Genomic DNA, 113,971 nt, shown 5'->3' with positions numbered 1-113,971 from the left:
TCAGAGCCACCCCGCGAGTCAGGTGGCCCACCGGGTCAAGGGGAACCTGACGGCCTTCTTCCGGGCCGAGGCGGAGCAGGGCGGTGCGAGCGATCCCGACCTGCTGGCCCGACAGCTAAGCCTGGTCTTCGACGGCGCCAGCGCCCGCGCGGGGATCGGAGCCGACAACCTCACCGGGCTCATCGCCCCCACGGTGGCCACCCTGCTCGATGCGGCAGGCGTGCGCTGACGCATCGCCTTTTCGAGTGGGCCCGGCGCCTGGTGCGCCCTCGGGGCTGACGCCCACCTCCGGCACCCGGAGCGGGCTCGGCGGCCTTACCGCCCTGCCTCCCGGCAATCGGAGGGAAGCCCGATGGCCGTAAGGGTGTTGATCGGCATGCCGTGCGCGAGGAAGGCCGTGGCCTCGTCGGCATCTGCCCCCAGCGGCAGGCGCACTATGCGATCGAGGGGGTACTCCGAGTCCCTGGACCACGAGATCCGCCAGCACGAGAACTTTCCACGGGAAGTTCCTTGAAATCGGTGAGTGCGTGCTAGCCGTTCAACTGCGGGTACATGGCTTCCAGATCGGCGGACAGCTGCGACTTGACCCAGCGGGTGGTGTCGTCGGCCAGCACCTCGTGGGCGCCCGCCTCGATGCCGTCGAGCGCGGCCACGGCGATGTCGCGGGGGTCGGCCTTGGGTGCGTCGATGCCCGAGGTCATGTCGGTGTCCACGTAGGCCATGTGAAGTCCGGTCACCGCGATGCCGCGGGGCTGCAGCTCCAGGCGCAGGGAGTTGGTCTGCGACCACAGGGCGGCCTTGGAGGCGCCGTAGGGCGTGCCGTCGGCCACCCAGGACAGGGCGGAGTGGACGTTGAGGATGTGGCCCCCGCCGTTGCGTTCGATGATCGGCACGAAGGCCCGGGTGACCAGCAGCGGCCCGTAGAAGTTGGTCTCCAGGTCCCGGCGCACGTCCACCATCGGGGAGTCGAGGTAGGAGGCACGGACCGAGGCGCCGGCGTTGTTGATCAGGATGGTGACGTCCTGGGCCTGCTCGGCGGCGGCTGTCACGGATGCGGGGTCGGTCACTTCAAGAGCCAGCGGGACGGCGTCGGGGTGCGTCACCGTGCGCGGGTCGCGGGCCGTGGCGTAAACCTTGCCGGCACCTCGCCCGTAAAGCTCCTCGACCAGCATCTTGCCGATGCCCCGGCCGCCTCCGGTGACAAGGACGGTGGCGCCTTCGATTGCTGTCACGACTACCTCCAGGAATTGGGAAACCGATCGGTTTCGTCTCCAACGTAAACCGATCGGTTTCCTCATGCAAGTCGGGTCATGGTTGTTTGAAACGGCTCAACGATCAGGGCGGCCCGCCTTCGGGCGGCGCAGGGCACGGCGATCCGGATCTCCGCCATGGCCGCTCCCTGTGCGTCTCTTCCCTGCGGGTGAGCCTGGGTGCGGGCAGGCGTCAGCCGGCCAGCCGGTTGAGCTTGCGGATCTGCTTGTCGAAGACCCCGGTCGAGCACCCCCGTGGGCGTACGACGTGAATTGCCCCGCTTGCCGGAGCGCCGTTGACCTGCGGTTTCGGCCCGCCGTGGTGCGCCAGGGGCCGGGCCGGGACCGCTGTCACCTGCTCGCCGTGCTCAGGCGCGGATCGACCCCGCCGGACAGTCCGCCGGAGACTTGCGCCAGCCATGTCCGACGGCGCGCTCCAGTGTGCGAGCAGCACCGCCCCGCGGGATTCAAGTAGCGCAGCACTTTCGACTTGCCCCACCCGGCGGCTGGGCTCGTCGAGGCTCATCTCGGCCACCGGCATCTCCTCCAGCATCGCCACTGCCGTGTCGACGATCGCCTGGCGCCGGATCTCTCGCTGTTCCTCGCTGGGCGTCATGTCAATGCGGGACGCGACGATCACCAAGAGTGGTGCGAAAACCACCGTCTCGGTGCACAATTGACGACCCGTCGCCTACGTCGGGACGACTGGGTTATTCACCTGGAGACTGCATGTCGGTGGGGAAGCAGGCGCTGTTCGAGCGGCTGGACAGAGGTCCGTCCTTCTTGTTCCTGGGGCAGAGCTATCTATCCATCGAAACGGGGCACGACCCGCTGGTAGGGCCTCTAGCCAGGTCACTGGGCATGGACGACTTGCCCGAGACCGTCTATCAGGCAATTCTCGGTGCCGCTCCCGACAGCCGTGAGGCGGCCGCCAAGGGGCTCAATGATGCTGGACGTGCACTGGTACTGCCGCCGGCGTTGAAGACCACTCTGGAGTTCCCTTGGAACGGCGTGCTCTCCTCGGCCGTCGATCCCTCGTGGCGGCTGGGTCTCAAACAGGACTGGCGGACGGTCCAGGAGACTGTGCCCCAGCGCGACCGGACGCGCCTGTCGCGCGACATGGCCGACGTCCAGGCGCTCATGCTCTTCGGAGGCGTTGACCAGCCGGTCGACGAGAGACCGCCCGCGACGAAGATGGAGTTGTCGCGACGCAAAGCACTGGCAGCCGAGGCTCTGTCGCGGATCGTGACGGACGGACTGACCCCGCGGGGTTTGCTGGTCGTGGAGGGGTGGTCGCTCGACGACTGGCTCGACCCCGAGACGCTCTACAGCCAGATCTGCGACGCGGTCCCGAACCAGGTGCACCTGTTCTCCTCGACCGACGAAATCCTCGCGGACGAGTTCATACGTGAGGCGATCAACCTCAAGGTGCTGGTCCCGCATCGGGAGACATTCGCCTCCCTGGTGGAGGAGGCGCGCAGCACCGGTCGGCTGAGCGACGGCGGCCCGACCACTACCTCGACCCACGCGGTGCGCGTCGGCGACCGGCGCCTGCCCATCGACCGGAGCCGCTGGCAGCGCATTCTGCCGCACGCCCGCCCGGTGGACGTGGACCTCCTCGACGATCCGCCCGCCGAGTCCAAGCATCGGCGCTTCCAGAAGTTCCGCGAGTTCCTCGGCGCGAGTGACGGCTCGCCGACCTGGTGGGCGCACGCCCGCGGCCTGCCCTTCCAGCGCAGCTTCGAGAAGGTCTTGACGGACCTGGTCGAAGACGCAGCCGCATCCCCTGAGCGACGGGGGCCGCTTCTGGTCGTCGGTCAGTCGGGCACGGGGAAGAGCGTCGCTCTGGCTCGACTGGCCTTCCAGACCGCCCGGACGGGGAGGCGAGTCGTCCTCCACATCCCTCGCAAGTCGACGCGCCCGGAGTTTCAGGCACTCGATGACTTCTGCCTGTGGGCGGAGGAACAGTCAGGGGCCAACACCCTGATCGTGTGGGACGGCATGTTGGAGCCCGAGGAGTACCAGCGACTCTTCGACTACCTGCGCAGCCGGGGCCGCAAGGTGGTCATGGTCGGCAGTTGTTACTGGGACGCGGACCAGTTCGGCGACGGCGGCGGCCGAAAGCGCGTGCGGGCCGACAAGCAGGTGAGGACGACCCCCCGGTACCGGCGAGGCAGAGACTTCGTCGAGGCACCGGCCACCATCGCAGGAAAGGAGCTAGACCGCTTCACCCGCTACCTGGCGGATTTCGGCATCGTCCTCAAGGCCGCGGACGAGGCGATCGTGGCTCGCGACCGATCGTTCCTGTCGGCACTGTACCGCCTGCTGCCCGACGCCCATGCTCCTCTGTCCCGCGGCTTGGTGCTCGAGCTGAGGCGCTCCGAGGAGCGCCTGGGTCACGCCGCCCGTACGCGGATCAACTACGAACCGCCCACGATCATGGCGGCGGCCCTGGAGAAGGCCGGCCTGCTGCACGGCTTGGAAGCACTCCCGGGCACCTCGGAAGAGGGGGCGGCCGCCTGGCAGGACGACCCGTACGAGCGCCTCCTCAGCTTGATCCTGCTGATTCACAGCCACGGCCTGCGCACGCCACTTGAACTCGCCCTGCGCACCATCGGCCGCGACGGCGTCCGGAATCTTCCCGACCTGCTGAGCGGGATAGACATCATCCGCTGGGACGAGGACGAACAGGGCAATTACACCCTCGGGGGGCGTAACCAGTTGGAGGCAACCCTGCTGACCGGCGCCCGCAGATGGGGGGAGGAGCGGGAGGCGGCTCAGATCGCCGAGGTGATCGAGCTGGTCCGTCCTGATTCCCGAGCTCGCAATGGCGGTCCGGAGATCGAGTTCGTCATGGCGCTCCTCACCGCGATCGGCCCGCAGAAGAACCGGGAGCAGCGCAAGTACGGGGCCCAGTACCTGCTGATCGCTGACTCCATCGCCAAGCTGAGAATGCTGGTCACCAGCCCTGTCATTCATGCACGGCTCACCCACAAAGAGGTGAACATGCGGCGTGAGTGGGCGGTGTGGGACCAGCGCCGACAGGGGCCGGACGTCGACCTGCGGCGCCGTGCCCTGGAGGCAGCGCAGGAGGCCGTGGACGAGGCGCTGCGGGAAGCCGAAGACCTGGGTCACCGGCGGGACATCCGCCTGAATCTCTACGTCGAGCAGGCCAGCGTCCGCGGCTCCCAACTCTACGAACTGCTCCACTCCGGACCCGACGGCGGCGTCCCTCAGCCGTTGCCGAGCGAGGAGTACATCTCAGGCGAGCTCGGGGAGCTCAAACGAAGCGTCCAGGCGGCTCTGGAGTGCGAGGCGACCAACTACTACCCGGTGGATGTGCTCTGCTGGGCGACCCGGGACACCTTCAAGGCGGGAGCGCTGTCCGACGAGGCCGCAGCCACGCTGATCGGTGACTGCCTGAGCGCCCTGACAGCGATCGACCCGGAGACTCTCGAGCCCGGACAGGCCGGCCTCTACCACAGCAAGTTCGTGGAGATCGCCTCGCTGGCGAGCGACCATTTCCTGGCGGAGCAGCAGTTGAAAAAGCTCGAGGCGTACGACGAGCCGCTGGCCGCCTTCTTCTATGCGCTGAAGGTCAGTGGCTTCATCAACAATGAACCCGACCAGGAGGGAGTGCAGCGGGCTCTGGAGCACCTCAGGCGAAATCCCCTGCGGCTCCAGGACGAACGCTGTGTGCGCCTTGCCGTCGACTTGCTGTGGTTCGCGCGAACCGGTGAGCGCTTCCTCTCGGGTGAGCGCCAGACCCTGCCGCTGGATCAGGCTGCCTGGCAGGAATGCCTCGAACTCACGGAACTTGCGTCGGCCTATGACGCGATGCCTTCGCTCAGGGTCCGCTTCATGCGCGCGCTGGCGCTCTTCCACCTGGGCAGCATCGACCGGGCGATGGACGCGTTCCGGGACTTGGACCGGCTCTCACTGGAGCAGCGGGATCGCCGCCGCGTGATCAACGTCTATGTGTCGAGCTGGGAGGACGGTGCCCCACGAGTCTTCCGGGCCCGAGTCCTCCGGGTCGACGCGGACTTCCAGGGCGGTCGCTGTTGGGTCGAGGGGTACCAGCGGGAGCTCCCCTTCGACCCGTCCGGATTCGGAGCGGACCAGGCCGTCGAAGGCAGGACGCTTGACGCCTACATCTCCTTCAACATGATCGGTCCGCGGCTGGAGCCCCCGCGGGAGCCTGGAGAGCGTCGTGGGCCCACGCTTCTGGGGCCTGCCGCCCATCGGCAGAGCGAAGTGCGAGGTGCGCGGTGACCACGACGCAGCCCACCCCGCAGGTCGCGCCCGGGGCCGCCTGGAACCGCATCACCGGCGTCCATCGGAATCTCGACCGGCTCGCCCGCCACCTGTTGAAGCGTTCAGCCGGCACGGACGTCAGTCTGCCTCCACCCGACTTCACCCACCCGCAGACCGGCTTCTTCTTCGCCACGATCTGGATGCGGGCGTGGTACTCGGAGGCGTGGGCGGCGTCCAGCAGGTGGCTCTACGAACAGTCCGAGGCCCTGGGACACACGCCGCCCGAGAAGGACTTCGCGGACACGATGCGCCGGTTGCGCGCGTTCCTGGTCCATCACATGGACGCTTCGGTTTCCGAGGACGAGGAGACCGAGCGGGTTTGCAACGAGTGGTTCGAGCGGGCCTGCGGGTCCGTCGTGCCCCAGTCCACGGTTGAATGGCAGCACTGTTTGGCCAGGCTGCTCGAACAGAACGAGGCGTATGCCCACTTCATGCTGGCCATAGCCAAGTCCGTGGAGCGCAGTCCGGAGAAGTCCACGCTGGTGTTGCAGTGGCGTGCCGCCTTGGAGCGTCAGGACTATCCGCGTTACCGGCAAAGCCTTCAGGAGGCCGCGGGAGACCTGGGGCTTCAGCGGCTCAACGATCAGAAGCTGGACAGCATCCATGCTCGGTACCGGGTGCGGTGGGCGAGGGCACTCGAGAAGCTGGCGCACGATGCCGACTTCGACCATGAGATCCGCCTGCGCGCCGAGTGGGCACTTCTCGCCGACACGAGCGGAGCCTTGATCGTCTCCGCCGCGAACGTCATGGAGGCGCTCGGCCTTTCTCCCGGTCCCCAGGTGGCCCGCGCGCTGCGTCTCGCACAGGTCCTCCGGGAGTTCCACCCCGACGACTCCGCCGAGCAGCTTCTGCAGCGCCTATCCGCGCAGTGGGTCGCTGTACGTCAGTAGCCGCACGCGGACGACGCCAGGGGATGGGCGGCGGAAGTGACGCTCGTGACGCTCATGTGCCGATCGTTCTGACGGGATGCCAGTGATCTGAGGCGCAGATCGGCGGGGTCCAGGCCGGGATCTTCGCCGTTGCGCTGCAGCAGCCGCGGCAGACGGTGACCGTGCAACCGGCCGCCCCCGCCGTCGCGGGGGCGGCTTTGCGGGTGTGGCGGCTCACCGTCCGTTCCCGTTGCGGGCGCGGTGCCAGGCGGCGTCGGCCAGCAGGCGCAGGCCGTTGAGGCCGACGATGACGGTGGAACCCTCGTGGCCGGCGACACCGAGCGGCAGCGGAAGCGTGCCGGCCAGGTCCCAGACGACCAGGCCGGTGATGAACACCCCGGCGATGACCAGGTTCTGCACGACCAGGCGCCGGGCGCGGCGGGAGAGCGCCACGACCGTGGGGATGGTGGCCAGTTCGTCGCGGACCACTACGGCGTCGGCGGTCTCCAGCGCGAGATCGGATCCGGCCCGTCCCATGGCGATGCCGGTGTGGGCGGCGGCCAGCGCGGGGGCGTCGTTGACGCCGTCGCCGACCACCAGCACCTTGCGCCCGGCCCGTTCCATCTCGTGCACGGCGGTGACCTTGTCCTGCGGGAGGAGGCCCGCGCGGACGTCGGTGATGCCGACCTCCGCGGCGAGCCGGGCGGCCGCGCGGGGGTTGTCGCCGGTGACGAGCACCGGGGCCGTGCCGGTCAGCTCGTGCAGGGCGGAGACGGTGCCGGCGGCCTCGTCACGCAACCGGTCGGCGATGCCCAGCACTCCCACCGGCGTGCCGTCGGCCGTGATCAGCACGGCGGTGCGGCCTTCTTCCTGCAGGGCGGCGGCGACCGCGGAGGCCGGATGCGTACCGTCGTCCAGCAGTCGGGCGGGACTGCCGACCGCGATCGTGCGGTCGGCGACGGTGGCCGTCACGCCCGTGCCGGGCGCGGAGGCGAAGTCCTCCACCAGCGGAATGTCCAGCTCACGGGTGCGGGCGGCGTCCACGATCGCGCGGGCCAGCGGGTGCTCGCTGGGGTGTTCGACCGCGGCCGCCAGCCGCAGCAGCTCGTCTTCGTTCAGGCCGGAGCCGCTCAGCGGGCGGATGTCGGTGACCCTGGGGGTGCCCTCGGTCAGGGTGCCGGTCTTGTCCAGCGCGACGGCGTCCACCTGCCCGAGGCGTTCCATGACCACCGCGGACTTGACCAGCACGCCATGGCGTCCGGCGTTGGCGATGGCGGACAGCAGCGGGGGCATGGTGGCCAGCACCACGGCGCAGGGCGAGGCGACGATCATGAACGTCATCGCGCGCAGCAGCGTGGACTGCAGAGCCGCACCGAACAGCAGCGGCAGGGCGAACAGCGCCACCGTGGCCGCGACCATGCCCAGCGAGTACCGCTGCTCGACCTTCTCGATGAACAGCTGGGTCGGGGCCTTGGTCCCGGACGCTTCCTCGACCATGGCCACGATCCGGGCGATCACCGAGTCCGACGGGTCGCGCTCGACCTTGACCCGCAGCGCCCCGGTGCCGTTCAGGGTGCCCGCGAACACCTCGTCCCCGGCCTCCTTCGCCACCGGCAGCGGTTCACCCGTGATGGTGGCCTGGTCGACCTCGCCGGCCCCGTCCAGCACCCGGCCATCGGCGCCGATCCGCTCACCGGGCCTCACCAGGATCGTGTCGCCCACGCGCAGTTGCCCGGTGGGCACTGTCTCCTCCCCGCCGTCGTCGCCCAGGCGGGTCGCGGTGGTGGGGGCGAGGTCGAGCAGACCCCGCACCGAGTCCGCGGTGCGGGCGGTGGCGATCGCCTCCAGCGCGCCGGAGGTGGCGAAGATGACGATCAGCAGCGCACCGTCCAGGACCTGCCCGATCGCCGCCGCCCCGAGCGCGGCCACCACCATCAGCAGGTCCACGTCGAGTGTCTTCTCGCGAAGGGCCTGCAAGCCCGCCCAGCCGGGCTCCCAGCCGCCGGTGGCGTAGGTGAGCGCGAACAGCGGCCCCCACGACCAGGCCGGCGCTGCGGTCAGATACAGCGGCAGCGCGATCAGGAACAGCACCGACGCGGCCGCCGCCCAGCGGGCCTCCGGCAGCGCGAGGATCCGGGTGCGCCGCCGGGGCGCCACCGCGTCACGGACGACGCCGGATGGCGCCGGGCGGGTGAGAGTGGAAGACAACGACACGGGTCCTTCAGGAATGGCAGGGCGAAACACACGGTCCGACCCCACCACCGTAGCAGGAAAGATTGAATATCCGTTCATGTATTCATGAGATGTGTCGGTACCATGAGCCCATGGGTCATGGAGCCGCACCGTCAGCAGAAGGCGTTCCGCGCAGGCGACTGGACGCTGCCAGCGCCGCCAAGGTCGCCACCACGCTCCAGGCGCTGGCGACCCCCTCACGGTTGCTCATCCTGGCCCGGCTGCGCGAAGGCCCCCTGCCCGCGACCGAGTTGGCGGCCGAGGTCGGCATGGAACAGTCCGCCTGTTCCCACCAACTGCGCCTGCTGCGCAACCTCGGCCTGGTGGTCGGCACCCGCAAGGGCCGCTCGGTGGTCTACTCGCTCTACGACAACCACGTCGCGGAACTCCTCGACCAGGCGATCTACCACATCGAGCACCTCAGCCTCGGCATGAGCGACGCCGGAGTCGCCCGCGACGAGCCGAAGCAGGAAGAAGCGGCTGTGCCGAGCGCCTGACCGGCCGGGCATCGAGTTCGGGCAGCGGGCCGGTGACCGCCGTCCTCCACAGGCCCGGTTCTCACCGGGACACCCCGGCGACAGGTGACCGGAGGCACGGCGCCTGACGGCCTGGCTCGCCGCCGCCGCGGGAGAGGTGGAGACGGCCGACCCGGCCCGGCCCCCCGGGTCAAGGGCTGGTCATGGATTAGGGAAGCCTGTGGGGGCAGGCGTAGTCTTTTCGTGGTTTGAACAGACACCTCGTTCGGTGAGGCGTCTTCACGGACACAGGCCACTGATCCCACCCGTCGAGAGACGCTCCGGATCAGGACAGGTCTCCCCGGCCCAAGGGGTGACCCCAAGTGGCTTCCCTCGCGGGGATCACGCCGTGGAGTGCCAAAGCTCTGACGAGTTGGGGTGTGCCGGGGCCGAATGCGCCCGGCTGCCCCTTGCCGCATGACCGCGCCCCGCTGTGCGCGGCCGGACCGGGAGGAGGCGAGATGGACAGTAGTCCGGGCCATAGTCGGCCCCTCTTCGTGTTGTCCGCGCCGTCCTTCCGCGGTTCGAGGCAGCGCGCTCTTCCCTGACTCGCCCGGCCCGCAGCCGGTGGCCCGCCCCGTTCACAGGTCTCGGCAGGCCGCGTGCCGGCGTGTGTCCCGGCGTGCCTGTGACCGCCGGTCCGGGGCGGGAGAGCACTGCTGAGGGCCGCCCGCTGCCCCGTCACGACGGGGCAAGGGGGTGTTCACCTTGACTGCCCAGACTCTGCTCATGTCCACCAGGGCTCGGTTCCGCGACCGTCGGGTCCACCTCGAACGCCGTGCCACCGCCACCAAGGCCGTGCGCACCTCCCTGGTCTCACTCGCCGGGCTGATCGGCGGCCCGGCCGCCAACCAGGCGGGCGAGGAGGTCGGCCGCGTCGTCGACGTGGTCGCCCGGCTGTACGGGGCCGAGCCGTACCCGCCGGTCACCGGGCTGATCCTGCGCATCGGACGCCGGCAGACCTTCCTCGCCGCCGACGCCATCGGCAAGGTGGAGGCAGGTCGCGTGGGGCTGCGCACCGCCCGTGTCGACCTGCGCGACTTCTCCCGCCGCCCCGGCGAGGTCCTGCTGGCCAAGGACATCCTCGACCACCAACTCGTCGACGTCGACGGCGTCCAGGTCACCCGGGCCGCCGACCTGTACCTGGCTCCGCTGGTCGGCCAGATCGTGCTGGTCGGGGTGGACGTCTCCCTCCCGACGCTGCTGCGCCGGCTCGGCCCACGCCGCTGGCAGGCCCGGCCGACGCCCGAGCGGGTCCTGGACTGGCAGGCCGTGGCCCCGTTCGCCGAGCAGGCCACCGAAGGACCCCCGGAGGTGCGGCTGCGCGCCTCCCGGGCCGCGCTGCACCGGCTGCGTCCCGCCGACCTGGCCGACATCCTCGAGGACCTCGGCCGAGCCGAGCGGCAGCAGCTCCTGGGCTGGCTGGAACCGGAGCAGGCCGCCGACGCGCTGGAGGAGATGGAACCGGCCGAGCTGGAGAACCTGCTGCGCGAGGCGAGGCCGGAGCACGCCGCCCGGCTGGTGGACGAGATGGAACCGGACGAGGCCACCGACGCGCTGCGCGATCTCACCCCCGAGGAGCGCGAGGCGCTGCTGACCCGGATGCCGGCCGGCGAAGCCGCGGAGCTGCGGCGGCTGCTGACGCACCGCGAGGGCACCGCGGGCGGCGCCATGACCACCCTGCTGATCACCTCCCGCCCGGACGAGACCGTCGCCGAGGTACGGGCGCAGCTTGCCGAACAGGCCGAGCACCGCACCGAGATCGACGCGATCGCCGTGGTGGACGACAACGGTCGGCTGCTGTGCGACATCTCGCTGTTCGACCTCGCTGTCGCCGAGGACACCTCCCCGGTCGCCGACCTGGTGGCCTGGCGCGCACAGTTCGGGCCGCCCGACACCGTCCGCCCCGACACTCCGCTCGCTCAGGCCGCCGACCAGCTCGTCGCCGCCCGCGCCTCCTCGCTCCTCGTGGTCGACGACTCCGACCGGCCCCTGGGCCGCATCCTGGCCGACGACCTGCTCGACGCCCTGTTGCCCGAACGCGGGCGCCTGCACTTCCGGAGGTTTCTGCAGTGACCCGCGACCTGGACACCACAACGGCCGCAGCCCCCGCCGCGCCCGCGACGCGGCGGCGCGGCCTGGGCCGTCTGGCCATGGTCGCGGCGATCGCCGGGCCGGGCCTGGTCGCCGCGAACGCCGGCAACGACGCCGCCGGCATCGCCACCTACGCCTCCGCGGGCTCCCAATTCGCCTACGGCACGCTGTTCTTCATGGTGCTGGTCACCATCGCCCTGGTCATGGTCCAGGAGATGGCCGTCCGCCTCGGCGCGCACACCGGCAAGGGCCTGGGCGCCCTGATCCGCGAACAGTTCAGCCTGCGCCTGACCGGTCTGGCGGTGTTCTGCCTGCTGCTGGCCAACACCGGTCTGGTCGTCAGTGAGTTCGCCGGCATCGGCGCCGCGTTCGGACTACTCGGCGTCCCCAAGTGGGCGGTCATCCCGCCGGCCGCGATCCTGCTGTGGGCGCTGGTGTTGTTCGGCTCCTACCGGTGGGCCGAACGCATCTTCCTGCTCATGTCCCTGGCGTTCTTCGCCTACCCCGTCGCGATGATCCTCGGCCACCCGCACTGGGCAGAGGTCGGCAAGCACCTGGTGGTCCCGCACCTCGAACCCGGCAAGGACTTCATCCTGCTCGCCGTCGCCCTGATCGGCACGACCGTCAGCCCGTACATGCAGTTCTACGCGGCGGCAGGTGTCGTGGACCGCGGCGCCAAGCCCGAGGACTACCGGCTGATCAAGCTGGACGCGGTGCTCGGCGCGGTGTTCGCCTGCATCATCAGCCTGACCATCATCATCGCCACCGCAGCGGCCATCGGCGGCACCGGCCCGCTGGACTCCGCCGCGCAGGCCGCCGAGGCCCTCCAGCCGGTGGCCGGGCGGAACGCGGAACTTCTCTTCGCCGTGGGCCTGATCGGAGCCTCCGCCCTGGCCGGCGCGGTGGTCCCGCTGTCCGCCAGCTACGCCGTCGGCGAGGCCGCGGGCGTGGAACGCTCGGTCTCCCGCAGCTTCCGCGACGCGCCCCTGTTCCTCGGCCTGTTCACCGCTCAGATCGTGCTCGGCGCCGCGGTGGCGATGACCCCGGTGAACGTCATCGAGCTGCTGATCGGCACGCAGGTCCTGCAGGGCCTGATCAGCCCGGTCGTCCTGGTCTACCTGCTGGTCCTCACCAACCGACGTTCCCTGCTCGGTCCGGCGGCCAACGGCCCCCGGTACCGCATCGCCGCCACCATCGTCGTGGTGGGCGTCGCGGGCATGTCCACCATCCTGCTCGTCCAGACCGTCCTGGGCTGGTTCGGCCTCGGCTGATGCCCCCGGCAGCCCGGTGGTCGTCCCGCAGTCGTGCGGGTGCTGCCGTGGCCTGAGCGGCGGCCGTCCGTGCCGTGGTGTTGCACCGGGCACGGCTCAGGAGAGCCCGGATGCCCTGAGTACCGACCGGGCCGTCTCGTCGTCGATCCGGTGGCCAAGGCGCTCCAGCACGTCGGCTCCCTGGCGCAGGGTGCCGCGCTCCAGGGAGCGGCGGATGCCCGTGTCGAGTTCGTGCCAGATCAGCGGGTTCGCCGAGAGGACCCGGGGGTCGAGTTCCAGGCGGTGGCCGTGGGCGTCGCGCAGGACCAGGTGGGAGGAGGCGCCGTCGTACTGGCGCACGGCTACGAGGGCGTCCGTGCGCACGGTGTGGCGGCGCCAGGGGCTCCGCACGGCGAGCCAGCCGTGGCCCGCGGTCACCCGGGGCGGCAGGAGGACGGCGAAGACCGCCGCGGACAAGGTGATCCACAGCGCGGCGCGCAGCGGTGTCAGGCTGCCCGCGTCCCAGTCGACCAGCAGGGCCATGGCGCAGAAGACGACGGCGCAGCTCACCGCGAGCCGGGCACTGCCGCGCCAGTGGCGGTCGCCGGCCGGGGCCAGTGGTCCGCTCCGGTTCACGACATCGACGCTAGGCGGCGACGCCGAGCCGGGCGACCGCTGCTGACGGGGCTCTGACGCTGTACCGGTGAATCTTGACGGCATCCTGACGCGGTGGTTCCGGTTCAGCCGACGTGGACCCTGGGGCGTACCGCACGGCTCGGCTCCGCCTCGCGCAGGACCTCCCGGGTGACGGGGTGACCTCGCCCTGCCGGCAGGCCGTAAGAGGCCCGTCAAAGGTGCCGGGGCCGCCGTATGGGAGCCGTCAACGGACGACCGAATCCGGCCAGAGACGCGCTTTCCTCTCATCGTCCGTTGCTCCCGAACCTCATTCCAGGAGTTCGCGATGGCCGATCTGGCCTTCGTCATCGCCACGCTCGCGGCCTTCGCGCTGGTGGTCCTCGTCGCCAAGGGGGTGACGAAGCTGTGACCGTCGAGAACGTCGTCGGCCTGGTCGTGGCCGTCGCCCTGCTGGGCTACCTCGTCCTCGCCCTGATCTTCCCGGAGAGGTTCTGAGACAGCAGATGGGTCCCGTACTCGCAGGCTTCCTCCAGCTGCTCGCCCTGATGGGCGCGCTGGCGCTCGCCTACGTTCCCCTTGGCGACTACATGGCCAGGGTCTTCTCCTCCGACAGGCACTGGCGCGTCGAGAGGTGGATCTACAAGGGCATAGGCGCCAACCCTGACACGGAGATGCGCTGGCCCGCGTACCTGCGCGGTGTCCTCGCCTTCTCCGCGGTCGGTGTCCTCTTCCTCTACCTGCTGCAGCGGCTCCAGGGTGTGCTGCCGCTGTCGATGGGTTTCAAGTCCATCGACCCGGCGCAGGCGTTCAACACGGCTGCGTCCTTCGTGACGAACACGAACTGGCAGTCGTACTACGGCGAGCAGGCCATGGGCCACGTCGTGCAGACCGCTGGTCTCGCCGTGCAGAACTTCGTGTCCGCGGCCGTCGGCATCGCCGTCGCGATCGCGCTGGTGCGAGGCTTCGCCCGGTCCCGTACCGGTGAGCTGGGCAACTTCTGGGCCGACCTGGTGCGCGGCACGATCCGCATCCTGGTGCCGGGCGCGGCGATCGCCGCGGTCGTGCTGGTGGCGTGCGGCGTGATCCAGAACTCCGCCGGCATCCACGAGGTCGGTCAGTTCATGGGCGGCTCGCAGCAGTGGAACGGCGGTGGGGTCGCCTCGCAGGAGGCGATCAAGGAGTTCGGAACGAACGGCGGCGGCTACTTCAACGCCAACTCCGCCCACCCGTTCGAGAACCCGACGCCGTTCACGAACCTGTTCGAGATCTTCCTGCTGCTGGTGATCCCCTTCTCGCTGACGCGCACGTTCGGCGTGATGGTCGGCTCGGTCAAGCAGGGCTACGCGATCCTCGCGACCATGGCGACCATCTGGGTCGGCTTCGTCGCCCTGATGATGTGGACGGAGTTCGCCCACCACGGGCCCGCCCTGCAGATCGCGGGCGGTGCCATGGAGGGCAAGGAGGTCCGCTTCGGCATCGGCTCGTCATCGGTCTTCGCGGTGTCGACGACGCTGACCTCGACGGGTGCGGTGGACTCCTTCCACTCCTCGTTCACCGGCCTGGGCGGCGGCATCACCCTGTTGAGCATGATGCTCGGCGAGATCGCGCCCGGCGGTACGGGATCCGGTCTCTACGGCATCCTCGTCATGGCCGTGATCGCGGTGTTCATCGCCGGTCTCATGGTCGGCCGCACGCCCGAGTACCTCGGCAAGAAGATCGGATCCCGCGAGATCAAGCTGGCCGCGATCTACATCCTGATCACCCCGGCCCTGGTGCTCGTGTTCACCGCGATCTCGATGGCCCTGCCGACGCCGCCGCACTCGATGCTCAACTCGGGTGCGCACGGTTTCTCCGAAGTCCTGTACGCCTTCACATCGGCGGCGAACAACAACGGCTCGGCGTTCGCCGGCCTGAACGCGAACACGGACTGGTACAACACCATGACCGGGCTCGCGATGATCCTCGGCCGCTTCCTGCCGATGGTGTTCGTCCTCGCCCTGGCCGGCTCGCTGGCCGAGCAGAAGCCGGTCCCGGTCACCGCGGGCACCCTGCGTACCGAGAAGCCGCTGTTCACCGGCCTGCTGGTGGGCGCGATCCTGATCATCACCGGTCTGACCTACTTCCCGGCGCTGGCGCTGGGTCCGCTGGCCGAGGGGCTGGCGTCATGACCACTCGTACAGAGAAGCAAGAGGACGGCATGTCCACAGGTACTCCGACGCTCGCGCCCCACCAGGACGCGCCGACGGGACACAGGCCCGCCGAAGGCCGGGTCGGTGCGGGTCTCTTCGATCCGAAGCAACTGCTCAAGTCGCTGCCGGACGCCTTCCGCAAGCTCGACCCGCGGGTGATGGTCAAGTCGCCCGTGATGTTCGTGGTCCTCGTCGGCTCCGTCCTGACGACCGTGTTCTCCTTCAAGGACCCGGGCGACTGGTTCGGCTGGGCGATCAGCGCCTGGCTGTGGCTGACCGTGGTCTTCGCCAACCTGGCGGAGGCGGTAGCCGAGGGCCGGGGCAAGGCGCAGGCGGACACGCTGCGCAAGGCCAAGACCGACACCGTGGCCAGGCGACTGGTGGGCGACGCCGAGGAGCGGGTGCCCGGCACCGACCTGAAGATCGGTGACCTGGTCGTCTGCGAGGCGGGCGACGTCATCCCCGGCGACGGTGACGTCATCGAGGGCGTCGCCTCGGTCGACGAGTCGGCGATCACCGGTGAGTCGGCGCCCGTCATCCGTGAGTCCGGCGGCGACCGTTCCGCGGTCACCGGCGGAACCAAGGTCCTCTCCGACCGCATCGTCATCAAGATCACGACGAAGCCGGGCGAGACCTTCATCGACCGGATGATCAGCCTGGTGGAAGGTGCGGCCCGGCAGAAGACGCCGAACGAGATCGCGCTGAACATCCTGCTGGCGTCGCTGACGATCGTCTTCCTGCTGGCCTGCGCCACGCTGCCGCCGTTCGCGGACTACGCGGGCACCCATGTGACGATGGTCGTGCTGGTGGCCCTGCTGGTCTGCCTCATCCCGACGACGATCGGGGCGCTGCTGTCGGCGATCGGCATCGCCGGCATGGACCGCCTGGTCCAGCGCAACGTGCTCGCGATGTCGGGCCGTGCGGTGGAGGCCGCCGGTGACGTGTCGACGCTGCTGCTCGACAAGACCGGCACCATCACCTTGGGCAACCGTCAGGCGGCCGAGTTCGTGCCGGTGCGCGGCACCACGGAGGCCGAAGTGGCGGATGCCGCGCAGTTGTCGTCGCTGGCGGACGAGACGCCGGAAGGCCGTTCCATCGTCGTCCTGGCGAAGGAGGGGTACGGGCTGCGCGAGCGGCACCAGGGCGAGCTGGCCGGGGCCGAGTGGATCGCCTTCACCGCCCAGACCCGCATGTCCGGCGTCGACGTGGACGGGCGCAAGATCCGCAAGGGTGCGGCCGGTTCGGTCATCGCCTGGGTGCGGGAGCGGGGCGGCACCGTCGCCGAGGACGCCGACACGACCGCCGGCCGCATCTCCGAGGCCGGTGGCACGCCGCTGCTCGTGGCGATCGAAGACGACCAGGGTGCTCGCGTGCTGGGCGTCATCCACCTCAAGGACGTCGTCAAGGAGGGCATGCGGGAGCGGTTCGAGGAACTGCGCCGCATGGGCATCAAGACCGTCATGATCACCGGCGACAACCCGCTGACCGCGAAGGCGATCGCCGAGGAGGCGGGCGTCGACGACTTCCTCGCCGAGGCCACCCCCGAGGACAAGATGGCCCTCATCAAACGGGAGCAGGCGGGCGGCAAGTTGGTCGCGATGACCGGCGACGGTACCAACGACGCCCCGGCCCTGGCCCAGGCGGACGTCGGCGTGGCCATGAACACGGGCACGTCGGCCGCCAAGGAGGCCGGCAACATGGTCGACCTCGACTCCAACCCGACCAAGCTCATCGAGATCGTCGAGATCGGCAAGCAACTCCTCATCACCCGGGGCGCGCTCACGACGTTCTCCATCGCCAACGACGTCGCGAAGTACTTCGCGATCATCCCGGCGCTGTTCGCGGCGGTCTACCCGGGCCTGGACAAGCTGAACATCATGCACCTGGCCTCGCCGGACTCCGCGATCCTGTCCGCGGTGATCTTCAACGCGTTGATCATCATCGCGCTGGTGCCGCTGTCTCTGAAGGGCGTGCAGTACCGGCCGGTCAGCGCGGACAAGATGCTGCGCCGCAACCTCGCGATCTACGGCATCGGCGGTCTGATCGCCCCCTTCATCGGCATCAAGCTCATCGACATGCTCATCTCCCTCATCCCCGGGATCGGCTGATCGCCATGAACAACTCGGTCACCAACACCGCCCGGTTGCTCTGGGCGGGCCTGCGGGCCCTCCTCGTGCTGACGCTGGTGACAGGCGTGATCTACCCGCTGGTGATCACCGGTGTCGCCCAGGGGCTGTTCCACGGCAAGGCGAACGGCTCGGAGATCAAGGCCGACGGCAAGGTCGTCGGCTCGTCCCTGATCGGGCAGTCGTACGACCTGCCGCTGAAGAAGGGGCAGCAGACGCCGGAACCCGACCTGAGGTGGTTCCAGGGCCGCCCGGCGGGCGGTCTCGGCGCGAACAGCGTGAACACCCGGTACAAGCTGCTGCTGTCCGGCGCCACCAACCTGTCCGCGGACAGCAAGGTGCTCATCAAGCAGGTCGAGGACGCCAAGGCCGCGGTCGTCAGGGACAACTCGGTGCCCGGCTACACGGTCAAGCCGTCCGAGGTCCCCGCCGACGCGGTGACGTCCTCGGGCTCGGGCCTGGACCCGGACATCTCCCCGCAGTACGCGGAGCTCCAGGTCCACCGGATCGCGGAGAAGAACGGCCTGTCCGTCGCCCAGGTCGAGAAGCTGGTCAAGGACCACACCGAGGGCCGCACCCTCGGCTTCATGGGCGAGCCCCGCGTGAACGTCCTCGAGCTCAACATCGCCCTCAAGGACCTCGTGGCGAAGCAGGGCTGACGGCGGTACCCGCCGATCCGTGCGGGAGTCGGCGGGCCGGGAGGGGCCCGGTTCCGTCGACTCCCGTGGTGATGACGACGGTCGCCGCGTGCCCGGCGCTCATGGCCTGACGTACGACAGGAAGGGCACACACCCATGACCCGGGTGCTCGTGGTGGAGGACGACCCGCAGCTCGTACGCGCCCTCGTGATCAACTTGCGGGCTCGCCACTACGGCGTCGACGCGGCGCCCGACGGTGCCACCGCGCTGCGCCTGGCGGCCGCACGCCGGCCGGACGTGGTGATGCTCGACCTGGGGCTGCCCGACATGGACGGCACCGATGTGGTCAAGGCCCTGCGCGGCTGGACCCCAGTGCCGATCCTGGTGCTGCCGACCCGTCAGGCGTCGGACGAGAAGGTCGCCGCGCTGGACGCGGGGGCCGACGACTACGTCACCAAGCCGTTCGGCATGGAGGAACTGCTGGCCCGGCTCCGGGCCGCCGTGCGCCGCACCGCGCAGGCGCCGCTCGCGCCCGGGACGACGCTGGTCGAGACCGACGACTTCACCGTCGATCTGCTCGCGAGGAAAGTCGTCCGGGACGGACGGGACGTGCGTCTGACCCCGACCGAGTGGCACCTGCTGGAGATCCTCGTCACCTGCCCCGGCCGGCTCATCACGCAGAAGCACCTGCTGCAGGAGGTGTGGGGCGTCTCCCGGACCACCAGGACCGACTACCTGCGGGTCCACATGGCCCAGTTGCGGCGCAAACTGGAAAGGGACCCCTCCCACCCCCGCCATCTGATCACCGAGCCCGGCATGGGGTACCGGTTCGAAGGGTGACCGTCGCCTGCGGTGTGGTCCGGGCCCGGACGGTCGTCGGGGGCGGAACCCCGCCACGCGAGCGTGGCGGGGTGGGAGCCGACGCCGCTGACCGTGATTCCACGCTGTCCGCAGGACGTCGGTCCGTGCGGTCGCGAGGTCATGCCGCGGAGCGCTTGGCCGAGACGAGATGCGCGAACACCACCACGTTGGACTCGTAGTCGTGGACGCTGCGGTTGTAGACACCGCCGCAGGTGATCAGCCGGAGTTGGGGGGTGGCGGCATCGGCGTAGACGCGGTCGTCGGGGAACCCGGCCTTGCTGAACGTTTCGACCGAGTCGACCTTGAACCGGGCGACGGTGCCGTCCGCACGGGTGATCTCCACCCTGTTGCCCGGCTTGAGGGTGCGCAGCAGCACGAACACCGCCGGGCCGGTCTTGGTGTCGACGTGGCCGACCACGATCGACGTGCCCCGCTCGCCCGGCGAGGCGCCACCCCGGTACCAGCCCACCAGGTTGGTGTTGCTCCCGGGCGGCGGGTTCAGGTGTCCGGAGGCTCCCAGGGAGAGCGCGATGAACGGCGCGTCCACCCCGATCTGCGGAATCCGGAGCCGCTTCGGCGCCGACCGCGGCAGTCCCCCCGTCTGAGGACTCGGTGTGGCCTCCACGCCCGGAGTCGCCGAGTCGACGGCCGCGGGCGGCTCGGCGTCCACCGGCGGGTCCAGATTCGCGGGCGGGACGGCGGCCACGGGCGGAGCCGGCGGCTTGGGGTCCGCCGGGGTGCCGGTCAGCGAGGTGTGGATGAGCAGAGCGCCCAGTCCCACCGCCACGGCCGGCCACATCAGAGCACGGCCGGCGGTACGACGGGGCGCGGGTCCGCTCCGCGGCCGATCCGGCGGGGCGGGCTGCGAGGGGGCCATCGGACAATGCCTCTTCATCAACGGGAGCGAGGATCGGACATCGGGGGCCGACAGCGGCCGGCCCCGGCGTCGCAGCCGCGGACGCCGTCACCCTTCACAGGGCGACGGCGGCCGCGACCGCGCAGCATCGGCGAGGGCCGGCCGATCAGGCACCGGCAGCACTCGACGCGCCCCGGCGCCGCAGCATGTACGCCCCCGCACCGAGGCCGCCGAGGAGCAGTACCGAGCCCGCGGCCAGGCCGCTGCCGGACTCCGCCAGCCCGCCGCCACCGGCCTTGACGCCACCGCGGGGCTTCTTCGACGCGCGCTCCTCGCTGCCGCTCGCGCCCGCGCCCTCCTCGCCCTTGGACTCCGAGCGAGCACCGGCGCGCTCGCCTTCCTCCTCGCCCTTGGACTCCGAGCGAGCACCGGCGCGCTCGCCTTCCTCCTCGCCCTTGGACTCCGAGCGAGCACCGGCGCGGTCGCCTTCCTCCTCGCCCTTGGACTCCGAGCCACCGCCGGCACGGTCGCTGCTCTCCTCGTCGTCCTTCGACGACTGGTCGTCCTCGCCCGACCAGCCGCCCTCCTGCTTGGCCATGGCCAGGGCGCCGCCACCGGCCTTCACCCCACCGCGCGGCTTGTCACTCGAACGACCGTTCCCCTTGCTCTTGGACTCCCCACCCTTGTCGCTGCGGCCCTCCTCGCCCTTGGACTCCCCGCCCTTGCTGCTGTACTCCTCGCCCTTGGACTCTTCGCCCTTGGACTCCTCGTCCTTGCTGCCGTACTCCTCGCTCTTGGACTCGTCGCTCTTGGACTCGTCGCTCTTGGACTCCTCGTCCCTGGACCCCTCGCTCTTGCTGCCGTACTCCTCGTCCTTCGACCCCTCGCTCTTGCTGCCGTACTCCTCGTCCTTGGATCCCTCGCTCTTGCTGCCGTACTCCTCGTCCTTGGATCCCTCGCTCTTGTGGCCGTGGTCCTTGCCCTTGTGGCTGCCGTGCTCCTCGCCGCCGTAAGAGCCGCCGTCCGCGGCCCGAAGCTCGGGCGCCGACAGCGTGTAGGCGGTGGGTGCGGAGAACACGACGGCGGCGGCAATCGCCGCGGAAGCGAACATGGTCCGGGTCGCTCGCATGAGAGGTAGTCCTTTCATCGCCACCACGAAGGCCGGCACCACGCCGGCACAGGGAAATCGCAGTAGTGACGTGATCACCTTCAACCCGAGGACCACCTCTCACCACCGCAGAACACGGCAACGGAGCTAGCTCGTACTCCCTCCGGGTGCCTGCAGGCCGAAAAGTAACCCGGTCGGCAGCACACCCATTAGTACTAGTCAGACCACGAATGGACGCGGGAGGTCGCGCGCCCCGACACAGATGTGCCGCACCCTTCGCGCCGGTGACGCGGCATCAGATGCCGACCCGGGCGGACGGGAGGCCGACCTTCGCCGATTCTCGCGCGCGAACGCTACTGATCCGGGCGTCACTTGGGTCGGCCCTGTGCCGCACGACGTGCCGTCAGGAGTCCGGCGGCCCGCGTCTGCGGCGTGGCGGCGGCGAACGGGTCGGGTCGGGCCCCGGGTGGCGCCGCCGGGGCCTATCCGCGAACGGGCCCGGCCATACTGGACAAGGCGCACTCCGGGCCGAGACGGGCGCCGGTGGCCGGGCACGGTCGGAGACGACGATCGCGGAGAGGTTCTCGGGGGCGTGGCCACAGGGGTGCGGTTCACGCGCTCCGCCTCGTCCTGGGCCCTCCGGCGGGCCGGCATGGCGCCGCTCGGGTGACGATCGCCCTCACTTACTTTGTCTGTTGCGCAAACCGGGAACTGATGGGCGTCCGGATGCGTCGATCATGGTGAACGCGGACGACGACATGGCCGTGGAGGACGTTCATGAGTGTGGCCCTGACGAAGGGCGGCAACGTATCGCTCAGCAGGCAGGCCCCGGGCCTGACCGCCGTGACGGTGGGACTGGGCTGGCAGGCGAACGCGGGCTACGAGCCGGACGCCGGCGCACTGCTGTGCGACCGGGACGGCAGGGTGCTCTCCGACGAGCACTTCGTCTTTTTCAACAACCTGAGCAGCCCCGACGGTTCGGTCCGCCACTCCGGCAGCGGCGGCCGCGCAGGTGAGGACGATCAGCGGATCCATGTCGACCTCACCGGAGTCCCCGGCGAGGTCGCCAGGATCGTCTTCCTGGTGTCGCTCTACGACGCCTCGTCCCGCGGTCACGCCTTCGCGCACCTCGGCGGCGCTCACATCAGGGTCGTCGACGAGGACGGCGGCGCGGAACTGGCCCGCTACGACCTCGCGACCGCCGGTCTGTCCGCGGAAACCGCCCTGGTGTTCGGCGAGTTGTACCGGCACGGCGCGGAGTGGAAGTTCCGCGCCGTCGGCCAGGGCTATGCCTCGGGGCTGGCGGGCATCGCCACCGACTACGGCGTGAACGTGCTGAAGGAGAGTGCGAGCCCGACGCCGCCCGTCACCGTCCCAGGGACTGGTGTGAACACCAGTACGTCCTTGCCGTCCGCCACCACCGCCGCGCAGCCGCAGTCACAGCCACAGTCGGTCACCGCGCCACTGCAACCCCCAGGGAGTTCCCCCATGACATGCTTCTTCGATCCGACCCACGGCCCTGGCACGACGACGGTGACCTGGTCGCCGCAGTGGGGCGTGCCCCGGCAGATCCAGACGTGCGGCGGCTGCGCGCAGCGTGTGCAGACGACCGTGCCGCCGTTCTACACCCCGCCTCAGCAGGGCTACCCGCAGCCGGTGCAGCAGGGCTACCCCCAGCCCGTGCAGCAGGGATATCCGCAGCAGGGCTACCCCGGCCAGTACGCGGACCCCCAGCAGCACGGGGGAGGCCGCCGCTTCGGTACGGGTGCGCTCATCGGCGCGGGCGCGGCCGGACTGATCGGCGGCGCGCTGCTCAACGAGGCGTTCGACGACGACGAACCGGAGGTCGTCGTCAACAACTACTACGAGGACTGACAGCGCGGTGGGAGGGGCGGGAGGCGGCCTTAGGCCCGCGCGGGCGCGCGCCACCGGCCGTCGCTCACGCCGGCCTTGAGGCGCCGGGTGTAGAAGGGGCGGGGGGTACGTTCGGCGCGGGCACGCGACGCGTCGGCTGCCCGACGGTTCTCCGGGTGCGAAGGAGCAGGAGGAGAGGGCGAGATGGCCGAGTCCCGGCTGCGGCGGAAGTGGCTTCCCGTGCTGGTGCTGGCCCTCGCCCTGTACGTCATCGTCCGTGCCGCCGGCACCCCCCAGTCCAGCTCCCCGCCCCCGGCTGCGGCGTCCACCCCCGCCCCCACCCCGTCCTCCGGATCCCCCTCCCCGAGTCCGTCCGCGTCGAAGAACGCGTCGGCGTACGACCCGGCCGACTACGCTCCCCAGGTCCGTGCCCGGGCCCGCCAGGCGGGGGTCGACGCCCGGCTGCTGATGGCGATCCTCTACAACGAGGCCTACAAACCCCACGATCCGGCGCTGGAACGGGCCTGGCAGAAGTACAAGCCGGACGCCTCCTTCGGCATCGCCGACATGCACCGTGCCACCTTCGACGCGGTCAAACAGGGCCGGGACTTCGCCGGCCGCCACTGGGAGGAACTGCCCGACGACCGGGACCTCGCCATCGAGTCCGCTGCCTGGTACCTGCACGACCTGGCCGCGCAACTGCCCGCCGGCTGGTCCGCCTCCTACACCAAGGACGACCTGCTCGCCCTCGGTTACAACGCCGGTGCCGGCAACATGCTCGCCTTCGCCCGTGGTGTGTCTCCGGGCCCCCAGGCCCGCTCCTACCTCGACCGCCTGCACGCCAACTGGGCGAAGGCGGGCAAGGCGGTCGGGGCGTAGGGGTGCTGTGTCGGCAGGGGGTGCTGTCAGCGGGGTTCTGCCGGTAGGCGTTCTCACCCGTACGAGAGGTTGGAACAGGGGTTGTCGTCGGCGGAGCGGGCGCCGGCCGTCACCGAGGAGGGCAGGGCGGTGGAGGTGGGCGTGGGCGAGGGGGCGGGGGTGGCGTAGGTCCGGCCCAGAACGACCTCGACGCCCGCGCCGGTGACGGGCTTCAGCCGCGCGCCGGGGAAGAGCCGGGCGACCGTCTCGGCCTCGGACTCCAGGCCCGCGCCGTACTCGACGACCGTGGTCGCGTGGTCCTGGCTGCTCGCGTTGGCGGTGGCGGTGACCGTGAAGCCGTGCCGGGTGAGGGTCGCGGCGGCGCGGGAGGCGAGGCCGCCGGTGGTGGTGCCGTTGTAGACCGCGACGTCGATGCCGGCACCGGAAACGCCGGTGCTCGCGCTCGGCGATGCGGAGGCCGAGGGGGAGGCGTCGCCCTTGGAGCCGCCGGCACCCCGGCCGTCGATCGTGCGGTCCGCCCTGAGCCCGGCCCACAGCTCGGACGCGTCCGGCTCGACGATCGCCACGCGGGAACCCGAGTACCGCCAGGGGACGGTGATGAACTTGGTGTTGTGCAGGTCGACGTCCTTCAGCGACATCGCGAAGGAGATCAGCCTGTTCGCCGAGCCGAGTCCGGGGTCGACGGTCAGGGACTTGGTGGCGGCGTCGGCGAGCGGCAGCAGGTTGGTCGGGGTGAGCCCGTCGCTCTTCACCTTCTTGATCAGGGCGGCCACGAACGCCTGCTGACGCTTGATGCGGCCTATGTCCGACCCGTCCCCGATGCCGTGCCGGATGCGCACATAGTCCAGGGCCTTCTGCCCCGACACGTTCTGCACGCCCTTGCTGAACAACAGTGCGCCCCGGGTGCTGCGGTGGGGGTTCAGATCGTTCTCGTACACGTCCTGCGGCACGCACACCTGGACCCCGCCGACGGCGTCCGTCAGGGCCGCGAAACCCTTGAAGTCGACGACGACGGTGTGGTCGACGCGCAGCCCGGTGAGGCTCTCGACCGTGTTCTGGGTGCAGGCGGGATTGCCCTTGGCGGTCTCCCCGACCGAGTAGGCCGCGTTGAACATCGTGTTCGGCTGCGGCTTGGTCCAGGTGCCGTCCGGGAGTCTGCACGGCGGGATGGTCACCAGCGTGTCGCGCGGGATCGAGACGGCGACGGCGTGCCGGTGGTCGGCGTAGACGTGCAGCAGGAAGGTGGTGTCGGAGCGGCCTATGTCGTCGCTCTCGCCCCCGCCGAGCGCGGAGTTGCCGTCGGTGCGCGCGTCCGTGCCGATGACGAGGACGTTCTCGCCCTTCGACGCCCCGGCCTCCGGCCGGTTCTGCGACAGCCCGCCGGCGTCGAAGGTGTCGATGTCGCCGTTCAGCTTGAGGTAGATCCACCCCAGGCCGGCCGTGCCGAGCACCAGGACGGCGAGCGCCGCGGCCAGGGATATGCGCAGCGGGCCGCGCTTGCGGCGCCCGGCGCGGCCACCGCTGCCCGGGGGCTCGGTCCCGCGACGGTGGCGGGAAGGGGTGGCCTGGTGGCTCGTCGGCATGGCTGCGCCCTCATCCGTGAGACTCATACGGAGGGGACGACCGGCCCCACCTGATAGTTGTACAGTTGCGCAATGTAGCAACAATCTCAGACGGTGCCACGCGCCCGGCGGGCACCAGGTCCGAGGAAGAGATGGGGTGGGCGGGGATGCTCCGCAACGGCCTGGAGCCCTGGCACCTGCTGATCGTGGCGATCGTCATCATCCTGCTGTTCGGCTCCAAGAGGCTCCCGGACGCCGCCCGCGCGCTGGGCCGGTCGATGCGCATCCTCAAGAGCGAGGCGAAGGCCATGAAGGCGGAGGGCGGGACCGCGCGGTCCGCCCCGGCCGAGCCGTCGGCGCAGCGCGTGATCAAGGCGGCCCCCGGAGAAGCGGCCTCGGCCCGCCCGGTGCGGGAGAGCGACACCGCCCACTGAGAAAAGGCCCGCGGGAAAGGCCGAAGGCTGCCCGGGAATTGACGACTGATCAGAAACTTCGTCTGACCGGGAACTTCGCCTGATCGGGAACTTCGTCTGACCGGGAACTTCGCTTGATCGGGGACTTCGCCTGATCGGGAACTTCGCTTGATCGGGGACTTCGCCTGATCGGGAACTTCGCCCGATCAGGGACTTCGCCTGATGGAACGTCGCCGGCCCGCGCCGTCACACCAGGGCGTGCCCCAGCAGTCGCAGCAGATCCCCCGTCGCGTCCATCGCCCCCAGCGCCGGCAGGGCGCCCAGCGCCAGCGTGGTCGCGGCCAGTGGCCACAGGTGCGGGGGAGGGCCCGCCTGCAGGGCGGCGATGCGGCGGGTGACCGCGCGGTCGGTGAAGTTCAGCGCGCACGCCGGAGTGCGGCGCCCGGTGCTGAGCGCGGCGCGGGCCAGGGCGCGGGCCGCGGTGCCGCGGTCCCCGACCGCGTCGGCCGCCCGCTCGTCCGCCCACCGCTCCACCAGGAACGTCACCGTGCTCCGGACCGGCGCCAGCAGCGGGTCGGCCGCCGCGGCGAGCGCCACGGCCGTCGCCAGGGAGGCGTGCCGGTGGGTCAGATGGGCCCGCTCGTGCGCCAGCAGCACCCGGCGCTCGGCCGGTTCCAGGGCGCTCAGCATCGCCGAGGTGACCAGGATCCGGCCCGGTGTGCCGCCGCTGCCGGGGATGGCGAAGGCCTGCGGCACCGGTGAGGCGGCGACGACCAGTTCCGTGTCCGGGGGCTGGCCGGCGCACAGGGACCGCAGTGCGCGGCGCGTCACGCGTTCGGCGCGGACAGTCCGGTGGACGCGGAGAGCCACCCATGCGAGAGCCAGGGTCGCGGCGACGGCGATGACCTCCGGGACCGGGTCGGGCAGTCGGCGGCCGTCCTCGCGGGCGTCCGCGAGGACCGGCGGTGCCTGGCCCAGCAGGGTGACCGCGAGCAGTACCAGTGACCAGACGGTGGCGGCCGCGGTGAACACGGCGGAGACCGTCAGCACCCGGGCCGCGAGTGCGGGCGCCACCCGCCGGCCGACCAGCGGGCTGAGGGCGGCCAGCAGCAGGGAGAGCAGGAGCGGGGTGTAGACGTCGATCTTCATGCGCCACCGCCGTCGGGGAGGGCGCGCCCGCCGAGCAGGTCGCGCAGCGCCCGCTCCTCCTCGGGGCTGAGGCCGGAGACGAACTGCTGGAGCGTGGCGATCGGGTCCGGGCCGCGGTCCAGTGCCTCGTGCATGGCCTCGGCCGTCAGTTCGGCCGCGTTCTTCGCGGGCCGGTACGCGCCGCGCCGCCCGTCCACGTCCCGCAGCACAAGCCCTTTGTCGTACAGCCGTTTGAGGATGGTGTGGACGGTGTTGTAGGCGAGGCCGCCGCCGATCTCGGCCTGGATCTCGGCCGGGGTGAGCGGGTGCTCGGTGGCCCACAGTGCCGCGAGCACCTCGCTCTCCAGCTCGCCACTGCTGCGTCGTTCCGCCCTGCCTCCAGGACCTCTGCCGGCCATGCCCGTAACCTTACAGTGCGTAGGGGTGCATCACGGATGGGCGATGCCATGGCGCCCGCCCGCCGCCGCGGCCCGTTCACCCCATCGGAGTAGATGCGCCCGCGCACAGGCCGGATGACCCCGGGTCTCGCGCTGCACCCGTCGGCCGTCCGCGTTAGCTTGTCCGTGTTTTACCTGCTTCTTTCCTGGCTTCCGTCGCGGACCCTACGATTTGTAGGGTGTGATGCCCCTACGGCCCGTGGGGGTGAGAGGTGGGTCATGGCCAACAGCTCGCGCACCACGCTCGCAGGCGTCCGCCGGCTCGCAGCGCCGTCGGTCGCCGGCATGTCGTGGCGGGACCGCGGCCAGGGCCTGATCGCCGCGGTGGCGGGCGCCTTCACCCTGGCCCAGCTCGTCCTCGTGCGGCCGGGCATGGGACTCGGCTGGGACGAGACGGTCTACGTCAGCCAGATCAGCGCGCACGCCCCCGCCGCGTACTTCAGCGCCCCCCGCGCCCGCGGCATATCCCTCCTGGTCGCCCCCGTGACCTGGTGGTCCTCCTCCACCGCACTGCTCAGGGTCTATCTGGCGGTGCTCTCGGGAGCCGCCCTGTTCGTCGCGCTGCGCGTCTGGCGTGGTCTGTTCCCGGCCCGTGTGCTCGCCCTCGGCGGCGCCCTGTTCGCGAGCCTGTGGGTGACCCTCTTCTACGGCCCGCAGGTCATGCCCAACTACTGGGTGGCGATCGGCGCCCTGGCCGGCACCGGCTGGTTCCTGCGCGCCCACGCCGACAGCACCGACCGGCCGGCCCTGTGGGGGCTCGCCGCCGGCGCGGCGCTGATGACGTGGATGCGGCCCACGGACGGCGTCTGGATCACCGCACCACTGCTGGTCCTGGTGCTCCTCTTCCCCCGGTGGCGCCGACTGCCGCTCCTGCTGGCCCTGGTGGGCGGGCTCGTCGCCGGCGCGGCCGAGTGGATCATCGAGGCCTACGTCGGCTACGGCGGCCTTCTGCACCGCCTCGCCGAGGGCTCCCGGATCCAGGGCGGCCTGGGCTGGAGCATCGCCATAGGCGACCAGTTGCGCAGCCTCGGCGGGCGCGCCCTGTGCCGCCCGTGCAGCGGTCCGCTGCCCAACCCCGCGGTGACCCTCTGGTGGTTCGTGCTGCCCCTGCTCGCCGTGCTCGCGGCGGCCGTCGCACTCCGGTCCCGCCGCCCGGCACCCCCTTCCCGCACCCTGGTGCCGCTGGCCTGCGCGGCGACGGCGGCCTTCCCCTACCTCTTCCTCATCGGGTACGCCGCCCCCCGCTTCCTGCTCCCGTCCTACGCCCTGCTCGCCCTCCCCGTCGCCGACGCGCTGCTCCACCTGGTCACCGGGCCGGACGGCCGGTGGCGCCCGATCACCGCGACGCTGATGGCGATCGGGCTCGCCGGACATCTGGCGGTCCAGTTCGCGGTGCTGCACCGGACCGTGGCCCGCACCACCGCCGACCACAACGGCTGGTCCCGCACCGCCGCCGCACTGCACCGGCTCGGAGTGCGTCCGCCCTGCCTGCTCACCGGGAACGAGGCCGTCCCCATCGCCTTCTACGCCGGCTGCGCCTCCGCCGCCACCAGCGGCTCCAACGCCAACAGCACCGCCGCGGGCATCGCGGACACCGCCCGGCGCATGCCCGTCGCCTACCTGGACACCCCCACGGGCCACCCGCCGTCCTACACCCGCGGCTGGCAGGCCCACACCGTCGACGGCGTCCGCATCCTCCTCTCGCCGACGGCCGGGGGCGGACGCGGATGAGTCCTCCGACGGCCACCGAGGCGGCGCCGGACACCCCGGTGGCGGCGACCATCGGGATCGGGACCCTGCGTGGACGCGCCCGCTGGCACGCGGCTCTCACCCTGGTCGTGCTCGCCGCCGCGACCCTGCTCGCCTTGCACCACTGGCCGGTGATCGCGTCCGGCGCGGACCGGCTCACCGGCGCCGACCCGGGCTGGCTGCTGCTGGGGGCGGTGGCCGCGACGGCGACCTGGGCGTGCTCGGCGCTCGCCCAGCAGGGCGCGGTCCCCGAGGCACTGCCCGCCGGGCGGCTGGTGGCGGTGCAGTTCGCCGCGTCCGCCGCCAACCACCTGCTCCCGGCGGGCGTCGGCGCGGGCGCCGTCAACCTGCGCTTCCTGACCCGCTGCGGGCTGCCGGTGACCCGTTCGGCGGCGGTGCTCGCGGTCAAGGCCACCGCCGGGGGCGTGACGCGTGCCGCGCTGATCGCCGTCCTGGCGCTCGCCGCGCCCGGACTGCTGCGCCTGCCGCGCGCCTCCACGGTCCTGATGGTGGCCGCGCTCCTGGTGGCCGCCGGGCTCGCGGTGCTGCTGGCCGGACCTCTGCGCCGTGCCGCAGGGGCCGTACTGGCGGACGTACGGGCCGTGCACCGGCTGCCCGGCCGGGCGCTGGCCCTGTGGGGCGGCTCGCTCGCCTTCGCGTCGCTGCACGCACTGGTGGTGATCGCGGTCACCCGGTCCCTGGCCGTGCCGCTGCCGCCCGGACGGGTGGCCCTGGCCTACTTCGTGGCGAGCAGCGCCGCCGTCCTGCTGCCGACCCCCGGCGGCATCGGCGGGCTGGACGCCACACTCGCCCTCGCCCTCTCGCTCAGCGGCGCACCCGGCGCCGCGGCGGCCTCCGTGGTCCTCGGTTACCGCCTGCTGACGGTCTGGCTGCCGCTGCTGCCGGGGCTGTTGGTGCTGGGCCTGCTGGTGCGGCGCAGGGTGCTGTGAACCTCGGCGGTGCGGCCCTGCGCGGCGCCTCGGGCGGGCACCGTGCAAGGACCGCTCAGGTGGCGGTGCCCGTCCGCTCCGGGGCGGCGTCCCGGCCGGGCGCCGGGGACGCCACCAGGAGGGGACGCACCCGGGTGCTTGCCAGACGGTGGGCCAGGAGGTCCGAGCGGCGGCTCAGGGGGATCATCGTGACCGAGGCGACCAGGGCGCCGACCACGAACCCGGCCACCACGTCGTGCGGGTAGTGGGCGCCGACCCAGACCCGGGAGGCCGCCATCGCACCGGCCGCCACCAGCGCGACGTACCCGATCCGGCGCGAGACGAAGAAGAGGGCGACCGCGGCGGCCGCGGCTATCACCGCGTGGTTGCTCGGGAACGACCAGTCGCCGGGCGCCGGACACGCCTCCAGCGTGACCACGTGCAGGCTCTGGCAGGGCCGGTCCTCGCGGACCAGGAGCTTCAGTACGGAGTTCACCGCGTAGGCGAGCACCACCAGCAGCGGCACCACGAGAGCGAGCGACGCCGCCGCGGAGCCGATGCGGCGCGCCCGCCACCAGGCGAGGACCATCAGCACCGCGAACAGCGCGAGCCCGTACGAGGACCAGGCGGAGATCAGCGAGTCCAGCCAGGCGGGGGTGCGCCGGGCCAGGTCCACCACGTCCGTGTAGGCCCAGCCGTCGACCGGGGCGCCGTCGAGGGCGTACATCATCCGCGGACCCCCTCCTTGGCGGCCCGGCGCGAGCGCAGGACCTCCAGGGCGACCGGGATCAGCGACACGAGGACGATCACCGCGACCATCGGCAGCAGGTACTTGTCGACATTCGGCACCGACGAGCCGAGCGCATACCCGGCGAGGGTGAGTCCGAGGCTCCAGACGAGGCCGCCGGCCACCTGCCAGACGGTGAAGGTCCGCACCGGCACCTGCAGCGCGCCCGCCATGGGGTTCAGCACCGTGCGCACCACCGGGACGAAGCGGGCCAGGACGATCGCCTTGGCGTGCCCGTACCGGTCCAGGAGCTCCTCGGCTCGGCGCGCGCCCTCGTGCAGGCGGGCCGAGCGGCTGCGGGCCAGCAGCGCGCCGCCCGCCTTGCGGCCGAGCAGATAGCCGCACTGGGATCCGGCGAGCGCGCCCACGGCCGCGGCGACCAGCAGCGCGGGCAGCGACAGCTTCACCCCCTGCTGCCCGGAACCGGTGCACAGCAGGCCCGCCGTGAACAGCAGGGAGTCGCCGGGCAGGAAGAACCCGATCAGCAGGCCGGTCTCCGCGAACATCACCACGCCGACGCCGAGCACCCCGAAGGCCGCGAGGAGGGACTGGGCGTCCAGCACGTTCACCGCTAGCTGGGATCCCAGGGACAAGGAGGTGGCCATCGCGAGCCCTTCCGATGCGGGAGGCCGGGCGCGACACGGCGCCACCCGGCGGCTGACTACATTCGTGTAGACCGTCTACGGAACTGTAGACGATGTCCGGGTGACGAACGTTCCCTTCAGGGCGTCGCGAGCGAGATCTCCGTGGACTTGATCAGTGCCACGACCGAGGAGCCCGGCAGGAGGCCGAGGTCCTCCGCGGCGTCCTTGGTGATCGCGGCCGTCAGTGTCCCGCCCACGATCGTGACCTTCACCGACGCCATGGCGCCGCCCGTCGTGACGCCGTCGACGGTACCGGCTAGCTGGTTCCGGATGGAAACGCCCTCCACCGCCGCGGTGGCGAGCGCCACCTCGGTCGACTTGACGAGGGCGTACACGGAGGCGCCCGGAGCGAGGTCCAGCTCGTCCACGGCCTCCGCGGTCACCGCCGCCGTGATGTCCTGCCCCCCGTCCAGCCGCACCTTGACGACCGCCATGACCTCACCGGGGGTGACGGCCGTGACGGTGCCGGGGATCTGGTTGCGGATGCTCAGGTTCATGGGCGGCCCTCGCGGAATGTGGAGAATGGTCGGTTCTGTCGGCCGACCCCACGGTAGCGGGACGCGCGCACCGTATCCGGGCGGCGCGTCAGGCCGGATACGCGTGGGTCTGCGTCGCCTTGACCGTCGCCCACACCGTCGCCCCGGGATGCAGACCGAGCTCGGCCGCGGCCACGGTGGTCAGGTCCGCGGCCAGGGGCAGCTCACCGGCGAGGTCGGCGCGGATCCGGTCGCCGAGCGTCTGGAGCCCGGCCACCTCGCAGCGCCACAGGTTGCGTGCGCTGGAGCCGTCCGGCCGGTCCCGGTACAGGGTCACGGCGCCCGGCGGGAACGCCACGAAGACGGGTCCGGACAGATCCTCCGTGGTGGTGATCGCGCAGCCGGCGTCGAGCCGCACGGTGTGCCCCTGCGCCGTCCCCCGGTACAGGTTGAGCCCGACGAGCTGGGCGATGTAGTCGGTGCGCGGACGGCGTGCGATCTCGGAGGGGGTGCCCTCCTGGACCACCCGGCCGTGCTCCACGACCACCAGCCGGTCGGCGAGGACCATCGCGTCCAGCGGGTCGTGGGTGACCAGCACGGCCACCGCCTCGAAGTCGTCCAGATGGCGGCGCAGCCGCGCCCGCACCTCCAGCCGGGTGCGGGCGTCGAGCGCGGCGAGCGGTTCGTCGAGCAGCAGCAGACGGGGCCGGGTGGCCAGCGCCCGGGCGAGCGCGACGCGCTGGGCCTGGCCGCCGGAGAGCCGGCGCGGTCTGGCTGCCGCGTGCTCGGCGAGCCCCATGCGCTCCAGCCACCCGGCGGCGACCGCCCGCGCCTCGGCCCTGGACGCGCCCCGGCAGCGCGGGCCGAAGGCCACGTTGTCCAGGGCGGACAAGTGCGGGAAGAGCAGATAGTCCTGGAAGACGACACCGACGGGGCGCGCCTCCGGGGGAGTGCTCTCCAGCGCGGCCCCGTCGAGCCGCAGGTGACCGCCCGAGAGCGGCACCAGCCCGGCCAGCGCGCGCAGGGCGGTCGTCTTGCCCGCGCCGTTGGGTCCGAGCAGCGCGAGCACGTCCCCGGGCGCGGCGGTCAGCGCCACGTCGAGCCGGAAGGAGCCGCGCTCGACGACGATCCGCGCGTCGAGGCCGGCACCGCGCACGGCGGTGGGGGTGCTGCGGGAGGCGGCCTGTCCGGTGTGGGTCATGACGCCGTCATCCAGCGGTCCCGCAGCCCCGCCAGGACCGCGATCGACACCGCGAGCAGCACCAGGCTCAGCGCGATCGCCGCCGCCGGGTCGTCCTGCAGGGCCAGGTAGACGGCCAGCGGCATGGTCTGCGTACGGCCCGGGAAGTTGCCCGCGAAGGTGATCGTCGCCCCGAACTCGCCGAGCGCCCGGGCCCACGCCAGCACCGCCCCGGCCGCGATGCCCGGCGCGATCAGCGGCAGCGTCACCCGGCGGAACGCGGTGAAGCGGGAGGCGCCGAGCGTCGCCGCGGCCTCCTCGTAGCGCGGATCGGCGGCCCGCAGCGTGCCCTCGACGCTGATGACCAGGAACGGCATCGCCACGAACGCCTCGGCGACCACCACCCCGGCCGTGGTGAACGGCAGCGTGATCCCGAACCAGGAGTCCAGCCACCGCCCCACCACGCCGTTGCGGCCGAGCGCCAGCAGCAGGGCCACGCCGCCCACCACCGGCGGCAGCACCAGCGGCAGCGTCACCAGGGCCCGCAGCAGCCCCCGGCCCGGGAAGTCCGTACGGGCCAGCAGCCAGGCCAGCGGCACGCCGAGGACCAGGCTGACGGCCGTCGCGGCGGTGGCGCTCACCAGGGACAGCCGCAGCGCCTGCCACACCTCCGCACTGGTCAGCTCGTCCGGCAGGGTGTGCCAGGGCGCCCGGACCAGCAGCGCGACCAGCGGCAGCAGCAGGAACGCCAGGCCCACGAGCGCGGGCAGCAGCAGCGGCAGCGGCACACCGGGCCGGCGGACACGTCCGCGCCGCGGTCCGCCCACCAGGGTGTCGGCCGCGGCGTCGGACGCGTCGATCCGGGTCATGGCTGCAGGAAGCCCGCTTCGGTCAGGACCTTGCGGCCCTCGGCGGAGGTCACCAGCGCGATGAACGCCTTCGCCGCCCCGGCGTTGGGCGCGTTCTTGAGCAGGGCGATCGGGTAGTCGTTGACGGCCTTGGCGGACTCGGGGAACTCCACGCCCTGCACCTTGTCACCCGCCGCCTTCACATCCGTCTTGTAGACGACCGCGGCGTCGGCCTCCTTCAGCTCCACCTTGGTCAGGGCGCTCTTGACGTCCTGCTCGTACGACACCGGCGTCAGCTTCAGGCCGCTCGCGGACAGCGCCTTCTGCGCGGCGGCCCCGCACGGCACCGTCTTGTCGCACAACACCACCTTCAGACCGGATCCGGTGAGGTCCTTCAGGGAGGAGACCTTGTGCGGGTTGCCCGGCAGGGTGGCGATCTCGAGCTGGTTGCGCACGAAGGTGACCGGTGTGGTCGCCGTGTCCTTCTTGTCCGTCACGATCGCCATGGTCTTGGCGCTGGCCGCCGCGAAGACGTCCGCGGGGGCGCCGCCGGTGATGCTCGCGGCGAGGGTGTCGCTGCCGCCGAAGTTGAAGGACACCTTCGTGCCGGGGTGTTCCTTCTCGAACTCCTCGCCCAGGGCCGTGAAGCTCTCCTTGAGGGAGGCGGCGGCGAAGACGGTGACCGTGCCGGACGGCTTCGCGGACGACGGGGACGCCGAGGAGTCCGCCTTCGTACCCGCACCGGAGTCCGAGGAGCCGGACGAGGAGGAGCAGGCGCCCAGGGCCAGCAACGCGGCGGCTCCGGCACCGGCCGCCAGCAGCATCCGGCCGGTCCGACGCACGGAACGGGTCATCACGGGTCCACTCCCTCTGAACGTCCGGGAGGGACCACGCACCCCTCCGCGATGTGCCGATCATACCGACGCAGATGCCAACCGGAAGGGCCCTGTGCCATCGCATGAGCCGCGTGATCGGCCGACGAGGCTGGCAGGTGCGTTTGCGTGAGGGGCCGCGCGGGTGCCGTCGCCCGGGAGGTGGGCCGAGATCGACCCGGACTTCGGCCGTGCGCCCGTGCCGCCGGCGGCCGTCGTCGACGACGCCCCGCTCGACCGGTCCGGACCCCGGCTCGTGCTGCCCCAGGACCGATGCGGGGCGCGGTACGTCAGCGGCATCAGCGCGATACGGGTGGACGGCGGCTACGGCCCGTGGGCGTGAGCGCCCGACCGGCGGGGCCGCCGGGTCAGGCCCGGTCGATGTGGACGTTCGTCGACTTTACCCGGGCGGTGGCCTCCATACCGACTTCCAGGCCCAGTTCCTCCACGGCCTCCCGGGTCAGCAGGGAGACCAGGCGGTGGGGGCCCGCCTGGATCTCCACCTGGGCGGCCACGTCGCCCAGCTTCACGGCGGTGACGATGCCCGGGAAGGCGTTGCGGACCGAGGTGTACGAGGGCGCGTCCTCCTCACCGGTGCCGCCGCGCGCCAACTCCACCGAGAACGCCGCCAGGTCCCTGCCGTCGATGACCCGCCGCCCGCTCTCGTCGCGCCGGGTCGCCACCCGCCCCGCGTCCGCCCACCGCCGTGCGGTGTCCGGGCTCACCCCGAGCAGCCGGGCGGCCTGGCCGATTGTGTAGGACTGCATGCGCGCCACGATAGGCGCCCGCGCCACCGGCGCCGGGGCGGCCCCGAACGCCGATGACCGCTTCCGGCCGGTCGTGATCCGCACCGACGGCGTGGAGACCGACACCACGGAAGCCCCGAAAAGCGGTCGTCGCGCAGGCGTGCATGGCAGGATCCCACCCCATGGACGTGTCCTGGGCGGTACGGAGCCTGCGCGCGGCGGTGTTCGCCGTCGTGTGCGTGCTGCTCGCCGTCGGCGGACACACGCTGGCCACCGGCGCGGTGCCGCCGGTGTGGGTGGACGCGGCCGGGTTCCTGCCCGTGTTCACCGCCGCCGCCGCGCTCGCCGGGCGGGAGCGCTCGCTGACCGGCATCACCCTCGCCATGCTCCTCGTGCAGGGCGGGTTCCACCTCGGCTTCGCGGCGGCCGAGCCGACGCGGATGGCGATGAGCATGCCGGGCATGGCGCAGGGCATGCGCATGGCCGTCCCGCCGCACGCCATGACCTCGCACGCCGTCGCCGCGCACCTGGCCGCCGCCCTGCTGGCCTCCTGGTGCCTGCGGCGCGGCGAGGCCGCCCTGTGGTCGGTGCTGCGCAAGGCCGCCGCCCTCGTCCCGCGCCTCGCCGTCCGGTGGTGTACGGCACCGCTGCCCGCGTACGTCAGGCCGCCGCGCCCGTACGCCCGACGACGCCGCCTCCCGGGGCAGGCGCTGCTCCGCCACGCGCTGTACCGGCGCGGCCCGCCCCCGGCGGCCCCGTACACCGTCTGAACCCCCCAACACCGAACGCACGTACGGAGCTTGCCCACCCATGTCCCTGACGCGTACCACCCTGCGCCGCGCCACCACCGTCGCCGCGCTCGCCGCCGCCGGTGTCCTCACCACGGCCGGAGCCGCCTTCGCACACGTCACCGTCCACCCCGAGAGCTACCCCAAGGGCGCCACGGACGGCGTGCTCACCTTCCGGGTGCCCAATGAGGAGGACACCGCCGCGACCACCAAGGTGCAGGTCTTCCTGCCCACCGACCACCCGGTCCTGGGCGTGCTGGTCACCCCGCAGGACGGCTGGACGGCGCAGGTGACCACCACCAAGCTCAAGACACCGGTCAAGACGGACGACGGCACCATCACCGACGCGGTCTCCCAGATCACCTGGACCGGCGGCCGCATCCGGCACGGCCAGTACCAGGACTTCAACGTGGCCTTCGGTCAACTCCCGGACAACACGGACAAGTTGACGTTCAAGACGCTGCAGACCTACTCCGACGGAAACGTCGTCCGCTGGATCGAGGAGGCCCAGAAGGGGCAGGACGAGCCGGAGAACCCGGCGCCGGTGCTCAAGCTGACCGCCCAGGGCACGGCGGAGGGCGGCGGTTCCACCGCGGCTGAAGCCGGCACCGAGGAGAAGCCGAGCGCCGCCACGACGAAGGCCGCCGCCACCAGTGACTCCACCGCCCGGGGGCTCGGCATCGCCGGTCTGGTCGTCGGCGTGCTCGGGCTGGCCGCCGCGGGCTTCTCCCTCGCCCGCGGCCGCACCGCCGGATCCTCCGAATCCACCGGCTCCTCCGGCACCTCCGCGTCCGAGTGACCGGGGCCCCGCCCCGTCGGCGTCACCCGCCGTCGGCGGGGCGGGGGGCCCAGCGCTCCTCGACCTTCGCCAGCCGCCAGTACGCGAGGGCCGCCGCCCACACCACGACGAACAGCCCGACGATGACGAAGCCCACGTTGTCGAGGTCGAGCCCGGCGATCCAGCCCGTCACCGCGTCGTGCAGGTCGAGCTTGTCGTGCAGCACTCCGACCAGCTCGATCGTGCCGATCAGGAAGGCCACCGCGATCGACAGACCGGTGATGGTGAGGTTGTAGAACACCTTGCGCACCGGGTTGGAGAACGCCCACTGGTAGGCGAAGTTCATGAACGTGCCGTCGAGGGTGTCGAACAGGCTCATCCCGGCCGCGAACAGCAGCGGCAGGCACAGGACGGCGTACCAGGGCAGCCCGGCCGCCGCCCCGCTGCCCGCCATCACCATCAGCGTGACCTCGGTCGCCGTGTCGAAGCCCAGGCCGAACAGGAAACCGAGCGGGAACATCTGCCCGGGGCGGCTGATGGACCTGGTGAGGCGGCCCAGGATGCGGTTCATGAACCCCCGGGAGTCCAGGTGCTGTTCGAGCTCCGTCTCGTCGTACGCCCCCGCCCGCATCGCCCGGAACACCCGCAGGATGCCCACCAGCGCCACCAGGTTGAGGGCCGCGATGAGGTAGAGGAACGAGCCGGAGATCGTCGTGCCCAGCACCCCGAGCACCTGGTGCGTACGGGAGTCGTCGTTCATCAGCCGACCGGCCAGCCGGGTGCCCCCGGCGATCAGCGCGGCGAGCACCACCACCACGCTGGAGTGCCCGAGCGCGAACCAGAACCCGACCGACACCGGGCGCTTGCCGTCCGCCATCAGCTTGCGGGTGGTGTTGTCGATGGCGGCGATGTGGTCGGCGTCGAAGGCGTGCCGCATGCCCAGGGTGTAGGCGGTGACGCCGAGTCCGACGCCGAACGCCTTGGAGCCGACCTGGTAGTGCTCGGGCGCGACCAGCAGGAACAGCACCCCGAACGCCGCCACGTGCAGGGCCGCGACCACCGCCAGCAGTCCGGCGGTCCGCAGGGTGTCCTCGCGCCGCCAACGGAAGGAGGCGGCCTTGGGCAGGGCAGGGTCGGTCAGGGTCATGCGGTCACGCTCCAGCACCTCGTGGATCACTTCGTGAGATGCCGTGGCCGGTCTCCTGGCTGACGGATCACCGCGCCCGCCCCAACCTTCCCGGCCGACGTGCAGCCAGTGGCGCCACCCGCTGGAGGCGGGCGGCACGGGACGGGAACTCCCCGATCACAGTGGCGAGGGCCGCTCCGGCCTGAGCCCCTGGGGGCTTTCACCGGTCTTCCCGAACACCACGGCCCGCCCACCTTAGGGCCGGCCCCGGAACGCCTGCAAGACTGCACAGTTGCGCAGGTATTCCGGGGTATCGAAGATCACACAGCGGACCTGGGAGAATGTGCGCATGCATCTCGTCCCCGCCGACCGCGCCGGCAGGCGCACCATCGACGGCCACCGGGTCTGCGAGGCCATCGAGGCCATCGGCGCCCCCGAGGCCGTACGCACCTGGGCCGAACGCTTCTCGCTGCTGGCCGACCCCGGCCGGCTCGCCCTGCTGCTGGCCCTGCACCGGGCGGGCCCGCTCGCCGTCTCCGATCTCGCGGTGGCCACCGGCATGAACGACCCGGCCGTCTCGCAGGCGCTGCGGCTGCTGCGGACGGCCGAGGTGGTGACGGGTGAGAAGGAGGGGCGGATCGTCCGTTACCGGGTGACCGATCCCGTGGTGAACGAGCTGCTGAAGCAAGTCACCTGACGAACTCTCACCTCAACGCTCCCTCACCCCACCCTTGGTCCTCACTTCTTGGGTGAGGGCTTGGACTTGACCTTGTGCTGCGCCAGGTGGATGTCCTGGCTCGACAGCGTCAGCGGCGACCCGGTGAAGGCGCGCAGCCGGACCCGGGCGCCCTTCTTGGGGACGGCGAAGCCCTTGCCCGGCGCCTGGATCCGGTAGGTGGCGGTGGCGTGGGCACCGACGGACGACGGGCCCTGGAGCACCTTCCACCAAAGGCTCATGCCCTGGCCGGTGGTCACCATGAAGTGGGGCTGGACGGCGGAGTCACCGGTGTTGTCCACACGGACGGTGAGCGTCTTGACGGTCGCGGCCTTCCGGGTGGAGCCGATGGCCTGCATGCGCAGCGGCGGTTCCCCGGTCGCCGCGAGCGTCACGGCCAGCAGAGCCGGTACCACCAGGGCTCCGGCCAGCACCATGCGGGCCGTCCGCCGGCCGTGCAGCAGCCGCGGCTGCCAGGCGGTGGCGAACGCGGAGGACGGCACGGTGACGGCGGCCGCCAGCCACAGCGGCGTCATCAGCAGGTAGTAGCCGTCCTGCGAACGGGTCGCCAGGAAGAACGCGCACCAGGGCAGCACCGTCGCCGCCGGGCCCAGCCGCCGCACGAACAGCACGAACAGCGCCAGCAGACCCGCCAGCAGCAGCATGCTCGCGTGCGAGTACCAGCTCAGGCGGTCGCTGCCGTCGGTGAAGTACAGGGAGATGTCGACCAGGCCCTGGCCGTGGATGATGGCGCCCTGGGTGATCGGCAGCGCGATGCCCTCGAGCCAGGTGCGCGGCTCGGTCACGATGAAGTACGCGTTGATCAGCAGCCAGGTCCCGACCGCGATGCCCACGATCCGCCCCACGGCGAGGGCCGCCGCACGAGCCCCCAGCTCACCGCGCCGCACCGCGTAGACGCCGGCGAGCAGGAACGGCGTCAGGAACCACGGCAGTTGCTGGGCGGCGCAGGCCGCGCCCAGGCAGGCCGCCCGCGCCCAGTCGGCCGGCCCGCCCGTGCCCATCCGTGTCCAGCGCACCACCACCGGGATCAGGAAGGCCAGCGCGACGACCGCCGGGTAGCCGAGCCGGGCGTACATCGGGATCATGCCGAAGCCCAGGCACACCATGGTGGCCGCCGAGCGCCACGGCGCCGGCAGCATCTTCCACATGACGACCGCGCCGAGGGCGATCGCGGTGGTCGGGACCAGGACCTCGGGCAGCGCGCCGTGACCGATCCGCAGCAGCGGCGCGGTCAGGAGCGCGGTCAGCGGCGGATAGCCGTAGGTGTAGTCGTAACCGCCGTCCACGGTCGGGGTGTAGGCGACGGTGGTGTGGTGCCCGAACAGCCAGGGCCAGGCCTGCCCGTACATCGGGTTGCCGTGCAGCAACTCGCGGGCGGCCTGGATGGTGAGGATCGACTCGTCGCTGTAGTCGTGCAGCACGGCGGACGCGCAGTACAGAAGCGTGATCGCCGTCACCAGGACCACGAGATCCAGCCGGGCCAGCGAGCGGGTGCGCCGCACCACCAGCGTCAGCACGCCCGTGACCAGGATCGACGCGTAGCAGACGGAGATCACCGCGGCGATCGGCGGGTGATGGCTGGCGGCGGTGTTCCACACGTTGCGCGTGTTGATCAACAAGCTGATGTTCGCGAGCAACGTCAGTACGCGGTGCCACTGCGCGGGAGCCCGGTCCGGCTCGTTCTCGCCCCGCGCCACCAGCGGGAGCGCCCACCGGACCCTTGTCGACGGCTTCACTTCTGCCACATGCACGCAAGGACGCTAGGAGGAGATCATGAACGACGAGCGCCCGGTGGTGAAGAACGCGGTGGCAGCGGGGTGAAGAGATCCCGTACGGAGGGTTGCGTTCGGCGGCGGTTCTCTTCCGGTTGACCGCGACTTGGTCCACGCCTCAGTAGACGTCCCGCACATACCGCTTCTCCGCCGCGAGCTGCTTCACGAACGCGGCCGCCTCCGCCTCGCTCAGACCGCCGTGCAGGACGGCGATGTCCCGCAGCGCCTGGTCGACGTCCTTGGCCATGCGGGAAGCGTCCCCGCAGACGTAGAAGCGGGCGCCGTCCCGGAGCCAGTGCCACAGCTCGGGGCCGTGCTCGCGCATCCGGTCCTGGACGTACACCTTGGCGCGTTGATCGCGGGAGAAGGCGGTGTCGAGACGCGTGAGCACGCCGTCCTCGCGCAGCTTCGTCAGCTCCTCCTCGTAGTAGAAGTCGGTGGCGCGGTGCTGCTCGCCGAAGAACAGCCAGTTCGGCGCGGTGTGCCCCAGTTCCCGGCGTTCCTGGAGGAAGCCGATGAAGGGGGCGACCCCGGTGCCCGGCCCGACCATCACCATCGGGGTCGAGCCGTCCGCCGGCGGCCGGAAGTGGGGCGAGCGCTGCACGAAGACCGGCACCGGCGTGTCCGGTTCCGCGTCGGCGAGGAAGCCGCCGCACACCCCGGCCCGCGGCCGCCCGCTCAGACCCTCGTAGCGCACCACCGACACGGTCAGCGACACCCGGTGCGGATCGACGAGCGGGCTCGACGAGATCGAGTACAGGCGGGGCTGCAGCCGCTTGAGCACTCCCGCCCACTCCTCGGCCGACGCCCGCACCGCGTACTCGGCCGCCACGTCCACGGCCTGCCGGCCCCAGCACCAGCGCGCCAGACCGTCCTTGTTGTCCGGGCGCAGCAACTGCCGCAGCTCCCGGTCGTCCCGGACGCGTTCGGCGACGAAGCGCAGCAGGTCCGGGGTGATCCGGGTGATGTCGAGATGCCTCAGCAGGGCTTCGGCGAAGGTCACCTCGCCGGCTCCCGCGAGCTCCACGGCGGCGGAGCGGTCGATCCCCGTCACCTCCAGCCACTCCTCCACGAGCGCGGGGGAGTTGACGGGGCGCACACCGAGCGCGTCCCCGGTCTCGTACGTGAGGCCGGTTCCGCCGGTGTCGAAGGTGAACCGGCGCACCTCCTTGCCGGCCCCGGGCAGGCTGAGCAGCCGGTTGCCGACCAGCCGGGCGGTCGTCGGGGCGGCCTTCCCCGGCTTCGGCTTCGGCTTCGCGGGAGCCGCCGCCGGCGGCGCGTCCCCGAGTGCCGCGAGGACCGCCTCCAGCCAGGCGCCCGCGGACGGCTCGTAGTCGGGTTCGCAGTCGGTGCGCGGCGCGAGGCGCACCCCGCCCAGCTCCTGCAGGCGCGCATCCAGGCGGCGGCCGTGTCCGCAGAAGTCGTCGTACGTCGAGTCGCCGAAGGCCAGCACGGCGAAGCGCACGCCGTCCAGGCGCGGGGCCTGGTGGCCGGAGAGGGCGTCCCAGAAGCCGGAGCCGTTGTCGGGGGCGTCGCCGTCGCCGAAGGTGCTGGTGATCAGCAACAGGTCGGCACCGCGCGGGAGCCGCCCGACGTCGGCCTCGTCCATGCCGACCAGGGTGGCCCGATGACCGGTCGCGGTGAGCCGCTGGGCGGTGGCCGCGGCGAACTCCTCTGCGTTCCCGGTCTGCGAGGCCCACAGCACCACCACCTCACGGCCGGCGGGTTCCTGCTCCCTGGGCGCGCCGCCGGCCCGGGAGTACATGCCGGCGAGGACGCCGTTGACCCACAGGGCGTGCTCGGGGCTGAAGGGCGCGTCCGGCGGCAGCACGGGCACGCCGGGGGCGCCGGAGCCGAGGCCGGCGAGGAAGCCGGTGAGGTACTGGCGCTCCTGGGCGCTCAGCACCGGGGGAGGGGCGGGGGCGAGGCCGAAGGGGTCGGCGGCGGGGGCGGGGGCCCGGGTCTGCGGGACGGTCGCGACGGGGGCCGCCGGGAGGCCGGCGGGCGGTGCCGGTTCCGCGACTTTCGCCAGCGCCACCGCGCACACCTTGAACTCCGGCTGGAAGGAGACCGGGTCGACCGCGTCGCTGGTCACCGCGTTGACGCTCAGGTACTCGCCGAACAGGTCGTTCCAGTGGAACGGGGCGAAACAGCACCCCGGCCGCACCCGGTCCGTCACCACCGCCGGCAGCACGGCCCGCCCGCGCCGGGAGGCGACCTCCACCCGGTCACCGTCCACGACACCGAGCGCGGCGGCGTCCTCGGGATGCACCTCCACGAACGGCCCGGGGTTGAGCTTGTTGAGCTTCTCCACCTTCCCCGTCTTGGTCAGCGTGTGCCACTGGTGCTGCACCCGCCCGGTGTTCAGCAGGAACGGGAAGTCGTCGTCGGGCAGTTCGGCGGGTGGCAGGTGCGGGCGTGCGTGGAACACCGCGCGGCCACTCGGGGTGGGGAACGTCAGCCCGCCGTCGACGTACCGGACCGGATTGCGCGCCGGACCGTCCTCCCGGGCGGCCGGCCACTGCACGGGCCCGGTCCGCAGCCGGTCGTAGGTCACCCCGCGCAGGTCCCAGCCGGTCTTCGGGTTCCAGGCACGCTTGATCTCCTCGAAGACCTCCTCGGCGCTGCCGTACGAGAAGCCCTCCGTGTACCCCATCTCCCGCGCGACCGCCGCGATCAGCCGCCAGTCGGCCATCGCCTCGCCGGGCGGGTCCAGCGCGGGCCGGGCGAGGGTGAGTCCGCGCTCGCTGTTCACGAGGACGCCCTCCGCCTCGGCCCACAGTGCGCCCGGCAGTACCACGTCGGCGTAGGCGTTGGTCTCCGTCTCCGCGAAGACGTCCTGGGCGACGACGAACTCGGCGGCCTCCAGGCCCTCGATGACCGTCTTCCGGTTGGCCACCGACGCCACCGGATTGGTGCACATGATCCAGCAGGCCTTGATGTCGCCGTCCGCCATCTTCTGGAACATCTCGACGGTCCCGCGCCCCACCCCGTCCGCACGCAGCGTGCCCGGCTCGAGCCCCCACAGCTCCTCGACGAACGCGCGCTCCTCCGCCACCAGCACCGACCGCTGACCCGGCAGCCCCGGCCCCATGTACCCCATCTCGCGCCCGCCCATCGCGTTGGGCTGGCCGGTCAGGGAGAACGGGCCGCTGCCCGGACGGCAGATGGCGCCGGTCGCGAGATGCAGGTTGACGAGCGCGTTGGTGTTCCACGTGCCGTGCGTGGACTGGTTGAGCCCCATGGTCCAGCAGCTCGTCCACTCCCGCGCCTCGCCGATGAGCCGGGCCGCCCGACGGAGGTCCTCCTCGGCGAGACCGGTGATCTCGGCGACGGCGGCGGGCGGGTAGTCGGCGAGGAAGGCGGGCATCGCCTCCCAGCCCTCGGTGTGCCGGGCGATGAACGCGTCGTCCGTGTGGCCGTTCTCGTGCAGCAGGTGCAGCAGCCCGTTCAGCAGGGCGAGGTCCGTGCCCGGGCGTATCTGCAGGAACAGGTCCGCCTTCGCGGCGGTCGCGGTGCGCCGCGGATCGACGACGATCAGCTTGGCGCCCGCCTTGACCCGGTCCATCAGCCGCAGGAACAGGATCGGATGGCAGTCGGCCATGTTCGAGCCGATGACCAGGAAGACGTCCGCCTTGTCCAGGTCGTCGTACGAGCCCGGCGGGCCGTCGGCGCCCAGCGACAGCTTGTAGCCCGCGCCCGCGCTCGCCATGCACAGCCGCGAGTTCGACTCGATCTGGTTCGTCCGCACGAACCCCTTGGCCAGCTTGTTGGCCAGGTACTGCGCCTCGAGGCTGAGCTGGCCCGACACGTAGAACGCGACGGCGTCCGGACCGTGCTCGTCGACGATCTCCCGCAGCCGGCGCGCGGTCTCGCGCACCGCCGCGTCCACGGGCGCGGGCACCGGCTCCGCGCCCCGGTCGTCGCGCACCAGCGCTGTCGTCAGCCGGCCGGGCGCCGCCAGCATGTCCGCGGTGGTGGCGCCCTTGGTGCACAGGCGGCCGCGGTTGGCGGGGTGTTCCCGGTCGCCGGACGCCTTGACGACACGACGGCGCCCATCGGGACCGGTCGTGACGTCGAGCACGATCCCGCAGCCGACGCCGCAGTACGAGCAGACGGTCCGTGTCCGCTGCGTTCCGGGGCTCGTGGTCATGCCGACGACCGTACGAATTGCCCGTTACGCGGATGTCACGCGCCGCGATCTTGAGCCGTTACGCGCGCTGCACACCGGGCAGGAGGCCGGTGTGAGGCGACGCCGCGGCGTGGTACTGGAGGGGCGCCGTCCGGCCGAAGTGACCGAAGGGGGTGTCGCGGTCCGTGTCGCTGTTGGGCCGAACGGGTGACCATGCGCCACAATTGCCCGGTGCAGACGATGAGTGCGAGCCGACACGGGGAGGGCCGGTGAACAGCCACGATGTCACCGACGAACAGTGGGAGGGGCTCGCTCAGGTCGTTCCGCTGCGGGGCCGGGACGCCTGGCCCTCGGCGGTCGGCCACCGCGCGCTGCCCGAGGCGGAGACCGAGGCGCGCCGCCGCTTCGTCGTCCTGAGGGTCAACGTGTTCGCGGACGCCCGCGACGTCGCCGAGACCCTGATGGCGGGCGTGCCGGTCCTGCTCGACCTCACCGGCGCGGAGACGGACGTCGCCAAGCGGGTCCTGGACTTCAGCACCGGCGTCGTCTTCGGTCTGTCCAGCGGGATGCACCGGGTGGACCGCAACGTGTTCCTGCTGACGCCGCGGGGCACGGAGGTGCGCGGACTGATGGAGGAAGCGGGGGTTCCGGGGGTCTGAGTCCCCTTCGGGCCCGGCCGGTCGCCCGATCGTGGGAAGCCCGCGGGGCCGGAACGGTTCGCCGGTCGGCGGGAGGCCTACGGTCCCGGACATGACCCTGCCGCCCGCGCCGGCCGCGCCCGCCGTCCCCGAGCAAGACGCTGCCGCCGGCCCCCGCCCGGACCGGCCGTGCGTCACCGAACTGCGGCTGTCCGCCTTCGCCGGGCACCGGCGGGCCACCTTTCCGCTGGGTCCGTTGACGCTGTTCGCCGGGCCGAGCGGCTCGGGCAAGTCACGCGCGTTGCAGGCGTACGAGGCGCTGGCACGGCTCGGCGGCGGCGCGGAGCTGGCCGAGGTGTTCCCGGACCCGGCGGCCTGTGTACCCGAGCGGGCGCGGCCCGACGCCCAGCGGCGGCGCGGCTTCCGGATCGGCTGCACGGCCGACGGACCTCGCGGACCCGTCCGGCTCGACGTGGCCGTGCAGGCCGAGCCGGAACTCCGCATCGTCGGCGAGCGGTTGACGTCCGGCGGTCTCGTCCTGCTGGAGACCGCGCTGCGCGATCCGGGCCGCCGGGTGGTGCAGGCGGCCTGGCACACCGCCGGAGCCACCCCGGTGACCCGGGGGCCGCTCCCCGACGACCGCCTCGGCACCGCCCTGCTGCCGCTGCGCGTCGCCGGCAAGACCGAAGGCCAGCGCCGGGTGCTCGCCGCCGCCGAACAGATGGTGGTCGCCCTGCGGTCGGTCTTCGCCTGCGACCCGAGCCCGAGCCGGATGCGCGCCCCCGTCCCGCGGGGCGCGGGCCGGCTGCTGCCGCACTGCGGCAACCTCGCGGACGTCCTGTGGCGCACGCGCGCGGAGTGCGGCCGACGGCACGCGCTGCTGACGTCGGCGGTCGCGGCCGGATGCGCGGGAGAGGTCGTCGACCTGCTGGCGGAGCCGCTCGGCGACGGCACCGTCCGCGCGCTGCTCGACCGGGGCGACGGACAGCGCACCCCGCTGAAGCTGCTGGGCGACGGCGAACTGCGGTACGTGGCCCTGGCACTCGTCCTGCTCACCGGCCCCGGCGTCCTGGAGGTCGACCCGGTGGGAGAGGTGCCGGCCGCGCTCCAGACCCTGACCGTCCTGGCGGACGGCCTCGACCGCCGCATGGACCGGCGGCAGGCACGGGAGCTGCTCCGGCTGGCGGCGCGGATGTGCGAGCGGGGCCACATCCGGCTGGTGGGCACGGTGAGCCGGACGCCCCCGGCAGCGGGGGTGGACGGGGTGACGGTGGTAGACCTGGGCGCGTGACACACGAACCCGGGCAGCGCAAGGACCTGACCGTGGCGCGGCTGCAGCGCCGGCTCGCCGACTTCGCTGCCGCCCGCGACTGGCAGCCGTACCACACCCCCAAGAACCTGGTGGCCGCCCTCAGCGTGGAGGCGTCGGAACTGGTCGAGATCTTCCAGTGGTTGACGCCGGAGGAGTCCGCGCGGGTCATGGCGAACCCGGACACGGCCCACCGGGTCACGGACGAGGTCGCGGACGTCCTGGCCTATCTGCTCCAACTCTGCGAGGTCCTGGGCATCGACCCGCTCGCGGCACTCGACGCGAAGATCGACCGCAACGAGGAGAGGTTTCCGGTGCCGGGGAAGGAATGATCACGGAGGCTTGAATCGTCACTCTCCGGAGTCATTGAGTTGTCCCCTCCTTCCCGGTTGTCCACAGATTTCGTACCAGCTCTGGCTTTTCGGCCCGGTTGCCTTCACTCTGGGTAGTGGACGACGGAGTTCGGGCAGGCGTGCGGCGAGGGCGCGTCGGGACGGATCGGGGGCAGGGCATGGATGCGGTGCGGCTCATCGTGGCGAGCAGGCGCGCCCTGGCGGGGAGCGGGGACGGGCCGAGGATCATGGCGGAGGCGTGGCAGGCGTACGCCCTGGCACAGGCGATCGGCAGCCGCCTCGCTGTGTCCGGCCCGCCCGAACTGCGCGGCGAGGCACTGGGGTTGACGGAGCTGGCGGGCAGGGGCTGCGGCGTGCTGGACATGCCGCCCGTCGACGTGGCCGATCTGCGCGCCGCCCAGCTCACCGAGCTGGGGGACGCCCGCAAGGCGCTCCTGGACCTCGGCACCCTCCTCATGGAACTGGGCATGGCCCTCGTCGCGGTGGCGAGCGCGGCGGACGACGAGGGCACGTACTGGCAGTGCATGGAGGCGATAGACGCGGCGGACGAGTCGCGGGACCGGGTCAGGGAGATGCTGCGCAGACTGGCGGCGAGAGACGGAGAGATACGGGAGCGGGACCGGGCGCCCGGCTGAGCGGCGGCGCCTGGCGCGACCCGGCCCGGGCAGGGGTGCGGATCAGCCTCCGTCGCCGTCCCCGGCCTGCGGCCTGCGCAGCTCCGCCCCCAGCTCCGTCAGGTCCGCGGTGAGCGCCGCCATCAGTTCCTCCATCCGCTCCAGCAGCCCCTCGGGCTGCCCGGCGGCGGCCTCCGGCGGTGCCCCGCCCGAGGACACGGCTTCCTGGGACATGTGCTGGGACATATGACCTCCTCGGCCCTGACGCCCCCGGGCGCGGCCGCCGGCGACGGGTGCCGGGCGGTCCGGCTCCGCACCAGCAACGATCACCACCGGACACGGTCACCGATCATCCGCACATCGGCCTGTCGGATGGACGGATTTTCACCCGCCTGGGGCCCGAGCGGAGCAGCGGGAGGGTTCGGTTGACCGGTGTTCGACCGTGCAGGATGGACGCATGGATCTTCGCATCTTCACCGAGCCCCAGCAGGGCGCCACCTACGACACGCTCCTCGCCGTCGCCAAGGCCACCGAGGACCTCGGCTTCGATGCCTTCTTCCGCTCCGACCACTACCTGAAGATGGGCAACGTGGACGGCCTCCCGGGCCCCACCGACGCCTGGATCACCCTGGCCGGCCTCGCCCGCGAGACCAGGCGCATCCGCCTCGGCACACTGATGACCGCCGCCACCTTCCGGCTCCCCGGCGTCCTCGCCATCCAGGTCGCCCAGGTCGACCAGATGTCCGGCGGACGCGTCGAACTGGGCCTGGGCGCGGGCTGGTTCGAGGAGGAGCACAAGGCGTACGGCATCCCGTTCCCGCCCGAGAAGTTCGCCCGCCTCGAGGAACAGCTCGAGATCGTCACCGGCCTGTGGGCGACGAAGACCGGCGAGACCTTCGACTTCCACGGCACGTACTACGACCTGACCGACTCGCCCGCCCTGCCCAAGCCCGCCCAGGACAGGATCCCCGTGCTCGTCGGCGGCCACGGCGCCACCCGCACCCCGCGGCTCGCCGCCCGGTACGCCGACGAGTTCAACATCCCGTTCGGGTCGATCGAGGACAGCGAGCGTCAGTTCGGCCGGGTCCGGGCCGCCGCCGAGGAGGCCGGACGGGACCCGAACGCCCTGACGTACTCCACCGCCCTCGTCGTCTGCGTCGGCAAGGACGACCAGGAGGTCGCGCGCCGTGCCGCCGCGATCGGCCGCGAGGTCGAGGAGCTGAAGGCCAACGGCCTCGCCGGCACCCCGGCCGAGGTGGTCGACAAGATCGGCCGGTACGCGGAGATCGGCGCCCAGCGGGTCTACCTCCAGATCCTCGACCTGGACGACCTGGACCACCTGGAGCTGATCTCCTCCCGGGTCCAGTCGCAGCTGAGGTAGACCGCACGACCCACGCGACGAGTCCGCCTCGCCCTCCCGGGCGGGGCGGCACCGTGCGAAATCCGGTGGTCCCCGGTGCCCCGGGGCCGGGAGACTCAGGGCATGTTCCTGACCATCGGCACGACCGGCACACCCGGACGCCCCGCGACCGACCTCGGCTTCCTGCTGCACAAGCACCCCGACACCGCGCAGGCGTTCTCCACCTCCTACGGCACGGCGCACGTCCTCTACCCCGAGGCGGACGCCGAGCGGTGCACGGCCGCGCTGCTGCTGGAGGTCGATGCGGTGGCACTGGTGCGCAGGGGCAAGGGCAAGGGCCGCGGCGGCGCGCCCGACGCGGCGCTCGCGCAGTACGTCAACGACCGCCCCTACGCCGCGTCCTCCCTGCTCGCCGTGGCGCTGAGCAACGTGTTCTCCACCGCGATGAGGGGCGTGTGCAAGGCCCTGCCGGAGCGCGCCGGGCAGCCGCTGCCGCTGCGCATCGAGATACCCGCGCTGCCGGCCAGGGGCGGTACGGGCCTCGTACAGCGGCTGTTCGAGCCCCTCGGGTGGGCGGTCACCGCCGAACCGGTCGCGCTGGACACCGAGTTCCCGGAGTGGGGCGACTCGCGGTATGTGCGCCTGGTGCTGGAGTCCGGCACCCTGACCCTGGCGCAGGCCCTGCGCCACCTGTACGTCCTGCTGCCCGTCCTCGACGACGCCAAGCACTACTGGGTCTCCTCGGACGAGGTCGACAAGCTGCTGCGGGCCGGTGAGGGCTGGCTGCCCGACCACCCGGAGCAGAAGCTGATCACCAGCCGCTACCTCGCGCGCCGCTGGTCGCTGACCCGGCAGGCGATGGAGCGGCTGGAACTGGTGCGGCTCGCCGAGGCGGACGACAGCGAGGTCGAGGAGATCGACAACGCGGTCCAGGAGAGCGACGACGCGGTCCAGGGAGGCGACGACGCGGTCGAGAGCGCCGACGACGCGGCCGAGGACCGGACCGGGACGCAGGACAAGCCGGTCCCCCTCGCGGTGCAGCGCAGGGAGGCCCTCGTCGCGGCGCTGAAGGAGGCCGCCGCCGCCCGGGTCCTGGACCTCGGCTGCGGGCAGGGCCAGTTGGTGCAGGCCCTGCTGAAGGACCCGCGGTTCACGGAGATCGTCGGCGTCGACGTGTCGATGCGGGCGCTCACCATCGCCTCCCGGCGGCTGAAACTGGACCGCATGGGGGAGCGGCAGGCGTCCCGCGTCAGGCTCTTCCAGAGCTCGCTCGCCTACACCGACCGCCGGCTGAAGGGCTACGACGCCGCCGTGCTGAGCGAGGTGATCGAGCACGTCGACCTGCCCCGGCTGTCCGCCCTGGAGTACGCGGTGTTCGGCGCGGCCCGCCCCCGCACGGTCCTCGTGACCACACCGAACGTCGAGTACAACGTGCGCTGGGAGAGCCTGCCGGCCGGGCACGTACGGCACGGCGACCACCGCTTCGAGTGGACGCGGGAGGAGTTCCGCGGGTGGGCCGGCCGGATCGCCGAACGGCACGGCTACACCGTCGCGTTCCGGCCCGTGGGTCCCGACGACCCAGAGGTGGGGCCGCCCACGCAGATGGCCGTCTTCACCCTGGCCACCACGCCGACCGCCACCACGACCACCGCCACCACTGCGACCACTGCGACCACTGCGAAGGAGGAGAAGGCGGCATGACCGTGACCGAGACCGAGGGCCGCACCCTGCCCGTCACCGACCTCTCCCTCGTGGTGCTCATCGGCGCCTCGGGATCCGGCAAGTCGACCTTCGCCCGCCGGCACTTCAAGCCGACCGAGGTGATCTCCTCCGACTTCTGCCGCGGCCTGGTGTCCGACGACGAGAACGACCAGAGCGCCACCCGGGACGCCTTCGACGTCCTGCACTACATCGCCGGCAAGCGCCTCGCGGCCGGCCGTCGCACGGTCGTGGACGCGACCAGCGTGCAGCAGGAGGCCCGCCGCCAACTGATCGAGCTGGCCCGGCAGCACGACGTCCTGCCCATCGCGATCGTGCTCGACGTGCCCGAGGAGGTGTGCGCCGAGCGCAACGCGGCCCGCACCGACCGCGCGGACATGCCCCGCCGGGTGATCCAGCGCCACATCCGCGAACTGCGCCGTTCGCTCCGGCACCTGGAGCGTGAGGGCTTCCGCAAGGTGCACGTCCTGCGGGGCGTGGCGGAGGTCGAGAACGCGACGGTCGTCACCGAGAAGCGCTTCAACGACCTGACCCACCTCACCGGCCCCTTCGACATCATCGGCGACGTCCACGGCTGCTCCTCGGAACTGGAGGCGCTGCTCGGCAAGCTGGGCTACGTCGACGGCACGCACCCCGAGGGCCGTACCGCGGTCTTCGTCGGCGACCTGGTGGACCGCGGCCCGGACAGCCCGGGCGTGCTGCGCCGCGTGATGTCGATGGTGAAGTCGGGCCACGCGCTGTGCGTGCCGGGCAACCACGAGAACAAGTACGGGCGGTACCTCAAGGGCCGCAACGTCCAGCACACCCACGGACTCGCCGAGACCGTCGCGCAGATGGAGGGCGAGAGCGAGGAGTTCCGGCAGCGGGTACGGGAGTTCATCGACGGCCTGGTCAGCCACTACGTCCTCGACGGCGGCAGGCTGGTCGTCTGCCACGCCGGCCTGCCCGAGAAGTACCACGGACGCACCTCCGGCCGGGTCCGCTCGCACGCGCTGTACGGCGACACCACGGGGGAGACCGACGAGTTCGGGCTGCCGGTGCGCTACCCGTGGGCGGAGGACTACCGGGGCCGGGCGGCGGTGGTGTACGGCCACACACCCGTCCCGCAGGCCACCTGGCTGAACAACACGATCTGCCTGGACACCGGCGCGGTCTTCGGCGGCAGGCTCACCGCGCTGCGCTGGCCGGAGCGGGAGCTGGTCGACGTACCGGCGGAGCGGGTCTGGTACGAGCCGGCCCGGCCGCTGGCCGCCGAGGCGCCCGGGGGCCACGACGGCCGTCCGCTGGACCTGGCGGACGTGCACGGCCGCAGGGTGGTGGAGACCCGGCACGCGGGCCGGGTGTCGGTCCGTGAGGAGAACGCGGCGGCGGCCCTGGAGGTGATGAGCCGCTTCGCGGTGGACCCGCGGCTGCTGCCCTACCTGCCGCCGACGATGGCCCCCACGGCCACGTCGCACGAGGAGGGCTACCTCGAGCACCCGGTGGAGGCGTTCGCGCAGTACCGGGAGGACGGCGTGGCGAGGGTCGTGTGCGAGGAGAAGCACATGGGCTCGCGTGCCGTGGCCCTGGTGTGCCGGGACGCGGAGGCGGCCCGGAAGCGTTTCGGAGTCGACGGCCCGACGGGTTCGCTCTACACCCGCACCGGCCGCCCCTTCTTCGACGACGGGGCGGTGACGGAGCAGGTCCTCGGCCGCCTGCGCACGGCGATCGGCGCCGCGGGCCTGTGGCAGGAACTGGAGACGGACTGGCTGCTGCTGGACGCGGAGCTGATGCCGTGGTCGCTGAAGGCGTCCGGGCTGCTGCGGACGCAGTACGCGGCGGTGGGCGCCGCGTCCGGTGCCGCGTTCCCGGCCGCGCTGGCCGCGCTGGAGGGAGCGGCGGCGCGGGGCATCGACGTGACCGGGCTGATGGCCCGCCAGCGTGAACGCGCCTTCGACGCGGCGGCGTTCACGGCGGCGTACCGGCGCTACTGCTGGACCACGGACGGGCTGGACGGCGTCCGCCTCGCACCCTTCCAGGTCCTGGCGGTGCGGGGCCGCAGCCTCGCGGCCGTGCCGCACGACGAGCAGCTCGCGCTGATCGACCGGCTGGTCGAGCACGACGCGACGGGGCTGCTGCAGACGACCCGTCGTCTCCATGTCGACACCGGCGACCCGGAGTCGGTGCGGGCCGGTGTCGACTGGTGGCTGGAGATGACGGGCCGGGGCGGCGAGGGCATGGTGGTCAAGCCGGCTCAGGCACTGGTCCGCAGCACGGCCGGCCGCCTGGTGCAGCCGGGCGTCAAGTGCCGTGGGCGCGAGTACCTCCGGATCATCTACGGCCCGGAGTACACGCGCCCGGACAACCTCGCCCGGCTCCGTCGGAGGTTCCTGAACCACAAGCGCTCGCTCGCGCTGCGCGAGTACGCCCTCGGTCTGGAGGCACTGGACCGCCTGGCGGAGGGCGAGCCGCTGTGGCGGATCCACGAGGCGGTGTTCGGGGTCCTGGCACTGGAGTCGGAACCGGTGGACCCCCGCCTGTGAGGGACCACACCCCTGGAGCCCGGCGTCCCGCCGGGCGCCGCGGGCGGTGGGACGTCACCGGGAGGGCCGGCCGGCCTCCAGTGCCCGGCGCAGGGTGGCCGCGCTGTTGCGGCGCAGCAGCTCCCGGAGGTGGTCCCGGGCGTCCCGCAGGGTGGCGCGGGTCCCCAGTTCCTCGGTGATTCCCCTCGGGTCGAGGGCCACCGTGTGCCGGGCGGTGGCCGAAGTCCCCTCCGGTGTGCGGGTGAAGGTCCATTCGCCGGCGTGACCGGACAGCAGCCGGGGGGTGAGGTGCTGTTTGTAGGCGATCCACTCCGGTGCCCGGCAGATGCGCACCGAGCGTGTGGTGTGGGTGGAACCGTCGGCCGTCACCGTGTCCATCTCCAGGTGCTGGACCCCGGCGGCCGGCTCGGCCAGCCGGACCCGCGCCACATGCGGAAGCATCTCGGGCCAGCGCTCGGCGCGCTCGACGAAGGTGTACGCGTCGTCGGGCGAGCCGGTCGATGTGAAGGTGTCGGTGAAGGAGAACACCAGCTCATCGGCTGGGTACCCGGTTTCCGCCAGGGCCGCCAGGGCGCCCAGCTCCCGTGCGCCGTTGTGGTCCAGGGCCTCCCGGAGACCGGCGAGTGCCGCCGGGTCGTCGTCCTCGACGGTGAAGCGGTGACGCAGGACGACTTCGGTGCGGCCGTTCGGCAGCGGTCGCAGCAGCCAGCCGCCGGACATGGACGTCACCGGCGGCCGGCTGTGCTCCTGCCGGAACGACACGTAACGGCGCCGCGGGTCCCGGACGCGCGAGGAGCGCCAGTGCGCCACCTCGCCCCCCACCTCCGCCCAGATCTCGAAGCGTTCGGACCGGGCCGAGCGGGCGAGATGGCGGACGTGCACGGTGGGTCCGAAGACGGCGGGCCACTTGGCCGCGTCGGCGACCAGGGCGTAGAGCGTGTCCGCCGGCGCGGCGACGGTCAGGGCGTGCTCGGTGCGGTGGATGGTGGGCTGGGCGGCGGTATGAGGCACGGTCGACTCTCTTTCGGCGAGGAGCGGACTGCGTCGGTACGCGGCGATACCGCCGCGGCAGGAGCCGCCGGACGCGGCGCCACCGCGGCGGTGGACGGCGTCAGCCGATCGCCAGGGCGTTGTTGACGAGTTCGAGGAGGGCGCGCGGTGTGAGGCCGTCGGCCACCTCCTCCTCGGACAGCGGCACCCCGAAGTCCCGTTCGATGCGGGCGGTGGTCTCCATCAGGGCCAGGGAGTCGTACCCGAGGTCCTCGAAGGTGGTGTCGAGGATGTCTCCCGAGAGGTCGATCTCCTCGTCGTCGCCGGCGCAGGCGACGAGCAGGGCGCGGAGCTCGTCGAGGGTGAGCAGAGCCATGGTGTGTCTCCTTGTCGTCAGGTTCGGGGCGCGGTGACCACGACGGCCGCGTTGAAGCCGTGGCGGCCGCGGGCCAGCACGAGGGCCGAGGTCAGGGCGGTTTCCCTGGGCTCGCCGGTGACCAGGTCGAGTGCGTACTCCTCGGGTACGCGTGCGGTGCGGCCGGTGGCCGGGACGACCTGGTGGCGCAGGGCCAGCAGAGCGGCCGCGAGGTCGGCGGGGCCGCCTCCCGCGCACAGGCGGCCGGTCAGCGCCTTCGGCGCGGTCACCGGAACACCGCGAGGTCCGAAGACCTCCGCGATGGCCTCCGCCTCGGCACGGTCCAGGTCCGGGACGCCCGCACCGTCGGCGAACACCACCGAGATGTCCTCGGGTGCCAGCCCGGCGTCGGCGAGGGCGAGTTCGGCGGCGCGTGCGAGCCCCGGTGGCCGGCCCGACCCGGGTGCCGGATCGAACGTGGCCGCGTAACCGGCCACCTCTCCCCAGATCCGGTCGGCACCCCGGGCACGGGCGGCTTCGGCGTCCTCCAGGACGAACATCGCCCCGCCCTCCCCGGGCACGTATCCGCAGGCATCTGCGTCGAACGGCAGGTAGGCGTGTTCCGGGTCGTCGGCGGTGCTGACCAGGCCGCCCGCCAGCTGGGACGACCAGCCCCACGGATCCAGCGCGGAGTCGACGCCCCCGGTCAGCATCAGGGTGGTCCCGCGGCGGATGGTCCGCCGGGCGTGGCCGATGGCGTCCAGGCCGCCGGCCTGTTCTCCCACCAGGGCGGCGCTCGGTCCGCGCATGCTGTGCTGGATGGACAACTGGCCGGTGTTCACGGCGTAGAACCAGGCGAAGGACTCGTAGACGCTGACGTACTGCGGTCCTTGGCTCCAGAGCTTGCGGAACTCGCGGTGGGTGAAGTCGAATCCGCCTTGCGCGGTCGAGGTGACGACCCCCATCGCGTAGTCGGCGGCCGTGTCCGGCCGGGGACCCACGCCGGCGTCGGACAGGGCCCAGTCCGCGGCGGCCAGGGCGTACCGGGTGGAGACGTCGGTCTGGGGGACGAGTCTGCCGGGCACGAGTGAGGCCGTGTCGAAGTCGTCGATCTGGCCGGCCAGGCGGGACGGATAGCGAGAGGCGTCGAAGCGGGTCAGTTCCCGGATGCCCGACACTCCGGTCAGCAGCGACCGCCAGTAGGCGTCGGTCCCCGTACCGCCGGGCGCCGCCACGCCGACACCGGTCACCACCACGCGCGGTGCGGCGTTCACCGGGCCACCTCCGGGCGGTGCAGGACCATCGCGCTCTGGAACCCGCCGAAGCCGCTTCCCACCGTCAGCACGGTGTCGACGGACTGCTCGCGTGCGGTCAGCGGCACGTAGTCCAGGTCGCATTCGGGGTCGGGGTGGTGCAGATTGGCGGTGGGCGGTACGACTCCGTGCTCGATCGCGAGGAGAGAGGCGGCGATCTCGACGGATCCGATGGCGCCGAGGGAGTGGCCCACCATCGACTTGATCGAGCTGACGGGGATGCGGTACGCGTGCTCGCCGAGGCTGCGTTTGAAGGCGGCCGTCTCGTGACGGTCGTTCTGTTTGGTGCCCGATCCGTGCGCGTTGACGTAGTCGACGGCGGTGCGGTCCATCCGTGCCTCGTCCAGCGCCGCCCTGATGGCCTCCGCCATCTCGCGTCCGTCCTTCTTCAGACCCGTCATGTGGTAGGCGTTGCAGCGCGTCGCGTAGCCGCCGACCTCGGCGTAGACGTGGGCGCCGCGTCGCCGGGCGGACTCCAGGTCCTCCAGTACGAACATCGCGGCGCCCTCGGCGAGGACGAAGCCGTTGCGGCTGCTGTCGAAGGGCCGGGAGGCGTGCGCGGGGTCGTCGTTGCGCGGGGTCGTCGCCTTGATCGCGTCGAAGCAGGCCACGACGATCGGCGATATCGGCGTGTCCGCCGCGCCGGCCACCACGACGTCGGCGGTGCCTTCCCGGATGAGCTGGACGCCGTAGCCGACGGAGTCGAGTCCGGAAGTGCAGCCGTCGGACACCATGGTGACGGGGCCTTCGGCGCCGGCCGCCCAGGCCACTTCGGCGGGCATCACTCCCGGGCTGAGGTAGTCGAACATGTACGGCGACAGGTGGGCGGGGTCCACCAGCCACTCCCGGCCGGCGTCCGACATCACCAGGTATTCGTTCTCCAGGCTGGTCGCGGAGGCCACCGCGCTGCCGAGGGCCACCGCGATGCGGGACGGGTCCAGGGTCCCCGTCTCGACCCCGCTGTCGGCCAGCGCGTCCCGGGTACAGGCGACGGCGAACTGGGTGGCCCGGTCCATGCGCCGGATCTCCCGGGGCGAAAAACCCTCCCTCTGCGCGTCGAAGTCGACCTCGCCCGCGACACGGGAGCGGAACGCGGAGGCGTCGAAGAAGCTGATCGGCCGGGTGGCCGTACGGCCTGCCGTGAGCAGATCCCAGAACTCCTTCGTTCCCGATCCGCCGGGGGCGCGGACACCCATACCGGTGATCACGACCCGCCGCGTCATCCTCGTCCTCCTGTACTGATGGGCATAGCTGGGGACTCCTTTCGCCCACCGGACCTCTGAGCACAGGCACCCTGACCCGCCGGCCTCGAGTGCCGCTCGCGCACGGGTGGGACCGGAACCGCTCCACCCGGTCTCCAGTGCCGTTCCAGCGGCCCTGGTCAAGCTCCGGTCGGGCCGCGGCGATCCCGTCCGGCCCGCCCGCACGAGAGGAGCGAGCATGACGACGGCGACGGCGTCCCCGCCGGTGGCCCTGGTGACCGGCGCGACCAGCGGTATCGGCCTGGCCATCGCCCAGCGGCTGGCCGGCATCGGAGCCCGGGTGTTCCTGTGCGCCCGGGAGGAGAAGCGACTGGCCGAGACGGTGGAGGAACTGCGTACCCAGGGGTACGACGCCGACGGCACGGTGTGCGACGTCACCGACCCGGCCGCCGTCCGCGCGTTGGTGGCGGCGGCCACCGGCCGCTACGGCGCGGTCGACATCCTGGTGAACAACGCCGGGCGCAGCGGCGGAGGTGCCACCGCCGAGATCCCCGACGAACTCTGGTTCGACGTCATCAACACCAACCTCAACAGTGTCTTCCTGGTGACCAAGGAGGTCCTGGGACCCGGCGGCATGCTGGCCAGGAAGCGCGGCCGCATCATCAACATCGCCTCGACGGGTGGCAAGCAGGGTGTCGTGCACGCGGCGCCGTACTCGGCGTCCAAGCACGGCGTGGTCGGTCTGACCAAGGCACTCGGCCTGGAGCTGGCCCGTACCGGGATCACCGTGAACGCTGTCTGCCCGGGATTCGTGGAGACACCGATGGCGGAGCGGGTGCGGGAGCACTACGCCGGTATCTGGGGGGTGTCCGAGGACGAGGCCTTCGACCGGATCACCGGCCGGGTGCCGATCGGCCGGTACGTGGAGTCCCGCGAGGTGGCCGCCATGGTGGAGTACCTGGTGACCGACGACGCCGCCGCGGTGACCGCTCAGGCCCTGAACGTCTGCGGCGGACTGGGCAACTACTGATGGCCGCGACCGCACCCGTCGCCGTGGTCACCGGCTCCTCCTCGGGCATCGGCCGGGCACTCGCCGAGCGGCTGGCCGCGGAGGGGTACCGCGTCGTCGTCAACTCCGCGCGGTCGGTCGTCGCCGGCAAGGAAACGGCGGCCGCCCTTCCGGAGGCGCTGTACGTCCAGGCGGACGTCTCCGTTCCCGAGGAGGCGCGACGACTGGTGGACACGGCGGTCGGCCATTACGGCCGCCTGGACGTCCTGGTGAACAACGCCGGACGCACCCGGGCCATCCCCCACGCCGACCTGTCCGCCGCCACACCGGAGGTGTGGCGGGAGATCTTCGCCCTCAACGTCTTCGGCTCCTGGCAGACGACGGTGGCCGCCATGCCCCATCTCACCGACAGCGGTGACGGCGTGGTCGTGAACGTCTCCTCCATCGCCGGCAGCCGGCCGGCCGGGAGTTCCATCCCGTACGCCGTGAGCAAGGCCGCCCTGGAACACATGACCCGGCTGCTGGCCCACACGGTCGGCCCGGCCGTACGGGTCAACGCGGTCGCTCCCGGACTGGTCGAGACGGCCTGGACGCAGGGGAACGACTTCTTCGCGCCCATAGCGGAACACGTCCGGCAGTCCACGCCACTGCGCCGCACCGGCCGCCCCGAGGACGTCGCGGACGCCGTCCTGGGGCTTGTGCGCTCCACCTACACCACCGGGCAGGTCCTGCTGGTGGACGGTGGCGCCCATCTCCTGTGAACCCACCCGTCCCGACCCGGAGGAGGGCCATGAAGCTCGCCGTCAACCTCGTCCTGCAGGGAGCCGGCGACCTCGCTCGCGCGGCGGAACAGGCCGGATACGCCGCCGTACTCGCCCCGGAGGGGTACCGCTCGGAGGCGGCCGCCGTCCTCGGCCTCGTCGCGGGTGTGACCGAACGCGTCGCGCTGATCTCCGGTGTGATGCAGATCCCCGGCCGGCCTCCCGGCATGGCGGCGCTGACGGCGGCCACCCTGGACGCGGTGAGCGGCGGACGCTTCCGGCTCGGCCTGGGCGTGTCCAACCCCGACGTGTCCCAGGGCTGGTACGGCGTGCCGTTCGCCCGTCCGCTGGACCGCACCCGCGAGTACGTCGACATCGTGCGGCAGGCCCTGTCCGGGAACCCGGTGACACACAAGGGCGCACACTTCGAGGTCGGCGGGCCGGCCCCGCTGCACCTGCTCACCGAACGGCCGGGCCGGCGCATTCCGGTGCTGCTGGCGGCCGTCGGACCGCGCAGCCTGCGGCTGACGGGCGAGATCGCGGACGGCTGGCTCGGCGTCTTCACCTCCCCGGAGGCCGTCACCGAGGCGCTGAAGCACATCCGGGCGGGCCGCGGCACCGACGCACCGGGCGACTTCGAGGTGCTGCCCAGTCTCCCCACCGCCGTCGCGGAGACACCGCAGGAGGGGGCCGACCTCCTGCGGGGCCAGTACGTGTACCTGATGAGCATCGGGGACCCCGGCCGCAACGTCTACTGCGCCCTGGCGCGGTCGATGGGGTACGAGGCAGCGGTCGACCTCTTCGTGGAACGCATCCGGGCGGGCGACCGGCGCGGCGCCGGAGCGGCCCTCCCGCTCGGACTCATCGACCGCACGGCCCTCATCGGCCCGGTGGACCGGATCGCCGACCGCATGCGCGCCTACGCGGACGCGGGCGTGACCTGCCTGGGAATCATGGTCTCCGCCGCGGCCACCGACCTGGAAGGGCGCCTGGCCATCGTCCGCGCGGCGGCCCGTGCCCTTGAGCGCTCGGGCGCCGCCGACTGAGCCCCCTTCCGGCCCGGCGTGCCCGCCCGGGCGTTCGGGACGACCCCATTCCCCAGGACACCGGCCTTTTCCCAGGACGCCGCTCCTCCCCCCAGGAGACCGCAGGACACCGTTCTTCCTCTAGGAGACCGCGCAGATGACCACTTCCCTCACCCGTCTCTTCCACGACGACTTCGCCCAGGGCCTGCGCACCCGTGATCCGCTGCTGCGCCCCGACGCGCCCTGGACCCTGCGTCCCACCCCGTCCCTGCCGGAGGGCGACGGCACGACCCGCACGGTCGACGGAGCGCTGATCGTCGAACCCACGGCCGCTGACCCCGTCACCGGTGCTCCGCTGTTCGCACTGCCGCCCGCCGGCGAGTCGGTGCACCACGTGCGGTGGGCGGCCTTCACGTCGTCCTCCGGGCTGGACGGCGGTACGGTCACCACGGCCGCGACGCTGTCGGCGGAGGTCTTCCACGCCGACCGTCACCCCGACGCGGCGGCCGGTGCCGGCGGCCCGGGCCCCCATCCGCTGTGCGGGTCCGCGGCGCTCGTCATCATCGACCGGGACTCCGGCCTGGCCCTCAATTTCGCGCTGACCAACGACCACTTGTGGGCGATGTACGGGGTGATCCCCGCCGACGACGGACGCGGCATCTTCGCCTACGCGATACCGCTCGCCCCCCGCGCTCCCCACGACGTCCATCACTGCGCGGTGGCCGTGGACGCCGCCGGCACCGCCCGCTGGCTGCTGGACGGTACCGAGGTCTTCGCCGTCGCGGAACTGGGACGGCCCCTGCCCGACGGGGTCCGGCCCGACACGCTGCGGCCCGGCCCCTTCAAGGCGGCACGACCGACGGCACTCACCCCCGGCCTGGTGCTGATCGCGGAACCGCCCTGCGGGCAGGGCGTCAGGCTGGCCGTGCGCGAACTGACCGTGACGCGAGGCGCCCCGTGCTGATCCGTGACACCGCCGGCTTCGAGCGGTGGTTCGCCGCACGGGCCTCGGCCCACACCTACCGGGTCGAGCAGGTGCCGTTGGACGAACTCGACGGCTGGTACACCGATCCCTTGACGGGCAACCTCCACCACCGCACCGGCCGGTTCTTCACCGTCGAGGGACTGCGGACCAGGGCCACGGAGCCCGACGAGCGGAACTGGGCCCAGCCGATCATCCGGCAGCCGGAGATCGGCCTGCTGGGGATTCTGGTCCAGCGCCACGACGGGGTGCCGCACCTGCTGCTGCAGGCCAAGATGGAACCCGGGAACATCAACACCGTGCAGCTCTCGCCGACGGTCCAGGCGACGTTCAGCAACTACACCCGGGTGCACCGCGGTTCGGCGGTGCGCTACCTGGACCACTTCCTGCGCCCGCGGCCGGGCACCGTACTGCACGACGCGCTGCAGAGCGAACAGGGCTCGTGGTTCCTCGGCAAGCGCAACCGCAACATCATCGTCGAACTGCCGCCCGGCCGGACCGTCGACGTGCACGACGACTTCTGCTGGGTCCCCCAGCATGTGCTGGCGGACCTGCTGCGGAAACCGCACCTGGTCAACATGGACACCCGGACCGTCCTGGCGGGCCTGCCCCAGGGCGACGGGCCCGCGCCCCGGGCGGGCAGGCCCCTGCACTCCTCCGCCGAGCTGCTGCACTACGTCACCCGCTCCAAGCTGCGGCACCGTTCCGAGCGGCACGGCATCCCGTTGCACAAGGTGGACGGCTGGCACCGGGACAACGGTGAGGTCCGCCGGGAGGACGGACGCTTCTTCCGCATCATCGGCGTCGACGTCACCGCGGGCAGCCGAGAGGTCACCTCCTGGGCGCAACCGATGCTCGCGCCCAGCGGACCGGGCGTCGTCGCCTTTCTCAGCAAGGAGATCGACGGACTGCGTCACCTGCTGGTCCAGGCCCGTTCCGAGGCCGGCACGCTCGACATCTGCGAACTGGCACCCACCGTGCAGTGCGCGCCCGGCAACCTGCCCGTCTCCGGCCCCCGCCCGCCCTATCTGGACACGGTGCTGGCAGCGCCCCCGGAGCGGGTGCTGTTCGACACCGTCCACTCCGAGGAGGGCGGCCGTTTCCACCATGCCGCCAACCGGTACCTGGTGGTGGACGGCGCCGACCTTCCGCTCGACGTGCCGGAGACCCACATGTGGCTCAGCGTGGACCAGCTCACCCGTGCGGCGCGGCTGGGCGGCATGGTCAACGTGGAGGCCCGGACCCTGCTCGCCTGCGTCCACACACTCCCCGGTCACCACCGGGCGGGCGCGGCGTGACGGCCCGACGGCGACCGGAACCGGGCGGGAACCGGGAGCGCGGCGAACGGCCCCTGCGCATGGGGGTCATCGGCTGTGCGGACATCGCCGTGCGCCGCATGCTGCCCGCCTTCGCCGCCTGTCCGGACACCGAGCTGACGGCGGTGGCCAGCCGGGATCCATCCCGTGCGGAGACCACCGCACGACCCTACGGATGCGCGGCGGTGACCGGCTACCGGTCCCTGCTGGAACGTGACGACGTCGACGCCGTGTACGTTCCGCTGCCGCTCGCCCTGCACGCCGAGTGGACGCGGCGGGCGCTGCTGGCCGGCAAGCACGTACTCGTGGAGAAGCCGCTCTCCGGCCGGCACCGTTCCACCGCCGGGCTGCTGGCCCTCGCCCGGGAGCGTGCCCTGGTACTGGCCGAGAACTACCTGTTCGTCCACCACCCCGCCTATACGACGGTCGCGGACCTGCTGGCCGACGGCGTGATCGGCGAACCGCGGGCCCTCACCGCGACGTTCACCATTCCGCCGCGGCCCGCCGGGGACATTCGCTACCGGGCCGACCTCGAAGGCGGCGCGCTGCTCGACATCGGTGTGTACCCCCTCCGCCTCGCCACGCTCCTGCTCGGCCAGGACCTGCACGTCCGGGGCGCCGTACTGCGCCACGACCGGTCGGTCGGCGTGGACGTCGGCGGATCGACGCTGCTGCTGCGGGCGGGTGACGGGGTGACCGCGCAGCTCACGTTCGGCATGGAGCACGAGTACACCGCCCGCTGGGAGTTGCTCGGAAGCCGGGGGCGACTGGCCCTGGACCGCGCCTACTCGCCCCCACCCGGCCATCGTCCGCTGCTCCGGCTGGAGCGCGCCGGTCAGGTGGAGGAGCGGCTGCTGCCCGCCCAGGACCAGGCCGTGGCCGCCGTCACGGCGTTCGCGCGGGCGGCACGGCGCCCGCTGTCGGACGAACCCGCCCGCGCCGGACAGTCGCTCCGCCAAGCCCTGCTCGCCGACGGCGTCCGCGCTGCGGCCGAGGTCGTCGAGGTCTGAGGCGGCCTGAGGCCCGATGCGCGCACAGCGACCTGCCCACCACTCGACCCGCCCACCACTCGACTTGTCCACCACTCGTCACGAGGAGCTGACCAGGATGCCCCACACCAGTACCACCGCCCCGGCCGCCGTGGTGACCGCCGCCGCGGACGCCGCCCGGATCGCCGCCGAGCAGGCGCAGCGGTCCGAGCGGGAACGGCGTCTTGGCACGGAGGTCGTCCGTGCGCTGATGTCGGCGGGCTTCGCCCGGCACTTCGTACCGGCGCGGCACGGCGGAGACGCGGGCACCTTCGAGGACGTCGTCCAGGCGGTCGACCTGGTCGGGACGGGCTGCCCGTCCGCGGCCTGGGCGGCCTCCCTGACGGCGTCGTTGGGCCGGATAGCCGCGTACCTGCCCGAAACGGGCCAGAAGCGCCTGTGGGCGACGGGACCGGACGTGCTGATCGTGGGCGGCCTGATGCCGCTCGGCCGTATTCGGCGGGAGGGTGACGGCTGGCGGCTGAGCGGCACCTGGCCGTATGTCAGCCTGGTCGACCATTCCGACTGGGCGCTGGTGTGTGCGGTGCCCACGGACGAGCGGTCGGGCGCGCGTTTCCTCGCGATTCCGCGCAGCGCCTACCGGATCGAGGACACCTGGGCTCCGGTGGGTATGCGGGCCACCGGCAGCAACACCCTGGTGGCGGAGGACGTCCTGGTACCGGACGACATGACCTTTTCCCGCGACGCGGTCACCGAAGGGGCCGCCCCCGACGCCGAGGCGCCCTGCCACCGGGTCCCGCTGAAGGCCGTCAACGGCCTGTGCTTCGCCGCCCCCGTGGTCGGTGCCGCCCACGGTGCCCTGGCCGCCTGGGGTGAGGAGGCCGCGTCACGTCTCACGTCGGCCTCGTCCGGCCTGGACGGCCGCGCCGCGGTGGCGCTGGGCGACGCGGCGGCCCACGCGGACACCGCCCGCCTGCTGCTGGTCCACGCGGCCCGCACCGCCGACCGGGCTGCCCTGACTCCTCTCGACGTGGCCCGCAACGGCCGGGACTGCGCCTATGCCACCCGCCTCGCCGTGGCGGCGGTGGACCGTGTGTTCGCCGCCGCGGGCACCCGGGCCCACCAGGACTCCGCCGTACTGCAGCGGTACTGGCGCGACGTCCACTCGGCGGCCAGCCACATCGTGCTGGACCAGGAGACCAACGCGGACGCGTACGGACGGCAGTTGCTGGCCAACTGATCCGCACCGTCCCGGAGACCGGGCGTGCGGGGGTGGCAGCGCCGGGGCCGAGCGGCCGGGGCCGGCGAGCCGGGGACCGCGCGCGCGGGGCTCGAGCGGCAGGGGGCCGAGCCGCAGGGGGCCGAGCCGCAGGGGGCCGAGCGGCCGGATATCAGTCCGCGTCCGTCCGGATCGTGCAGGGCCGGGACGGCCGCGTGGCCGCCGGTGTGTCCTGGGGGGCGGCGGCACGGCCGTCCGCCGGGTTCTCCGGCCGCAGCAGGATTCGCGGCCCCGGCCCCTCGTTGCCGAGCCGGTCGTACGGATTGGTGAGCGGGCAGGCGCTCACCGACAGGCAGCCGCAGCCGATGCAGTCCTCCAGGCCGTCGCGCAGCGCCACCAGTTCTTCGATGCGCCGGTCGAGGTCGGCCCGCCAGCGCCGGGACATCCGGGCCCAGTCCTCCCTGCTCGGCGTGCGGCCGTCGGGCAGTTCGGCGAGGGCCGCGGCGATCGCGTCCAGCGGCATGCCGACCCGCTGGGCGACCCGGATCACGGCGATCCGGCGGAGCGTGTCCCGGGTGTACCGGCGCTGGTTGCCCCCCGTGCGCCGGGAACGGATCAGCCCCTTGGACTCGTAGAAGTGCAGGGCCGAGACCGCCACCCCACTGCGGGCCGAGACCTGTCCCACGGTGAGTTCGGTGACGTCGTGGGAGACACGGGACACGGCCATGTCAGCGCACCTCCAGCGCGTCGACCAGTTCCGCGACCGTGGGCACACCCTTCGAGACCGGTACGCCCTCCACGAAGACGGCCGGCACCCCGGTGACGCCGCGCTCCGCCGCCAGCCGCTCGTCGTGGCGGACGTCGGCGGCGTGCGCGTCACCGTCCAGCACCTCGCGGGCCGCCTCCGGATCGAGTCCGGCCTCCGTCGCGAGGCGGAGCAGTACGGCACGGTCGGCCACGTTCAGATGCTCGGTGAGGTACCCGCGGAACAGCCGGTCCGCCACCGGGCCCGCCACACCGAGGGCGGCGGCACGGTGCAACAGCCGATGCGCGTCGAAGGAGTTGACGGGACGCACCCCGTCGAGCCGGATGTCGAGACCTTCGTCCGCGCCCAGTGAGTGAATGCGCTGGAAGAGTTCCCCGGTCCGCTCGGTGCTCAGGCCGTAGCGCCGCTCCATCATGGCGCCGAGCGTGGCCCCGGGAACGCGGGGCTGTTCGGGGCGCAGCTCGAAGCTCCGCCACACCAGCTCGACCTCGTGCTCCACGCCCGGGGCCGCCAGCGCCCGGTCCAGCCTGGCCTTGCCGATGTAGCACCAGGGGCACATGATGTCCAACCACATCTCGACCTTCACCGCTCCTCCTTCCGCACCGGTTCATCATGCAACCTCAACTTCCCTTGAGGTCAACGTCCGCCAGGACGGAGGGGGAAGCGGGGCGGGCGTCCGGCGACGCCCGCCCCCGGTCAGACCGCGCCGGCGAGCCGGAACTCGGCGTGCCGGCGGTACCAGGCGACGACCTCCGGCAGCCCCCGGTCCAGCGACCAGCGCGGTGCATAGCCCAGCTCTTCGCGGATCTTCGTGTCGTCGATCGCGTAGCGCAGATCGTGGCCCTTGCGGTCCTCGACGTGGCGGACCAGGTCCCACCGCGCGCCCAGCAGGTTGAGCAGCCGCGCGGTCATCTCCCGGTTGCTCAGGGCCTCACCGCCCCCCACGTTGTAGACCTCGCCCGCGCGGCCCCGGGTCAGGACCGCGTGCAGCGCCCGGCAGTGGTCCTCCACGTGCAGCCATTCGCGCACATTGCGTCCGTCCCCGTACAGCGGGACGGGTTCCCCGGCGAGGATGCGGGAGACGAAGTGCGGAATGAGTTTCTCCGGGTGCTGGTGGGATCCGTAGTTGTTGGAACAGCGGGTGATGCGCACGTCCAGGCCGTAGGTGCGGTGGTAGGCGCGGGCCAGCAGGTCGCCGGACGCCTTCGAGGCCGCGTAGGGCGAGTTCGGCAGCAGCGGGCTGTCCTCGGTCCATCTGCCGGTGCGGATCGAGCCGTACACCTCGTCGGTGGAGACGTACAGGAAACGGTCGGTGCCGTGGCGCACGGCGGCGTCCAGCAGTCGCTGGGTGCCGACCACGTTGGTGCGCACGAAGGTGCCGGGGCCGGTCAGTGACCGGTCCACGTGCGACTCGGCCGCGAAGTGGACCACCGCGTCGTGACCGGGCACGATCCGGTCCAGCAGATCCCGGTCGCACACGTCGCCGGGCACGAAACGCAGTCGGGGATGCGCGGCGGGCAGATTGTCGCGGCGCCCCGCGTAGGTGAGCAGGTCCAGCACCGTCACGTTCGTCCCCGCCGAACCGGGCAGCGCGCCGCTCAGCAGGCCCCGTACGTAGTGCGACCCGATGAAACCGGCTCCGCCGGTGACCAGGATGTTCCGCATCAGGCGGCCACCTCCGCCTCGCAGTGGTCACCGATGATCAGCCGGCGCCCCGCGGACTCGGCCGTGCGCACCGCGGCCGAGCGGCCGATGAGCGAACCGGACAGGCCGCGCACCCCGTGGATCGACACCCCTTCGAGGACGATCGAGTCGCTGATCCCGGCCTCCTCCAGCACGCAGTCACGGCCGAGGGTGACATGCGGACCGACCGTGCTGCCGCTCACCCTGCTCCCGGCACCGACGACCACCGGTCCCGTCAGCAGCGAGCGGGTCACCACGGCACCCTCCTCGATGACCACGGGGCCTCGGAGGGTCGTCGCCCCGTCCACCGTGCCGCGCACCTCACCCTGGATCGCACCCAGCAGGACCCGGTTGCAGTCCAGCAGGTCGGCAGGGGATCCCGCGTCCTTCCAGTACCCGTCGTACTCCGTGCCGACGACGCGTCCGCCGGTGTGCAGGAGCCGGCCGATCGCGTCGGTGATCTCCAACTCGCCCCGGCCGCTGGGCGCGATGGAGCGCACCGCGGCGTGCACCGCGGACGTGAAGAAGTAGACGCCGATCACGGCGAGGTCGCTGCGGGGGTGCTGGGGTTTCTCCACCAGGGCCTGGATCCGGCCGTCGGGACCCAGCTCGGCCACTCCGTAGGCGCGCGGGTCCGCGACCTTGGCCAGCAGCAACTGGGCGGCGGGCCGCCGGCGCCGGAAGTCCGCGGCCGCCTCGGCGATCCCCTGGGCCAGCACGTTGTCGCCCAGGTACATCACGAAGTCGTCCGACCCCAGGAACTCCTCGGCGAGCAGGACGCAGTGCGCCAGACCGAGTGGCGCCTCCTGGCGCAGGTAGGTGATCTTCAGACCGAGCGCGGAGCCGTCGCCGACGACGGACCGGATGGCGTCCGCGTGCTCGCCGACGATGACGCCGACCTCGGTGATTCCGATGTCGCGGACGTTGTCCAGACAGTGCATCAGGATGGGCCTGCCCGCGACGGGCATCAACTGCTTCGGCATGGAGTGCGTGAGGGGACGCAGCCTGGTCCCCGTTCCGCCGGACAGAATAAGCGCCTTCATGGGAGCCTCTCACTCGCGCCTGTGTCCCGGGTTCGCTGTGAGCACGATCCTGGGCAGCGCCGCTCGAGGGACGGTCCACTACGGCTGGACTTCGTGCACCCGGCCGGGCTGCTCGAGTACCGCTCCAGAACGCCTTGACCCGCCCGGCCTACCGTCCCGGGCATGAGATTCCTGTTTGTCTCCGGAGGAAGTGCCGGCGCGGTGTTCCCCATCACGCCTTTGGCGCAGGCTGCCCGCAACGCGGGCCACGAGGTGATCGTCGGAGCGACCGAGAACGTGATGCCGCTCGTCGCCGCGACGAGCCTTCCGGGTGTTCCCCTGACCCCTCGCACCATGTTCGACTTCATGCAGCGGGACCGCCACGGCAACACGATGAGCATTCCCGCGGACCCCCACGAACGGAATCTGTTCAACGGCAGGGGCATGGCCCGTCTCGCCCTCGGCAGCATGGAAGGCCTCGTACCGCTGATCGAGAGCTGGAGGCCGGACGTACTGGTGGGTGGATCCCTGTCCTACGCCACGCCGATGCTGGCCCACCGGTACGGGCTGCCCTGGGTGCGGCACGCCCTGAACATGGGTGAGCCGTCCATCATCGACCTGTCCGCGGCGGCCGAACTGGCGCCGGAGCTCGAGGAGATGGGCCTGTCCGCCCTCCCGGCTCCGGACATCGACGTGGAGTTGTGCCCGCCGTCGGTGCGCCGGCCGGACGCCGGTCCCGCCCAGTTCATGCAGTACGTGCCGTTCAACACCCAGCGGGCGCTGGAGCCGTGGATGTACACGCGCGGTGAGCGGCCGCGGGTGCTGGTCTCCGCGGGCAGCAGGATCTCCGCGGACTACGAGGCCGACGCGCTGTCGGCCCTCGTGGAGAAGGTGGCCGGCCTCGACGTGGAGCTGCTCATCGCCGCTCCGCAGGAGATGGCCGATGCCCTGGGGGACCTGCCGGACAATGTCCGGGCCGGCTGGTTGCCGCTCGACGTGGTCCTGCGGACGTGCGACCTCCTGGTGCACCGGGCGGGCGGCAACACCATGCTGCACGCCATCGTGTGCGGGGTGCCGCAGTTGGTGATCCCGGCCATGCCCAAGCAGGTCGGCATGTCCGCCCGGCTCGCCGACCACGGTGCCGCGATCATGCTCACGGCAGGCCAGGACGACGCTCCCGACGATGTGGCGAAGGCCTGCCGCGAGCTGCTCGACGACCCCTCCTACGCGGCGCGGACGCGGGAACTGGCGGCGGAGATCGCTTCCCTGCCGACTCCGCACGAGGTGACGACGGCCATCACGGAGATGGTGCGCGCCCGTAGGACGGCGTGACCGGGTCCCGGCCGGCGGATGAGCGAGGGCGGGGGCCGGGTGGCCGGCGATGCCGGCGGCCCGGCCCCCGCCCTTGTCCTGCGCAGGTCAGGCCTGCGGTCGCTGCTGGGGTACGAACAGCGACAGCAGGACGCCGAGGACCAGGAAGCAGCCGCTGACCAGGTAGACCTCGTCGATGGCGTTGGTCATGGCCTCCAGCAGGGGGCGGGCCAGCCGCTGATCGGCGTGCGCGAGGAACGAGGTGTCGTTCAGGTTCAGGCTGCCGTCGGCGCCCTTGAGCAGTATCTCGTTGGCGGGTTTCGACGCGACCGACGGGTCGTGGGCGGCGGCGGAGAACGCGGGGTCCGAGGCGGCGTCCCGGTAGGACCGCGCCACATGCCCGCTGACGGTGCCGAAGAACACCGCGAGGAACACCGAGGCGCCGGCCGTGGATCCGATCTGCCGGAAGAAGGTGTACGACGACATCGCGGCACCCATGTTCTGCGGCCCGGCGTTGCGCTGGATCGCCACGAGCATCACCTGCCAGGAGAAGCCCACCCCGACGCCCATCACCAGGGTCGCGACCCCGGTCTGCCACAGCCCGGTGCCCATCCGTGTCGCGCTCAGCCACCAGGAGGCCACCGCCATCAGGGCGACGCCCGTCGCGATGACGATCTTGTAGTTGCCCGTCTTGGCCACGTACGGTCCGGCGATCCGGCCGGAGACGACGATGCCGACGGTCTGCGGCAGCAGCATCAGTCCGGCCTGTGTCGGTGTCAGTCCCCGCACGATCTGCAGGTACATCGGCAGCACGGTCAGGACGCCGAACACACCCATGCCGACGATCACGTTGGCGCCGTTGATCAGGGTGAAGACCCGGTTGCGGAACAGGCTGAGCGGCAGCATCGCCGTCTCACCGGCCCGCCGCTCGGCGATCAGGAACAACGCCAGACCGACCGCGCCGACCGCGAACAGCGCCAGGGTGGTGCCGGAGCCCCATCCCCAGCCACGGCCCTGCTCGGCGGCGACGAGCAGCGGCACCACCCAGATCACCAGGGTGACGAGCCCGAGTACGTCGGTGCGCTTGCTGTCGACCTGCGGCTTGGGCAGCCGCAGCAGGCGGCCCACGATGGCCATGGCCGCCACGGCGATCGGGACGTTGATGAAGAACGCCCAGCGCCAGCCGGTCGCGCCGAGGAGGGTGTCCATGCCGGCGAACCAGCCGCCGACCACCGGGCCGACAACCGCCGAGACACCGAAGACGGCACCGAACCAGGCCTGGTACCGGGTGCGCTGCGGCATCGGCACCAGATCGGCGAGGATGGTGAACGCCAGACTCATCAGGCCGCCGGCGCCGACGCCCTGGACGGCGCGGGAGGCGATCAGTTGCCACATTTCCTGGCTCAGGCCGGCCAGAACGGAACCGGCCAGGAAGATGCCGACCGCGAGGAGATAGACGGGCCTGCGGCCGTGGACGTCGGATAACTTGCCGTACAACGCGGTGGATACGACGGAAGTGATCAGGTAAACAGTGGTCACCCAGACCTGCTGGGTCAGGCCGTGCAGGTCGTCGGTGATGGTCCGCATCGCCGTGGAGACCACGGTCTGGTCGAGTGAGGACAGGAACATCCCGAGCATCAGCCCGAAGAGGATGATCCCCGCGTTCGGTTTCGGCCCGGCGGCCGCTTCCGGTTGCGTGGGGGGCCTCGCGGTGTCGGTCATGAGTTCTGCTCCTTGGTGAATGCTCTTTCGGCCGGGGCGCCGCAGAGGACCACGCCACTGTGCAACCTCAATCGCACTTGAGGTCAAGCGCCGTCACCCGTTCCACCAGGAGTCCAGATGCTCTCCAGAGACTGCGGCGAGCGTGGTCGGCGCGGTCGGAAGGGTCCGGCCGGGCATCCCCCGGACAGAACGGCGGTGAGAGGCGTGGCAGTGGGGCCCGACACATTTCGCGACTTCTTCGGTTCAGTACCAACGGCCACCGCGGTGGTGACCACGACGGGCCCGGAAGGGGAGCCGCTCGGGTTCACCTGCAGCGCCTTCTGCGCGGTCTCCCTGGAGCCGGCCCTGCTGCTGGTCAGCGTCGACCAGCAGTCCCGCACGCTGCCCGCGGTGCTCGGCTCGAAGGCCTTCGCGCTCCACCTGCTGTCCGCGGCAGCCGGCGAGGAACTGGCGCGCTCCTTCGCCCGCCGGTCGGCGGGGAAGTTCGAGGCCGTGGCATGGCGGCCGGGCTACGCCCTGCCCCGCTGCCCCGTCCTCCTCGACGGGGTCCTGGGACACGCGGAGTGCACGCTGGAACGCAGCGTCCCGGCCGGTGACCACACGCTGCTCATCGGCCGCATGGAGCACGCCGGTCTGCGGGGGGCGGCCCCGTCGCTGCTGTACCAGCAGGGCGTCTTCACCCCCTGGGACGCGGCACGCGGGCGCAGCACGGTCGGCATGTGACGTCCGGCCCCCGGTCAGGCGTGGCAGGCGGGCAGTCCGCCGTGGAAGTCGACCATGCGCGCGAAGAGTTCGCCCATGTCCACCGGGGAGCCGCCCGCCGCGCCCTGCGCCTCGGCGTAGGCGCGGTACAGGTTGGGGACGACCCGCTCGGCATCGATCCAGGCCGCGTAGGACCCGAGGTCGGTGCGCCGGGCCAGCTCGACGGGTGACAGCCCCGCGGTGAGTCCGCGCAGGCTCACGTCCTGGAGCAGCCGTAGATAGCCCTCCACCTCGTCGAACACCGACGCGTCGGTGACGGGCCCGTGGCCGGGGACGACCACCGCCGGGTTCAGACCGCGCAGTGTGTCCAGGGCCGACAGGGTTCCGCGGAGCGAGCCCATCGGGACGAACGGGGTGACGCCGTTCATCACGACATCACCGGTGAACAGGACGCGCTCGGCCGGCAGCCACACCACCGTGTCGCTGCCCGTGTGGGCCGGGCCCACGTGTAGCAGTTCGACCGTCCGGTGCCCGACGTGCAGCGCCAGCCGCTGCGGAAAGGTCACCGCGGGCTCGACGACCTCCACCGGGCCCCAGTCCACGTCCGGCCAGAGCCGTGTCAGATGCAGCCCCGTCTCCCTCATCTCGGTGCGGGTCCCCTCCTGCGCGATGACCACCGCCTCCGGGAAGCGGCAGTTGCCGAACGTGTGGTCACCGTGGGAATGGGTGTTGACCAGCAGCCGCGGCGGAGCCTGAAGCACGGAGAGGACGGCGGTGCGCAGCGCCTCGGCCCGGCTGCTGGTGGCCGCCGTGTCCACGAGCAGACCGTGGCCGCCGCCGGTCACCAGACCGGCGTTGTTGAGGCACCACCCCCCGTCGGGCTGGACGTAGGCGAACACCCCGTCGGCGACCTCCAGCAACCGCGATCCGGTACCGGGTCGCTGCTCGGCCGTCTCGCTCGTCGACTCGATCACGCCGCCTCCTGGTCGTGGGTGACCAGACGCGACCGGGTGAGTACGCCGTCCTCGGTGACCTCCAGGACGTCGTGGACGACGCAACTGGGTGCGATCTCCGGCTTGCCTCCGGGGCGCACGGTGACGACCAGGGCGTAGACCGTGGACGACAGCGATCCGTCGGCGAGGGGCTTCAGCGCGATGTGATTGAACCAGTGGCGACGCTGCACGGGGTCGTTGTCGAACCGCTTGTGGAACTCCACGAGTTCGGCGACGATACCGGCCCGCCCGACGGCCGGCCGAGCCCCGGGCGAGTGCTGGAACGTACCGTCCTCGGTGAACGTGTCCGCGTAGTCGGCGAACCGGCCCGCGTCGAGGGCCTGCATCTGGTGGGCGTAGAAGTGCTGGACCTGGGCGTAGAGGTCCGTACGGACGGTCACGACGGTCACCGGTTCTCCTTCGGGGCGGTGGTCGGTTGGCGTCACCAGCCTGGCCGGGGGCGGTCGAGGTGCCCTGTAGTCCGGCTCGAGCCATTCACCGGTGGACCGGACGCCGGGGCGGACCGGCCCTTGACCTCAAGTCCGCTTGGGATTGCAGGATGGAGGCATGACCCCTGGACGGATGAAGCACGGGCGTCGCGTGCGTGGGGACGCGGAGGTGATCCGCTGCCGGGCGGACCGCGGGGGAGACGAGCGCGGCGGGGTCGACCCCATCGTCGACCCGGACGACGCCGCACGGCTCGGTGCACGGCTGCACCGCGGCGTCGCCCCGCGCCCGCAGGGACCTGTTATGCCGTACGCCAGGCCCCGGACAGCGCGCCGCCGGACAGTCCCGGCTCGCCGGACAGCATGGCCTGGTGCAGTCGTTGCAAGCGGGAGGATGGTTCCACACCGAGTTCGTCGATCAGCGTCTTGCGGAGGGCCTGAAACGCGTCGAGAGCACGCCATAGTGCTCCCGACCGGTAGAAGGCGGTCATCAGGTGAGCCGTCAGGTTCTCGTTCATCGGATACCTGGCCACCAGCATCCTCAGCTCGGCGAGCATGGAGCCGTGCCGGCCGAGCATCAGGTCGGCCTCGATGCGCTGCTCCAGCACCCGGATGCGCAGTTCTTCGAGACCGAGCAGGTCGACGCTCAGCACCCGCCCCGTCGGCACGTCGACCAGAGCGGGTCCGCGCCAGAGTTCCAGCGCCTGCCGGAGCAGCAGCGAGGCGGTGTGCGGGTCCCCGTTCTCCAAGGCCTTCAGGCCATGGGTCGACAAAGTCTGGAACTCGCGTACATCGCTGGAGGACGGGTGGACCGTGAGCCGGTAACCGCCCAGGGTCGTGGCGATGACCTTCTTGGCGTCCACTCCCTGTTCGGCGAGAAGCGCCGTTCGCACCTGGCGCCTGAGGTGGAGGATGTAGGTTTGGAGCGTGGTGGCGGCGCTTCGGGGAATGTGGTCGCCCCAGATCTCCTCCATCAGAGTGGGCACCGTGACCACCTGCTGCGCCCTTGTCACCAAAAGCGCGAGGATCTGTCGTGGTTTCGCCGCGCTCGGCACAATGGACTGGCCATCTAAGCGGACCGAGAACGGCCCAAGGACTTGGACATCCACGGAGTTACCCCCTGTTCACTCGGTAGAGCCGGCCAACTGGTAGTGCGTCGGACAACGTTGCCCTACACATCGCCGACGCGCCGCTGATTGAACGATCATTTGAGGAAACCAAACGGCGGAACCGTCAGCGGCGGCATCAAGCCAAGAAGGACGCGCACGGCACTCAGCCGCACGCGTCCTCCGTGGCGACTACGGGACGACTACTGCACGGTCGTCGATGTCAGGGTCTGGGCGGGGTTGGGGAAGCAGCGCAGGGTGCTGGGCGTCGGCACGTACGGGGCCTCGTTCGCCGAGGGAATGAAATCCCACCCGAACCCGTAGGCGTCGTACCCGGAGCCGCCCGGCTGCGTGGTCACCACGCCCTGCTCCGTCCCCCGGAGCGTCAGCTTGACCGTGGGCAGTTGGAACGCCACCCCGGCGGGGAAGGGCCCGTTGGCCCGCAGGACCAGTTCGTCGCCTTCGACGGCTGCGGTCGCCGCGGTGTCGCCGCCGGTCAGCCGGTACTGACGCAGCGCCGCGTTGTCAGGAAGCCGCAGGCGCAGCACCAGGTTGTAGGAGTAGTCGTTGTGCGCGGGGTTCGGGGTGATCGGGGCGGGAGTGATGGTGGCGGTGAAGCTCTGCCCCTGAGCCACCTTCTGCGGCGCCGAGGCCGTGAAGCCCACCGCGTAGGGCAGGCCCTGGGTCGTGTTGACCTGGCACGCGTAGGGGTTGGACAGGCTCGTGTCGGCTGCGGCGGCCGGGGACCAGCCGATCGTCGGGATCGCCGCGGCCAGCATGGCGGCCGTAACGATTGACCTGCGGATATGTCGTGCTCTTGTCATTCGAGGACACCTTTCCGCGAGAAGAACCTGGGTGTTCCCGGGATCAACAAAAACCTGATCCGGTGGTATGGAGCGGCGCTAGAGCGCCACTAGAGCGCCGGGGCGGGCGCACCGGGGACAGGTGCGCACCGGACGGCCGCACACCCCTGCGGCCTGCGCCGCCGCACGCGCCTGGCCGCGGCGGCGCGGCGACGGCTTCGGCCATCAGGAGCCCCTGATCACGCACCGGAGAGCCGCCCCGCACCGGAATCGCAGTGACGCACATCTCACATGCAGAGAACCGGTCGTCCGGTTTTTTCCGCTCCGGGGATCCGCGCTCTGCTCCTGAGCCCGGCCCCTCCCCGGCCGGTCCGTCTCGGTCCGAATCGGCGCGAACAAGGGGTGAACGCGTGCCCGAATGGTCAGGATGGAGGCATGGGATTCCACGTCGACTCCGAGGCCGGGCGGCTGCGGCGCGTCATTCTGCACCGGCCCGACCTCGAGCTCAAAAGGCTCACCCCCAGCAACAAGGACGCGCTCCTCTTCGACGACGTGCTGTGGGTGCGCCGGGCGCGCACGGAGCACGACGGGTTCGCCGACGTGCTGCGCGACCGGGGGGTCGTCGTCCACCTCTTCGGTGACCTGCTCACCGACGTCCTCCGTGTCCCGGCGGCCCGCACCCTCGTCCTGGACCGGGTCTTCGACGAGAAGGAGTACGGGCCGCTCGCCACCGACCACCTCCGCGCGACCTTCGAGGCCCTGCCCGCCCGTGAACTCGCCGAGGCCCTGGTCGGCGGCATGACCAAGCGGGAGTTCCTCGCGGCCCACCCGGAGCCGACCTCCGTGCGGTTCCACGTGATGGACCTGGACGACTTCCTGCTGCCGCCCCTGCCCAACCACCTCTTCACCCGCGACACCTCGGCCTGGATCTACGACGGCGTCTCGATCAACGCGATGCGCTGGCCCGCGCGGCAGCGCGAGACCGTCCACTTCGAGGCCATCTACCGGCACCACCCGCTCTTCCGGGACGAGGACTTCCGCCTCTGGTCCGAGGGGCAGGCCGACTACCCGTCCACCATCGAGGGCGGCGACGTGCTGGTCATCGGCAACGGCGCCGTGCTCATCGGCATGAGCGAGCGCACCACGCCGCAGGCGGTCGAGATGCTCGCGCACAAGCTCTTCGCCGCCTCCTCGGCCCGGACCATCGTCGCGCTCGACATGCCGAAGAGCCGTGCGTTCATGCACCTCGACACGGTGATGACCATGGTCGACGGCGACACGTTCACCCAGTACGCCGGGCTCGGCATGCTCCGCTCGTACACGATCGAGCCCGGGGCGGGCGACAAGGAGCTGAAGGTCACCGACCATCCGCCGGAGCACATGCACCGGGCGATCGCCGCGGCCCTGGGGCTCAGCGAGATCCGGGTGCTGACCGCCACGCAGGACGTGCACGCGGCGGAGCGGGAACAGTGGGACGACGGCTGCAACGTCCTCGCGGTGGAACCGGGGGTCGTCATCGCCTACGAGCGGAACTCCACGACCAACACCCATCTGCGCAAGCGGGGGATCGAGGTCATCGAGATCCCGGGGAGCGAGCTGGGGCGGGGGCGGGGCGGGCCCCGCTGCATGAGCTGTCCGGTGGAGAGGGACCGCGTGGGTGCGTGAACGCGGGTGGGTGAACGACTCCACGGTCCGTATAGAAATGTAGAGCGTCGTATACACTTCCATTCGTTCCCGTGTTCGTCCCGTCCCTCGTACCTCTGGAGCGCCCCCATGGCGACAGTCCCGACCGCCCTCGCCGGACGCCACTTCCTCAAGGAGCTGGACTTCACCGCCGAGGAGTTCCGCGGTCTGATCGAGCTGGCCGCCGAGCTGAAGGCGGCCAAGAAGGCCGGGACCGAGACGCGGTACCTCACCGGGAAGAACATCGCGCTCGTCTTCGAGAAGACCTCGACCCGCACCCGTTGCGCGTTCGAGGTGGCCGCCGCCGACCAGGCTGCCCACACCACCTACCTGGACCCCGCCGGCTCACAGATCGGGCACAAGGAGTCCGTCAAGGACACCGCCCGGGTGCTCGGCCGGATGTTCGACGCCATCGAGTACCGGGGACACGGGCAGGACGTCGTCGAGGAGCTGGCCGCGCACGCCGGGGTCCCCGTCTACAACGGCCTCACCGACGAGTGGCACCCCACCCAGATGCTCGCCGACGTGCTCACCATGACCGAGCACTGCGACAAGCCGCTGACGGAGATCGCCTTCGCCTACCTGGGTGACGCCCGCAACAACATGGGCAACTCCTACCTGGTCACCGGCGCCCTGCTCGGCATGGACGTCCGCATCGTCGGACCCCGCGTGCTGTGGCCGGACGAGACCGTCGTCGAGGCGGCCCGGCGGCTCGCCGAGGACTCCGGCGCCCGGATCACGCTCACCGAGGACGTGAAGGAGGGCGTGCGCGGCGCCGACTTCGTCGCCACCGACGTCTGGGTGTCGATGGGCGAACCCAAGGAGGTCTGGGACGAACGCATCGCGCTGCTCGGCCCGTACGCGGTGACCATGGACGTGCTGCGCGCCACCGGCAACGACGACGTGCGGTTCCTGCACTGCCTGCCGGCCTTCCACGACCTCGGCACCGCCGTCGGTCGCGAGATCCACGAGCGGCACGGGCTGACCGAGCTGGAGGTGACCGACGAGGTCTTCGAGTCCGGGCACTCCGTCGTCTTCGACGAGGCGGAGAACCGGATGCACACGATCAAGGCGGTCCTCGTCGCGACCCTCGCCTGACCGGGGACTCTCCCGGCCTGGTCCTTTCCCGACCGGGTCCTCCTCCCGGGCTGGGCCCTTCCCGGCCTGGTCCTCTCCTGGCCCGGTCCTCTCCTGGCCGGGTCCTCGCGCGACCGGCTGCGACGACGGCCACAGCGCGCGCCCCGCACCCTCCCGTACGATCCCCACGGCCCCGGAACCACCCATTCCGCGTCCGTCGAGCGGCCCATCCGGCCGTACCGCACCACTGAAAAGAGCACTACCCGTATGCCCGGCAGCCCTGCCAACCGCTTCCGCATCAAGTCCCCCGAGCTGCTCGTCGCCGAGGCCGGCACCGATCTGGCCGGGCACGGCCTCAAACGCCATATGGGCCTGTTCCAGCTCGTCTGCTTCGGCGTCGGCGCGATCGTCGGCACCGGCATCTTCGTCGGACTGTCCGACTCGGTCGCCCAAGCCGGCCCCGGCGTCGTCGTCTCCTTTGTGCTCGCCGCGCTGACCTGCGTGTTCACCGCCTTCGCGTTCGCCGAGCTGGGCGGTGCGATTCCGGTCTCCGGCTCGTCGTACTCCTTCGCCTACGCCGGGCTCGGCGAGGGCACGGCCTTCCTCGTCGGCTGGTGCCTGCTCCTGGAGTACGGCGTGTCCGTGTCGGCCGTCGCGGTCGGCTGGAGCCAGTACGTCAACGAACTGCTGCACAGCCTCACGGGATGGCAGCTCCCCGCCGCGCTCTCGGCCGGGCCGGGCGACGGCGGGATCGTCAACCTGCCCGCCGTGATCGTCATCGCCCTGGCCTGCGTCCTGCTCGTGCGCGGCGTGCGCGAGAGCGCACGGGCCACCGCCGCCATGGCCGTGCTCAAGCTCGCGATCCTGGTCGCCTTCTGCGCCATCGGCTTCACCGCCTTCCGGCACGGCAACCTGACCCCGTTCGCGCCGGCCGGAATCGGCGGCATCGGTGCGGGCACCACGGCCGCGTTCTTCTCGTACATCGGCTTCGACGCGATCACCACCGCCGGTGAGGAGGCCCGCAACCCGCGGCGCGACGTCCCGGTCGCGATCCTGGTCTGCATCGGCCTGGTCACCCTGCTGTACTGCGCGGTCGCCCTCGCCGCGATCGGCGCCATCGGCGGGCCCGCGGTCGGCGGCCGGCCCGCCGCGCTGTCGTACGTCGTCAACCAGGTGACCGGCTCCACGGTCGGCGGCGGTGTCATCGCCTTCGGCGCGGTCGTCGCCATCGCCTCGGTCGTGCTCGCGGTGATGTACGGCCAGACCCGCATCCTCATGTCCATGGCGCGTGACGGACTCATCCCGCGCGTGTTCGAACGGGTCTCGCCGAGGACGTCGACGCCGGTCGGCGGCACCCTGATCGTCGCGATCGTCTTCGCGATCCCGGCCGCCTTCGCCTCGCTCGACTCGGTGGTCAACCTGTGCACCATCGGCACCCTCGCCACGATGGCGGTGGTCAACGTCGCCGTGATCGCCCTGCGCCGCCGCGCACCGGGCCTCGCCCGCAGCTTCCGCGTCCCTCTCTACCCGGTGATGCCGCTGCTCGGCGTCGGGTTCTGCCTGTACCTGATGTACGAGACGGGCTCGGCGACCTGGGCGCAGTTCGCGGCGTTCCTCGCGGCCGGGGCCCTCGTGTACGCGCTGTACGGGCGCCGGCACTCCCGGCTCACGGCCGGGGCCGTCACAGCGGACGCCGCTGAGCGGGAACCACAGGCAGTCTGAACCACACCGCCTTGCCGGACTCGGTGGGGCGGTGCCCGCAGGACGAGCTGAGGGTACGGATCAGCAGCAGGCCCCGGCCGTGCTCCTGCCAGGGGTCGGGGACCGCCGGGAGCGGGTGGGTGAGGTGGCCGGGCGGCGCCGGGTCCGGGTCGTGCACCTCCACCGTGCAGCCGGTCGGCAGCAGCTCGACGACGAGCTCTATGGGCCCGTTCCCGGCGGTGTGCTCCACGGCGTTCGCGACCAGCTCCGCCGTCAGCAGCTCCGCGGTGTCGCTGTCGGCCGCGTGCTCCAGCTCCGCCAGTGCCGTACGGACCAGCGCGCGGGCGACGGGGACGGCGGCCGTGGTGTGCGGCAGGGCGATGCGCCAGGAGGCGAGTGCGGGGGATTCGTACAAGGCGGGTCCGTTCATGGCGCAGGCGGTCCTGCTTTCAACATGGGGCATCGTACGGCGCGCCCCCTGCGGGGCGGTCGGCGGGTTTGGCCGGGGCGTCGTCGGCCCCGGTACCGGCTGCCTACCCGTGCCGACGTCCCGCCGCGCATCCCTGCGCCCGCCGTTACCGGCCTGTCGAGAAGGTGTGACAGCCCCGGTCGTATCTCCGGCGCACTCCCGGTCGTATCGCGCACTCGTGACGACGGTCACGGATCGGTGATAACTTCGTGGCAGCGCAACAGCGAGGACCGCCGCCCCCGTCCGAGGAGGCCGCCCGTCATGAGTCCCTTCACCGGCTCCGCCGCCCGCACCCCCGACTGGCGCCATGTGCGGTGCGTCCACGACAACGGGGTCGCCACGGTCACCCTGGCCCGCCCCGGAAGACTCAACGCGCTCACCTTCGGGGCGTACGCCGATCTGCGCGACCTGCTCGCCGAGCTGTCCCGGGAGAAGTCCGTGCGCGCCCTGGTCCTGGGCGGCGAGGGGCGCGGCTTCTGCTCGGGCGGCGACGTGGACGAGATCATCGGCGCCACACTGTCCATGGACACCGCACAACTGCTGGACTTCAACCGGATGACCGGGCAGGTGGTGCGGGCCCTTCGGGAGTGCCCGTTCCCGGTGGTCGCCGCGGTGCACGGGGTCGCCGCGGGCGCGGGCGCCGTCCTCGCCCTGGCCGCGGACTTCCGCGTGGCGGACCCCACCGCGCGCTTCCAGTTCCTCTTCACCCGGGTCGGGCTGTCGGGCGGCGACATGGGGGCCGCGTATCTGCTGCCCCGGGTGGTCGGGCTCGGCCACGCGACCCGGCTCCTCATGCTGGGGGAGCCGGTGCGGGCGTCCGAGGCCGAGCGGATCGGCCTGATCAGCGAGCTGACGGAAGAGGGCGGCGCCGACGAGGCGGCCCGGGCGCTGGCCCGCCGCCTGGCCGACGGCCCGGCGCTGGCGTACGCCCAGACCAAGGCCCTCCTCACGGCCGAGCTGGACATGCCGCTCGCGGCATCGGTCGAACTGGACGCGGCGACCCAGGCCCTGCTGATGAACAGCGACGACTACGCGGAGTTCCACGCCGCCTTCACGGAACGGCGGCCGCCGAAGTGGCAGGGGAGGTAGCCATGGCGGCGGCGCACGAGGGTCCGGCGCTGCGCGTCGCCGTCATCGGCGGCGGTCCCGGTGGGCTCTACGCCGCCGCCCTGCTCAAGCGGCTGGACCCCGCCCGGGAGGTCACCGTCTGGGAGCGGAACGCCCCCGACGACACGTTCGGCTTCGGCGTCGTCCTGTCCGACGAGACCCTCGGCGGCATCGAGCACGCCGACCCCGTCGTGTTCACCGCGCTGAAGGACGAGTTCGTGCGGTGGGACGACATCGACATCGTGCACCGGGGCGTGCGCCACACCTCCGGCGGCCACGGTTTCGCCGCCCTCGGCAGGCGGCGGCTCCTGCGGATCCTCCACGAGCGCTGCCGCTCCCTCGGCGTCGACCTGCGCTTCGGCACCCAGGCCCCGGACCCGGCGCGGCTGTCGGAGACGTACGACCTCGTCATCGCCTCCGACGGGGTGCACAGCGGCACACGCGAGGCGTACTCACAGGTGTTCCGGCCCTCGGTCGAGGAGCACCGCTGCCGGTACATCTGGCTCGCCGCCGACTTCGCCTTCGACGCGTTCCGCTTCGAGATCGCCGAGACGGAGCACGGCGTGATGCAACTGCACGGCTATCCCTACGCCCGCCCGTCGCCCGGCCACCGCCCCTCGACGAGGCCCTTGGGACCTCAGAGCCAGTCCGGCGCGTCGACCGTCATCGTGGAGATGCGCGAGGAGGTGTGGCACGCGGCCGGGTTCGCCGAGCTGGACACCGCCGAGACCATCGAGCGCTGCGCCAAGGTCTTCGCGGACGCGCTCGGCGGCCGCGCCCTGCGCTCCAACAACTCCGCCTGGACCACCTTCCGCACGGTCGTCACCGAGCGCTGGTCCCACGGCAACCTGGTCCTCCTCGGCGACGCCGCGCACACCGCTCACTTCTCCATCGGCTCCGGCACGAAGCTCGCGGTGGAGGACGCCCTGGCCCTGGTCGCCTGCCTGGAGGAGCACACCTCGCTGCCCGAGGCCCTGGCCGCGTACGAGGAGGAGCGGCGCCCGGTGGTCGCCTCCACGCAGCGCGCGGCCCGGGCCAGCCTGGAGTGGTTCGAGAACCTGCGGCTGTACCTCGGCCAGCCGCCCCGCCAGTTCGCCTTCAACCTGCTCACCCGCAGCCGCCGCGTCACCCACGACAACCTGCGGCTGCGCGACCCCCACTTCACCGGGTCGGTGGAGCGCGAGTTCGGCTGCCCGCCCGGCACGCCCCCGATGTTCACCCCCTTCCGGCTGCGCGGGCTGACCCTGCGCAACCGGGTCGTGGTCTCGCCGATGGACATGTACTCGGCGGTGGACGGGGTTCCCGGCGACTTCCACCTCGTCCACCTGGGCGCACGGGCGCTCGGCGGGGCCGGGCTGGTGATGACCGAGATGGTCTGCGTGAGTCCTCAGGGCCGCATCACCCCGGGCTGCGCCGGTCTCTACACCGGGCGGCAGGCCGAGGCCTGGCGGCGCATCACCGACTTCGTGCACAGCCGGGCCCCGGGCACCGCCATCGGCGTGCAGCTCGGGCACAGCGGCCGCAAGGGCTCCACCAAGGTGATGTGGGAAGGCATGGACGAACCGCTGGACGAGGGCAACTGGCCGCTCGTGGCCGCCTCGCCGATGCCGTACAAGCCGGGCGGCCAGACGCCGCGCGAGCTCTCCCGCGCCCAACTGACCGACATCCGCGAACAGTTCGCGTCCGCCGCCTGGCGGGCCGCCCGCTCCGGCTTCGACCTCCTCGAACTGCACTGCGCCCACGGCTATCTGCTCTCCGGCTTCCTCTCACCGCTCACCAACCACCGCACCGACGCCTACGGCGGCTCGCTCGCCGGGCGGCTCCGCTTCCCCCTCGAGGTCTTCGACGCCGTGCGCGCGGTGTGGCCCGAGGAGCGGCCCATGACCGTACGGATCTCCGCGACCGACTGGGCCGAGGGCGGTACCACGGCCGAGGAGGCCGTCGAGATCGCCCGCGCGTTCGCCGCGCACGGCGCCGACGCCATCGACGTCTCGACCGGGCAGGTGGTGGCCGAGGAGAAGCCGGCGTTCGGGCGGTCGTACCAGACGCCGTACGCCGACCGGATCCGCCACGAGACCGGCGTCCCGGTGATCGCGGTGGGCGCGATCTCCTCCTGGGACGACGTCAACTCGCTGATCCTCGCGGGCCGCACCGACCTGTGCGCCCTCGCCCGGCCGCACCTGTACGACCCGCACTGGACCCTGCACGCGGCGGCCGAACAGGGCTACAGCGGACCGGGTGCGGTGTGGCCCGCGCCGTACCGGGCGGGCAGCAGGCGCCCCAACACCGGCCGCACCGACGCCCCGAAGCCCCGCCTCACGCTGGGGGACTGACCGCCCCTACGACGGATCCGCCACGCCCGCGAACACCGCCCCGGCGTCCCGCAGCCGCTCGTGCAGCGCCCGGAAGACGGCCGCCGAGCGGGTGCCCGGCCAGTTCGCGGGCAGCAGGCCGGCCGGCAGCCCGGGGTCGGCGTAGGGGAGATGACGCCAGGAGTCCAGCGCGAGCAGATAGTCGCGGTAGGCCTCCTCGGGCGGTGTGTCCTCGCGGGACTCCCAGCCGCGCAGCACGCGCGCGTGGCGGTCGAGGAACGCCTCGTGCTGCTTGGCGATCGCCGCCAGGTCCCACCAGCGTGCCACCGCCTCCGCGGTCGGGACGAACCCGAGGTGTTCCCCGCGGAAGAAGTCCACGTACGCGTCCAGGTGCAGCCGCTCCAGGGTGTGCCGGGTCTCCTCGTACAGACGTGCGGGGGCGATCCACACTCCGGGGGCCGCCGTGCCGAAGCCGAGCCCGGCCAGCCGGGAGCGCAGCAGGTGCCGCTTCTGCCGCTCGGACTCCGGCACGGAGAACACGGCCAGCACCCAGCCCTCGTCCTTCGGGGGCGTCGTCGCGTACACCCGCCGGTCGCCGTCCTGGAGCAACTGCCGGGCCTCCGGCGACAGCGCGTACCCGGCCGCGCCCGCCGCCGTGCGCTGCGGCACGAGCAGTCCGCGCCGCTTCAGCCGCGACACCGACGACCGTACGGAGGGCGCGTCCACGCCGACCGCGGCGAGCAGCCGGATCAGCTCGGCCACGGGGACCGGGCCGTGGGTGAAGCGGCCGTAGGCACCGTAGAACGTGACGATGAGGGACCTCGGGGCGTGCTGAGCGTGCTGATCGGACACGTTGATCACTTTAGATCGTCGGCGTCACTCATGATCACCTCGCGCGGGCACCGCGTCGGCGTCCGCGCGCAGCCGGAACCGCTGGAGCTTGCCCGTCGCCGTGCGCGGCAGCGCGTCCAGGAAGACGAACTCGCGCGGGCACTTGTACGGCGCCAGCTCCGAGGTCAGGAACGCGCGCAGCGCCTCCGGGTCGCGGCGTGCGCCCTCCCGGAGAACCGTGTACGCCACCACGATCTGCCCGCGCGCCTCGTCGGGCCGCCCGACGACCGCCGTCTCCACCACGTCCGGGTGGCGCAGCAGGGCGTCCTCGACCTCGGGCCCGGCGATGTTGTAGCCGGCGGAGATGATCATGTCGTCGGCGCGGGCCACGTAGCGGAAGTAGCCGTCGGGCTCACGGACGTAGGTGTCACCCGTGATGTTCCAGCCGCCCCGGACGTACTCAAGCTGCCGTGGATCGGCGAGATAGCGGCAGCCCACCGGGCCGCGCACGGCGAGCAGTCCGGGCTCGCCGTCGGGCACGGGCTCGCCGTTCCCGTCCTGCACGCACGCGTGCCACCCGGGGACCGGAACCCCCGTGGTTCCCGGCCGGATCCGGCCGTCCGCGGCGGAGATGAAGATGTGCAGCAGCTCGGTGGCGCCGATGCCGTTGACGATGCCGAGACCGGTGCGCTCCTGCCACGCTCGCCAGGTGGCCTCGGGAAGGTTCTCGCCGGCCGACACACAGCGCCGCAGCGAGGTCGTGTCGTACCAGTCCAGCTCGTCGAGCATCGCGCGGTAGGCGGTCGGCGCGGTGAACAGCACCGAGACCCGGTGCTCGGCGATCGCGGGCAGCAGTTGCCGGGGGCCCGCCTGTTCGAGCAGCAGGGCGCTGGCGCCGGCCCGCAGCGGGAAGACCACGAGTCCGCCGAGCCCGAAGGTGAAACCGAGCGGGGGACTGCCCGCGAAGACGTCGTCGGGGCGCGGCCGGAGGACGTGCCGGGAGAAGGTGTCGGCGACGGCCAGCACGTCGCGGTGGAAGTGCATGCACCCCTTCGGGCGGCCCGTGGTGCCGGAGGTGAAGGCGATCAGCGCCACGTCGTCGGCGGCCGTGTCCACCGGCGTGTACGGCTCCTCGGGCACCGGCAGGCACAGCAGGTCGTCGGGGGCGTCGCCGCCGTAGGTGGTGATGCGCAGCCCGGGCACGTCGGCCTTGACCAGGTCGTCGACCGCGCGGACGTCGCACAGGGCGTGGCCGACCCGGGCGATGTCGCACATGGTGCGCAACTCGTGCGGGCGCTGCTGCGCGAGCACGGTCACGGCGATCGCGCCCGCCTTCAGGACCGCGAGCCAGCAGGCGGCGAGCCAGGGCGTGGTGGGACCGCGCAGCAGCACGCGGTTGCCGGGGACGACGCCGAGACGGGAGGTGAGCGCGTGCGCGACGCGGTCGACCCGGGTGCGGAGCTGTCCGTACGTCCACACGCCGCCGTCCGGCGTACGGAACGCGGGGCGGTCGGGGGCGGTGCGGTCGAGCAGTTCGGCCGCGGCGTTCAGCCGTTCGGGGTAGCGCAGCTCCGGCAGGTCGAAGCGGAGCTCGGGCCACTGCTCGGGGGGCGGGAGATGGTCACGGGCGAAGGTGTCGCGGTGGGCGGTGGGGACCGGTGACGAAGCATCGGCCGACGGGCGGCTCGCGGTGTCCATGGCGCTTGTGGCGTCCCTCGGGTCCATGGCGTCTCGCCCCCTTGCCGTGGTGGGCTCGTGCCTGGAGCGTATCGTGTTGGTGACGACAGTCAATGGTCCGCGATACGTTCGGGTGAGCAGTCCACCGGGCCCAGGAGGCCGACAGGGAGAGGGGACCGGCCATGACCGCATTCTCGCTCGACCCCGCACAGTCGGCCTGGTGCGCCGAGCTGCGCACCCTGGCCGAACAGCGGCTGCGCCCGCTCGCCGAGAAGGGGGAGCCCGGCCGCGTCAACCGCGACCTCGTGGCCGAACTCGGCCGACTCGCGCTCCTCGACCGGCTGTTCACCTCCGGTGCGCTGGAACTCTGCCTGATGCGGGAGTCCCTGGCGTACGCCTGCACCGAGGCGGAGACGGCGCTCGCCCTGCAGGGCCTCGGCGCCCACCCCGTGCACGCGTACGGGACACCGGCCCAGCGCGCCCGCTGGCTGCCCGGTGTCCGGGCCGGGACCACGGTCGCCGCCTTCGCGCTGACCGAGCCGGACGCGGGGTCGGACGCGGCGGCGCTGTCCCTCGCGGCCGAGGCCGACGGCCCCTCGGGGTGGCGGCTCACCGGGGAGAAGTGCTGGATCTCCAACGCCCCGGAGGCCGACTTCTACACCGTCTTCGCCCGCACCACCCCCGGTGCGGGCTCCCGCGGTGTGACCGCGTTCCTCGTCCCCGCCGACCGCCCCGGCCTGACCGGGACCCCGCTCGACATGCTCTCCCCGCACCCCATCGGCACGCTCGCCTTCGACGCGGTGCCGGTGACCGCGGACGACCTGCTCGGCGAGGCCGACCGCGGTTTCCGGGTCGCCATGGGCACCCTGAACCTCTTCCGCCCCAGCGTCGGCGCGTTCGCGGTCGGCATGGCGCAGGCCGCCCTCGACGCCACCATCGCCCACACGGCCACGCGGGACGCCTTCGGCGGCCGGCTGAAGGACCTGCAGGCCGTCTCCCACCAGGTCGCCGAGATGGCCCTGCGCACCGAGGCGGCCCGCCTGATGGTCCACGCGGCGGCGACGGCGTACGACGCGGGCGCCCCGGACGTCCCCAAGCGGGCCGCCATGGCGAAGCTGCTCGCCACCGAGACCGCGCAGTACGTCGTCGACACCGCCGTCCAACTGCACGGCGCCCGCGCACTGCGCCGCGGCCACCTCCTCGAACACCTCTACCGCGAAGTGCGCGCCCCGCGCATCTACGAGGGCGCGAGCGAGGTGCAACGCGGCATCATCGCCAAGGAGCTGTACGCCACCGTGGAGGCCCCGTGACCAGCGAACGCATCAACCCGCCCGGCCTCTCCCCGGCTTCCGGCTTCTCGCACGCCGTCGTCGCCACCGGCAGCCGGGTGGTCTTCCTGGCGGGCCAGACCGCCCTCGACGGCGACGGCAAGGTGGCCGGCGACACGCTCCCCGAGCAGTTCGAACGCGCCCTGGCCAACCTGCTCACCGCCCTCCACGCCGCCGGCGGAACCCCCGCCGACCTGGCCCGCGTCACCGTCTACGCCACCGACGTGGCCGGCTACCGCGCGCACGCCCCCGAACTGGGCCGCATCTGGCGGCGGCTGGCGGGCCGTGACTACCCCGCGATGGCCGTCGTGGGCATCACACGCCTGTGGGACGAGCAGGCGCTGGTGGAACTGGACGGCTTCGCCGTGCTCCCGTAGCCGCGCCCACGGACCGGTGCCGGGCGGACGGGGCGTGTGCCCGGCAGTCCGACCGACGTTGATCAGCCCAACGCGCCACCGAAGGGGTGAGGATGCCGGGCCGCACCGGGGCCTCCCGGTAGCTGTGGAACCCCCATAGTCCAGGAGGTGCTCCATGTTTCTGCGCAGGATCGCCGGGCCGTTCGTCGGTGCCGCTCTGCTCCTGTCCGCGGTGCCCGCCGCGGGTGCCCTCTCCGGGTCGTTCGACGAGGTGACCGTCGACGCGACCGGGCACCTGGCGCCCGACGGCACGCTGACCCTGTCCGGCACCTACCGCTGTACCGGCGGCACCGGCGGCCCGGTCTTCGTGTCCTCCTCGCTCTCCCAGGGGGACCCCCGCGTCCGCCACGGTGTCGGCGGCACCGTGGCGACCTGCGACGGCGTCGTGCACAGATGGACCAACGCCGAGACCCGCCAGGGCGCTTACCGCACGGGCCGGGCACACGTCGAGGTCACGCTGATGGAACTGAGCGGCACCGGCCTCCCGCTGCCCCTCTTCCGCGCAGGCCGGCAGCAGGACATCGCCCTGATCGCGGCCTGAACCCCGTCGACGCCCCGCCCGATTCGGCGGGCGAAACGGTCTTCCGAAGACCTGCAGATGTCCCGGAAGAGACCGCCGGCGGCAACGAACACGAGCGGCTGCGGGCGGGAGCACCGGTAACGGTGCCGCCCGCCCGCCGGCCTTTCGTTTTCCTCCTACTTGTCGACCAGCGACATGTGGTGCTCGTTGTGGCGGCCGCCGTGTACGCCGATCCGGCCGGCCGGCGTGTTCAGACCGGCCAGTTCGTCGGCGGAGAGCGGCAGTTCAGCGGCGCCGGTGTTCTCCTCAGTCCAGGGGAGCCGCCGCACGTCCCTCCGCCTCGCGTTTCCGCGGGTCGAAGCTGCTGCGGCGACTCGCCTGTGACGACTCGTCAGATGTCCCGGAAGATCTCGATCTGCGCCCCCACCGAGTTCAGCCGCTCGGCCAGGTCCTCGTAGCCGCGGTTGATGACGTACACGTTGCGCAGTACGGACGTGCCCTCGGCCGCCATCATCGCCAGCAGGACGACCACCGCCGGGCGCAGGGCCGGCGGGCACATCATCTCGGCGGCGCGCCAGCGGGTCGGGCCCTCGACCAGGACGCGGTGCGGGTCGAGCAACTGCAGGCGCCCGCCCAGGCGGTTGAGGTCGGTCAGGTAGATGGCACGGTTGTCGTAGACCCAGTCGTGGATCAGCGTCTTGCCCTGTGCGGAGGCCGCGATGGCCGCGAAGAACGGGACGTTGTCGATGTTCAGCCCCGGGAACGGCATCGGGTGGATCTTGTCGATCGGCGCCTCCAGCTTGGAGGGCCGCACGGTCAGGTCCACCAGCCGTGTGCGGCCGTTGTCCGCGGAGTACTCGGGCGTGCGGTCGTGGTCGAGTCCCATCTCCTCCAGCACCGCGAGTTCGATCTCCAGGAATTCGATCGGCACCCGGCGCACCGTCAGCTCCGACTCGGTGACCACGGCGGCCGCCAGCAGGCTCATCGCCTCGACCGGGTCCTCGGAGGGGGAGTAGTCCACGTCCACGTCGATGTTCGGGACGCCGTGCACGGTGAGGGTGGTGGTGCCGATGCCCTCGACCTCGACGCCGAGGGCCTCCAGGAAGAAGCACAGGTCCTGGACCATGTAGTTGGAGGAGGCGTTGCGGATGACCGTGACGCCGTTGTGCCGTGCGGCGGCCAGCAGCGCGTTCTCGGTCACGGTGTCGCCGCGCTCGGTCAGGACGATCGCCCGGCCGGGGGAGACGGACCGGTCCACCACCGCGTGGTACAGCCCCTCGGTGGCGGTGACCTCGAGCCCGAAGCGGCGCAGCGCGATCATGTGCGGCTCGACGGTGCGGGTGCCGAGGTCGCAGCCCCCGGCGTACGGCAGCTTGAAGCGGTCCAGGCGGTGCAGCAGCGGGCCGAAGAACATGATGATGGACCGCGTGCGGCGGGCGGCCTCGGCGTCGATGGCGTCCAGGTCGAGATCCGCGGGCGGGACGATCTCCAGATCGACCCCGTCGTTGATCCACCGGGTCCGCACGCCGATCGAGGTGAGCACCTCCAGCAGGCGGTAGACCTCCTCGATGCGGGCGACGCGGCGCAGCACCGTGCGCCCCCTGTTGAGCAGCGAGGCGCACAGCAGTGCCACGCAGGCGTTCTTGCTCGTCTTGACGTCGATGGCGCCGGACAGCCGGCGGCCGCCGACCACCCGCAGATGCATGGGGCCCGCGTAGCCCAGGGACACGATCTCGCTGTCCAGGGCATCCCCGATGCGGGCGATCATCTCAAGGCTGAGGTTCTGGTTGCCCCGCTCGATGCGGTTCACGGCGCTCTGACTGGTACCGAGTGCCTCGGCGAGCTGCGCCTGGGTCAAGCCACGGTGCTGGCGTGCGACACGGATGAGCTTGCCGATGCGTACGAGGTAGTCGTCTGACATGAGACTGAGGCTATCTCAGATATGAGATGGCACATCCGGTGGGGTCCATTCGAGTGAAGGGGCCACAGTGATGCCTGGTGAGAGAGGTGTGCGGCGAGAGGTCGGCCGCGCATGACCTTCCCGGTCCCATGTACTAGAGTTATCTCGACATCGAGATATCTGCCGAGGCGTACCGCAGTGGCCGCTCCGGTAAGGGTTGCCTAACTTAGCCTTACCTTAGCGGATCGGCCGAGATGCCGTGGCGGCAGGATCGTGGTGGTACGCGCACATCAATGAAGGAGACTGTCGTGTCGGCGAACAGCTTCGACGCCCGCAGCACGCTGCAGGTGGGCGACGAGTCGTACGAGATCTTCCGGCTGGACAAGGTGGAGGGCTCGGCCCGCCTGCCCTACAGCCTCAAGGTCCTGCTGGAGAACCTGCTCCGCACCGAGGACGGCGCGAACATCACCGCCGACCACATCCGCGCCCTCGGCAACTGGGACTCCCAGGCCCAGCCGTCGCAGGAGATCCAGTTCACGCCGGCCCGCGTGATCATGCAGGACTTCACCGGCGTGCCCTGTGTCGTGGACCTCGCGACCATGCGTGAGGCCGTGAAGGAGCTGGGCGGCGACCCGGCGAAGATCAACCCGCTGGCGCCGGCCGAGCTGGTCATCGACCACTCCGTCATCGCCGACAAGTTCGGCACGAACGACGCCTTCAAGGTGAACGTCGAGCTGGAGTACGGCCGCAACAAGGAGCGCTACCAGTTCCTGCGCTGGGGCCAGACCGCCTTCGACGAGTTCAAGGTCGTCCCGCCGGGCACCGGCATCGTCCACCAGGTGAACATCGAGCACCTGGCCCGCGTCGTCATGGTCCGCGACGGCAAGGCCTACCCGGACACCCTGGTCGGCACCGACTCCCACACCACGATGGTCAACGGCCTCGGCGTCCTCGGCTGGGGCGTCGGCGGCATCGAGGCCGAGGCCGCGATGCTCGGCCAGCCGGTCTCCATGCTCATCCCGCGCGTCGTCGGCTTCAAGCTCACCGGCGAGCTGCAGCCCGGCACCACCGCCACCGACCTGGTGCTCACCATCACCGAGATGCTGCGCAAGCACGGTGTGGTCGGCAAGTTCGTCGAGTTCTACGGCGAGGGCGTCGCCGCGACCTCGCTCGCCAACCGCGCCACCATCGGCAACATGTCGCCGGAGTTCGGCTCCACCGCCGCGATCTTCCCGATCGACGACGAGACCCTGAACTACCTGCGCCTGACCGGCCGTTCCCAGCAGCAGGTCGCGCTCGTCGAGGCCTACGCCAAGGAGCAGGGCCTGTGGCTGGACCCGAAGGCCGAGCCGGACTTCTCCGAGAAGCTCGAGCTGGACCTGTCCACGGTCGTCCCGTCCATCGCCGGCCCGAAGCGCCCGCAGGACCGCATCGTCCTCGCCGAGGCCGCCCAGCAGTTCGCCAAGGACGTGCTCAACTACGTCGAGGCCCCCGTCGCCCAGACCCCGGCCGCCGCCGCCTCCGTGGTCGACGAGGCCAGCGCCGAGTCCTTCCCGGCCTCCGACGCCCCGGCCTACGGCCACGAGGAGAACGGTGCGGGCGCCCCGCAGCACGGCCAGGGCACCGGCGCCGTCCCGTCCCACCCGGTCCAGGTGACCGCCCCCGACGGCACGACCTACGAGCTGGACCACGGTGCGGTGACGGTCGCCGCCATCACCTCCTGCACCAACACCTCCAACCCGTACGTCATGATCGGCGCCGCCCTGGTCGCCAAGAAGGCGGTCGAGAAGGGCCTGACCCGCAAGCCGTGGGTCAAGTCGACCCTCGCCCCGGGCTCGAAGGTCGTCACCGACTACTTCGAGAAGGCCGGCCTCACGCCGTACCTGGACAAGCTGGGCTTCAACCTCGTCGGCTACGGCTGCACCACCTGCATCGGCAACTCCGGCCCGCTGCCGGAGGAGGTCTCCAAGGCCGTCAACGAGCACGACCTCGCGGTCACCTCGGTCCTCTCCGGCAACCGGAACTTCGAGGGCCGCATCAACCCCGACGTCAAGATGAACTACCTGGCGTCCCCGCCGCTGGTCGTCGCCTACGCCATCGCGGGATCCATGAAGGTGGACATCACCAGGGAGGCGCTGGGCACCGACCAGGACGGCAACCCCGTCTACCTGAAGGACATCTGGCCGACCGAGGCCGAGGTCAACGAGGTCGTCGCAAGCGCCATCGGCGAGGACATGTTCTCCAAGTCCTACAGCGACGTCTTCGCGGGCGACGCCCAGTGGCAGTCCCTGCCCGTCCCGACCGGCAACACCTTCGAGTGGGACCCGGAGTCCACCTACGTCCGCAAGCCCCCGTACTTCGAGGGCATGGGCATGGAGCCGGAGCCGGTCTCCGACATCTCCGGCGCCCGGGTCCTGGCCAAGCTGGGCGACTCGGTCACCACCGACCACATCTCCCCGGCCGGTGCGATCAAGGCCGACACCCCGGCCGGCAAGTACCTCACCGAGCACGGCGTCGAGCGCCGCGACTTCAACAGCTACGGCTCCCGCCGCGGCAACCACGAGGTCATGATCCGCGGTACGTTCGCCAACATCCGCCTGCGCAACCAGATCGCGCCGGGCACCGAGGGCGGCTACACCCGCGACTTCACGCAGGAGGGCGGCCCGGTCTCCTTCATCTACGACGCCTCGCAGAACTACCAGGCCGCCGGCATCCCGCTGGTCGTCCTGGCCGGCAAGGAGTACGGCTCCGGCTCGTCCCGCGACTGGGCGGCCAAGGGCACCGCGCTCCTCGGCGTCAAGGCCGTCATCGCCGAGTCCTACGAGCGCATCCACCGCTCGAACCTCATCGGCATGGGCGTCCTGCCGCTGCAGTTCCCCGAGGGCGAGTCCGCCGCCTCCCTCGGCCTGACCGGCGAGGAGACCTTCTCCATCACCGGCGTCACCGAGCTCAACGAGGGCACCACGCCGCGCACGGTGAAGGTCACCACCGACACGGGCGTCGAGTTCGACGCGGTCGTCCGCATCGACACCCCCGGTGAGGCCGACTACTACCGCAACGGCGGCATCATGCAGTACGTGCTGCGCAGCCTGATCCGCAAGTAGGCGATCCGGCACGGCAGTCGAGGGCCGCACCCCCGCCCGGGGGTGCGGCCCTCCGCCGTGTGCGCACCGCCGCCCGACCGGGGACATCGCCGGAGCTCAGTGCGGACACAGGCTGTCCCCAGCGGACCGGGACAGGATGACGACATGTCTGGCACGACTGTTTCCCCCGGCGGCCCCGCACGTGTGCTGATCGTCGACGACGAGCCCGGCCCCGTCGCGCCGCCGCCCGCCGCCGCTGCCGAGGCACGGAGATGAGGGCCGGGCTCGCCGGGCGGCCGGTGGCCCGTTCGCTGCGCACGCGGCTGCTCCTGTACACCGGCGCGGTGCTCGTCGCGGTGTGTACGGCCATGATGTTCACCTCCGTCTACGCCCAGCGCACCTACCTGCTCGGCGACCTCGACCGACGCGTCGGCGACGCCGCCCGGCACAGCCAGGACGGCGCGGCCCGCCACCCCGGCGCCACCGGCCTCGCCTTCCTGGACGAGCGCGGACAGCCCGCCGGCATGCTCGCCGCCCGGCTCGACGAGCACGGAAGGGTCACCGTGGCGGAGGTCGTCACCCGGGGCGCCGCCCCGCGGCCCCTCACCGGAGCCCAGCGCACGGCGTTGGACGGCATCGGCCCCGACGGCTCGGTGCACACCCGGAGCGTGCCGGGCCTCGGCACCTACCGGGTCACCGCCCTCGACGGAGGAGGAGTCCGCGTCCTGACCGGGCTTCCGATGGACGACGTCCAGGACATGATCCGGGGCCTGGTCGTGGCCGAGGCCGCCGTGGCGGCCGTCGGACTCGCCGTCGCCGGCTGCGTCTGCGCGGTGGTGATACGGCGCCAGCTCCGCCCGCTTCGCCGGGTCGCCGCCACCGCGGCCGAGGTCTCCCGGGCGCCGCTGGGCCAGGGTGAGGGCACCGGCCTGCCCCGGGTGCCCGAACGCGACACCGATCCCGGCACCGAGGCCGGGCAGGTCGGCGCCGCCCTCAACCGCATGATCGAGCATGTCGAGGCCTCGCTGGCCGAACGCAGGCGCGGCGAGAAGCAGGTGCGCCGCGGCGAGGAACGCATGCGCCGCTTCCTCTCCGACGCCAGCCATGAACTGCGCACGCCGCTCGCCTCCATCGCCGGCTACGCCGAACTCATGAACCGGGGCACCGGCCCGATCGAGCCCGCACTGGCCTGGCGCCGCGTCACCGCCGAGTCGGCCCGCATGACGCGCCTGGTGGAGGACCTGCTGCTGCTCGCCCGGCTCGACGAGGGCCGCCCCCTGCACACCACCGAGGTGGACCTGGCGTCGCTGGTCGCCGAGGCGGTGTGGGAGGAGCGCGCGCCGGGCGGCGACCACGACTGGCAGCTCGACCTGCGTCTCGACACCCCCGCGCTGGTCCTCGGCGACGAGACACGGCTGCGCCAGGCGGTGGCGCATCTCCTGGCCAACGCCCGCGTCCACACTCCGGCCGGCACCACCGTCGTCGCCTCGGTCGAGGCCATCGGCCGGCGGTGCGTGATCCGGGTACGGGACGACGGGCCCGGCATCCCGCCCGCGCTGCTGCCGACGGTGTTCGAACCCTTCACCCGCGCCGGCACCTCCCGCTCCCGCGCACACGGCGCGCCGGGCGGTTCGGGACTCGGTCTCGCGATCGCCGCGGCGATCACGGCCGCCCACGGTGGCGGCATCCGGGCGGAGAGCGTTCCGGGCCGTACGGAGTTCACGGTCCAACTGCCCGCCGCTCAGGCGCAGTTTACGGGGAGCCCTAAATCCATCCCGCGACCTGCGCCACCGCGAACGGCGCCGGCACCAGGGTCGTCATGCCGAGCCACAGGTGCAGCGGTCGGCCCTCCTGCCACGGCATGAGGACGTCCACCACCAGCACCATCCCCAGCACGAACCCCCCGCCCAGCACCGCGCCGAGCGTCATACCGACGGTCTGGTCCGGTGATGTGCCGCCACAGCCGAACCGGGCGACGCAGTGCAGCAGCACGTACCTGGCGAGCAGCCACCGGACGCACACGCCCGGGACGATCGCCAGCATGCCGATCAGGAGGTTCGCCACCGCTGCCGCCCACCAGGAGCCGGCGGTGGCCTTCTCGCGGCCACCGTCCGCGCCGGAACCGTGCACAGCCCGCCCTTCTCCCCGGTCATCGCGTTCGTACAGGTAGATGACCACGAGAGCACTCGGGTTGCCCCGTGCGCGCCCTGGAGCGCCGAACACCGCCCCCACGAGTGATGGTTGGGGGCCGTCGGCTTCCGGCGGGTGGTGCGGTCGGGCGCTCAGGGCGGACCGGGTGGTCGCTGTGCGGGCCACCCGGTCCGCGAGCCGGCCCGGCCCGGGGGGAGTAGGCCGGACCGGGGTCCGCCGGCTTGTGGTCGGCCGTTGGGGGTGACAACGGCTTGTGGTCGGCCGGTTGGGCGACAACGTTGTCGGGTGGTCTGTACATGACTGTATCGCCCGGGTGGACAACGATGTCAAGACTGTTCACCCGCAAGGGGGACAGGCGGACGTGCCCACCGAGCCGACCGGTGCGGAGGGGGGGGGGCCCCCCGGGGACCCCCCCCCCCCCCCCCTGGGCTTGTGCGGGAGGACACTCCAACCCCCCCAAGGGCGGATCGCGTCTTGAGGGTGGGGGGGGGGGGGCGGGGGGGTTCGGCTTTAGGGAGGGGACAGCGGGGAAGAGCGTCCCCGCAAAAGAGGGAGACGGAGAGGACTCCACAACAACACCACGGGGTGCGGGGGGCCCCCCCCCCCCCCCCCCCCCCCCTCCGCCGTGTCGGCGTGCGTCAGGCCAGCAGCTCCACCTCCGCCAGGGTCGACTGCGTCGTGAAGGTCAGGCGGTAGTGCGCGTAGGTGCCGGGATGCGGGACGGAGAACACCCTCGTCTGCCGGTCCCAGGTGAAGGACTCACCCGAGCGCCGGTCCAGGGGCGTCCAGTGGGTGCCGTCCACGGAGGCCTCGAGGGTCCAGCCCGTGGGGGCCTTCGTATGGTCGGCCGGGGACGTCAGCGTGTACTGCATCGCCTTGGTGCCGTCCGTGACGGGCAGGTCCACGCTCGTCACGGCCGCCTCCGTCGCCGAGGTGTCGTCGAAGAGCGGACCGTCACCCTTGAGCACGTCGGCCCGCGGCGCGGGCACCTTGTCGTCCTGGGTGATGGACACCGGAGCGGCGTTCTTCCCGGTGCCCCAGGCCGACGGCCGTGGACCCATGTCGAACTCCAGCACACCGCCCCCGGAGAGGAGGGAATGCGGCAGCGACGTCGACGTCCACTCCTTGCCGTCGACCCTCAGGCCCTGGACGTAGACGTTCTCCGCGCTGTTCCTCGGGGCCTTGATCACCAGGTCCCTGCCGTTCTCCAGGTGCACGGTCGCCTTGGTGAACAGCGGGGATCCGACGGCGTACTCGCCGCTGCCCATCACCAGCGGGTAGAAGCCCAGCGCGGAGAAGACGTACCAGCCGGACTGCTCGCCGTTGTCCTCGTCGCCGTGGTACCCCTGCCCGATCTCACTGCCGGTGTACAGGCGGGAGAGCACCTCGCGGACCTTCGCCTGCGCCTTCCAGGGCTGACCCGCCGCGTCGTACATGTAGATCACGTGGTGCGCGGGCTGGTTGGAGTGCCCGTACATGCCCATCCGGACGTCACGCGCCTCGGTCATCTCGTGGATGACACTGCCGTAAGAGCCCACGAACCGAGGTGACGCCGTCTCCGGTGTCGCGAAGTACGCGTCCAGTTTGCCGGCCAGCTTCGCCCGGCCGCCGTACAGGTTCGCGAGACCCCGGCTGTCCTGCGGCACCGTGAAGGCGAAGCCCCAGCCGTTGGTCTCCGTGTAGTCGTAGCCCCACACGCGCGGGTCGTACGTCGACGGGTCCAGCCGCCAATCGCCCCGGACGTCGCGGCCCTGGAAGAAGCCCACCCTGGAGTCGAACAGGTCGACGTAGTCCCGGGCGCGGTTGAGGAAGTAGGCCGACTCCTCCTTGTAGCGCTGCTTGCCCGTCTTCTCGTACAGCGCCTGGCCCAGCCTGGCGATGCCGTAGTCGTTGATGTAGCCGTCCATCGCCCACGACAGGCCCTCGCGGGTGGCGGTGCTGGTGTAGCCGAGGAACGGTGAGGTCGCCATGCCCTTGCGGCCCACGCCGGACGAGGGCGGCACGACGGTCGCGTTCTTCACCGCCGCGTCATAGGCGGCCTCCGCGTCGAACTTCACGCCCTTCACATAGGCGTCCGCGAACGCCACGTCCGACGAGGTGCCCGTCATCAGGTCCGCGTAGCCGGGGGAGGACCAGCGCGAGGTCCAGCCGCCGTCCTTGTACTGCTGCACGAAACCGTCGACCAGTTCACCGGCCTGCTTCGGCGTCAGGAGGGAGTACGCGGGCCAGGTGGTCCGGTAGGTGTCCCAGAAGCCGTTGTTGACGTACACCTTGCCGTCGACGATCTTCGCCCCGGTGTGCGTGGGCGTGTCCGGGCCCGTCATCGGGGAGAACGGGGAGGCGTACCGGTAGGCCGAGCCCACCTTCTCGAAGCCCGAGTTGGGGTACAGGTACAGCCGGTACATCGAGGAGTACAGCGTCGTGAGCTGGTCACCGGTCGCGCCCTCGACCTCGACCGTGCCGAGCAGCTTGTCCCACGTCCGTTGCGCGCGTGCCTTGACGTCGTCGAACGACGTGCCGTCCGGGATCTCCTGGCGCAGGTTGTCCTTGGCCTGGTCGATGCTGATGAGGGAGGTGGCGAGGCGCAGCGTGACCGTGTGGCCGGCGCCCGGCTTGAAGCGCAGATAACCCTTCACGCCCGAGGCCGCCCCGTCCGTCACGGGCGTGTCGAACTCGCCGTACACGAACAGGCGCGTCGCCCCCGTGGACAGCCCGGACTTCACGTCCGAGAAGCCGGTCACGACTCCGTCGTCCTTGTCGAGGGTGAGCCCGGCCTGCTCGGTCACATTGTCGAAGAGCACGCTCGCGTCGTCACCGGGGTAGGTGAACCGCAGCACCGCAGCGTGGTCCGTCGGCGTCAGCTCCGCCTTGAGGCCGTTCTCGAAGGTCACCCCGTAGTAGTAGGGGCGCGCGATCTCGTTCTCGTGCCGGAACGGAAGCGCCCGTGCGGTGCGCCCGGTGTCCGGAGTGCCGGACGCGGCCGACGGCATCACCTGGAACGTCTGCCGGTCGCCCATCCACGGGCTCGGCTCATGGCTCGCGCTGAACGCCTGGATCGTGGGCAGATTGTCGGAGTTGTTGGCGCGTGCGTAGTCGTACAGCCAGCTCAGCGAACTCGCGTTGGTCACCGGCGTCCAGAAGTTGAAGCCGTGCGGCAGGGCCGTCGCCGGGAAGTCGTTGCCTCGGGAGAAGGAGCCGCTGGAGTTGGTGCCGCGGGTCGTGAGCGCGTAGTCGGACAGGTGCGCCAGGCGCGCCCCGGGCTTGTCCGGCGGTCCCGGCTTCAGCGCGATGTCGTCCAGCCAGCCACGGAACCTGGCCGGCCCCTTCGGCGAGTCGTACGCCACCAGGATCCGGTCCACGGTCTTGCCGGCCGCCACCGAACCGATCCGCGAGACCACGTTGTTCCACTGGTTGACGTACAGCGCCTTGGCCGCCCCCTGTCCCGTGGGGCTCAGCGGGAAGCCGTGCTGGTCGAGCGCGCCGAGGTCGCTGAGGTGGGTGCCGTCGGTGAAGTCCAGGTCGACCGAGACGTTGGTGGCGTCGTAGTCCCGGTCTCCGTCCGCCATCGCCGGGAAGATCCGGTACGACAACTGCGTGTCCTCCTCGACGCGTACGTTCACGTCGAAGACCTTGTTGTACGAGTACGCCCGCCCGTCCGCCGTGTGCGTTCCCGCGTAGCGCAGCGCCCGCCTGCCCGTGAAGCCCGCTCCCGCCTTCGCGGTGGGGGAGCCGAGCGGGCCGCGGTCCACCAGGGTGCGCATGTCCTTCGGTGCGGGATCGGTGCCGCTGCCGGTGGAGAACTGCACATCGGCGAGCTGCAGTATGCCGCCGCTGTGGTTCCTGGTGATGTCCAGCCGGAAGTGCGCGTACTCGGCCGGCTCGGCGAGATCGTACGACCTGGTCTGGAAACGCTGGTCGAACGATTCACCGGTGCGGGTGTCCAGGGTCTTCCAGTCCTTGCCGTCGGTGGAACCCTGAAGGGTCCAGTCGGCCGGGTCGCGCTCCGCGTGGTCGTTGGCCGACGTCAGTGCGTACGTCACCACCTTGACCGGCTCGTCCAGGTCGAACTCCACCCGGCCCGTCGGCGCGAACGTCAGCCATTTGGTGGTCGGCTCGCCGTCGATCAGGTTGTCCGCGACCTCGCCGCCGTCCGTGTTCTCGGCGTCGGCCCGGACATCGGTCACCTCGTCGGTCACATTGCCCGGAAGGCCCGTGGTGTAACCTCCGTCCACGCCGGAGGCCCGTTTCGTGCCGCCCGCCGTCGTGTCCACGGTGTTCAGCCACGTCGGCGCCGGATCCCCCGACTCGAACGAGGAGGCGAACTCCCGGTCGGTGGCCGCGGCTTCGGCGGGCCGGGCCACCGCCGCGCCCTGGGCCGCCACCAGCAACGCGAAGGCGGCCGTTGCCACGACCGCCGTAGGAGCCCATCTGTGCCGAGATCTGTGCTGCATACGCGAGCAGCCTCCCTGCGCCTGTTGAGAATGGACAACGTTGTCACTTCGCCTGCGCAAGGACCAGTAGGTGGTCAAGTGGTCAGTGATGTCAAGGGCGTTGGCTGTGGCATTCGGGCGGGGTGTGATGGATTCCGCGTTCGAGAGTCGTATGGACACGCCGTATTTCCACGAGGTCTCAACTCGGAAAAGCAGGACGCCAACCTTGCATGCGATATTGCTCCGCCGGCGGAGAGTGGACTATACCTGTCGGCGTCCGGGCAGCCGTCGCCTGCGCATGACGACTGTGGACAGGCACGACCGGAGGGAAGCGGGAGGCGGTGGATCGTCTCGAGCACGACCGGCCAGCCGTACCGTCCCACTGAGTCCCTCATGCAACGACCCCAGCTTCACCATCACCGCGGTGCCGGGGAGGAGCCGGTGCACCGCCTGAGTCCTTAAGAAGGCGAGGACTTGAGCATGGGATCCACTTCCGGCGAGCACACCACCCCCGAAGGCGTCGGGCGACGCGACCTGATCAGGCGTTCCGTCGCGCTCGGCCTGGTCTCCGTCCCCACGATGAGCTTCCTGTCCGCCTGCGCCAGCAGCGGGGGCGGCGGCCAGGGCAAGGCGAAGGCCGGCAAGAAGACCGAGCAGAACCCGCTCGGCGTCAACGACACGGCGCAGATGGAGTTCGTGCTCTTCGACGGCGGCTTCGGCAAGGAGTACGCCGAGGACGCGGTGAAGATCTACCAGAAGGACTTCCCGAAGGCGAAGGTGAAGTTCTCCGCCACCCAGAAGATCCAGTCCACCCTGCAGCCCCGCTTCAACCAGGGAACCCCGCCCGACCTCATCGACAACTCCGGCGCCGAGCAGATGGACATGGGCGTCCTGGTCAGCCGCAACCAGCTCGCCGACCTCACCCCGCTCCTCGACGCCCCCTCCTACGACGACGCCTCGAAGAAGGTCCGCGACACGCTGCGCCCCGGCATCGTCGAGATGGGCCAGTTCGACGGCAAGCCCGTGTGGATCCTGTACTACGCCTACACGGTCTACGGCGTCTGGTACTCGCAGAAGCTCCTCGACTCCCTCGACGTGCAGTACCCGCAGACCTGGGACGAGATGCTCGCGGTCTGCGAGAAGGCCAAGAAGAAGGGCATCGCGGGGTGGACGTACGCCGGCAAGTACCCGTACTACATCCCCTTCTCCCTGTACCCGATGATCGGCAAGGTCGGCGGCCGCGAGGTCCTCGACGCCATCGACAACCTGGAGCCGAACGCCTGGAAGCACCCGGCCGTCAAGGCCTGTTTCGAGGCGTACTACGAGCTGTACAAGAAGGGCTACATCCTCAAGGGCACGCCCGGCCTCGACCACATCCAGTCGCAGACCGCCTGGGCCCAGGGCAAGGCGCTGTTCATCCCGAACGGCTCCTGGGTGGAGAACGAGTCCGCCAACGTCATCCCCGCCGACTTCTCCCTCGCCGTCTCCGCGCCCTCCGGCATCGACTCCTCCGACAAGCTGCCCTTCGGCACCATCTGGGCCTCCGGAGGCGAGCCCTTCATCGTCCCGGCCAAGGCGCAGAACCCCGAGGGCGGCATGGAGCAGCTCCGCATCATGCTCAGCGAGGCCTCCTCCAAGAACTTCACCACCAAGGTCAAGTCGCTGACGGCGTTCAACGGCGGCACGTCCGGCATCAGCCTCACCCCGGGCCTGAAGTCCGGTGTGGCCGCGCTGGAGAAGGCCGGGAGTAACGTGCTGAACCCGCGGCTGCAGGACTGGTACGTGCAGCTCGAGAAGGAGAAGATCGGCGTGTCCGGCCTCGGCGAGATGATGGCGGGCCGTATCACCCCGGCCGAGGCCATCAAGCGGATCCAGGGCTTCGCCGACGAGACCGCCAAGGACACGTCGATCAAGCACTACAAGCATCAGTGAGGGTCCGTCAGGGGTAGGTCTGTCGCGCGGGCCCGTCGGCGGCAGCGGGGGCTGCCGCCCGTACGGCCGGATCGGGGTCGTTAGCCATGCACCACGGCAAGTACCGGTTCATCGTGGGGTTCCTGACGGTTCCCCTCGGTCTGTACGCGCTCTTCGTCGTCTGGCCGTTCATCCAGTCCGTCTACTACTCGTTCACGGACTGGACCGGCCTGAGCCCCGAGTTCAGGATGGTGGGCTTCGAGAACTACACGCGGATGGTCCACGACGACATCTTCTGGAAGTCGCTGTGGCACAGCCTGCTGTTCGCGCTGGTGCTGCCGCCGGTGACGATCGGGCTCGCGCTGTTCCTCGCCTTCATGATCAACGTGGGCGGCCGGCGGCGGAAGGGCGGGCCGGCGATCTCCGGCGTCCGCGGCTCGTCCTTCTACAAGATCGTCTACTTCTTCCCGCAAGTGCTCTCGATCGCGATCGTCGCCCTGCTGTTCGCCTTCGCGTACAACCCGGACAGCGGCGCCATCAACTCGCTGCTGCGCGGCATCGGACTCGACAGGGTCCAGCCGCTGTGGCTGGGCGATCCCGGCCTCGCCCTGTGGTGTGTGATGGCGGTGCTGGTCTGGTCCACGGTCGGCTTCTTCGTGGTCCTGTTCTCCGCGGGCATGGCCTCCATCCCCGCGGACCTGTACGAGGCGGCGCTCCTGGACGGGGCGAACCGCGTCACCACCTTCTTCCGGATCACCTTGCCGCTGCTGTGGGACACCGTGCAGTCCGGCTGGGTGTACATGGGCATCCTGGCCCTGGGCGCCGAGTCGTTCGCGGTCGTACAGATCATGACCACCGGGCCGGGCGGGCCGGACTACTCGACCACCGTCATGGTGCTGTACGTCTACCAGAAGGCCTTCCGCGACGGTCAGGCCGCCTACGCAACCACGATCGGCGTCGCCCTGCTCGTCGTCACGCTGCTGTTCGCCGCGGTCGTGATGCGGCTGGGCCGGCGCGAGCGGCTGGAGTACTGATCATGGAGACCACAAAGACCCCCGCCCCGATCCCGGCCGAGCCGCACGTCACCGCCGGAAAGGCGGACGCCCAGGTGGACGGTCCGCCCCGGGGGAAGCGGGAAGGCGCCGTCCTCAACGTCTTCTCGCACGGCATGCTGGTCCTGTGGGCGTTCATGGTGGTCATGCCGCTGCTGTGGGCGGTGATGACCTCCTTCAAGGACGACCGCTCGATCTTCGACTCGCCCTGGTCGCTGCCGGACAGGCTGCACTTCGAGAACTGGGCGCGGGCCTGGACCGACGCCAACATGAGCGACTACTTCCTCAACACCGTGCTGGTGGTGGGCGGTTCGCTCGTCGGGACGCTGGTGCTCGGCTCGATGGCGGCGTACGTCCTCGCCCGCTTCGACTTCCCGGGCAACCGGTTCATCTACTACCTGTTCATCGGCGGCATGAGCTTCCCGATCATGCTCGCGCTGGTCCCGCTGTTCTACGTCGTGAACAACATGGGGCTGCTGAACACGATCCACGGGCTGATCCTCGTCTACATCGCCTACTCGCTGCCCTTCACGGTGTTCTTCCTGACCGCGTTCTTCCGCTCGCTGCCCACCTCGGTGGCCGAGGCCGCGTTCGTGGACGGCGCCTCGCACAGCCGTACGTTCTTCCAGATCATGCTGCCGATGGCCAAGCCGGGCCTGATCAGCGTGGGGATCTTCAACTTCCTGGGCCAGTGGAACCAGTACATGCTCCCGACGGTCCTGAACACCGATCCCGACAAGCGCGTCCTCACCCAGGGCCTGGTCCAGCTCGCCGCCAGCCAGGGTTACAAGGGGGACTGGTCCGGTCTCTTCGCCGGCCTGGTGATGGCGATGCTGCCGGTCCTCGCGGCCTACATCGTCTTCCAGCGCCAGGTGGTGCAGGGGCTGACGGCGGGCGCGCTGAAGTAGCGGTCGGCCGAGTCATCGCGTCCGCCGGCGTCCTCCCCGTGAACCGGGGGCGGCGCCGGCGTGTCCGTCCGCCCTCATTTCGATCCCTCTCGATTTCCGTCAAGGACTTGACTGCGGTAACCCGTTCAGCGGAGCTTGGAGTTCACAACTTGTACGTGACCCGGATTCCATTGCTGTGATCCGGGTCACATGGGCGGCGCCGTGGCCGCCGCGCTGAGGGCAGGAGTGGATGAGTCGATGGAGACTCCGGGATCGCAGTCGTCGCTGCACAGGGCAAATCTGGAGCGCGTCGTCCGTGCGGTGCGGCTGGCCGGGTCGCTGACGCAGGCGGAGATCGCGAGGACGACGGGTCTGTCCGCGGCGACCGTCTCCAATATCGTGCGGGAGCTCAAGGACGGCGGAACCGTCGAGGTCACCCCCACGTCGGCGGGTGGCCGCAGGGCCCGCAGCGTCTCTCTCAGTGGTGACGCCGGCATCGTGATCGGCGTCGACTTCGGGCACACCCATTTGCGCGTCGCGATCGGGAATCTCGCCCATCAGGTGCTCGCCGAGGAGTCGGAGCCCCTGGATGTGGACGCGTCCGCGGCGCAGGGCTTCGACCGGGCGGAAGAGCTGGTCAGCAGGCTGATCGAGGCCACCGGAGTGAGCCGTTCCAAGATCGCGGGCGTGGGGCTCGGTGTGCCCGGGCCCATCGACGTCGAGTCGGGCACGCTCGGCTCCACCGCCATCCTGCCGGGCTGGACCGGCACCCGGCCCGCCGAGGAGCTGCGGGGGCGGCTCGGCGTGCCGGTGCACGTGGACAACGACGCCAACCTCGGCGCGCTCGGCGAGCTGGTCTGGGGCAGTGGCCGGGGGGTCAAGGACCTGGCGTACATCAAGGTGGCGAGCGGTGTGGGCGCCGGACTGGTGATTGACGGCAAGATCTACCGCGGGCCTGGTGGCACAGCGGGAGAAATCGGGCATATTACTCTCGATGAATCCGGTCCCGTCTGCCGCTGCGGCAACCGGGGTTGCCTGGAGACGTTCGCGTCGGCGCGGTACGTGCTGCCGCTGCTCCAGCCCAGCCACGGCACCGACCTGACCATGGAAGGCGTGGTGAGGCTGGCGCGGGACGGTGATCCGGGCTGTCGTCGGGTGATCGCCGATGTCGGCCGCCACATCGGCAGTGGAGTCGCCAACCTGTGCAATCTGCTCAATCCGAGCCGCGTGGTCCTGGGCGGTGATCTCGCCGAGGCCGGTGAGCTGGTCCTCGGGCCCATCAGGGAGTCGGTCGGCCGGTACGCGATCCCCAGCGCCGCGCGCCAGCTCTCCGTGCTGCCCGGGGCGCTCGGCGGCCGCGCGGAGGTGCTGGGAGCGCTTGCTCTCGCACTCAGCGAAATGGGTGATTCAACCCTTTTGGACGGCAGCCTGCCCGCTGCGACGCCTGCCTTCACTTAGATAACGGATGGCACCGTTGCCATCTCGTTAAGGATTTACTTCTTGACGTCGCACGTGTGGCCGAGTTGACTTCCAGCCACCTCGGCCGCAACGACGCGGCCTCGTCAGGGAGGTTTCTAGAAGTGAACACGCGTATGCGTCGTGCGGCCTTCGCCGTTGCTGCTGGTGCCATGGCCGTCTCGCTCGCCGCCTGTGGCAGCGCCAAGGAGTCCGGCAAGAGCTCGTCCCCGTCCTCGAACGCCAAGAAGGGCGACGCCATCAAGGTCGGTCTGCTTCTCCCCGAGAACCAGACGGCGCGTTACGAGAAGTTCGACCGGCCCTTGATCGAGAAGAAGGTCAAGGAGCTGACCAACGGCAAGGGCCAGGTCGTCTACGCCAACGCCAAGCAGGACGCCACCCTGCAGAACCAGCAGGTCGACACCATGATCACCAACAAGGTCGACGTGCTGATCGTGGACGCGGTGGACGCCGCGGCCATAAAGAACTCCGTGCAGAAGGCCAAGGACGCGGGCATCCCCGTCGTCGCCTACGACCGCCTGGCGCAGGGCCCGATCGACGCCTACACCTCGTTCGACAACGTGACCGTCGGCAAGACGCAGGGTCAGGCCCTTCTCACGGCCCTGGGCTCCAAGGCCAAGGCCGGCAAGATCGTCATGATGAACGGCTCGTCCACCGACCCGAACGCCGCCCAGTTCAAGCAGGGCGCCCTCTCGGTCCTCAAGGACAAGGTGAACATCGGCGAGTCCTACGACACCAAGGACTGGAAGCCGGAGAACGCCAACGCCAACATGGAGGCGGCGATCTCGGCCCTGGGCAAGAAGAACATCGTCGGCGTCTACTCCGCCAACGACGGCATGGCCGGCGGTATCATCACCGCCCTCAAGGCCGCCGGCATCAAGGTTCCGGTCACCGGCCAGGACGCCGAGCTCGCGGGCGTGCAGCGCATCGTCACCGGCGACCAGTACATGAGCGTCTACAAGCCGTACCCGCAGGAGGCGAACATCGCCGCGGAGATGGCCGTCGACCTCGCCCAGGGCAAGTCGCTCGACTCGATAGCGAAGGACAAGGTCGACAGCCCGACCACCAAGCAGGTGCCCTCCGTCCTGGTCCCGGTCGTCGCTCTGACGAAGGACAACATCAAGGACACCGTCATCAAGGACGGCATCTACACCGTCGCGGACATCTGCACCGCGCAGTACAAGTCGGCCTGCGACGCGATCGGCCTGAAGTAACCGGCCGCAAGCCCCTTTCCCCGTACGGCGATTCGCCCTTGAATCCCCGTACGGGACTGGCGCACTGAAGCTCCTCCGGCGCCCCGCCTCCACCAGCCCCGCAAGCTCGTCGCGGGGCGCCGGACGGAACACCCCCCAAACTTCTGCACAACCTCCCGCCGGGTCAGGCGGCGAAGGAGATGGTTCACGTGTCCGCTACGCCCGTGCTGGCGTTGCGCGGGGTCTCCAAGCGGTTCGGTGCCGTTCAGGCGCTCACCGACGTAGAGCTTGAGGTCCACGCCGGTGAGGTGGTCGCCCTGGTCGGCGACAACGGCGCCGGAAAATCCACGCTGGTCAAGACGATCGCCGGCGTGCACCCCATCGATGAGGGCGTCATCGAGTGGGAAGGCAAGACGGTCCACATCGGCAAGCCGAACGACGCCCAGAACCTGGGTATCGCGACGGTCTACCAGGACCTCGCGCTGTGCGACAACATCGACGTCGTCGGCAACCTCTACCTCGGCCGGGAGATCCGCCGCCGCGGCGTGCTGGACGAGGTGGAGATGGAGCGGCGCTCGCGCGAGCTGCTGGACCAGCTCTCCATCCGCATCCCCAGCGTCCGCATCCCGATCGCCTCGCTCTCCGGCGGTCAGCGCCAGGTCGTGGCCATCGCCCGGTCCATGCTCGGCGAGCCCAAGCTGGTGATCCTGGACGAGCCCACCGCCGCCCTCGGCGTCGAGCAGACCGCTCAGGTGCTCGACCTGGTGGAGCGGCTGCGCGAGCGCGGTCACGCCGTGATCCTCATCAGCCACAACATGGCCGACGTGAAGGCCGTCGCCGACAAGGTGGCGGTGCTGCGTCTGGGGCGCAACAACGGCGTCTTCGAGGTCAAGACGACCTCGCAGGAAGAGATCATCTCCGCCATCACCGGCGCCACGGACAACGCCGTGACCCGTCGTGCGGCGCGCAGCAATGGGGAGATCAAGAAGTGAGCATCGACAAGACCTCCACGCCCCCCGAGGACTCCGTCGTCGAGAACCCCGAGGCGGCCGCGAAGGCGGTCACCGCGGTCGACCCCCGGCTGCTGGTGCGCGAACAGGGCTTCGCGGGCTACATCGGCGAGTTCAAGCGCAAGATGAAGGCCGGCGACCTGGGCGCCATTCCGGTCGTCGTCGGTCTGGCGATCATCTGGATCATCTTCCAGAGCCTGAACTCCAACTTCCTGACCGCGGGCAACCTCTCCGACATCTCCGTCGCCATGGTCGGCACGGGCATGATCGCCGTCGGCATCGTCTTCGTGCTGCTGCTCGGTGAGATCGACCTGTCCGTCGGCTCGGTCTCCGGTGTCGCGGGTGCCGCCTTCGCCGTCCTGAACATCACCCACGGCATGAGCGAATGGCTCGCCTTCGTGCTGGCCATCCTCACCGGTACGGTCGCCGGCGCGATCCACGGCTTCGTCTTCGCGAAGATCGGTGTGCCCGCGTTCGCGGTCACCCTGGCCGGTCTGCTGTTCTGGAACGGCTTCATGCTCCAGATCCTGGGCGACAGCGGCACGATCAACCTCAACAGCGACGGCCTGGTCGCCAAGCTGACCACGTACTACTTCTCCGACGTGGCCGCCGCCTACGGGCTCGCGCTCGCGGTGACCGTGCTGTACTTCGTCAGCGCCTTCCTCGGCAACAAGCGGCGCGAGGCCGCGGGCGTGCCGTCCCGGCCGCTGAGCGAGACGATCCTGCGCACGGCGCTGCTGGCGATCGTCGCCTTCGCCGTGGCCGCCGTCTACAACCAGTACAAGGGCCTGCCGCTCGCCGTGGTCATCTTCATCGGTGTGCTGCTGGTCACGGACTTCGTGCTGCGCCGCACCGCCTACGGCCGCAAGGTGTTCGCGCTCGGCGGCAGCGTCGAGGCGTCCCGGCGTGCCGGTATCAACGTGGCCGCGGTCCGGATCTCGGTCTTCGCGATCTCCGGTACCTTCGCCGCGATCGGCGGTCTGTTCATCGCCTCGAAGATCGCGTCGGCCAACCAGGGCGCCGGTGGCGGTGACCTGCTGATGAACGCGATCGCGGCCGCCGTGATCGGTGGCACGTCGCTGTTCGGCGGGCGTGGCCGCACGTGGAACGCGCTCCTCGGCGTGCTGGTGATCGTCTCGATCCAGTACGGCCTCGCCCTGGAGGGCATCGCCTCGCCGGTCCAGTACATGATCACCGGTGGTGTCCTGCTCGCCACGGTCGTCATCGACGCCGTGACCCGCAAGACCCAGAAGACGGCCGGCCGCGCCTAGCGGCAGCCGACCCTTCAGGCCACTGTGCCCGGCGCCAACGGCGGTGCCGGGCACAGTCCTGTCCCGGCTCGTGTTTGGCCGGACACGATGGGGGGATCCAAGGGGCCACCGGTGATCCTCACAGCCGGAACATTAGACTCGACAGGCCCGGCGAACGCTCGACACAGCTCAACTGCAAGGAGGCACGGGTGCCGCTGCTGACCCGCATCAGGGGACCGCGCGATCTGGACCGGCTCAGCCTGGAGGAGCTGGACCAGCTGGCAGAGGAGATCCGGACCTTCCTCGTCGACGCCGTCTCCAAGACCGGCGGCCACCTCGGCCCGAACCTCGGTGTGGTCGAGCTCACCATCGCCCTGCACCGCGTCTTCGACTCCCCGAGGGACAAGGTGCTGTGGGACACCGGCCACCAGGCCTACGTCCACAAGCTGCTCACCGGCCGTCAGGACTTCTCCCGGCTGCGCACCAAGGGCGGCCTGTCCGGTTACCCCTCGCGTGCCGAGTCCGAGCACGACGTCATCGAGAACTCGCACGCCTCCACCGTGCTCGGCTGGGCCGACGGCCTGGCCAAGGCCAACCAGCTCCTCCAGCGCGACAGCCACGTCGTGGCCGTCATCGGAGACGGCGCCCTCACCGGCGGCATGGCCTGGGAGGCGCTGAACAACATCGCCGACGCCAAGGACCGCCCGCTCGTCATCGTCGTCAACGACAACGAGCGCTCCTACGCGCCCACGATCGGCGGCCTCGCCAACCACCTGGCCACCCTGCGCACCACGGACGGCTACGAGAAGTTCCTGGCCCGCACCAAGGAGGTCCTGGAGCGCACCCCCGTCGTCGGCAAGCCGCTCTACGAGACCCTGCACGGCGCCAAGAAGGGCCTGAAGGACTTCATCGCCCCGCAGGGCATGTTCGAGGACCTGGGCCTGAAGTACGTCGGCCCCATCGACGGGCACGACATCGAGGCCCTGGAGTCCGCCCTGGCCCGCGCCAAGCGGTTCGGCGGCCCGGTGATCGTGCACTGCCTCACCGAGAAGGGCCGCGGCTACAAGCCCGCCGAGCAGGACGAGGCCGACCGCTTCCACGGCATCGGCCCCATCCACCCCGACACCGGTCTGCCCATCAAGGCGGCCGCCGCGAGCTGGACCTCCGTCTTCGGCGACGAGATGGTCAGGCTCGGCCGGGAGCGCGACGACATCGTCGCCATCACGGCCGCGATGCTCCAGCCGGTGGGCCTGAAGAAGTTCGCGGACGCCTTCCCGAACCGGATCTTCGACGTCGGCATCGCCGAGCAGCACGGCGCGGTCTCCGCGGCCGGTCTCGCCACCGGCGGCCTGCACCCCGTCTTCGCGGTGTACGCCACCTTCCTCAACCGCGCCTTCGACCAGGTGCTCATGGACGTCGCCCTGCACAAGTGCGGTGTGACGTTCGTGCTCGACCGGGCGGGCATCACCGGCGACGACGGCGCCTCCCACAACGGCATGTGGGACATGTCGATGCTCCAGGTCGTCCCGGGCCTCAGGATCGCCGCGCCGCGCGACGCCGAGCAGCTCCGCGCCCAGCTCCGTGAGGCCGTCGACGTGGACGACGCGCCGACCGTGCTGCGCTACTCCAAGGGCGTCGTCGGCCCGGCCGTCCCCGCCGTCGGCAAGGTCGGCGGCATGGACGTGCTGCGCAAGGCCGACGCGCCGGTCCCGGACGTCCTGCTGGTCTCCGTCGGCGCGCTCGCCCCCATGTGCCTGGAGATCGCCGACCTGCTCGACAAGCAGGGCATCTCCACCACCGTCGTCGATCCCCGCTGGGTCAAGCCCGTCGACGAGGCGCTGGCCCCGCTCGCCGAGCGCCACCGGGTGGTCGTCACCGTCGAGGACAACTCCCGCGCCGGTGGCGTGGGTTCGGCGATCGCGCAGGCGCTGCGCGACGCGGGTGTGGACGTGCCGCTGCGCGACTTCGGCGTCCCGCCGCGCTTCCTCGACCACGCCTCCCGCAAGGAGGTGCTGGCGGAGATCGGCCTGACCGCGCCGGACATCGCCCGCCAGGTCACCGGGCTGGTCGCCAAGCTCGACGGGCGGTACGACCGTACCGGCAGCGCCCGGACGGTGGACTCGGTGGAGCCCGCCCGCGACTGACCAGGGCCCCGCTCGACCGCCCGGGCCGGTTTCTCCATTCTTTACGGTGGCGAAACCGGCCCATTTGCGTGAATCTGCCGGTGCCGGGGCATACGGAGTACGCCCCCTTTCGATCATGGCGGGGACGGCGAGCGCGGAGGTACGCCATGGGCAGCACCCTCTTCCGGACCAAGAACGTCGAGCAGTCGATCCAGGACACCGAGGCGCCGGAGCACGCGCTCAAGAAGACGCTCTCCGCCCTCGACCTGACCGTGTTCGGCGTCGGCGTCATCATCGGCACCGGCATCTTCGTGCTCACCGGCAAGGTCGCCAAGGAGAACGCGGGCCCCGCCGTCTCCCTGTCCTTCGTCGTGGCCGGCGTCGTCTGCGCGCTCGCCGCGCTCTGCTACGCGGAGTTCGCCTCCACGGTGCCGGTGGCGGGATCCGCGTACACGTTCTCCTACGCCACGCTCGGCGAGCTGCCCGCCTGGATCATCGGCTGGGACCTGGTCCTGGAGTTCGCGCTCGGCACGGCGGTGGTCGCCGTCGGCTGGTCCGGGTACATCCGCTCGCTGCTCGACAACGCCGGCTGGCACCTGCCCGCCTACCTCAGCGGACGGGAGGGGGCGCACGGGTTCGGCTTCGACGTTCTCGCCGCCGCTCTGGTCCTCGTGCTCACGGCGATCCTCGTCCTCGGGATGAAGCTGTCGGCCCGGGTCACCCAGCTCGTCGTCGCCATCAAGGTCACCGTGGTGCTGATCGTCATCGTCGGGGGAGCCTTCTTCGTCCACGGCGCCAACTACCAGCCGTTCGTCCCGAAGCCGCAGCCGGTGCCTGCGGGCGGCAGCCTCAAGGCCCCGCTCATCCAGCTCATGGTCGGCTGGGCGCCGTCCAACTTCGGTGTGCTGGGCATCTTCACCGCCGCGTCCGTCGTCTTCTTCGCCTTCATCGGCTTCGACATCGTGGCGACCACCGCCGAGGAGACCCGCAACCCGCAGCGCGACATGCCGCGCGGCATCCTCGGCTCGCTGTTCATCTGCACCGCGCTGTACGTGGCGGTCTCCATCGTCGTCACCGGCATGGAGCGCTACAGCAGGCTGTCCGTGGACGCGCCGCTCGCCGACGCGTTCAAGGCCATCGGGCACCCGTGGTTCGCGGGTGTGATCAGCTTCGGTGCCGCCGTCGGCCTGACCACCGTCTGCCTGATCCTGCTGCTCGGCCAGACCCGGGTGTTCTTCGCGATGAGCCGCGACGGGCTGCTGCCCCGTTTCTTCTCCCACGTCCACCGCCGCTTCAGGACCCCGCACCGGCCGACCATCCTGCTGGGCGTGGTCATCACCGTCGTCGCGGGCTTCACGAGCCTGAGCGAACTGGCCGAACTGGTCAACATCGGCACGCTGTTCGCGTTCATCGTCGTCGCGATCGGCGTCGTCGTCCTCCGCCGCACCCGCCCCGACCTGCAGCGCGCCTTCCGTACCCCGTTCGTTCCGGTGGTGCCGATCCTGTCGGTGTGCGCCTCGCTGTGGCTGATGGTGAACCTGCCGGCCGAGACCTGGCTGCGGTTCGCGATCTGGCTGGCCATCGGGTTCTTCGTGTACTTCCTCTACGGCCGTACCCACAGCCGCGTGGGCCGCGCCGAGGAGCCCGCGGCGGGCGGGGTGACCGGGCCGCCGGGATCCGGCAGGGCGTGACCGCGGGCCCGGCGCCCCGGCGCATCCGGCACGGCACCGCGCCTCGGGACGGACCGCTCAGCGCACGGTGCGCGGGCCCGTCACCTCCGCGCCCAGATCCGTCACCCGGCGCCGCAGCTCCCGGTCCGCCGTGACCACCAGGACCGGCCGGTCCCCGGCCTCGGCGACCAGCTCGACGATACGGTCGTCCCCGCTGCCGGGCGCCGAGTCCACCCGGATGCCGGGCACGGGCTCCACGCCGCGCGCCGCACCCTCCACCACCATCACCAGCTCCAGCGGCCCGGGAAAGCCGGGCAGCCCGTCGGCGGCGAACGGCACGAGACGGTCCCGCAACCGGTCCGCCGCGCCCCGACGGTCCCGCCACCAGCCGTCGGGCACCGACCCGACGACGTTCGCGGCATCGACGATCACCAGCAGCGGGTCACTCATGCCCACAGCCTCGCACGCGCCGTCCCGCCCGCGCTGGGGCGCCTCATTAAAATGGGCGAGTGTCGACGGTGCCCTGTGTGAACGGCTCATGGCTGCTGCGCGGCCGCGACGGCAGCCTGAGTGCCTACGCCCCGCGGGAGGAGGCGGTGTGGTGCCGGGCCGAGCGGCACCCGGCGCTTCCCTGGGCGCCCCCGCGCAGGGTCGGCGGCGACCAGCGCCTGCACACGCAACTCGCCCTCGGCCAGGGCGCCGACGGGTACGCCCATCTCGTCGCCTGGCGCCCCACGGTCCCCGGCGAGTCGGGCCTGGTGCACTCCACGCACTTCCGCCCGCACCTGGCCCCCCTGGACTGGATCCCGATCGGCCACCCGGACAAGAAGGGCGAGCGGACCGGCCCGCCGGCGGTGGCGGTGGACGCCGAGGGACGCGCCCATGTCTTCGTCCGCCACAAGGGCGGCGCTGTGAGCATGGTCGCCCAGAAGGAGCGCGGCGGCTGGAACCCCTGGCAGGACCTCGGGGGCCGGGCCGTGCACGGGCAACTGGCCGCCGTGGCCGGGAGTTCGGGCCGCGTCGAGCTGTACGCCGCCTCGGCCGACGGCATCCTGCGCTGGCACCAGGACGAGCCCGGCGCGGCCCTCGTCGCCGACGAGCCGCTGCGGACCCGTGTCCAGGCCGGCACGCTGAGCGCCCTGCCCACCTCCAAGGAGCACACCACGCTGTTCTTCGCGGACCCCGGGGGCATGGTGCACGCCTGGCGTCCGGGCGGCGCTCCGATCCCGCTGCTGCGCGCCGCGGGGCCCGGACCGGTGGCGGTGCTGCGCTGCGTCGTGGACGGCCACGACCGCACCCTGCTGGCCCAGTGCTCGTCCTCCGGCCGCGTCGCCTTCGCGGCCTGCCCCACCGAGCAGGAGCCGGCGGGCCTCAGGTGGACCGAGTCGGGGCCGCACCTGCCGGCGGGTACGCGGGTGGCGGTGGCCGAGGACGCGGAGGGACGCGTCGCGGCGGCCACGCTGACGCCGGACGGCGAACTGCGTGTGGCCCGTCAGGGGGACGAGCCGGGTCTCCTCGCCCTCACGGCCTGGCAGACCGTCTGACGGGCCCGGGAGTCACCGGCCCCGCGCACACGTGAAAGGGCCTCCGCCTTGCTCAGGTTCTAGTAGTCGTTGCAACACCCCAGCTCAGGGGATGCAATGGACTTCGAGATCCGCAGGGACCGGACGGCTCAGGGGCCTGTGAAGCT

General features: G+C 71.4%; 95 protein-coding genes, 2 pseudogenes and 2 riboswitches (1 of these 99 cut by a window edge). Of the genes and pseudogenes, 56 read left to right on the top strand and 41 right to left on the bottom strand.

What is annotated here, in order from left to right:
* Positions 1–229, top strand: the 3' end of a protein-coding gene (locus tag ACZ4SW_RS15805; protein ID WP_468242891.1) for a TetR/AcrR family transcriptional regulator. Its footprint begins 341 nt before the window's first position; only the last 229 of its 570 coding nucleotides appear in the window; its start codon lies beyond the left edge, outside the window; it ends in the stop codon at positions 227–229.
* Positions 230–530: 301 nt separating this feature from the next.
* Here the strand turns inward: ACZ4SW_RS15805 and ACZ4SW_RS15800 are convergent, their stop codons facing one another.
* Positions 531–1,232, bottom strand: a complete 702-nt coding sequence (locus tag ACZ4SW_RS15800) for an SDR family oxidoreductase (RefSeq protein WP_468242889.1) — start codon at positions 1,230–1,232, stop codon at positions 531–533.
* A gap of 211 nt (positions 1,233–1,443) precedes the next feature.
* Positions 1,444–1,893 (bottom strand): hypothetical protein, encoded by a 450-nt coding sequence (locus ACZ4SW_RS15795; protein WP_468242886.1) that lies wholly within the window; start codon positions 1,891–1,893, stop codon positions 1,444–1,446.
* A gap of 86 nt (positions 1,894–1,979) precedes the next feature.
* On the opposite strand from ACZ4SW_RS15795, the gene ACZ4SW_RS15790 reads away from it, so the two are divergent.
* Complete coding sequence (locus ACZ4SW_RS15790) at positions 1,980–5,522, top strand: P-loop NTPase (protein ID WP_468242884.1); 3,543 nt, start codon at positions 1,980–1,982, stop codon at positions 5,520–5,522.
* On the top strand, positions 5,519–6,454 hold the full coding sequence (locus ACZ4SW_RS15785) for a hypothetical protein (protein ID WP_468242882.1): 936 nt from the start codon (positions 5,519–5,521) through the stop codon (positions 6,452–6,454). The genes ACZ4SW_RS15790 and ACZ4SW_RS15785 overlap by 4 nt, the downstream gene beginning before the upstream one ends.
* Before the next feature lie 213 nt (positions 6,455–6,667).
* Here the strand turns inward: ACZ4SW_RS15785 and ACZ4SW_RS15780 are convergent, their stop codons facing one another.
* On the bottom strand, positions 6,668–8,641 hold the full coding sequence (locus tag ACZ4SW_RS15780) for a heavy metal translocating P-type ATPase (protein ID WP_468242880.1): 1,974 nt from the start codon (positions 8,639–8,641) through the stop codon (positions 6,668–6,670).
* 116 nt (positions 8,642–8,757) lie between these two features.
* Here ACZ4SW_RS15780 and ACZ4SW_RS15775 point away from each other — a divergent pair, with 116 nt between their 5' ends.
* From ACZ4SW_RS15775 to ACZ4SW_RS15765, 3 genes are all read left to right on the top strand, one after another.
* Positions 8,758–9,162, top strand: a complete 405-nt coding sequence (locus ACZ4SW_RS15775) for an ArsR/SmtB family transcription factor (RefSeq protein WP_468242878.1) — start codon at positions 8,758–8,760, stop codon at positions 9,160–9,162.
* Between the two features lie 232 nt (positions 9,163–9,394).
* Positions 9,395–9,565: riboswitch (M-box (ykoK) riboswitch) on the top strand.
* A gap of 344 nt (positions 9,566–9,909) precedes the next feature.
* Positions 9,910–11,256: a magnesium transporter MgtE N-terminal domain-containing protein gene (locus ACZ4SW_RS15770; RefSeq protein WP_468242875.1), complete on the top strand. Its 1,347-nt coding sequence runs from the start codon at positions 9,910–9,912 to the stop codon at positions 11,254–11,256.
* Entirely contained in the window at positions 11,253–12,545 is a 1,293-nt protein-coding gene (locus tag ACZ4SW_RS15765; RefSeq protein WP_468242873.1) for an NRAMP family divalent metal transporter, read from the top strand. The genes ACZ4SW_RS15770 and ACZ4SW_RS15765 overlap by 4 nt, the downstream gene beginning before the upstream one ends.
* A gap of 96 nt (positions 12,546–12,641) precedes the next feature.
* Here the strand turns inward: ACZ4SW_RS15765 and ACZ4SW_RS15760 are convergent, their stop codons facing one another.
* Positions 12,642–13,160 carry a hypothetical protein gene (locus tag ACZ4SW_RS15760; protein ID WP_468242871.1) on the bottom strand — a complete coding sequence of 173 codons (519 nt, stop codon included), beginning with the start codon at positions 13,158–13,160 and terminating at the stop codon, positions 12,642–12,644.
* 405 nt (positions 13,161–13,565) lie between these two features.
* Here ACZ4SW_RS15760 and kdpF point away from each other — a divergent pair, with 405 nt between their 5' ends.
* The 5 genes from kdpF to ACZ4SW_RS15735 all read left to right on the top strand — a co-directional run bounded on the left by kdpF (position 13,566) and on the right by ACZ4SW_RS15735 (position 18,953).
* Complete coding sequence (kdpF, locus tag ACZ4SW_RS15755; protein WP_037770757.1) at positions 13,566–13,655, top strand: K(+)-transporting ATPase subunit F; 90 nt, start codon at positions 13,566–13,568, stop codon at positions 13,653–13,655.
* An 8-nt stretch (positions 13,656–13,663) separates the two neighbouring features.
* A complete protein-coding gene (gene kdpA / locus ACZ4SW_RS15750; RefSeq protein ID WP_468242868.1) occupies positions 13,664–15,328 on the top strand; it encodes a potassium-transporting ATPase subunit KdpA in 1,665 nt (554 codons plus the stop codon).
* Positions 15,325–17,457, top strand: coding sequence for a potassium-transporting ATPase subunit KdpB (gene kdpB, locus ACZ4SW_RS15745; RefSeq protein WP_468242866.1), 2,133 nt, complete (start codon positions 15,325–15,327; stop codon positions 17,455–17,457). The genes kdpA and kdpB overlap by 4 nt, the downstream gene beginning before the upstream one ends.
* Before the next feature lie 5 nt (positions 17,458–17,462).
* Positions 17,463–18,134, top strand: coding sequence for a potassium-transporting ATPase subunit C (locus ACZ4SW_RS15740; RefSeq protein WP_468242864.1), 672 nt, complete (start codon positions 17,463–17,465; stop codon positions 18,132–18,134).
* A 135-nt stretch (positions 18,135–18,269) separates the two neighbouring features.
* Complete coding sequence (locus tag ACZ4SW_RS15735; RefSeq protein ID WP_468242861.1) at positions 18,270–18,953, top strand: response regulator; 684 nt, start codon at positions 18,270–18,272, stop codon at positions 18,951–18,953.
* A gap of 139 nt (positions 18,954–19,092) precedes the next feature.
* Here the strand turns inward: ACZ4SW_RS15735 and ACZ4SW_RS15730 are convergent, their stop codons facing one another.
* Positions 19,093–19,851, bottom strand: a complete 759-nt coding sequence (locus ACZ4SW_RS15730; RefSeq protein ID WP_468242859.1) for a class F sortase — start codon at positions 19,849–19,851, stop codon at positions 19,093–19,095.
* A gap of 145 nt (positions 19,852–19,996) precedes the next feature.
* Positions 19,997–20,959: a hypothetical protein gene (locus tag ACZ4SW_RS15725; protein ID WP_468242856.1), complete on the bottom strand. Its 963-nt coding sequence runs from the start codon at positions 20,957–20,959 to the stop codon at positions 19,997–19,999.
* A 756-nt stretch (positions 20,960–21,715) separates the two neighbouring features.
* Between ACZ4SW_RS15725 and ACZ4SW_RS15720 the strand changes: the two are divergent.
* Together ACZ4SW_RS15720 and ACZ4SW_RS15715 are read left to right on the top strand one after the other, a co-directional pair.
* A pseudogene (locus ACZ4SW_RS15720) lies at positions 21,716–22,273 on the top strand (TerD family protein); the annotation flags it as partial.
* A gap of 723 nt (positions 22,274–22,996) precedes the next feature.
* Positions 22,997–23,671 carry a lytic transglycosylase domain-containing protein gene (locus ACZ4SW_RS15715; protein ID WP_468242853.1) on the top strand — a complete coding sequence of 225 codons (675 nt, stop codon included), beginning with the start codon at positions 22,997–22,999 and terminating at the stop codon, positions 23,669–23,671.
* A 53-nt stretch (positions 23,672–23,724) separates the two neighbouring features.
* On the opposite strand, the gene ACZ4SW_RS15710 is transcribed toward ACZ4SW_RS15715, so the two are convergent.
* A complete protein-coding gene (locus ACZ4SW_RS15710; protein ID WP_468242850.1) occupies positions 23,725–25,254 on the bottom strand; it encodes an LCP family protein in 1,530 nt (509 codons plus the stop codon).
* Between the two features lie 146 nt (positions 25,255–25,400).
* Here ACZ4SW_RS15710 and tatA point away from each other — a divergent pair, with 146 nt between their 5' ends.
* On the top strand, positions 25,401–25,667 hold the full coding sequence (tatA, locus tag ACZ4SW_RS15705) for a Sec-independent protein translocase subunit TatA (RefSeq protein WP_468242848.1): 267 nt from the start codon (positions 25,401–25,403) through the stop codon (positions 25,665–25,667).
* Positions 25,668–25,892: 225 nt separating this feature from the next.
* Here tatA and ACZ4SW_RS15700 read toward each other — a convergent pair whose 3' ends face one another.
* Both ACZ4SW_RS15700 and ACZ4SW_RS15695 read right to left on the bottom strand, forming a co-directional pair.
* Positions 25,893–26,795 (bottom strand): M48 family metalloprotease, encoded by a 903-nt coding sequence (locus ACZ4SW_RS15700; protein ID WP_468242845.1) that lies wholly within the window; start codon positions 26,793–26,795, stop codon positions 25,893–25,895.
* Positions 26,792–27,193, bottom strand: a complete 402-nt coding sequence (locus ACZ4SW_RS15695) for a BlaI/MecI/CopY family transcriptional regulator (protein ID WP_468242843.1) — start codon at positions 27,191–27,193, stop codon at positions 26,792–26,794. The genes ACZ4SW_RS15700 and ACZ4SW_RS15695 overlap by 4 nt, the downstream gene beginning before the upstream one ends.
* A gap of 258 nt (positions 27,194–27,451) precedes the next feature.
* Here ACZ4SW_RS15695 and ACZ4SW_RS15690 point away from each other — a divergent pair, with 258 nt between their 5' ends.
* Both ACZ4SW_RS15690 and ACZ4SW_RS15685 read left to right on the top strand, forming a co-directional pair.
* A complete protein-coding gene (locus ACZ4SW_RS15690; protein ID WP_468242840.1) occupies positions 27,452–28,963 on the top strand; it encodes a hypothetical protein in 1,512 nt (503 codons plus the stop codon).
* Positions 28,960–29,931, top strand: a complete 972-nt coding sequence (locus ACZ4SW_RS15685; protein ID WP_468242837.1) for a lysylphosphatidylglycerol synthase transmembrane domain-containing protein — start codon at positions 28,960–28,962, stop codon at positions 29,929–29,931. The genes ACZ4SW_RS15690 and ACZ4SW_RS15685 overlap by 4 nt, the downstream gene beginning before the upstream one ends.
* 55 nt (positions 29,932–29,986) lie before the next feature.
* Here ACZ4SW_RS15685 and ACZ4SW_RS15680 read toward each other — a convergent pair whose 3' ends face one another.
* The 6 genes from ACZ4SW_RS15680 to modA form a co-directional block, all read right to left on the bottom strand.
* Complete coding sequence (locus ACZ4SW_RS15680; RefSeq protein ID WP_468242835.1) at positions 29,987–30,640, bottom strand: phosphatase PAP2 family protein; 654 nt, start codon at positions 30,638–30,640, stop codon at positions 29,987–29,989.
* The gene (locus ACZ4SW_RS15675) at positions 30,637–31,302 is read right to left on the bottom strand and encodes a DedA family protein (protein ID WP_468242833.1); all 666 of its coding nucleotides are present in this window, start codon (positions 31,300–31,302) and stop codon (positions 30,637–30,639) included. Before ACZ4SW_RS15675 ends, ACZ4SW_RS15680 begins: the two co-directional genes overlap by 4 nt.
* Positions 31,303–31,418: 116 nt before the next feature.
* The gene (locus ACZ4SW_RS15670) at positions 31,419–31,838 is read right to left on the bottom strand and encodes a TOBE domain-containing protein (protein ID WP_468242830.1); all 420 of its coding nucleotides are present in this window, start codon (positions 31,836–31,838) and stop codon (positions 31,419–31,421) included.
* A gap of 88 nt (positions 31,839–31,926) precedes the next feature.
* Complete coding sequence (locus tag ACZ4SW_RS15665) at positions 31,927–33,018, bottom strand: ABC transporter ATP-binding protein (RefSeq protein WP_468242827.1); 1,092 nt, start codon at positions 33,016–33,018, stop codon at positions 31,927–31,929.
* The gene (gene modB, locus ACZ4SW_RS15660) at positions 33,015–33,866 is read right to left on the bottom strand and encodes a molybdate ABC transporter permease subunit (RefSeq protein ID WP_468242824.1); all 852 of its coding nucleotides are present in this window, start codon (positions 33,864–33,866) and stop codon (positions 33,015–33,017) included. The genes ACZ4SW_RS15665 and modB overlap by 4 nt, the downstream gene beginning before the upstream one ends.
* Positions 33,863–34,699: a molybdate ABC transporter substrate-binding protein gene (gene modA / locus ACZ4SW_RS15655; protein WP_468242822.1), complete on the bottom strand. Its 837-nt coding sequence runs from the start codon at positions 34,697–34,699 to the stop codon at positions 33,863–33,865. Before modA ends, modB begins: the two co-directional genes overlap by 4 nt.
* A 181-nt stretch (positions 34,700–34,880) precedes the next feature.
* Between modA and ACZ4SW_RS15650 the strand changes: the two are divergent.
* Positions 34,881–35,060 (top strand): annotated as a pseudogene (locus ACZ4SW_RS15650) (hypothetical protein); the annotation flags it as partial.
* A gap of 25 nt (positions 35,061–35,085) precedes the next feature.
* Here the strand turns inward: ACZ4SW_RS15650 and ACZ4SW_RS15645 are convergent.
* Positions 35,086–35,484 carry a TOBE domain-containing protein gene (locus ACZ4SW_RS15645; protein ID WP_263232542.1) on the bottom strand — a complete coding sequence of 133 codons (399 nt, stop codon included), beginning with the start codon at positions 35,482–35,484 and terminating at the stop codon, positions 35,086–35,088.
* A gap of 161 nt (positions 35,485–35,645) precedes the next feature.
* On the opposite strand from ACZ4SW_RS15645, the gene ACZ4SW_RS15640 reads away from it, so the two are divergent.
* A complete protein-coding gene (locus ACZ4SW_RS15640; RefSeq protein WP_468242820.1) occupies positions 35,646–36,233 on the top strand; it encodes a hypothetical protein in 588 nt (195 codons plus the stop codon).
* A gap of 40 nt (positions 36,234–36,273) precedes the next feature.
* Positions 36,274–37,050, top strand: a complete 777-nt coding sequence (locus ACZ4SW_RS15635; RefSeq protein WP_468242818.1) for a YcnI family copper-binding membrane protein — start codon at positions 36,274–36,276, stop codon at positions 37,048–37,050.
* A gap of 22 nt (positions 37,051–37,072) precedes the next feature.
* Here ACZ4SW_RS15635 and nicT read toward each other — a convergent pair whose 3' ends face one another.
* On the bottom strand, positions 37,073–38,176 hold the full coding sequence (gene nicT / locus ACZ4SW_RS15630) for a Nickel transporter NicT (RefSeq protein ID WP_468242816.1): 1,104 nt from the start codon (positions 38,174–38,176) through the stop codon (positions 37,073–37,075).
* Positions 38,177–38,204: 28 nt separating this feature from the next.
* Positions 38,205–38,414: riboswitch (cobalamin riboswitch) on the bottom strand.
* A gap of 90 nt (positions 38,415–38,504) precedes the next feature.
* On the opposite strand from nicT, the gene ACZ4SW_RS15625 reads away from it, so the two are divergent.
* Entirely contained in the window at positions 38,505–38,852 is a 348-nt protein-coding gene (locus ACZ4SW_RS15625) for an ArsR/SmtB family transcription factor (RefSeq protein ID WP_468242813.1), read from the top strand.
* A gap of 41 nt (positions 38,853–38,893) precedes the next feature.
* On the opposite strand, the gene ACZ4SW_RS15620 is transcribed toward ACZ4SW_RS15625, so the two are convergent.
* Entirely contained in the window at positions 38,894–40,588 is a 1,695-nt protein-coding gene (locus ACZ4SW_RS15620) for a hypothetical protein (protein WP_468243200.1), read from the bottom strand.
* Between the two features lie 193 nt (positions 40,589–40,781).
* Positions 40,782–44,816, bottom strand: coding sequence for a molybdopterin-dependent oxidoreductase (locus tag ACZ4SW_RS15615; protein ID WP_468242811.1), 4,035 nt, complete (start codon positions 44,814–44,816; stop codon positions 40,782–40,784).
* Between the two features lie 248 nt (positions 44,817–45,064).
* Between ACZ4SW_RS15615 and ACZ4SW_RS15610 the strand changes: the two genes are divergently transcribed.
* From ACZ4SW_RS15610 to ACZ4SW_RS15595, 4 genes are all read left to right on the top strand, one after another.
* Positions 45,065–45,454, top strand: coding sequence for a cell division protein SepF (locus ACZ4SW_RS15610; RefSeq protein ID WP_468242809.1), 390 nt, complete (start codon positions 45,065–45,067; stop codon positions 45,452–45,454).
* 91 nt (positions 45,455–45,545) lie between these two features.
* On the top strand, positions 45,546–46,724 hold the full coding sequence (locus ACZ4SW_RS15605) for an AAA family ATPase (protein ID WP_468242806.1): 1,179 nt from the start codon (positions 45,546–45,548) through the stop codon (positions 46,722–46,724).
* Positions 46,721–47,074: a nucleotide pyrophosphohydrolase gene (locus tag ACZ4SW_RS15600; protein ID WP_468242804.1), complete on the top strand. Its 354-nt coding sequence runs from the start codon at positions 46,721–46,723 to the stop codon at positions 47,072–47,074. Before ACZ4SW_RS15605 ends, ACZ4SW_RS15600 begins: the two co-directional genes overlap by 4 nt.
* Positions 47,075–47,253: 179 nt before the next feature.
* The gene (locus tag ACZ4SW_RS15595; RefSeq protein WP_468242802.1) at positions 47,254–47,730 is read left to right on the top strand and encodes a DUF6099 family protein; all 477 of its coding nucleotides are present in this window, start codon (positions 47,254–47,256) and stop codon (positions 47,728–47,730) included.
* A gap of 42 nt (positions 47,731–47,772) precedes the next feature.
* Here ACZ4SW_RS15595 and ACZ4SW_RS15590 read toward each other — a convergent pair whose 3' ends face one another.
* Positions 47,773–47,955 (bottom strand): hypothetical protein, encoded by a 183-nt coding sequence (locus ACZ4SW_RS15590; RefSeq protein WP_468242800.1) that lies wholly within the window; start codon positions 47,953–47,955, stop codon positions 47,773–47,775.
* 211 nt (positions 47,956–48,166) lie between these two features.
* On the opposite strand from ACZ4SW_RS15590, the gene ACZ4SW_RS15585 reads away from it, so the two are divergent.
* From ACZ4SW_RS15585 to ACZ4SW_RS15575, 3 genes are all read left to right on the top strand, one after another.
* The gene (locus ACZ4SW_RS15585; RefSeq protein WP_468242798.1) at positions 48,167–49,090 is read left to right on the top strand and encodes an LLM class F420-dependent oxidoreductase; all 924 of its coding nucleotides are present in this window, start codon (positions 48,167–48,169) and stop codon (positions 49,088–49,090) included.
* A gap of 102 nt (positions 49,091–49,192) precedes the next feature.
* Positions 49,193–50,770 (top strand): 3' terminal RNA ribose 2'-O-methyltransferase Hen1, encoded by a 1,578-nt coding sequence (locus tag ACZ4SW_RS15580; protein ID WP_468242796.1) that lies wholly within the window; start codon positions 49,193–49,195, stop codon positions 50,768–50,770.
* A complete protein-coding gene (locus ACZ4SW_RS15575) occupies positions 50,767–53,310 on the top strand; it encodes a polynucleotide kinase-phosphatase (protein ID WP_468242794.1) in 2,544 nt (847 codons plus the stop codon). The genes ACZ4SW_RS15580 and ACZ4SW_RS15575 overlap by 4 nt, the downstream gene beginning before the upstream one ends.
* 54 nt (positions 53,311–53,364) lie before the next feature.
* Here the strand turns inward: ACZ4SW_RS15575 and ACZ4SW_RS15570 are convergent, their stop codons facing one another.
* The 4 genes from ACZ4SW_RS15570 to ACZ4SW_RS15555 form a co-directional block, all read right to left on the bottom strand.
* Complete coding sequence (locus ACZ4SW_RS15570; RefSeq protein ID WP_468242792.1) at positions 53,365–54,321, bottom strand: aromatase/cyclase; 957 nt, start codon at positions 54,319–54,321, stop codon at positions 53,365–53,367.
* Between the two features lie 100 nt (positions 54,322–54,421).
* Entirely contained in the window at positions 54,422–54,676 is a 255-nt protein-coding gene (locus ACZ4SW_RS15565) for an acyl carrier protein (RefSeq protein ID WP_468242790.1), read from the bottom strand.
* A 17-nt stretch (positions 54,677–54,693) separates the two neighbouring features.
* Complete coding sequence (locus ACZ4SW_RS15560) at positions 54,694–55,929, bottom strand: ketosynthase chain-length factor (RefSeq protein WP_468242788.1); 1,236 nt, start codon at positions 55,927–55,929, stop codon at positions 54,694–54,696.
* Positions 55,926–57,191 (bottom strand): beta-ketoacyl-[acyl-carrier-protein] synthase family protein, encoded by a 1,266-nt coding sequence (locus ACZ4SW_RS15555; RefSeq protein WP_468242786.1) that lies wholly within the window; start codon positions 57,189–57,191, stop codon positions 55,926–55,928. Before ACZ4SW_RS15555 ends, ACZ4SW_RS15560 begins: the two co-directional genes overlap by 4 nt.
* Before the next feature lie 217 nt (positions 57,192–57,408).
* Here ACZ4SW_RS15555 and ACZ4SW_RS15550 point away from each other — a divergent pair, with 217 nt between their 5' ends.
* The 7 genes from ACZ4SW_RS15550 (at position 57,409) to ACZ4SW_RS15520 (ending at position 64,492) form a co-directional block, all read left to right on the top strand.
* Complete coding sequence (locus ACZ4SW_RS15550) at positions 57,409–58,200, top strand: SDR family NAD(P)-dependent oxidoreductase (protein WP_468242784.1); 792 nt, start codon at positions 57,409–57,411, stop codon at positions 58,198–58,200.
* Positions 58,200–58,940, top strand: a complete 741-nt coding sequence (locus ACZ4SW_RS15545) for an SDR family NAD(P)-dependent oxidoreductase (protein ID WP_468242782.1) — start codon at positions 58,200–58,202, stop codon at positions 58,938–58,940. The genes ACZ4SW_RS15550 and ACZ4SW_RS15545 overlap by 1 nt, the downstream gene beginning before the upstream one ends.
* 29 nt (positions 58,941–58,969) lie before the next feature.
* A complete protein-coding gene (locus ACZ4SW_RS15540; protein ID WP_468242779.1) occupies positions 58,970–59,986 on the top strand; it encodes an LLM class flavin-dependent oxidoreductase in 1,017 nt (338 codons plus the stop codon).
* Positions 59,987–60,122: 136 nt separating this feature from the next.
* Positions 60,123–60,929, top strand: a complete 807-nt coding sequence (locus tag ACZ4SW_RS15535; protein ID WP_468242777.1) for a DUF6081 family protein — start codon at positions 60,123–60,125, stop codon at positions 60,927–60,929.
* Positions 60,923–62,245 carry an NDP-hexose 2,3-dehydratase family protein gene (locus ACZ4SW_RS15530; RefSeq protein ID WP_468242775.1) on the top strand — a complete coding sequence of 441 codons (1,323 nt, stop codon included), beginning with the start codon at positions 60,923–60,925 and terminating at the stop codon, positions 62,243–62,245. Before ACZ4SW_RS15535 ends, ACZ4SW_RS15530 begins: the two co-directional genes overlap by 7 nt.
* A complete protein-coding gene (locus ACZ4SW_RS15525; protein WP_468242772.1) occupies positions 62,242–63,273 on the top strand; it encodes a Gfo/Idh/MocA family protein in 1,032 nt (343 codons plus the stop codon). Before ACZ4SW_RS15530 ends, ACZ4SW_RS15525 begins: the two co-directional genes overlap by 4 nt.
* A gap of 97 nt (positions 63,274–63,370) precedes the next feature.
* Positions 63,371–64,492: an acyl-CoA dehydrogenase family protein gene (locus ACZ4SW_RS15520; RefSeq protein WP_468242770.1), complete on the top strand. Its 1,122-nt coding sequence runs from the start codon at positions 63,371–63,373 to the stop codon at positions 64,490–64,492.
* 151 nt (positions 64,493–64,643) lie between these two features.
* Here ACZ4SW_RS15520 and soxR read toward each other — a convergent pair whose 3' ends face one another.
* From soxR to ACZ4SW_RS15500, 4 genes are all read right to left on the bottom strand, one after another.
* The gene (gene soxR, locus ACZ4SW_RS15515) at positions 64,644–65,192 is read right to left on the bottom strand and encodes a redox-sensitive transcriptional activator SoxR (protein ID WP_468243198.1); all 549 of its coding nucleotides are present in this window, start codon (positions 65,190–65,192) and stop codon (positions 64,644–64,646) included.
* A 7-nt stretch (positions 65,193–65,199) separates the two neighbouring features.
* Complete coding sequence (locus tag ACZ4SW_RS15510; protein ID WP_468242767.1) at positions 65,200–65,823, bottom strand: DsbA family oxidoreductase; 624 nt, start codon at positions 65,821–65,823, stop codon at positions 65,200–65,202.
* Between the two features lie 110 nt (positions 65,824–65,933).
* On the bottom strand, positions 65,934–66,902 hold the full coding sequence (gene rfbB, locus ACZ4SW_RS15505; RefSeq protein ID WP_468242765.1) for a dTDP-glucose 4,6-dehydratase: 969 nt from the start codon (positions 66,900–66,902) through the stop codon (positions 65,934–65,936).
* A complete protein-coding gene (locus ACZ4SW_RS15500; protein WP_468242763.1) occupies positions 66,902–67,963 on the bottom strand; it encodes a glucose-1-phosphate thymidylyltransferase in 1,062 nt (353 codons plus the stop codon). Before ACZ4SW_RS15500 ends, rfbB begins: the two co-directional genes overlap by 1 nt.
* Positions 67,964–68,125: 162 nt before the next feature.
* On the opposite strand from ACZ4SW_RS15500, the gene ACZ4SW_RS15495 reads away from it, so the two are divergent.
* Entirely contained in the window at positions 68,126–69,274 is a 1,149-nt protein-coding gene (locus ACZ4SW_RS15495) for a glycosyltransferase (RefSeq protein ID WP_468242761.1), read from the top strand.
* 87 nt (positions 69,275–69,361) lie between these two features.
* Here the strand turns inward: ACZ4SW_RS15495 and ACZ4SW_RS15490 are convergent, their stop codons facing one another.
* The gene (locus tag ACZ4SW_RS15490; RefSeq protein ID WP_468242759.1) at positions 69,362–70,975 is read right to left on the bottom strand and encodes an MDR family MFS transporter; all 1,614 of its coding nucleotides are present in this window, start codon (positions 70,973–70,975) and stop codon (positions 69,362–69,364) included.
* Between the two features lie 195 nt (positions 70,976–71,170).
* Here ACZ4SW_RS15490 and ACZ4SW_RS15485 point away from each other — a divergent pair, with 195 nt between their 5' ends.
* Positions 71,171–71,698 carry a flavin reductase family protein gene (locus ACZ4SW_RS15485; protein ID WP_468242757.1) on the top strand — a complete coding sequence of 176 codons (528 nt, stop codon included), beginning with the start codon at positions 71,171–71,173 and terminating at the stop codon, positions 71,696–71,698.
* A gap of 14 nt (positions 71,699–71,712) precedes the next feature.
* Here the strand turns inward: ACZ4SW_RS15485 and ACZ4SW_RS15480 are convergent, their stop codons facing one another.
* From ACZ4SW_RS15480 to ACZ4SW_RS15465, 4 genes are all read right to left on the bottom strand, one after another.
* Positions 71,713–72,651, bottom strand: a complete 939-nt coding sequence (locus ACZ4SW_RS15480; protein ID WP_468242755.1) for an MBL fold metallo-hydrolase — start codon at positions 72,649–72,651, stop codon at positions 71,713–71,715.
* Positions 72,648–73,079 carry a nuclear transport factor 2 family protein gene (locus ACZ4SW_RS15475; protein ID WP_468242753.1) on the bottom strand — a complete coding sequence of 144 codons (432 nt, stop codon included), beginning with the start codon at positions 73,077–73,079 and terminating at the stop codon, positions 72,648–72,650. Before ACZ4SW_RS15475 ends, ACZ4SW_RS15480 begins: the two co-directional genes overlap by 4 nt.
* A gap of 338 nt (positions 73,080–73,417) precedes the next feature.
* A complete protein-coding gene (locus ACZ4SW_RS15470; RefSeq protein WP_468243195.1) occupies positions 73,418–74,170 on the bottom strand; it encodes an AfsR/SARP family transcriptional regulator in 753 nt (250 codons plus the stop codon).
* A 254-nt stretch (positions 74,171–74,424) separates the two neighbouring features.
* Positions 74,425–75,000 (bottom strand): hypothetical protein, encoded by a 576-nt coding sequence (locus ACZ4SW_RS15465; RefSeq protein WP_468242751.1) that lies wholly within the window; start codon positions 74,998–75,000, stop codon positions 74,425–74,427.
* Between the two features lie 459 nt (positions 75,001–75,459).
* On the opposite strand from ACZ4SW_RS15465, the gene ACZ4SW_RS15460 reads away from it, so the two are divergent.
* From ACZ4SW_RS15460 to ACZ4SW_RS15450, 3 genes are all read left to right on the top strand, one after another.
* Entirely contained in the window at positions 75,460–76,689 is a 1,230-nt protein-coding gene (locus ACZ4SW_RS15460) for an arginine deiminase (protein WP_468242749.1), read from the top strand.
* 108 nt (positions 76,690–76,797) lie between these two features.
* Positions 76,798–77,805 (top strand): ornithine carbamoyltransferase, encoded by a 1,008-nt coding sequence (argF, locus tag ACZ4SW_RS15455; protein ID WP_468242746.1) that lies wholly within the window; start codon positions 76,798–76,800, stop codon positions 77,803–77,805.
* 246 nt (positions 77,806–78,051) lie between these two features.
* Positions 78,052–79,506 (top strand): amino acid permease, encoded by a 1,455-nt coding sequence (locus tag ACZ4SW_RS15450; protein WP_468242744.1) that lies wholly within the window; start codon positions 78,052–78,054, stop codon positions 79,504–79,506.
* On the opposite strand, the gene ACZ4SW_RS15445 is transcribed toward ACZ4SW_RS15450, so the two are convergent.
* Entirely contained in the window at positions 79,466–79,915 is a 450-nt protein-coding gene (locus ACZ4SW_RS15445; protein ID WP_468242742.1) for an ATP-binding protein, read from the bottom strand. The genes ACZ4SW_RS15450 and ACZ4SW_RS15445 overlap by 41 nt on opposite strands.
* A 300-nt stretch (positions 79,916–80,215) precedes the next feature.
* Here ACZ4SW_RS15445 and ACZ4SW_RS15440 point away from each other — a divergent pair, with 300 nt between their 5' ends.
* Both ACZ4SW_RS15440 and ACZ4SW_RS15435 read left to right on the top strand, forming a co-directional pair.
* A complete protein-coding gene (locus ACZ4SW_RS15440) occupies positions 80,216–81,043 on the top strand; it encodes an enoyl-CoA hydratase family protein (protein ID WP_468242740.1) in 828 nt (275 codons plus the stop codon).
* Between the two features lie 2 nt (positions 81,044–81,045).
* Positions 81,046–83,394, top strand: a complete 2,349-nt coding sequence (locus ACZ4SW_RS15435; protein ID WP_468242737.1) for a bifunctional salicylyl-CoA 5-hydroxylase/oxidoreductase — start codon at positions 81,046–81,048, stop codon at positions 83,392–83,394.
* A 6-nt stretch (positions 83,395–83,400) separates the two neighbouring features.
* Here ACZ4SW_RS15435 and ACZ4SW_RS15430 read toward each other — a convergent pair whose 3' ends face one another.
* On the bottom strand, positions 83,401–84,234 hold the full coding sequence (locus ACZ4SW_RS15430) for a PaaX family transcriptional regulator (RefSeq protein ID WP_468242734.1): 834 nt from the start codon (positions 84,232–84,234) through the stop codon (positions 83,401–83,403).
* Positions 84,235–84,249: 15 nt separating this feature from the next.
* Positions 84,250–85,902: an AMP-binding protein gene (locus ACZ4SW_RS15425; protein WP_468242732.1), complete on the bottom strand. Its 1,653-nt coding sequence runs from the start codon at positions 85,900–85,902 to the stop codon at positions 84,250–84,252.
* A gap of 161 nt (positions 85,903–86,063) precedes the next feature.
* On the opposite strand from ACZ4SW_RS15425, the gene ACZ4SW_RS15420 reads away from it, so the two are divergent.
* The 3 genes from ACZ4SW_RS15420 (at position 86,064) to ACZ4SW_RS15410 (ending at position 88,166) form a co-directional block, all read left to right on the top strand.
* On the top strand, positions 86,064–87,191 hold the full coding sequence (locus ACZ4SW_RS15420) for an acyl-CoA dehydrogenase family protein (protein WP_468242730.1): 1,128 nt from the start codon (positions 86,064–86,066) through the stop codon (positions 87,189–87,191).
* Positions 87,188–87,586, top strand: coding sequence for a RidA family protein (locus ACZ4SW_RS15415; protein ID WP_468242727.1), 399 nt, complete (start codon positions 87,188–87,190; stop codon positions 87,584–87,586). The genes ACZ4SW_RS15420 and ACZ4SW_RS15415 overlap by 4 nt, the downstream gene beginning before the upstream one ends.
* A 154-nt stretch (positions 87,587–87,740) precedes the next feature.
* Positions 87,741–88,166 (top strand): DUF6299 family protein, encoded by a 426-nt coding sequence (locus ACZ4SW_RS15410; protein WP_468242725.1) that lies wholly within the window; start codon positions 87,741–87,743, stop codon positions 88,164–88,166.
* 155 nt (positions 88,167–88,321) lie between these two features.
* On the opposite strand, the gene ACZ4SW_RS15405 is transcribed toward ACZ4SW_RS15410, so the two are convergent.
* Together ACZ4SW_RS15405 and ACZ4SW_RS15400 are read right to left on the bottom strand one after the other, a co-directional pair.
* On the bottom strand, positions 88,322–88,474 hold the full coding sequence (locus tag ACZ4SW_RS15405) for a hypothetical protein (RefSeq protein ID WP_468242722.1): 153 nt from the start codon (positions 88,472–88,474) through the stop codon (positions 88,322–88,324).
* Between the two features lie 62 nt (positions 88,475–88,536).
* Complete coding sequence (locus ACZ4SW_RS15400) at positions 88,537–90,066, bottom strand: helix-turn-helix domain-containing protein (protein ID WP_468242720.1); 1,530 nt, start codon at positions 90,064–90,066, stop codon at positions 88,537–88,539.
* Between the two features lie 287 nt (positions 90,067–90,353).
* Between ACZ4SW_RS15400 and ACZ4SW_RS15395 the strand changes: the two genes are divergently transcribed.
* The gene (locus tag ACZ4SW_RS15395; RefSeq protein ID WP_468242718.1) at positions 90,354–93,149 is read left to right on the top strand and encodes an aconitate hydratase; all 2,796 of its coding nucleotides are present in this window, start codon (positions 90,354–90,356) and stop codon (positions 93,147–93,149) included.
* 251 nt (positions 93,150–93,400) lie between these two features.
* The gene (locus ACZ4SW_RS15390; protein WP_468242715.1) at positions 93,401–94,993 is read left to right on the top strand and encodes a sensor histidine kinase; all 1,593 of its coding nucleotides are present in this window, start codon (positions 93,401–93,403) and stop codon (positions 94,991–94,993) included.
* On the opposite strand, the gene ACZ4SW_RS15385 is transcribed toward ACZ4SW_RS15390, so the two are convergent.
* Positions 94,893–95,258 (bottom strand): hypothetical protein, encoded by a 366-nt coding sequence (locus tag ACZ4SW_RS15385; protein ID WP_468242713.1) that lies wholly within the window; start codon positions 95,256–95,258, stop codon positions 94,893–94,895. The genes ACZ4SW_RS15390 and ACZ4SW_RS15385 overlap by 101 nt on opposite strands.
* A gap of 659 nt (positions 95,259–95,917) precedes the next feature.
* Positions 95,918–99,730, bottom strand: coding sequence for a GH92 family glycosyl hydrolase (locus tag ACZ4SW_RS15380; RefSeq protein WP_468242710.1), 3,813 nt, complete (start codon positions 99,728–99,730; stop codon positions 95,918–95,920).
* Between the two features lie 459 nt (positions 99,731–100,189).
* Between ACZ4SW_RS15380 and ngcE the strand changes: the two genes are divergently transcribed.
* The 9 genes from ngcE to ACZ4SW_RS15335 all read left to right on the top strand — a co-directional run bounded on the left by ngcE (position 100,190) and on the right by ACZ4SW_RS15335 (position 112,302).
* The gene (gene ngcE, locus ACZ4SW_RS15375) at positions 100,190–101,641 is read left to right on the top strand and encodes an N-acetylglucosamine/diacetylchitobiose ABC transporter substrate-binding protein (protein ID WP_468242708.1); all 1,452 of its coding nucleotides are present in this window, start codon (positions 100,190–100,192) and stop codon (positions 101,639–101,641) included.
* 86 nt (positions 101,642–101,727) lie between these two features.
* Positions 101,728–102,654: a carbohydrate ABC transporter permease gene (locus ACZ4SW_RS15370; protein WP_468242706.1), complete on the top strand. Its 927-nt coding sequence runs from the start codon at positions 101,728–101,730 to the stop codon at positions 102,652–102,654.
* A gap of 2 nt (positions 102,655–102,656) precedes the next feature.
* The gene (locus ACZ4SW_RS15365; RefSeq protein WP_468242703.1) at positions 102,657–103,580 is read left to right on the top strand and encodes a carbohydrate ABC transporter permease; all 924 of its coding nucleotides are present in this window, start codon (positions 102,657–102,659) and stop codon (positions 103,578–103,580) included.
* A 237-nt stretch (positions 103,581–103,817) separates the two neighbouring features.
* On the top strand, positions 103,818–105,017 hold the full coding sequence (locus tag ACZ4SW_RS15360; RefSeq protein WP_468242701.1) for an ROK family transcriptional regulator: 1,200 nt from the start codon (positions 103,818–103,820) through the stop codon (positions 105,015–105,017).
* A 134-nt stretch (positions 105,018–105,151) separates the two neighbouring features.
* A complete protein-coding gene (locus tag ACZ4SW_RS15355; protein ID WP_468243193.1) occupies positions 105,152–106,249 on the top strand; it encodes a sugar ABC transporter substrate-binding protein in 1,098 nt (365 codons plus the stop codon).
* Between the two features lie 179 nt (positions 106,250–106,428).
* On the top strand, positions 106,429–107,220 hold the full coding sequence (locus ACZ4SW_RS15350; protein WP_200418385.1) for an ATP-binding cassette domain-containing protein: 792 nt from the start codon (positions 106,429–106,431) through the stop codon (positions 107,218–107,220).
* Positions 107,217–108,509 carry a sugar ABC transporter permease gene (locus ACZ4SW_RS15345; protein ID WP_468242699.1) on the top strand — a complete coding sequence of 431 codons (1,293 nt, stop codon included), beginning with the start codon at positions 107,217–107,219 and terminating at the stop codon, positions 108,507–108,509. The genes ACZ4SW_RS15350 and ACZ4SW_RS15345 overlap by 4 nt, the downstream gene beginning before the upstream one ends.
* Before the next feature lie 188 nt (positions 108,510–108,697).
* On the top strand, positions 108,698–110,632 hold the full coding sequence (gene dxs / locus ACZ4SW_RS15340; protein ID WP_468242696.1) for a 1-deoxy-D-xylulose-5-phosphate synthase: 1,935 nt from the start codon (positions 108,698–108,700) through the stop codon (positions 110,630–110,632).
* 146 nt (positions 110,633–110,778) lie between these two features.
* Complete coding sequence (locus ACZ4SW_RS15335; protein ID WP_468242694.1) at positions 110,779–112,302, top strand: amino acid permease; 1,524 nt, start codon at positions 110,779–110,781, stop codon at positions 112,300–112,302.
* 57 nt (positions 112,303–112,359) lie between these two features.
* Here ACZ4SW_RS15335 and ACZ4SW_RS15330 read toward each other — a convergent pair whose 3' ends face one another.
* Positions 112,360–112,731, bottom strand: a complete 372-nt coding sequence (locus ACZ4SW_RS15330) for a PIN domain-containing protein (protein WP_468242692.1) — start codon at positions 112,729–112,731, stop codon at positions 112,360–112,362.
* 77 nt (positions 112,732–112,808) lie between these two features.
* On the opposite strand from ACZ4SW_RS15330, the gene ACZ4SW_RS15325 reads away from it, so the two are divergent.
* On the top strand, positions 112,809–113,825 hold the full coding sequence (locus tag ACZ4SW_RS15325) for a DUF8189 domain-containing protein (RefSeq protein ID WP_468243190.1): 1,017 nt from the start codon (positions 112,809–112,811) through the stop codon (positions 113,823–113,825).
* The last annotated feature ends 146 nt before the right edge of the window (positions 113,826–113,971 follow it).

The organism is Streptomyces sp. NPDC028331 (assembly GCF_055565775.1).
Note: the sequence above shows the minus strand (reverse complement) of the source record. Positions and strands in the feature narration are given on the sequence as shown.

Excerpts from the sequence above, each read along its gene's own strand:
- ACZ4SW_RS15465 (WP_468242751.1), bottom strand. The coding sequence starts at position 75,000 with ATGCTGGCCGCGGCGATCCCGACGATCGGCTGGTCCCCGGCCGCCGCA.
- ACZ4SW_RS15770 (WP_468242875.1), top strand. The coding sequence starts at position 9,910 with ATGTCCACCAGGGCTCGGTTCCGCGACCGTCGGGTCCACCTCGAACGC.
- ACZ4SW_RS15715 (WP_468242853.1), top strand. The coding sequence starts at position 22,997 with ATGGCCGAGTCCCGGCTGCGGCGGAAGTGGCTTCCCGTGCTGGTGCTG.
- ACZ4SW_RS15565 (WP_468242790.1), bottom strand. The coding sequence starts at position 54,676 with ATGGCTCTGCTCACCCTCGACGAGCTCCGCGCCCTGCTCGTCGCCTGC.
- ACZ4SW_RS15690 (WP_468242840.1), top strand. The coding sequence starts at position 27,452 with ATGGCCAACAGCTCGCGCACCACGCTCGCAGGCGTCCGCCGGCTCGCA.
- kdpB (WP_468242866.1), top strand. The coding sequence starts at position 15,325 with ATGACCACTCGTACAGAGAAGCAAGAGGACGGCATGTCCACAGGTACT.
- ACZ4SW_RS15355 (WP_468243193.1), top strand. The coding sequence starts at position 105,152 with ATGCGTCGTGCGGCCTTCGCCGTTGCTGCTGGTGCCATGGCCGTCTCG.
- ACZ4SW_RS15350 (WP_200418385.1), top strand. The coding sequence starts at position 106,429 with ATGGTTCACGTGTCCGCTACGCCCGTGCTGGCGTTGCGCGGGGTCTCC.
- ACZ4SW_RS15695 (WP_468242843.1), bottom strand. The coding sequence starts at position 27,193 with ATGGCCGGCAGAGGTCCTGGAGGCAGGGCGGAACGACGCAGCAGTGGC.
- ACZ4SW_RS15665 (WP_468242827.1), bottom strand. The coding sequence starts at position 33,018 with ATGACCCACACCGGACAGGCCGCCTCCCGCAGCACCCCCACCGCCGTG.
- ACZ4SW_RS15595 (WP_468242802.1), top strand. The coding sequence starts at position 47,254 with ATGGATGCGGTGCGGCTCATCGTGGCGAGCAGGCGCGCCCTGGCGGGG.
- ACZ4SW_RS15725 (WP_468242856.1), bottom strand. The coding sequence starts at position 20,959 with ATGCGAGCGACCCGGACCATGTTCGCTTCCGCGGCGATTGCCGCCGCC.
- ACZ4SW_RS15540 (WP_468242779.1), top strand. The coding sequence starts at position 58,970 with ATGAAGCTCGCCGTCAACCTCGTCCTGCAGGGAGCCGGCGACCTCGCT.
- ACZ4SW_RS15790 (WP_468242884.1), top strand. The coding sequence starts at position 1,980 with ATGTCGGTGGGGAAGCAGGCGCTGTTCGAGCGGCTGGACAGAGGTCCG.
- rfbB (WP_468242765.1), bottom strand. The coding sequence starts at position 66,902 with ATGCGGAACATCCTGGTCACCGGCGGAGCCGGTTTCATCGGGTCGCAC.
- kdpA (WP_468242868.1), top strand. The coding sequence starts at position 13,664 with ATGGGTCCCGTACTCGCAGGCTTCCTCCAGCTGCTCGCCCTGATGGGC.
- argF (WP_468242746.1), top strand. The coding sequence starts at position 76,798 with ATGGCGACAGTCCCGACCGCCCTCGCCGGACGCCACTTCCTCAAGGAG.
- ACZ4SW_RS15580 (WP_468242796.1), top strand. The coding sequence starts at position 49,193 with ATGTTCCTGACCATCGGCACGACCGGCACACCCGGACGCCCCGCGACC.
- ACZ4SW_RS15335 (WP_468242694.1), top strand. The coding sequence starts at position 110,779 with ATGGGCAGCACCCTCTTCCGGACCAAGAACGTCGAGCAGTCGATCCAG.
- ACZ4SW_RS15370 (WP_468242706.1), top strand. The coding sequence starts at position 101,728 with ATGCACCACGGCAAGTACCGGTTCATCGTGGGGTTCCTGACGGTTCCC.
- ACZ4SW_RS15390 (WP_468242715.1), top strand. The coding sequence starts at position 93,401 with ATGAGGGCCGGGCTCGCCGGGCGGCCGGTGGCCCGTTCGCTGCGCACG.
- ACZ4SW_RS15730 (WP_468242859.1), bottom strand. The coding sequence starts at position 19,851 with ATGGCCCCCTCGCAGCCCGCCCCGCCGGATCGGCCGCGGAGCGGACCC.
- ACZ4SW_RS15445 (WP_468242742.1), bottom strand. The coding sequence starts at position 79,915 with ATGAACGGACCCGCCTTGTACGAATCCCCCGCACTCGCCTCCTGGCGC.
- nicT (WP_468242816.1), bottom strand. The coding sequence starts at position 38,176 with ATGACCCTGACCGACCCTGCCCTGCCCAAGGCCGCCTCCTTCCGTTGG.
- ACZ4SW_RS15585 (WP_468242798.1), top strand. The coding sequence starts at position 48,167 with ATGGATCTTCGCATCTTCACCGAGCCCCAGCAGGGCGCCACCTACGAC.
- ACZ4SW_RS15685 (WP_468242837.1), top strand. The coding sequence starts at position 28,960 with ATGAGTCCTCCGACGGCCACCGAGGCGGCGCCGGACACCCCGGTGGCG.
- ACZ4SW_RS15520 (WP_468242770.1), top strand. The coding sequence starts at position 63,371 with ATGCCCCACACCAGTACCACCGCCCCGGCCGCCGTGGTGACCGCCGCC.
- ACZ4SW_RS15575 (WP_468242794.1), top strand. The coding sequence starts at position 50,767 with ATGACCGTGACCGAGACCGAGGGCCGCACCCTGCCCGTCACCGACCTC.
- ACZ4SW_RS15615 (WP_468242811.1), bottom strand. The coding sequence starts at position 44,816 with ATGACCACGAGCCCCGGAACGCAGCGGACACGGACCGTCTGCTCGTAC.
- ACZ4SW_RS15535 (WP_468242777.1), top strand. The coding sequence starts at position 60,123 with ATGACCACTTCCCTCACCCGTCTCTTCCACGACGACTTCGCCCAGGGC.
- ACZ4SW_RS15680 (WP_468242835.1), bottom strand. The coding sequence starts at position 30,640 with ATGATGTACGCCCTCGACGGCGCCCCGGTCGACGGCTGGGCCTACACG.
- ACZ4SW_RS15605 (WP_468242806.1), top strand. The coding sequence starts at position 45,546 with ATGACCCTGCCGCCCGCGCCGGCCGCGCCCGCCGTCCCCGAGCAAGAC.
- ACZ4SW_RS15500 (WP_468242763.1), bottom strand. The coding sequence starts at position 67,963 with ATGAAGGCGCTTATTCTGTCCGGCGGAACGGGGACCAGGCTGCGTCCC.
- ACZ4SW_RS15740 (WP_468242864.1), top strand. The coding sequence starts at position 17,463 with ATGAACAACTCGGTCACCAACACCGCCCGGTTGCTCTGGGCGGGCCTG.
- ACZ4SW_RS15635 (WP_468242818.1), top strand. The coding sequence starts at position 36,274 with ATGTCCCTGACGCGTACCACCCTGCGCCGCGCCACCACCGTCGCCGCG.
- ACZ4SW_RS15380 (WP_468242710.1), bottom strand. The coding sequence starts at position 99,730 with ATGCAGCACAGATCTCGGCACAGATGGGCTCCTACGGCGGTCGTGGCA.
- tatA (WP_468242848.1), top strand. The coding sequence starts at position 25,401 with ATGCTCCGCAACGGCCTGGAGCCCTGGCACCTGCTGATCGTGGCGATC.
- ACZ4SW_RS15670 (WP_468242830.1), bottom strand. The coding sequence starts at position 31,838 with ATGAACCTGAGCATCCGCAACCAGATCCCCGGCACCGTCACGGCCGTC.
- ACZ4SW_RS15435 (WP_468242737.1), top strand. The coding sequence starts at position 81,046 with ATGGCGGCGGCGCACGAGGGTCCGGCGCTGCGCGTCGCCGTCATCGGC.
- ngcE (WP_468242708.1), top strand. The coding sequence starts at position 100,190 with ATGGGATCCACTTCCGGCGAGCACACCACCCCCGAAGGCGTCGGGCGA.
- modB (WP_468242824.1), bottom strand. The coding sequence starts at position 33,866 with ATGACCCGGATCGACGCGTCCGACGCCGCGGCCGACACCCTGGTGGGC.
- ACZ4SW_RS15400 (WP_468242720.1), bottom strand. The coding sequence starts at position 90,066 with ATGTCAGACGACTACCTCGTACGCATCGGCAAGCTCATCCGTGTCGCA.
- ACZ4SW_RS15410 (WP_468242725.1), top strand. The coding sequence starts at position 87,741 with ATGTTTCTGCGCAGGATCGCCGGGCCGTTCGTCGGTGCCGCTCTGCTC.
- ACZ4SW_RS15555 (WP_468242786.1), bottom strand. The coding sequence starts at position 57,191 with ATGACGCGGCGGGTCGTGATCACCGGTATGGGTGTCCGCGCCCCCGGC.
- ACZ4SW_RS15545 (WP_468242782.1), top strand. The coding sequence starts at position 58,200 with ATGGCCGCGACCGCACCCGTCGCCGTGGTCACCGGCTCCTCCTCGGGC.
- ACZ4SW_RS15330 (WP_468242692.1), bottom strand. The coding sequence starts at position 112,731 with ATGAGTGACCCGCTGCTGGTGATCGTCGATGCCGCGAACGTCGTCGGG.
- ACZ4SW_RS15700 (WP_468242845.1), bottom strand. The coding sequence starts at position 26,795 with ATGAAGATCGACGTCTACACCCCGCTCCTGCTCTCCCTGCTGCTGGCC.
- ACZ4SW_RS15490 (WP_468242759.1), bottom strand. The coding sequence starts at position 70,975 with ATGACCGACACCGCGAGGCCCCCCACGCAACCGGAAGCGGCCGCCGGG.
- ACZ4SW_RS15625 (WP_468242813.1), top strand. The coding sequence starts at position 38,505 with ATGCATCTCGTCCCCGCCGACCGCGCCGGCAGGCGCACCATCGACGGC.
- ACZ4SW_RS15645 (WP_263232542.1), bottom strand. The coding sequence starts at position 35,484 with ATGCAGTCCTACACAATCGGCCAGGCCGCCCGGCTGCTCGGGGTGAGC.
- ACZ4SW_RS15495 (WP_468242761.1), top strand. The coding sequence starts at position 68,126 with ATGAGATTCCTGTTTGTCTCCGGAGGAAGTGCCGGCGCGGTGTTCCCC.
- ACZ4SW_RS15675 (WP_468242833.1), bottom strand. The coding sequence starts at position 31,302 with ATGGCCACCTCCTTGTCCCTGGGATCCCAGCTAGCGGTGAACGTGCTG.
- ACZ4SW_RS15360 (WP_468242701.1), top strand. The coding sequence starts at position 103,818 with ATGGAGACTCCGGGATCGCAGTCGTCGCTGCACAGGGCAAATCTGGAG.
- ACZ4SW_RS15365 (WP_468242703.1), top strand. The coding sequence starts at position 102,657 with ATGGAGACCACAAAGACCCCCGCCCCGATCCCGGCCGAGCCGCACGTC.
- ACZ4SW_RS15590 (WP_468242800.1), bottom strand. The coding sequence starts at position 47,955 with ATGTCCCAGCACATGTCCCAGGAAGCCGTGTCCTCGGGCGGGGCACCG.
- modA (WP_468242822.1), bottom strand. The coding sequence starts at position 34,699 with ATGACCCGTTCCGTGCGTCGGACCGGCCGGATGCTGCTGGCGGCCGGT.
- ACZ4SW_RS15460 (WP_468242749.1), top strand. The coding sequence starts at position 75,460 with ATGGGATTCCACGTCGACTCCGAGGCCGGGCGGCTGCGGCGCGTCATT.
- ACZ4SW_RS15550 (WP_468242784.1), top strand. The coding sequence starts at position 57,409 with ATGACGACGGCGACGGCGTCCCCGCCGGTGGCCCTGGTGACCGGCGCG.
- ACZ4SW_RS15710 (WP_468242850.1), bottom strand. The coding sequence starts at position 25,254 with ATGCCGACGAGCCACCAGGCCACCCCTTCCCGCCACCGTCGCGGGACC.
- ACZ4SW_RS15775 (WP_468242878.1), top strand. The coding sequence starts at position 8,758 with ATGGGTCATGGAGCCGCACCGTCAGCAGAAGGCGTTCCGCGCAGGCGA.
- ACZ4SW_RS15450 (WP_468242744.1), top strand. The coding sequence starts at position 78,052 with ATGCCCGGCAGCCCTGCCAACCGCTTCCGCATCAAGTCCCCCGAGCTG.
- ACZ4SW_RS15420 (WP_468242730.1), top strand. The coding sequence starts at position 86,064 with ATGACCGCATTCTCGCTCGACCCCGCACAGTCGGCCTGGTGCGCCGAG.
- ACZ4SW_RS15735 (WP_468242861.1), top strand. The coding sequence starts at position 18,270 with ATGACCCGGGTGCTCGTGGTGGAGGACGACCCGCAGCTCGTACGCGCC.
- ACZ4SW_RS15640 (WP_468242820.1), top strand. The coding sequence starts at position 35,646 with ATGGACGTGTCCTGGGCGGTACGGAGCCTGCGCGCGGCGGTGTTCGCC.
- ACZ4SW_RS15425 (WP_468242732.1), bottom strand. The coding sequence starts at position 85,902 with ATGGACACCGCGAGCCGCCCGTCGGCCGATGCTTCGTCACCGGTCCCC.
- ACZ4SW_RS15440 (WP_468242740.1), top strand. The coding sequence starts at position 80,216 with ATGAGTCCCTTCACCGGCTCCGCCGCCCGCACCCCCGACTGGCGCCAT.